At 71.3% G+C, this 114,320-nt stretch carries 103 protein-coding genes (2 of these 103 only partly in view); 68 read left to right on the top strand and 35 right to left on the bottom strand.

Annotated elements, in window-relative coordinates:
* Together ACWEQG_RS25785 and ACWEQG_RS25780 are read right to left on the bottom strand one after the other, a co-directional pair.
* Positions 1–673: the 5' portion of an ABC transporter substrate-binding protein gene (locus ACWEQG_RS25785; RefSeq protein WP_452288433.1), read on the bottom strand. 665 nt of this gene lie to the left of the window's left edge; only the first 673 of its 1,338 coding nucleotides appear in the window; its start codon is at positions 671–673; the stop codon falls past the left edge of the window.
* Between the two features lie 2 nt (positions 674–675).
* Positions 676–1,938: an ABC transporter substrate-binding protein gene (locus ACWEQG_RS25780; RefSeq protein WP_363466473.1), complete on the bottom strand. Its 1,263-nt coding sequence runs from the start codon at positions 1,936–1,938 to the stop codon at positions 676–678.
* A gap of 135 nt (positions 1,939–2,073) precedes the next feature.
* On the opposite strand from ACWEQG_RS25780, the gene ACWEQG_RS25775 reads away from it, so the two are divergent.
* From ACWEQG_RS25775 to ACWEQG_RS25765, 3 genes are all read left to right on the top strand, one after another.
* Entirely contained in the window at positions 2,074–2,580 is a 507-nt protein-coding gene (locus ACWEQG_RS25775; protein WP_346226131.1) for a PadR family transcriptional regulator, read from the top strand.
* Positions 2,577–3,326, top strand: coding sequence for an ABC transporter ATP-binding protein (locus ACWEQG_RS25770; protein ID WP_363466470.1), 750 nt, complete (start codon positions 2,577–2,579; stop codon positions 3,324–3,326). The genes ACWEQG_RS25775 and ACWEQG_RS25770 overlap by 4 nt, the downstream gene beginning before the upstream one ends.
* A 198-nt stretch (positions 3,327–3,524) precedes the next feature.
* Positions 3,525–5,795 (top strand): ABC transporter permease, encoded by a 2,271-nt coding sequence (locus ACWEQG_RS25765; protein ID WP_452288431.1) that lies wholly within the window; start codon positions 3,525–3,527, stop codon positions 5,793–5,795.
* A 50-nt stretch (positions 5,796–5,845) separates the two neighbouring features.
* Here the strand turns inward: ACWEQG_RS25765 and ACWEQG_RS25760 are convergent, their stop codons facing one another.
* The 3 genes from ACWEQG_RS25760 to ACWEQG_RS25750 all read right to left on the bottom strand — a co-directional run bounded on the left by ACWEQG_RS25760 (position 5,846) and on the right by ACWEQG_RS25750 (position 10,322).
* Positions 5,846–6,436 carry a superoxide dismutase family protein gene (locus tag ACWEQG_RS25760; protein ID WP_452288429.1) on the bottom strand — a complete coding sequence of 197 codons (591 nt, stop codon included), beginning with the start codon at positions 6,434–6,436 and terminating at the stop codon, positions 5,846–5,848.
* Positions 6,437–6,601: 165 nt separating this feature from the next.
* A complete protein-coding gene (gene treS / locus ACWEQG_RS25755; protein ID WP_452288427.1) occupies positions 6,602–8,335 on the bottom strand; it encodes a maltose alpha-D-glucosyltransferase in 1,734 nt (577 codons plus the stop codon).
* Positions 8,336–8,633: 298 nt separating this feature from the next.
* Positions 8,634–10,322: an asparagine synthetase B family protein gene (locus ACWEQG_RS25750; RefSeq protein ID WP_452288425.1), complete on the bottom strand. Its 1,689-nt coding sequence runs from the start codon at positions 10,320–10,322 to the stop codon at positions 8,634–8,636.
* 591 nt (positions 10,323–10,913) lie between these two features.
* Here ACWEQG_RS25750 and ACWEQG_RS25745 point away from each other — a divergent pair.
* Both ACWEQG_RS25745 and ACWEQG_RS25740 read left to right on the top strand, forming a co-directional pair.
* Positions 10,914–19,094 (top strand): DNRLRE domain-containing protein, encoded by an 8,181-nt coding sequence (locus tag ACWEQG_RS25745; RefSeq protein WP_452288423.1) that lies wholly within the window; start codon positions 10,914–10,916, stop codon positions 19,092–19,094.
* A 16-nt stretch (positions 19,095–19,110) separates the two neighbouring features.
* Positions 19,111–19,611: a hypothetical protein gene (locus ACWEQG_RS25740; protein ID WP_452288421.1), complete on the top strand. Its 501-nt coding sequence runs from the start codon at positions 19,111–19,113 to the stop codon at positions 19,609–19,611.
* 295 nt (positions 19,612–19,906) lie between these two features.
* Here the strand turns inward: ACWEQG_RS25740 and ACWEQG_RS25735 are convergent, their stop codons facing one another.
* Together ACWEQG_RS25735 and ACWEQG_RS25730 are read right to left on the bottom strand one after the other, a co-directional pair.
* Positions 19,907–20,206, bottom strand: coding sequence for a helix-turn-helix domain-containing protein (locus ACWEQG_RS25735; RefSeq protein WP_452288419.1), 300 nt, complete (start codon positions 20,204–20,206; stop codon positions 19,907–19,909).
* Positions 20,207–20,211: 5 nt separating this feature from the next.
* The gene (locus ACWEQG_RS25730; protein WP_452288417.1) at positions 20,212–20,556 is read right to left on the bottom strand and encodes a type II toxin-antitoxin system RelE/ParE family toxin; all 345 of its coding nucleotides are present in this window, start codon (positions 20,554–20,556) and stop codon (positions 20,212–20,214) included.
* A gap of 587 nt (positions 20,557–21,143) precedes the next feature.
* On the opposite strand from ACWEQG_RS25730, the gene ACWEQG_RS25725 reads away from it, so the two are divergent.
* The gene (locus tag ACWEQG_RS25725; protein WP_452288415.1) at positions 21,144–23,165 is read left to right on the top strand and encodes a glycosyltransferase; all 2,022 of its coding nucleotides are present in this window, start codon (positions 21,144–21,146) and stop codon (positions 23,163–23,165) included.
* 10 nt (positions 23,166–23,175) lie between these two features.
* Here ACWEQG_RS25725 and ACWEQG_RS25720 read toward each other — a convergent pair whose 3' ends face one another.
* Positions 23,176–24,102 (bottom strand): zinc-binding dehydrogenase, encoded by a 927-nt coding sequence (locus ACWEQG_RS25720; protein WP_452288413.1) that lies wholly within the window; start codon positions 24,100–24,102, stop codon positions 23,176–23,178.
* 113 nt (positions 24,103–24,215) lie between these two features.
* Here ACWEQG_RS25720 and ACWEQG_RS25715 point away from each other — a divergent pair, with 113 nt between their 5' ends.
* The 4 genes from ACWEQG_RS25715 (at position 24,216) to ACWEQG_RS25700 (ending at position 28,479) form a co-directional block, all read left to right on the top strand.
* Complete coding sequence (locus ACWEQG_RS25715) at positions 24,216–24,884, top strand: TetR/AcrR family transcriptional regulator (RefSeq protein ID WP_452288411.1); 669 nt, start codon at positions 24,216–24,218, stop codon at positions 24,882–24,884.
* Complete coding sequence (locus ACWEQG_RS25710) at positions 24,881–25,594, top strand: anticodon-binding protein (protein WP_452288409.1); 714 nt, start codon at positions 24,881–24,883, stop codon at positions 25,592–25,594. The genes ACWEQG_RS25715 and ACWEQG_RS25710 overlap by 4 nt, the downstream gene beginning before the upstream one ends.
* Positions 25,595–25,722: 128 nt before the next feature.
* Positions 25,723–27,129, top strand: coding sequence for a diaminopimelate decarboxylase (gene lysA, locus ACWEQG_RS25705; protein WP_452288407.1), 1,407 nt, complete (start codon positions 25,723–25,725; stop codon positions 27,127–27,129).
* A gap of 42 nt (positions 27,130–27,171) precedes the next feature.
* Positions 27,172–28,479: a homoserine dehydrogenase gene (locus tag ACWEQG_RS25700; RefSeq protein WP_363469059.1), complete on the top strand. Its 1,308-nt coding sequence runs from the start codon at positions 27,172–27,174 to the stop codon at positions 28,477–28,479.
* Positions 28,480–28,537: 58 nt separating this feature from the next.
* Here the strand turns inward: ACWEQG_RS25700 and ACWEQG_RS25695 are convergent, their stop codons facing one another.
* On the bottom strand, positions 28,538–29,671 hold the full coding sequence (locus ACWEQG_RS25695; protein ID WP_452288405.1) for a Vgb family protein: 1,134 nt from the start codon (positions 29,669–29,671) through the stop codon (positions 28,538–28,540).
* A 158-nt stretch (positions 29,672–29,829) separates the two neighbouring features.
* Positions 29,830–30,408: a hypothetical protein gene (locus ACWEQG_RS25690; protein WP_452288403.1), complete on the bottom strand. Its 579-nt coding sequence runs from the start codon at positions 30,406–30,408 to the stop codon at positions 29,830–29,832.
* 278 nt (positions 30,409–30,686) lie between these two features.
* Here ACWEQG_RS25690 and ACWEQG_RS25685 point away from each other — a divergent pair, with 278 nt between their 5' ends.
* Entirely contained in the window at positions 30,687–31,283 is a 597-nt protein-coding gene (locus tag ACWEQG_RS25685; RefSeq protein ID WP_452288401.1) for a hypothetical protein, read from the top strand.
* Positions 31,284–31,326: 43 nt separating this feature from the next.
* Positions 31,327–32,292: a hypothetical protein gene (locus tag ACWEQG_RS25680; protein ID WP_452288399.1), complete on the top strand. Its 966-nt coding sequence runs from the start codon at positions 31,327–31,329 to the stop codon at positions 32,290–32,292.
* Between the two features lie 42 nt (positions 32,293–32,334).
* Here the strand turns inward: ACWEQG_RS25680 and ACWEQG_RS25675 are convergent, their stop codons facing one another.
* On the bottom strand, positions 32,335–32,697 hold the full coding sequence (locus ACWEQG_RS25675) for a GntR family transcriptional regulator (RefSeq protein WP_363463645.1): 363 nt from the start codon (positions 32,695–32,697) through the stop codon (positions 32,335–32,337).
* Positions 32,691–33,674 carry a hypothetical protein gene (locus ACWEQG_RS25670; protein ID WP_452288397.1) on the bottom strand — a complete coding sequence of 328 codons (984 nt, stop codon included), beginning with the start codon at positions 33,672–33,674 and terminating at the stop codon, positions 32,691–32,693. Before ACWEQG_RS25670 ends, ACWEQG_RS25675 begins: the two co-directional genes overlap by 7 nt.
* 307 nt (positions 33,675–33,981) lie before the next feature.
* On the opposite strand from ACWEQG_RS25670, the gene ACWEQG_RS25665 reads away from it, so the two are divergent.
* From ACWEQG_RS25665 to ACWEQG_RS25650, 4 genes are all read left to right on the top strand, one after another.
* Positions 33,982–35,385 (top strand): glycosyltransferase family 39 protein, encoded by a 1,404-nt coding sequence (locus ACWEQG_RS25665; RefSeq protein ID WP_452288395.1) that lies wholly within the window; start codon positions 33,982–33,984, stop codon positions 35,383–35,385.
* Between the two features lie 39 nt (positions 35,386–35,424).
* On the top strand, positions 35,425–36,294 hold the full coding sequence (locus tag ACWEQG_RS25660) for a polysaccharide deacetylase family protein (protein WP_452288393.1): 870 nt from the start codon (positions 35,425–35,427) through the stop codon (positions 36,292–36,294).
* A 119-nt stretch (positions 36,295–36,413) separates the two neighbouring features.
* Complete coding sequence (locus ACWEQG_RS25655) at positions 36,414–37,529, top strand: glycosyltransferase family 2 protein (protein WP_452288391.1); 1,116 nt, start codon at positions 36,414–36,416, stop codon at positions 37,527–37,529.
* Entirely contained in the window at positions 37,526–39,187 is a 1,662-nt protein-coding gene (locus ACWEQG_RS25650) for a glycosyltransferase (RefSeq protein WP_452288389.1), read from the top strand. The genes ACWEQG_RS25655 and ACWEQG_RS25650 overlap by 4 nt, the downstream gene beginning before the upstream one ends.
* Positions 39,188–39,246: 59 nt before the next feature.
* On the opposite strand, the gene ACWEQG_RS25645 is transcribed toward ACWEQG_RS25650, so the two are convergent.
* Positions 39,247–40,797, bottom strand: coding sequence for a glycosyltransferase (locus ACWEQG_RS25645; RefSeq protein WP_452288387.1), 1,551 nt, complete (start codon positions 40,795–40,797; stop codon positions 39,247–39,249).
* A 187-nt stretch (positions 40,798–40,984) separates the two neighbouring features.
* Between ACWEQG_RS25645 and thrC the strand changes: the two genes are divergently transcribed.
* The 9 genes from thrC to ACWEQG_RS25600 all read left to right on the top strand — a co-directional run bounded on the left by thrC (position 40,985) and on the right by ACWEQG_RS25600 (position 52,401).
* Positions 40,985–42,043 (top strand): threonine synthase, encoded by a 1,059-nt coding sequence (thrC, locus tag ACWEQG_RS25640; protein ID WP_452288385.1) that lies wholly within the window; start codon positions 40,985–40,987, stop codon positions 42,041–42,043.
* Positions 42,044–42,086: 43 nt separating this feature from the next.
* A complete protein-coding gene (thrB, locus tag ACWEQG_RS25635; protein WP_452288383.1) occupies positions 42,087–43,013 on the top strand; it encodes a homoserine kinase in 927 nt (308 codons plus the stop codon).
* A gap of 413 nt (positions 43,014–43,426) precedes the next feature.
* Entirely contained in the window at positions 43,427–45,442 is a 2,016-nt protein-coding gene (rho, locus tag ACWEQG_RS25630) for a transcription termination factor Rho (protein ID WP_452288381.1), read from the top strand.
* A gap of 380 nt (positions 45,443–45,822) precedes the next feature.
* Positions 45,823–46,041 carry a 50S ribosomal protein L31 gene (gene rpmE, locus ACWEQG_RS25625; protein ID WP_346226152.1) on the top strand — a complete coding sequence of 73 codons (219 nt, stop codon included), beginning with the start codon at positions 45,823–45,825 and terminating at the stop codon, positions 46,039–46,041.
* A 104-nt stretch (positions 46,042–46,145) separates the two neighbouring features.
* On the top strand, positions 46,146–47,192 hold the full coding sequence (gene prfA, locus ACWEQG_RS25620) for a peptide chain release factor 1 (protein ID WP_452288379.1): 1,047 nt from the start codon (positions 46,146–46,148) through the stop codon (positions 47,190–47,192).
* 144 nt (positions 47,193–47,336) lie between these two features.
* The gene (prmC, locus tag ACWEQG_RS25615) at positions 47,337–48,191 is read left to right on the top strand and encodes a peptide chain release factor N(5)-glutamine methyltransferase (RefSeq protein WP_452288377.1); all 855 of its coding nucleotides are present in this window, start codon (positions 47,337–47,339) and stop codon (positions 48,189–48,191) included.
* Positions 48,192–48,257: 66 nt separating this feature from the next.
* Positions 48,258–48,905 (top strand): L-threonylcarbamoyladenylate synthase, encoded by a 648-nt coding sequence (locus tag ACWEQG_RS25610; RefSeq protein WP_363463665.1) that lies wholly within the window; start codon positions 48,258–48,260, stop codon positions 48,903–48,905.
* Positions 48,906–49,049: 144 nt separating this feature from the next.
* On the top strand, positions 49,050–51,860 hold the full coding sequence (locus ACWEQG_RS25605; RefSeq protein WP_452288375.1) for a hypothetical protein: 2,811 nt from the start codon (positions 49,050–49,052) through the stop codon (positions 51,858–51,860).
* Between the two features lie 151 nt (positions 51,861–52,011).
* Entirely contained in the window at positions 52,012–52,401 is a 390-nt protein-coding gene (locus tag ACWEQG_RS25600) for a hypothetical protein (RefSeq protein ID WP_363463669.1), read from the top strand.
* Positions 52,402–52,615: 214 nt separating this feature from the next.
* Here the strand turns inward: ACWEQG_RS25600 and ACWEQG_RS25595 are convergent, their stop codons facing one another.
* A complete protein-coding gene (locus ACWEQG_RS25595) occupies positions 52,616–53,065 on the bottom strand; it encodes a carboxymuconolactone decarboxylase family protein (RefSeq protein ID WP_452288373.1) in 450 nt (149 codons plus the stop codon).
* 83 nt (positions 53,066–53,148) lie between these two features.
* Here ACWEQG_RS25595 and ACWEQG_RS25590 point away from each other — a divergent pair, with 83 nt between their 5' ends.
* The 14 genes from ACWEQG_RS25590 to ACWEQG_RS25525 all read left to right on the top strand — a co-directional run bounded on the left by ACWEQG_RS25590 (position 53,149) and on the right by ACWEQG_RS25525 (position 65,346).
* Complete coding sequence (locus tag ACWEQG_RS25590) at positions 53,149–54,027, top strand: sigma-70 family RNA polymerase sigma factor (protein ID WP_452288371.1); 879 nt, start codon at positions 53,149–53,151, stop codon at positions 54,025–54,027.
* Between the two features lie 189 nt (positions 54,028–54,216).
* Positions 54,217–55,479, top strand: a complete 1,263-nt coding sequence (locus ACWEQG_RS25585) for a serine hydroxymethyltransferase (RefSeq protein ID WP_452288369.1) — start codon at positions 54,217–54,219, stop codon at positions 55,477–55,479.
* Between the two features lie 63 nt (positions 55,480–55,542).
* Positions 55,543–56,991: an MraY family glycosyltransferase gene (locus tag ACWEQG_RS25580; RefSeq protein WP_452288367.1), complete on the top strand. Its 1,449-nt coding sequence runs from the start codon at positions 55,543–55,545 to the stop codon at positions 56,989–56,991.
* A gap of 145 nt (positions 56,992–57,136) precedes the next feature.
* Positions 57,137–57,559, top strand: a complete 423-nt coding sequence (locus ACWEQG_RS25575; protein ID WP_452288365.1) for a hypothetical protein — start codon at positions 57,137–57,139, stop codon at positions 57,557–57,559.
* Positions 57,560–57,621: 62 nt separating this feature from the next.
* Complete coding sequence (locus ACWEQG_RS25570) at positions 57,622–57,837, top strand: hypothetical protein (protein ID WP_169982030.1); 216 nt, start codon at positions 57,622–57,624, stop codon at positions 57,835–57,837.
* A gap of 132 nt (positions 57,838–57,969) precedes the next feature.
* Positions 57,970–58,761, top strand: coding sequence for a F0F1 ATP synthase subunit A (gene atpB / locus ACWEQG_RS25565; protein WP_452288363.1), 792 nt, complete (start codon positions 57,970–57,972; stop codon positions 58,759–58,761).
* Between the two features lie 79 nt (positions 58,762–58,840).
* Positions 58,841–59,065: an ATP synthase F0 subunit C gene (gene atpE, locus ACWEQG_RS25560; RefSeq protein ID WP_150939446.1), complete on the top strand. Its 225-nt coding sequence runs from the start codon at positions 58,841–58,843 to the stop codon at positions 59,063–59,065.
* Between the two features lie 29 nt (positions 59,066–59,094).
* Positions 59,095–59,640 carry a F0F1 ATP synthase subunit B gene (locus ACWEQG_RS25555; protein ID WP_452288361.1) on the top strand — a complete coding sequence of 182 codons (546 nt, stop codon included), beginning with the start codon at positions 59,095–59,097 and terminating at the stop codon, positions 59,638–59,640.
* The gene (locus ACWEQG_RS25550) at positions 59,640–60,449 is read left to right on the top strand and encodes a F0F1 ATP synthase subunit delta (protein ID WP_452288359.1); all 810 of its coding nucleotides are present in this window, start codon (positions 59,640–59,642) and stop codon (positions 60,447–60,449) included. Before ACWEQG_RS25555 ends, ACWEQG_RS25550 begins: the two co-directional genes overlap by 1 nt.
* 24 nt (positions 60,450–60,473) lie before the next feature.
* A complete protein-coding gene (gene atpA / locus ACWEQG_RS25545) occupies positions 60,474–62,123 on the top strand; it encodes a F0F1 ATP synthase subunit alpha (protein WP_363463687.1) in 1,650 nt (549 codons plus the stop codon).
* A 3-nt stretch (positions 62,124–62,126) separates the two neighbouring features.
* A complete protein-coding gene (locus ACWEQG_RS25540) occupies positions 62,127–63,026 on the top strand; it encodes a F0F1 ATP synthase subunit gamma (protein WP_452288357.1) in 900 nt (299 codons plus the stop codon).
* Between the two features lies 1 nt (position 63,027).
* Positions 63,028–64,455: a F0F1 ATP synthase subunit beta gene (gene atpD / locus ACWEQG_RS25535; protein WP_363463690.1), complete on the top strand. Its 1,428-nt coding sequence runs from the start codon at positions 63,028–63,030 to the stop codon at positions 64,453–64,455.
* A gap of 71 nt (positions 64,456–64,526) precedes the next feature.
* Positions 64,527–64,928: a F0F1 ATP synthase subunit epsilon gene (locus ACWEQG_RS25530; protein ID WP_346226167.1), complete on the top strand. Its 402-nt coding sequence runs from the start codon at positions 64,527–64,529 to the stop codon at positions 64,926–64,928.
* Between the two features lie 19 nt (positions 64,929–64,947).
* Positions 64,948–65,346, top strand: a complete 399-nt coding sequence (locus ACWEQG_RS25525; protein ID WP_452288355.1) for a DUF2550 domain-containing protein — start codon at positions 64,948–64,950, stop codon at positions 65,344–65,346.
* 43 nt (positions 65,347–65,389) lie between these two features.
* Here the strand turns inward: ACWEQG_RS25525 and ACWEQG_RS25520 are convergent, their stop codons facing one another.
* From ACWEQG_RS25520 to nucS, 6 genes are all read right to left on the bottom strand, one after another.
* Positions 65,390–66,007 (bottom strand): cob(I)yrinic acid a,c-diamide adenosyltransferase, encoded by a 618-nt coding sequence (locus ACWEQG_RS25520; protein WP_452288353.1) that lies wholly within the window; start codon positions 66,005–66,007, stop codon positions 65,390–65,392.
* Positions 66,008–66,035: 28 nt separating this feature from the next.
* Positions 66,036–66,644 (bottom strand): TetR/AcrR family transcriptional regulator, encoded by a 609-nt coding sequence (locus tag ACWEQG_RS25515; RefSeq protein ID WP_452288351.1) that lies wholly within the window; start codon positions 66,642–66,644, stop codon positions 66,036–66,038.
* Between the two features lie 212 nt (positions 66,645–66,856).
* Positions 66,857–67,045 (bottom strand): hypothetical protein, encoded by a 189-nt coding sequence (locus ACWEQG_RS25510; protein WP_452288349.1) that lies wholly within the window; start codon positions 67,043–67,045, stop codon positions 66,857–66,859.
* The gene (locus ACWEQG_RS25505; RefSeq protein WP_452288347.1) at positions 67,042–67,905 is read right to left on the bottom strand and encodes an ABC transporter permease; all 864 of its coding nucleotides are present in this window, start codon (positions 67,903–67,905) and stop codon (positions 67,042–67,044) included. Before ACWEQG_RS25505 ends, ACWEQG_RS25510 begins: the two co-directional genes overlap by 4 nt.
* Positions 67,906–67,957: 52 nt before the next feature.
* Positions 67,958–68,842 carry an ABC transporter ATP-binding protein gene (locus ACWEQG_RS25500; RefSeq protein WP_452288346.1) on the bottom strand — a complete coding sequence of 295 codons (885 nt, stop codon included), beginning with the start codon at positions 68,840–68,842 and terminating at the stop codon, positions 67,958–67,960.
* Positions 68,843–68,973: 131 nt separating this feature from the next.
* Positions 68,974–69,648, bottom strand: a complete 675-nt coding sequence (nucS, locus tag ACWEQG_RS25495) for an endonuclease NucS (RefSeq protein ID WP_452288344.1) — start codon at positions 69,646–69,648, stop codon at positions 68,974–68,976.
* Positions 69,649–69,858: 210 nt separating this feature from the next.
* Between nucS and ACWEQG_RS25490 the strand changes: the two genes are divergently transcribed.
* The 3 genes from ACWEQG_RS25490 to ACWEQG_RS25480 all read left to right on the top strand — a co-directional run bounded on the left by ACWEQG_RS25490 (position 69,859) and on the right by ACWEQG_RS25480 (position 71,739).
* Positions 69,859–70,176: an ATP/GTP-binding protein gene (locus ACWEQG_RS25490; protein ID WP_363463704.1), complete on the top strand. Its 318-nt coding sequence runs from the start codon at positions 69,859–69,861 to the stop codon at positions 70,174–70,176.
* 20 nt (positions 70,177–70,196) lie between these two features.
* On the top strand, positions 70,197–70,901 hold the full coding sequence (locus ACWEQG_RS25485; RefSeq protein ID WP_169982014.1) for an alpha/beta hydrolase: 705 nt from the start codon (positions 70,197–70,199) through the stop codon (positions 70,899–70,901).
* A gap of 67 nt (positions 70,902–70,968) precedes the next feature.
* On the top strand, positions 70,969–71,739 hold the full coding sequence (locus ACWEQG_RS25480) for an alpha/beta fold hydrolase (RefSeq protein WP_452288342.1): 771 nt from the start codon (positions 70,969–70,971) through the stop codon (positions 71,737–71,739).
* Positions 71,740–71,852: 113 nt separating this feature from the next.
* Here the strand turns inward: ACWEQG_RS25480 and ACWEQG_RS25475 are convergent, their stop codons facing one another.
* Positions 71,853–73,154: a DivIVA domain-containing protein gene (locus ACWEQG_RS25475; RefSeq protein WP_452288340.1), complete on the bottom strand. Its 1,302-nt coding sequence runs from the start codon at positions 73,152–73,154 to the stop codon at positions 71,853–71,855.
* A gap of 180 nt (positions 73,155–73,334) precedes the next feature.
* The gene (gene mce, locus ACWEQG_RS25470; protein WP_139575889.1) at positions 73,335–73,757 is read right to left on the bottom strand and encodes a methylmalonyl-CoA epimerase; all 423 of its coding nucleotides are present in this window, start codon (positions 73,755–73,757) and stop codon (positions 73,335–73,337) included.
* Positions 73,758–73,850: 93 nt separating this feature from the next.
* Here mce and ACWEQG_RS25465 point away from each other — a divergent pair, with 93 nt between their 5' ends.
* A complete protein-coding gene (locus ACWEQG_RS25465; RefSeq protein WP_452288338.1) occupies positions 73,851–75,044 on the top strand; it encodes an acetyl-CoA C-acetyltransferase in 1,194 nt (397 codons plus the stop codon).
* A 12-nt stretch (positions 75,045–75,056) separates the two neighbouring features.
* Positions 75,057–76,085: a methylmalonyl Co-A mutase-associated GTPase MeaB gene (gene meaB / locus ACWEQG_RS25460; protein WP_452288336.1), complete on the top strand. Its 1,029-nt coding sequence runs from the start codon at positions 75,057–75,059 to the stop codon at positions 76,083–76,085.
* A gap of 47 nt (positions 76,086–76,132) precedes the next feature.
* Here meaB and ACWEQG_RS25455 read toward each other — a convergent pair whose 3' ends face one another.
* Together ACWEQG_RS25455 and ACWEQG_RS25450 are read right to left on the bottom strand one after the other, a co-directional pair.
* Entirely contained in the window at positions 76,133–76,855 is a 723-nt protein-coding gene (locus ACWEQG_RS25455) for a DUF4230 domain-containing protein (RefSeq protein ID WP_452288334.1), read from the bottom strand.
* A gap of 275 nt (positions 76,856–77,130) precedes the next feature.
* Positions 77,131–79,200, bottom strand: a complete 2,070-nt coding sequence (locus tag ACWEQG_RS25450) for a hypothetical protein (RefSeq protein ID WP_452288333.1) — start codon at positions 79,198–79,200, stop codon at positions 77,131–77,133.
* A 427-nt stretch (positions 79,201–79,627) separates the two neighbouring features.
* On the opposite strand from ACWEQG_RS25450, the gene ACWEQG_RS25445 reads away from it, so the two are divergent.
* Positions 79,628–80,173: a MarR family winged helix-turn-helix transcriptional regulator gene (locus tag ACWEQG_RS25445; RefSeq protein WP_363463714.1), complete on the top strand. Its 546-nt coding sequence runs from the start codon at positions 79,628–79,630 to the stop codon at positions 80,171–80,173.
* On the opposite strand, the gene ACWEQG_RS25440 is transcribed toward ACWEQG_RS25445, so the two are convergent.
* Entirely contained in the window at positions 80,163–81,512 is a 1,350-nt protein-coding gene (locus ACWEQG_RS25440; protein ID WP_452288331.1) for a serine hydrolase, read from the bottom strand. The two genes, ACWEQG_RS25445 and ACWEQG_RS25440, sit on opposite strands and share 11 nt — an antisense overlap.
* On the opposite strand from ACWEQG_RS25440, the gene ACWEQG_RS25435 reads away from it, so the two are divergent.
* From ACWEQG_RS25435 to ACWEQG_RS25425, 3 genes are all read left to right on the top strand, one after another.
* Positions 81,511–81,654 (top strand): hypothetical protein, encoded by a 144-nt coding sequence (locus tag ACWEQG_RS25435; RefSeq protein ID WP_452288329.1) that lies wholly within the window; start codon positions 81,511–81,513, stop codon positions 81,652–81,654. The two genes, ACWEQG_RS25440 and ACWEQG_RS25435, sit on opposite strands and share 2 nt — an antisense overlap.
* Positions 81,655–81,784: 130 nt before the next feature.
* Positions 81,785–83,554, top strand: a complete 1,770-nt coding sequence (locus ACWEQG_RS25430; protein WP_452288327.1) for a histidine kinase — start codon at positions 81,785–81,787, stop codon at positions 83,552–83,554.
* Positions 83,547–84,257, top strand: a complete 711-nt coding sequence (locus ACWEQG_RS25425; protein ID WP_452288325.1) for a response regulator transcription factor — start codon at positions 83,547–83,549, stop codon at positions 84,255–84,257. Before ACWEQG_RS25430 ends, ACWEQG_RS25425 begins: the two co-directional genes overlap by 8 nt.
* A 62-nt stretch (positions 84,258–84,319) precedes the next feature.
* On the opposite strand, the gene ACWEQG_RS25420 is transcribed toward ACWEQG_RS25425, so the two are convergent.
* Positions 84,320–86,056: a S8 family serine peptidase gene (locus ACWEQG_RS25420; protein WP_452288323.1), complete on the bottom strand. Its 1,737-nt coding sequence runs from the start codon at positions 86,054–86,056 to the stop codon at positions 84,320–84,322.
* A gap of 195 nt (positions 86,057–86,251) precedes the next feature.
* Here ACWEQG_RS25420 and ACWEQG_RS25415 point away from each other — a divergent pair, with 195 nt between their 5' ends.
* Positions 86,252–87,934, top strand: a complete 1,683-nt coding sequence (locus ACWEQG_RS25415; protein WP_452288321.1) for an acyl-CoA mutase large subunit family protein — start codon at positions 86,252–86,254, stop codon at positions 87,932–87,934.
* Here ACWEQG_RS25415 and ACWEQG_RS25410 read toward each other — a convergent pair.
* A complete protein-coding gene (locus ACWEQG_RS25410; RefSeq protein ID WP_452288319.1) occupies positions 87,931–89,322 on the bottom strand; it encodes a pyridoxal phosphate-dependent decarboxylase family protein in 1,392 nt (463 codons plus the stop codon). The genes ACWEQG_RS25415 and ACWEQG_RS25410 overlap by 4 nt on opposite strands.
* Before the next feature lie 66 nt (positions 89,323–89,388).
* Between ACWEQG_RS25410 and ACWEQG_RS25405 the strand changes: the two genes are divergently transcribed.
* Positions 89,389–89,856 carry an Lrp/AsnC family transcriptional regulator gene (locus ACWEQG_RS25405; RefSeq protein WP_452288317.1) on the top strand — a complete coding sequence of 156 codons (468 nt, stop codon included), beginning with the start codon at positions 89,389–89,391 and terminating at the stop codon, positions 89,854–89,856.
* Between the two features lie 35 nt (positions 89,857–89,891).
* On the opposite strand, the gene ACWEQG_RS25400 is transcribed toward ACWEQG_RS25405, so the two are convergent.
* Positions 89,892–90,398: a DinB family protein gene (locus ACWEQG_RS25400; RefSeq protein ID WP_452288315.1), complete on the bottom strand. Its 507-nt coding sequence runs from the start codon at positions 90,396–90,398 to the stop codon at positions 89,892–89,894.
* A 128-nt stretch (positions 90,399–90,526) separates the two neighbouring features.
* Here ACWEQG_RS25400 and ACWEQG_RS25395 point away from each other — a divergent pair, with 128 nt between their 5' ends.
* From ACWEQG_RS25395 to ACWEQG_RS25385, 3 genes are all read left to right on the top strand, one after another.
* Complete coding sequence (locus ACWEQG_RS25395) at positions 90,527–91,441, top strand: tetratricopeptide repeat protein (protein WP_452288314.1); 915 nt, start codon at positions 90,527–90,529, stop codon at positions 91,439–91,441.
* 238 nt (positions 91,442–91,679) lie between these two features.
* Positions 91,680–93,089, top strand: a complete 1,410-nt coding sequence (locus tag ACWEQG_RS25390) for an NAD-dependent malic enzyme (protein ID WP_346226197.1) — start codon at positions 91,680–91,682, stop codon at positions 93,087–93,089.
* 104 nt (positions 93,090–93,193) lie between these two features.
* Positions 93,194–93,769, top strand: a complete 576-nt coding sequence (locus tag ACWEQG_RS25385) for a YqgE/AlgH family protein (RefSeq protein ID WP_363466564.1) — start codon at positions 93,194–93,196, stop codon at positions 93,767–93,769.
* Between the two features lie 178 nt (positions 93,770–93,947).
* On the opposite strand, the gene ACWEQG_RS25380 is transcribed toward ACWEQG_RS25385, so the two are convergent.
* Positions 93,948–95,354, bottom strand: a complete 1,407-nt coding sequence (locus tag ACWEQG_RS25380; protein ID WP_452288312.1) for a cellulase family glycosylhydrolase — start codon at positions 95,352–95,354, stop codon at positions 93,948–93,950.
* Positions 95,355–95,710: 356 nt separating this feature from the next.
* On the opposite strand from ACWEQG_RS25380, the gene ACWEQG_RS25375 reads away from it, so the two are divergent.
* Positions 95,711–96,703 (top strand): leucine-rich repeat domain-containing protein, encoded by a 993-nt coding sequence (locus ACWEQG_RS25375; protein ID WP_452288310.1) that lies wholly within the window; start codon positions 95,711–95,713, stop codon positions 96,701–96,703.
* Positions 96,704–96,771: 68 nt separating this feature from the next.
* On the opposite strand, the gene ACWEQG_RS25370 is transcribed toward ACWEQG_RS25375, so the two are convergent.
* Positions 96,772–97,434, bottom strand: coding sequence for a TetR family transcriptional regulator (locus tag ACWEQG_RS25370; RefSeq protein WP_452288308.1), 663 nt, complete (start codon positions 97,432–97,434; stop codon positions 96,772–96,774).
* Positions 97,435–97,560: 126 nt separating this feature from the next.
* Here ACWEQG_RS25370 and ACWEQG_RS25365 point away from each other — a divergent pair, with 126 nt between their 5' ends.
* The 4 genes from ACWEQG_RS25365 to ACWEQG_RS25350 all read left to right on the top strand — a co-directional run bounded on the left by ACWEQG_RS25365 (position 97,561) and on the right by ACWEQG_RS25350 (position 102,175).
* Positions 97,561–99,129 (top strand): MFS transporter, encoded by a 1,569-nt coding sequence (locus tag ACWEQG_RS25365; RefSeq protein ID WP_452288306.1) that lies wholly within the window; start codon positions 97,561–97,563, stop codon positions 99,127–99,129.
* Positions 99,130–99,215: 86 nt separating this feature from the next.
* Entirely contained in the window at positions 99,216–99,476 is a 261-nt protein-coding gene (locus tag ACWEQG_RS25360) for a DUF3039 domain-containing protein (protein ID WP_030510937.1), read from the top strand.
* Positions 99,477–99,661: 185 nt separating this feature from the next.
* Positions 99,662–100,729, top strand: coding sequence for a zinc metalloprotease (locus ACWEQG_RS25355; protein ID WP_452288304.1), 1,068 nt, complete (start codon positions 99,662–99,664; stop codon positions 100,727–100,729).
* A gap of 153 nt (positions 100,730–100,882) precedes the next feature.
* Positions 100,883–102,175 (top strand): hypothetical protein, encoded by a 1,293-nt coding sequence (locus ACWEQG_RS25350; RefSeq protein WP_452288302.1) that lies wholly within the window; start codon positions 100,883–100,885, stop codon positions 102,173–102,175.
* Between the two features lie 184 nt (positions 102,176–102,359).
* Here ACWEQG_RS25350 and ACWEQG_RS25345 read toward each other — a convergent pair whose 3' ends face one another.
* Complete coding sequence (locus ACWEQG_RS25345) at positions 102,360–102,740, bottom strand: hypothetical protein (RefSeq protein ID WP_452288300.1); 381 nt, start codon at positions 102,738–102,740, stop codon at positions 102,360–102,362.
* 386 nt (positions 102,741–103,126) lie between these two features.
* Here ACWEQG_RS25345 and ACWEQG_RS25340 point away from each other — a divergent pair, with 386 nt between their 5' ends.
* The 3 genes from ACWEQG_RS25340 to ACWEQG_RS25330 all read left to right on the top strand — a co-directional run bounded on the left by ACWEQG_RS25340 (position 103,127) and on the right by ACWEQG_RS25330 (position 106,776).
* The gene (locus tag ACWEQG_RS25340) at positions 103,127–103,690 is read left to right on the top strand and encodes a hypothetical protein (RefSeq protein ID WP_452288298.1); all 564 of its coding nucleotides are present in this window, start codon (positions 103,127–103,129) and stop codon (positions 103,688–103,690) included.
* 627 nt (positions 103,691–104,317) lie between these two features.
* A complete protein-coding gene (locus ACWEQG_RS25335; protein ID WP_452288296.1) occupies positions 104,318–104,737 on the top strand; it encodes a hypothetical protein in 420 nt (139 codons plus the stop codon).
* Positions 104,738–105,021: 284 nt separating this feature from the next.
* Positions 105,022–106,776 carry a DEAD/DEAH box helicase gene (locus ACWEQG_RS25330; protein WP_452288294.1) on the top strand — a complete coding sequence of 585 codons (1,755 nt, stop codon included), beginning with the start codon at positions 105,022–105,024 and terminating at the stop codon, positions 106,774–106,776.
* Positions 106,777–107,043: 267 nt separating this feature from the next.
* On the opposite strand, the gene ACWEQG_RS25325 is transcribed toward ACWEQG_RS25330, so the two are convergent.
* Positions 107,044–107,412, bottom strand: coding sequence for a hypothetical protein (locus ACWEQG_RS25325; RefSeq protein ID WP_452288292.1), 369 nt, complete (start codon positions 107,410–107,412; stop codon positions 107,044–107,046).
* 462 nt (positions 107,413–107,874) lie between these two features.
* Between ACWEQG_RS25325 and ACWEQG_RS25320 the strand changes: the two genes are divergently transcribed.
* A complete protein-coding gene (locus tag ACWEQG_RS25320; RefSeq protein ID WP_452288290.1) occupies positions 107,875–108,375 on the top strand; it encodes a SigE family RNA polymerase sigma factor in 501 nt (166 codons plus the stop codon).
* Positions 108,372–109,208 (top strand): hypothetical protein, encoded by an 837-nt coding sequence (locus tag ACWEQG_RS25315; RefSeq protein ID WP_452288288.1) that lies wholly within the window; start codon positions 108,372–108,374, stop codon positions 109,206–109,208. Before ACWEQG_RS25320 ends, ACWEQG_RS25315 begins: the two co-directional genes overlap by 4 nt.
* Before the next feature lie 21 nt (positions 109,209–109,229).
* On the opposite strand, the gene ACWEQG_RS25310 is transcribed toward ACWEQG_RS25315, so the two are convergent.
* The 3 genes from ACWEQG_RS25310 to ACWEQG_RS25300 all read right to left on the bottom strand — a co-directional run bounded on the left by ACWEQG_RS25310 (position 109,230) and on the right by ACWEQG_RS25300 (position 111,977).
* The gene (locus tag ACWEQG_RS25310) at positions 109,230–109,871 is read right to left on the bottom strand and encodes a hypothetical protein (protein ID WP_452288287.1); all 642 of its coding nucleotides are present in this window, start codon (positions 109,869–109,871) and stop codon (positions 109,230–109,232) included.
* A gap of 185 nt (positions 109,872–110,056) precedes the next feature.
* Entirely contained in the window at positions 110,057–110,629 is a 573-nt protein-coding gene (locus ACWEQG_RS25305) for a nicotinamidase (RefSeq protein WP_452288285.1), read from the bottom strand.
* 64 nt (positions 110,630–110,693) lie between these two features.
* Positions 110,694–111,977 carry a nicotinate phosphoribosyltransferase gene (locus ACWEQG_RS25300; protein ID WP_452288284.1) on the bottom strand — a complete coding sequence of 428 codons (1,284 nt, stop codon included), beginning with the start codon at positions 111,975–111,977 and terminating at the stop codon, positions 110,694–110,696.
* Between the two features lie 39 nt (positions 111,978–112,016).
* On the opposite strand from ACWEQG_RS25300, the gene clpS reads away from it, so the two are divergent.
* From clpS to ACWEQG_RS25275, 5 genes are all read left to right on the top strand, one after another.
* Complete coding sequence (gene clpS, locus ACWEQG_RS25295; protein WP_346226211.1) at positions 112,017–112,304, top strand: ATP-dependent Clp protease adapter ClpS; 288 nt, start codon at positions 112,017–112,019, stop codon at positions 112,302–112,304.
* Positions 112,301–112,828 carry a DUF2017 domain-containing protein gene (locus ACWEQG_RS25290; RefSeq protein ID WP_452288282.1) on the top strand — a complete coding sequence of 176 codons (528 nt, stop codon included), beginning with the start codon at positions 112,301–112,303 and terminating at the stop codon, positions 112,826–112,828. The genes clpS and ACWEQG_RS25290 overlap by 4 nt, the downstream gene beginning before the upstream one ends.
* 10 nt (positions 112,829–112,838) lie before the next feature.
* Entirely contained in the window at positions 112,839–113,255 is a 417-nt protein-coding gene (locus ACWEQG_RS25285) for a Mov34/MPN/PAD-1 family protein (RefSeq protein WP_452288280.1), read from the top strand.
* Between the two features lie 273 nt (positions 113,256–113,528).
* Positions 113,529–113,807, top strand: a complete 279-nt coding sequence (locus ACWEQG_RS25280; protein WP_169981986.1) for a MoaD/ThiS family protein — start codon at positions 113,529–113,531, stop codon at positions 113,805–113,807.
* On the top strand, positions 113,808–114,320 hold the 5' portion of the coding sequence (locus tag ACWEQG_RS25275) for a PLP-dependent cysteine synthase family protein (RefSeq protein WP_346226213.1). Its footprint extends 435 nt past the window's final position; 513 of the gene's 948 nt are visible here — the first part of the coding sequence; the start codon lies at positions 113,808–113,810; the stop codon falls past the right edge of the window. It begins immediately after the preceding gene.

Raw genomic sequence — 114,320 nt, 5'->3', positions numbered from 1 at the left:
TGGACAGATAAACGTTCTCGAACAGGTCGGTCAGCGTCCAGCCGGAGGCGGCACACAGCGCGAACGGCGCGACGCCGGAGTCCGACAGCGTCTGGGCGTTCTTGATCAGGTCGTCCCAGGTGGCCGCGGGCTGCACCCCGGCGTCGTCGAAGGCCGACTGGCGGTACCAGACCAGAGACTTGTGCGCGGCCTTGACGAGCACGCCGTACACCTGGCCCTTGGCCGAGCCGAGCTCCTTCCAGTACGGCGTGTAGTTCTGGTCGATCTGCGCCTGCACCTCGGCGGACAGCGGCTTGAGGGCGTTCTCGTCGGCGTACTGCTGCACGAGGCCCGGCTGCGGCAGGATGGCGACGTCCGGAGGGTTGCCGCCCTGGATGCGGGGGCCGAGGTAGGCGCCGGTGTCCTCACCGGTGGAGGCGTAGGTGACCGTGGCGCCGGTCTTCTCCTCGAACGCCTTGAGCACCTTCTCGAAGTTGGCCTGCTCGTCGCCGGTCCACTTCGCGGCGATCTCGATCTTCTCGCCCTCCAGCGGCTTGGCGCCGCCGGCGGCCGAGGCGCTGCCCTGGGCCGCCGGCTCGCTGCCGGAGCCGGTGCCGGTCCCGGAGTCGCTGCCGCACGCGGCGGCGGCGGCGAGAGCGAGGCACGCGACCATGATCGGGGGGAGTTTGCGCATATCTATCCTCCGGGCTGGATGACCTCGCCGAGCCCCTGTTTGAGGTCGGCGACGGTCTCGTCTACGGGTTTGGCAAGGGTGAGCGCGCCGGTGACGGCGCTGGAGATCAGCAGGCTGACCTGGTTGTAGTCGGCGGTGACCGGCCTGGGCCGGGCCGACACGATGGCCTCCTTGAGCGCGGGCAGGTACGGGAACCGTTCGATGAGCTCCGGGTCGTCGTACAGGTCCGCCCACACCGGCGGGAACGAGCCCTCGGTGAGCACGAGCCGCTCGTTGTCCCGCCCGGTGAAGTAGCGGATGAAGTCGAGAGCCGACTTCTGCCGCTTCGAGAAGGCGCTTATGGCGAGGTTGTAACCGCCCAGCGAGCTGGACCCGGGCCCGTTCAGGCCGGGCAGCCGGGCCACCGAGAACTTCCCGGCCAGCTTCGAGTGGGCGGCGGGTCCGTACGCGTGCGGCCAGTTGCGGGCGAACAGCAGCCGCCCCTCCTGGAAGGCGAGCCGGGACTCCTCCTCCTTGTACGTCAGCGCCTCGCGGGGGATCCACCCCTCCTTGACGCCGCCGACCAGGAAGCCGAGCGCGGCCCGCGCGCTGCCGAGGTCCATCGTGACCGTACGGGCGTCCGGGCTGAGGATCGACCCGCCCGCCGACTGGACGGCCTCGGCGAAGTTGACGGTCAGTCCCTCGTACGGCAGGAACTGCCCGGCATATCCCCCGATGTGATACTTCGCGCTCAGGCGCGTGGCCTGCTCGCGCAGCTCCGCCCAGGTCCTGGGCGGCTTCAGGTGCTCCTTCTTCAGGATGTCCGACCGGTAGTAGAGCAGGCCGGCGTTGCTGGTGTACGGCGCCGCCCACAGCCTGTCGCGGTAGATGGCGGTGTCCGCGACGCCCTTGAGCAGCTTGTCCAGGGGGAACAGGCTGCGGTCGAGCGGCGCGATCCAGCCGGCGTCGGCGAACTCCGCCGTCCACATCACGTCGAGCGCGAGCACGTCGTAGACGTCGTTGTGCGCCTGCAGGTTGGCCACCATCTGGGCGCGCTGCTCGTCGGCCGCCTCGGGCAGTTCGAGCAGCGACACCGGCTCGTCCGGGTGTGCCTGGTTCCACCGGTCCAGCAGCGGACGGAGGTACGCGGTGGTGTCCCGGCCGATCGCCAGTGTGATCGGCCCGGTGCCGTCGCTGCCCACGTCGGACTCGGTGCCGGTGTCGGCGAGCCCCGCACACCCGGCCACCAGGAAGGTGACCAGGACGACGACGGCTCGGCGAACCATGTGGCCTCCGCGTGAAAAGCCGGTTACATACGTGTTAGGTAGGTGCATGCATGTTATGCATAGCGATAATGTGAGCGTCAACGGATCAGCCCGTAACGCTCCGATAACTGCTCGATACGGCTTGGGGGTGGGCGCGTGCGGCAGTCGCTGCTGGCGCTCCTTGCGAAGGAACCTGCCCACGGATACGAGCTGAAACAGGCGCTGGAAACGATCTTCGGCGGCGCCTACCCGTCGCCCAACATCGGGCAGATCTACGTGACCCTGGGCCGGCTGGAGAAGGACGGCTTCGTCCGCTCGGTCGACGTCGAGCAGGCCAACCGGCCGAACAAGAAGGTCTACTACATCACCGCCACCGGCCGGGAGGCGCTGGAGACCTGGGTGGAGGAGCCCACCGAGGGCCCTCGCGTGCGTGACGAGTTCTTCATGAAGCTCGTGCTGGCCCCGATGACCGGGTTGTCCGACCGCATGGCTTTGGTGAACCGGCAGCGACGGCACTACCTTGCGCTCATGAGAGACCTCCGCGAGCTGGCCGACCGCACCGACCCGGCCAACCGCGTCGCGCTGCTCCTCATCGAGGGGGCCATGCTCCACCTGCAGGCCGACCTCGACTGGCTCGAACGCTGCCAGGAGGACCTGCCGTGAACGCCGGCGCTTCCGTCGTCCGGGCGGTCAACCTGGTGAAGATCTACCAGACCGGCGGGCTGCCCGTGCCTGCCGTACGCGGGGTCGACCTGACGGTCGAGGCGGGGGAGTTCGTCGCCATCATGGGCCCGTCGGGGTCCGGGAAGTCCACACTGGTCCACATGCTCGGCGGCCTGGACACGCGTACCAGCGGCGAGATCTGGCTGGACGGCAAGCGGGCGGACACGCTGTCGGAGAGCGGGTGGGCCGTGCTCCGCCGCGAGAAGATCGGCTTCGTCTTCCAGTTCTTCAACCTGGTCGCCAACATGACCGTGGCCGACAACGTCGAACTGCCCGCACTGCTGGGCGGCGTTCCGCCCCGGCAGGCCAGGGAACGGCGCGAGTACCTCCTCGGCGAGCTCGGCCTCACCGACCGCGCCGAGGCGTCGCCGGCGCAGCTCAGCGGCGGCGAGCAGCAGCGGGTCGCGCTGGCCCGCGCGCTCGCCAACCAGCCCCGGCTGCTGCTGGCCGACGAGCCGACCGGCAACCTCGACAGCCGCAACACCCGTGACGTGCTCCGCCTGCTCGGCAAGGTGCACGGGCAGGGCCAGACCATCGTGCTGGTCACCCACGACGCCCGGGTGGCGAGCATGGCCGACCGCGTCGTCAGCCTGCTCGACGGTCAGATCGTCGACGACGGCGCCATCCCGAAGTCGCGCCGGCGCCCTTCCGGAGCGGCGGGGGACGTCGTCGAACTCCGGAGCTGAACCGGTGCACCGCCAGGAATCGCCCGAACTCCCGGACGGCCCGCGTGATCGCCGGCCGCGCCGCCTCCCGCTCGCGGGAGACCTCGAGATCATGAGTCGTCCCGTCGCGGGGCACGCCCCTTCGCCGCGGCACACCGCGCGATCACGCGACGTCGTCCCCACGGAATGCCCGCCCGATCACGGCAGGGGGGTGGCGTGGTGACGGTGCGGACCGCGGAGCTGCGGTGGATCCGCGCGGACCTGCGGGCACGCCGGGGGCAGGCCGCGCTCACGGTCCTCGCGGTGGCGGGGATCGTCACCGCCCTGATCGTCGCGGCCACGCTGTTGGAGGACGGCACCAACCCCTGGCGCGGCCTGTTCGCGCGCAGCAACAGCGCGCACATCTGGATCCACAGCAAGGACGTCCCCGACGTGTCCGCGCTGCGCGGGCTGCACGGCGTGACCGACGTCGCCGGGCCGTACCGCAGCGCGCCCGCCACGCTGGTCACCCGCGGCCGGCGGGTGCCGATCACGCTGCAGGAGACGCCGGCGGCCTTCCCCGCGGTGGCCCGCCCGCTCCTGCGCGAGGGCCGCTGGCTCGACGTGCGCACCCCGAACGGCGTGGTCGTCGAGCGGTCGTTCGCCCGGGCCCTCGGCCTGCGGCCGGGCAGTCCGTTCAGCGTCACCGGACTCAACGGCGCGACCCACACGCTGACCGTCGCCGGACTGGCCGAGAGCGGCGACCAGGGCTTCTACCCGGAGTGGACCCCGGGTCTGGCCTGGACGCTCGCGCAGACGCTCAACGTCGTCGAGCCCGCGCCCGGCCGCACCGAGACCGTGACCGGGCTGCGGCTGGCCGATGCCGCCACCACCGACCTCGTCGTCCAGAGGGCCGTCTTCACGCTGCGCAACCAGGTGCAGCGGGTGACGACCTGGCGCGAGGTGCGGGCCTCGATGGAGCTGGACAACCGGCTGCTCGGCCTGCTGCTCGCGCTGTTCGGCGGTGCGGGTCTGGTCGCCGCCGCGCTCGCGCTCGCCAACGCCGCCGGTGGCCGGGTGCTGATCCAGCTGCGCGACATCGCCACGCTGAAGTCGCTCGGGTTCACCCGGGGCCAGGTGGTCCGGATGCTCGTCGCCGAGCACGGCACGCTCGGGCTGCTCGGCATCGCCGCCGGCGCGGTCGCCGCCCGCCTGATCACGGCGTACGCCATGGGGGAGACGGTCGTCGTGCCGTTGTCGGCAGGCCCTCTCGCGGCGATCATCGCGGGGACGTCGCTGACGGTGCTGGTCGCGGTCCTGATCCCGGCCTGGCGCGGCGGGCGCACCCCGCCGATCCCGGCCGCCCCCGCGGCGCCGCCGCGCGGGCACCTGTCCCGGCTGGCCAGGGTCGCTCTGCTCGTACGGCTCCCGCCCGCGCTCGTCCTCGGCGCCAGGGACGCCTTCACCCGCAGGACGCCGGCCGCGCTCACGGTCTGCGGCGTCGCCATCCCGATGATGATGATCACGATCGGGCTCGGCTGCTGGGCGACCCTGGACGCCTTCAGCCGCCACCCCGAGAGGGTGGGCCAGGCCGCGGCCCTGTCCCTGCGGCCGGGCGAGCTGACCGCCGAGGAGGCGCGCCAGCGCGCGATGGCCGATCCGGACGTGGTGGCGGCCTACCCGGGAGCCGAACTCGACGCGCTCGTCCCCTGGCAGACGAGGACCGTGCGGACCAGGGCGCTCGGCCTGTCCTCCGACCCGTACCCCTTTCCGGTGGTGGAGGGCCGGATGTTCGCCGACCGGGGCGAGGCCGTGGCCGGGCAGGGCCTGCTCGACCTCCTCGGCGTACGGATCGGCGACCGGGTCCGCGTGACGATCGGGGGCACCCCGCTGATCGTGCGGATCGTGGGCCGGGTGATCGAGCCGGAGCAGGACGGCGAGGTGCTGTCGTTCGGGGTGGACAGCCTGGCGGCCAAGGACGCGCTGCCGCCCCAGTTCTACGCCCTGGCGCTGCGGCCCGGCGCCGACGCCGCGCAGGTGCGTGCCCGGCTGCAGGGGCAGGGGCTCGAGGTGGCACAGGCCGTGAACCCGGCCGACCGGCTGGCGGTCATCCGGGTCATCATCGTCGCCCTGGTCGCCGTGCTGGCCCTGATCGGGCTGGCCAGCCTGCTGACCGCCAGCGCGCTCGGGCTGCGCGACCACGTCCTCGACCTGGCCGTGCTCAAGGCGATGGGCCTGACACCCCGTCAGGTGATGGCCACGCTGGTCACCGCCACCGGCCTGCCCGCGGCGGTGGGGGTCGTGCTGGGAGCGGCGGCGGGGGCGTCCTGCTCGCGGTGGCTGATCGACCTGGAGGGCCGGGGCAGCGGTGTCGGCGCGGGCATCGGCCAGGCCCCGACCCCGGGCATGCTCGCCGCGACCCTCGTGAGCGCGATCGGGGCCGCCCTGCTGGTGGCGCTGATCCCGGCCCGGCGGGCGGCACGGGCACAGGTGCCCGTCACCGCCCGCTGAAGGAACGGCGGACTGTGAAGCGGCCTGTGGCTCAGGCCCGCCCGTGCCGCTCAGTCCCTTCTGAAGACACCGCAGGCGATCCGGCCGCCCGAATCGCCGGCCTTGAGCGTCTCGGCGTCGGGCCCGGCCGTCCCCGAACGGCTGTAGCGGTCGGGGATGTTCGCCTGGTTGTCCGGCTTGGCGTGGACGACGATCGAGGTGCCGTCGCCGCTCAGCAGGTCCTCCACCCTGAACCGGTCGGTGACGACGGCGGCCTGGCCCACGCCGTCGCCGCGGACCAGGAGATCGGGCAGATCCCCGGTGTGCCCGGGGTGCGAGCCCGAGCCGAGATGCGGGCCCGCGCTGAAGAAGGGGCCGCCGGTCGCCGGGTCGGTCGAATTCGGGTCGCAGACGCCCTTGTCGTGGATGTGCACGCCGTGGAATCCGGACGGCAGGCCGGTGGTCCTGATCTTCACCTCGGTGCCGCCGTTCTCGTCGTTCTCCACGCTGACCGTCCCGACGTTCTGACCCTGCGCGTTCGTGAGGGTCGCGGAGGCGTCGACGTCGCGCGGCGCCGCCGGCGTCCGTGCCGCGGCGATCCCGGTGACGGCCGCGCCCGCGACCAGCGCGACGGCCAGGGACAGGTAGGTGTGCCGGAGCATGAGGATCCCCCTCTCGCCGATGCGAGCGATCCGCCCGTCTACGTCACGGTAGGCACGCCGGGCGAAAGGGGTGGGCCAAGGCGGCGTCAAGTCTGCCGTCGACGCGACGACGCCCCGCCCAGGGGCCCGTGAGGGCCCGAGGGCGGGGCGCGCCGGGCGGCCGGATCAGGAGGACGGCCGCATGGACAGCCAGTAGAAGCCGTAGCCCGGCAGCGTGAGCAGGTAGGGCAGGTCGCCGACCACGGGGAAGGAGACGCCGCCCCGGCACTCGACCGGAGTGACCCCGGAGAAGCGCCGCAGGTCGAGCTCGACCGGCTGGGCGAAGCGCGACAGGTTGTTGACGCACAGGACCACGTCGTCGTCCTCCTCCCGCAGGAAGGCCAGCACGCTCGGGTTCGGCGACCACAGCTCGGTGTAGTCACCGGTGCCGAAGATCGGGTGCTCCCGCCTGATCTGCAGCATCCGCCGGGTGAAGTGCAGGAGCGACGACTCGCTCTTGATCTGGGCCTCGACGTTCACGGCCTGGTAGCCGTACACGGGGTCCATGACCACCGGCAGGTAGAGCCGGCCGGGGTCGGCGTCGGAGAACCCGGCGTTGCGGTCCGGGGTCCACTGCATCGGCGTGCGGACCGCGTCGCGGTCCTCCAGCCAGATGTTGTCGCCCATGCCGATCTCGTCGCCGTAGTACATCACCGGCGAGCCCGGCATGCTGAGCAGCAGCGCCGTGAACAGCTCGATCTGGTCCCTGTCGTTCTCCAGCAGGGGAGCCAGGCGCCGCCGGATGCCGAGGTAGGCGCGCATGCGCGGGTCCTTGGCGTACTCGGCGTGCATGTAGTCGCGCTCTTCCTCCGTCACGGTCTCGAGCGTCAGCTCGTCGTGGTTGCGGAGGAAGATGCCCCACTGGGCGCTTTCCGGCAGCTTCGGGGTGCGCGACATGATCTCGGAGATCGGTTCGCGGCTCTGCCGGCGGACGGCCATGAAGATGCGCGGCATCAGGGGGAAGTGGAAGGCCATGTGGCACTCGTCGCCGCCCACGGTGGGGTCGCCGAAGTACTCGACCACGTCCTCGGGCCAGCCGTTGGCCTCGGCGAGCAGCACCCGGTCGGGGTAGATCCGGTCCACCTCGGCGCGGACCCTCTTGAGGTAGTCGTGGGTCTCGGGCAGCCCGGCGCAGGAGGTGCCCTCGCGCTCGAACAGGTACGGCACCGCGTCCAGCCGGAAGCCGTCGACGCCCAGGTCGAGCCAGAAACGGATGACCTCCATCATCGCGTCCTGGACGTCCGGGTTGTCGTAGTTCAGGTCGGGCTGGTGGTGGAAGAACCGGTGCCAGTAGTACTGCTTGCGCACCGGGTCGTACGTCCAGTTCGACTCCTCGCTGCCCACGAAGACGATCGGGACGCCGGAGTACTTGTCCGGGTCGTCCGACCAGACGTAGAAGTCTCCGTACGGGCCCTCGGGGTCGTTGCGGGACGCCTGGAACCACGGGTGCTGGTCGCTGGTGTGGTTCATGACCAGGTCGGTGATGACCCGGAGTCCGCGCTCGTGCGCCGCCTCGATCAGCTTCACGAAGTCGCCGAGGTCGCCGAACTCCGGAAGGATCTTGAGGTAATCGGAGATGTCATAGCCGCCGTCCTTGAGCGGGGACTCGTAGAGCGGCAGCAGCCAGAGGCAGTCGACCCCGAGCCACTTGAGGTAGTCGAGCTTGTCGATCAGCCCGCGCAGGTCGCCGGTGCCGTCGCCGTTGGAGTCCTTGAATCCGCGGACCAGCACCTCGTAGAAGACCGCGCGCTTGTACCAGCGGGGGTCCTGCGAGGTGAAATCGGTGATCTCCGGGAGATCACCGGGTGAGGCCCCAAGTGGCCCCGGAACGGGGTCAGGGCAGGGCGCAGCAGCGTTCATCTGGTTCTCGCTTGAGATAAGAGGGGGCGCGTGGTCAGGTCACACCCGAGCGTTGAAGCTCACGCCGTGATGTTTTGCTCTAGTTGACCAAAAATACCACCCAAGGTGGCCTGACCGAAAAGGCTGACAGGGGTTTGACATGCAGTTTTTACCTGTTTCCGGCTGATCACGTACGGCTACCGCACAAGCGCGCAGCCGGACGGTGCGGGAGACCCGCCGACCATCGCCGGCCGGGGGCGTGGACGGGGCGTGGACGGGCGCGATGTGCGGCGCGGCGGGGTGGGTGCGCGGTCGCGGGTCACCCGCCGGACGGCGCCGTCCAGGGCGGGGTGAGGTCGCCGAGCACGTCCTCGTAGTCGGTCAGCCATGCCCCGAACGCCACCAGGGCGCGCAGCCAGAACCGCGAGTTCCACGACCCGAAGGCGGTCAGCGCGTCCGGCCCGCCGGCGATCGCGTCCAGCATCTGGGGCGACATCAGCCCGGGGATCTCCGCGGCCTTGACCAGCATCCGGTGGTTCCACTCGCGGGCGACCGGTCCGTTCGAGCGGAGCGGCACGCGGCGGTTCGGCATCAGCGGGGTGTTGGTCGAGGGCAGCGCGGCCACGCGGGGGTTGGCGGCCCGGAGGACCTCCCGGTAGAACTTCCCGCCCTCCTTGCGGGCGACCGGCACCGACAGCGCCGCGTCGAAGAACTCCGGGTGCAGGAACGGGAAGACCGGGGTCGCCTCGGGGCCGACGAGGTTGACCGGCGACCGGGCGATGCCGCGCACGGTCCGGGTGTGCAGCACGCTCAGCGGCAGCTCGGCCCGGTGCCCGTGCAGCAGGGAGGTCGCCCGGGTGAACACCGTGCGGACCCGGTCGTCCATCCACGCGGCGGCGGCCTCGCCGAGCACGGGGACGTGGGCGTCGCCGGTCGCCAGCGCCTTCAGCAGCGCCTCCTGGCGCGACGCGCCGGTGCCCGCGCCGACGGCGTCCGCCGTGATCAGGAAGTTCTTCATCAGCGGGCCGCCCGCGAGACCGTCCACCAGTGCCCGGCCCGCGCCGTGGACCTCCCGGGCGAAGGGGGAGTACCACGCGTGGTGGCTGGTGAGGAACTCCAGGCGGCGCGCCGCCCACAGCGCCTCCTGCGGGTAGGCGGCCGGGTCCTGCGGCATGATCCGGTGCGGGATCCCCAGCTCACGGGTGATGTAGCGGGCGAAGTCGATGTCGTTGTCCAGCCCGTCGTCCGGGCTCGTGGTCCACGACTCGACGTCCATCTTCCTGGACACCGCCACGCTGGCCAGCAGGCGCGAGTCGTACCCGCCGCTCACCGGCACCAGCACCCGCTCGTACGGCTTGAGTGCGTCGTGCAGCAGCGCGACCAGGTCGCCGCCGGTGACGCCCCGGTCCACCGGCTCCTCCCGCACCCAGCGCGGGGCCCGCCGGTCGACGCGCAGTCTGCGCGCGCGGCGCGACCAGCTCAGCGCGCTCGCCCCGGGCAGGCGCCGGATCTCGCGGTACGGCGTGTCCTCCAGCAGCGGGTAGGTCAGCCGGAGGATCGCCGCCCACGCCTCCCAGTTCACCTCGTACGGCCGCCGGGCCAGCGCGAGGAGCGGCTCGATGAGCGAGGAGAAGTAGACGGCGTCCCCGTCCCGCAGGTAGTAGACGTCGACCAGGCCGAGACCGCCCGTGTGCAGGCTCACGGCGTCCGGCTCGTCCACCAGGCCCGGGGTCTCGTACGTCTCCGCGACCCGCAGCCACGCGTTCGCCCGGGGCTCGCCCCCGGTCTCCGGCCGCCGGTCGCCCCACGCGTACGCGGTCGTCCGCTCGCCCGTGGCGTACGGCGCCAGGGGAGCCGAGGCGAGCAGCGCGGCCTCCGGGACGCTGTGCACGCCCCGCACGGCGGGCCCCGACCGCGCCAGCAGGTCGAGCTTGGCCTGCTCGAAGGGCCCGACGGCCCCGCAGACGTACGGCCTGGCCTGGAATCGCGGCCACTCACCCTTGCGCACGGTTTGCCCTCCCTTGAACCGCAGCCGAGTCTACGGACCTCGGGCCGGCGGGGGGACCGGAGTCGGTCACGGAGGCGGCCGAGACCGGCGGCTGCCCGGCGTCGGCCGGACGAACGGCTTGGGCTTCCTCCGATACTCCGCCGACAGGCGCCGGTTTCGAGCCGACGCGCGGCGTGACGCTTCAAAGGTGGCAGAGCGTGATATTCCGCATGCAAGCCCATATCTAGGCGAAATATAGATGATCACCTCTTGAGGCCTCGCTTGGCGCTGATATACGTTTCTGAGCGTTTGCTGATATTTGCCTGTGAATGCTTTTTTGCGGGGCTGCTCCACCGCGCTCTGAACGTGACGAAGGTGTCGCCGGGAGAGGGCGTTTTCACCCCCGTCCGTGCGATTGCCTCTGGAGTGTGACGAGCCATGCGGCGTAGCCGTCTTGGGCGCGATTTCGCGCGCCTGTTTGTCCGGATTACCGTGACGATTCAGGTGGCGTTGTTATCCGATTTCATTTCCGCGGGTATCACGTCGGCGGCCGCGCAAAGCGGCCCGCCTCTCGTCTCGGTCGACCTGCCGAACGGCGAGGCTCCACAGCAGTTGACGGGGACGGCCGGCGGTCTGCCGCACCTGGTCGACAGCGCCGCCACGCGGGCGGGTGACCTGCCGGCGCGGAAGACGACCGAGCGTCCGAAGGGCAGCCTGCCGGTCGAGCAGCGGCGCAAGACGTCCGGCGAGCCGGCCGAGGGTGGTCTCGCCTCTCCTCCGCCGTTGCCCGCGGCGCTGAGACCGTCGCCGGCCCCGGCCGCGGGGGCGGCGCGGGACACGGAGAAGACGGAGGTCGTCGCGGCGCTGGCGACGGCACGGCGCACCAAGGCCCAGGTGCTCGTGGAGAGCGCGACCACCGAGAACTCCCGGACCTACGCCAACAGCAACGGGACGCTGACCACGCAGATCACCGCTCCCGTCAGCACGGACACGTACGTGGAGACCACCGAATACCAGAACGGCAGCTACCAGCTCGGGTCCGGTCATCCCTCCTCCTCCTCGCTCTGGGTCGGGACGAGCGCCAACACGTATGAAATTCCCACCAGCTATGTGCGGGACCGGGCGTTTCTGCGTTTCGACCTGTCGTCCGTACCCGAGGGCGCCACGGTGACCGCCGCCGAGATGCAGTTGTGGAATTCCAGCTCCAACGCGTGCAGCAGCGTTTCCGTGAAGGCCGCCATGGTGACGGAGTCGTGGTGGTCGGACATCGCCTGGTACGACCAGCCGGAGGTCGACTGGTCGGAGATTTCCGGGACGAACGTCTCCTCGTCATGCAGCAGTTCCAGCCCCAGGGCGATGAAATGGAACGTCACCGGCATGGCGCAGGATTGGGTCGCCGGTTATGGCAACTATGGGGTGCGGCTCACCGGCCCGGAGGGGACCAGCAGCCAGACGCGGACCTTCGCCTCCACCGAATCGTCCAAAAAGCCCGTCCTGACCATCACCTACCAGCCGCCGAACACCGCGCCCACGGTGGCGGCCCCGCAGATCGCTCCCACTGTGACGGCGGAGACGGGCGGGGTGGTGACCTCGCTGACGCCGGTGTTGTCGGCCGTGCTGTCGGACGCGGACGGCGGCAGCCTCAGCGGGGAGTTCCAGGTGCAGGTGGGCAGCTCCCTGGTGTGGAGCGGCACCGCCAGCGGGGTCGCCGCCGGGGGCAAGGCGACGGTGGCCGTCCCCTCGGGGAAGCTCTCCGACGGGCAGACGATCCAGTACCGGGCCCGCGCCAACGACGGCTCGGCCTACTCCGCGTGGTCGGCGTGGCAGACCGCGCGGGTGACCGCCATGCCGCTGGACACCGTGACCTTCCAGCAGTTCACCCCGGCGGACAACACGCAGGTCGGTTCGCTCACGCCGGCACTGTCCGCGTACGCGCAGGCGCCCGGCGAGGCGGCGACGTCGTACTGGTACCAGGTCTGCGCGGGCCCCAAGGACGACTGGACCTGGTGCGAGTCGTCGACCTGGGTCAAGGGCGCGTGGACGGTCCCATCCGGCAAGCTGCAGTGGGGCAAGACCTACTGGTGGTACGCGCAGGCGGCGACCAGCGCGGCGACGGCGACGTCGTCCTGGCGCAGCTTCACCGCGGTTCCGGAGCAGGACTCGATCAACGCCCTGCTGGCCGCGGGCACGGACGGCCGTGAGTTCAACCACGTGACCGGCAACTACACCCATACCGAGACCGATCTCACGGTCGCCGCGGTGGGGCCGCCGCTGTCGGTGGTGCGCACCTACAACAGCCTCGACCCGCGCACCGACGGAGCGTTCGGAGCGGGCTGGACCACGCGCTGGGACACCCGGCTGGAGAACGAGCCGCTCAGGTCCACCGTGCTGGTCACCTATCCCGACGGGCGGCAGTGGCGGTTCGCGGCCAAGGGCGACGGCACCTACGCGTCTCCGGCGGGCACCTATGCCACCCTCGCCACGCAGAGCGGGGGCGGCTGGCGGCTGATGGACAAGGAGTCCACCTCCTACTGGTTCGACTCCGCGGGCCGGCTGGTCAAGGTCACCGACAGCCGGGGCCGCACGCAGACCCTGCAGTACGGCACGGGCGGGAAGTTGGCCAAGGTCACCGGGGCGGGCGGGCGCTCGCTGACCTTCACCTGGAGCGGCGCCCATGTGACCGCCGTGGCCAGCGACCCGGTGGACGGCGCTCCCATCACCTGGACCTATGCCTATGACGGGGACCACCTCGTCAGGGTCTGCCCGCCGTCGTCCGGCGGCGCCTGCGCCCGCTACGAGTACGGCGACCCCTCCCAGTACCGCAGTGCCGTCATCGACGCCAAACCCCTGGGCTACTGGCGGCTGAACGAGAGCGCCACCGGCATCGGCAGTGCGATCACGAACGTGATGAGCTCGATCTCCGGTCTCGGCAACGGAAGGATCGCCGGGAGCACCGCGGACGCCATCGGCGGCGCCCCCGCGCCGCTCGGCGGCTCGTCCGACACCGCGATGACCTTCAAGGGCACGACCGGTTCCGCGTACGTCTCCCTGCCGCCCGGCGTGATCAACGGGCTCGGCGGCGAGACCACGATCGAAGCGTGGTTCAAGACCACCGGTTCGGGCACCGTCTTCGGCTACCAGAACTCCGCCACCGACGCGCCCAGCGTGTACACACCGGCGGTCTACGTGGGCACCGACGGGAAGCTGCGCGGTCAGTTGTGGACCGGGACCGTCGCGCCGATCACCTCCGCCACGGCCGTCAACGACGGAAACTGGCACCACGTGGCGCTGTCGGGCGCCAGGACCAGCCAGACGCTCTATCTGGACGGCCAGGAGGTGGGCAGCCTCTCCCAGCAGATCACGCACCTGGGCCAGTGGGACGCCCGGATCGGGTACGGTTTCGGCTCCTCCAGTTGGCCGGGCACCGTGAGCTCCAGCCGGGCCTTCCCCTTCGCCGGCTCGATCGACGAGGTCGCCGTCTACAACAAGCCGCTGCGCCGGGAGCAGATCCTCAACCACTACCGCACCCGGCAGGTCCGGCACCAGCTCACGAAGATCACCAAGGTGTCGGGCCGCGTCGCGGCGGTGAACACCTACGCCGCCGACGGCGGCCGTCTGCTGACCCACACCGACGCGAACGGCGGCCTGTGGAAGCTGTCGTCCGCCGCGTACACCAAGGACTCCACGGGCGCGTCCCTGGCCACGATCACCGTCACCGACCCGCGCAACGGCACCCTGACGTACGTCAACGACGCCTCACGTGACGACCGCCTCGTCTCCTGGACCGACCAGCTCGGCAAGACGGCCAGATACGAGTACGACACCGGCGGTTTCGTCGCGAAGGTCACCGACCGCAACGGCGTCGCCTCGCAGTTCGCCAACGACGCCCGCGGGAACCTGCTGGCGAAGACCACCTGCCGGACGAGCGGATCCTGCGGCACGGAGTACCTCGCGTACCACGTCGACGCCGACGACCTCTTCGACCCCCGCAACGACCAGGTCGTCGAATACCGGGACCGCAGATCCTCGGACGAGGACGACGACACCTACCTCACCACGATCGAGTACGACGAGCACGGCGACAGGGTCGAGCAGACCGGGCCGGCCACCGAGGGATTCCCCTCCGGGCGGTCCGTCCACTGGGCCTACACCGACGGCACCGAGCAAGCGGAAGGCGGCGGCACGACCCCGGCGGGCCTGTTGAAGAGCGAGAAGAAGCCGAACGGCGCCGAGACCACCTACCGCTACAGGTCCAACGGCGACCTCGCCGAGACCACGGACGCGGCGGGCCTGGTCACCCGCTTCGGCTACGACGCGCTCGGCCGCAAGACCAGCCAGACCGTCGTGCCGGCGGCCGAGCCCGACGGGGTGACGACCAGCTACGCCTACGACGGTCTGGGCCGCGTCGTGAAGGCGACCGGTCCCGGCGTCGCCAACGAGGTGACCTCCGCCACGCATACCGCCGAGGTCCGCACCGCCTACGACGTGGACGGCAACGTCCTCACCTCCACGCTGGACGACCTCACCGCATCCGATCCCGACCGCGTCACCACCTACACGTACGACACCCTGGGCCGGGTCAAGACCATGACCGGCCCCGAGGGCGGCATCACCGAGTACTCCTTCGACGCCACCGGCGCGCTGGTCTCCGCGACCAGCCCGGCCGGCACCCTGCTGCAGTTCGGCTACACCCCGCGCGGTGAGAAGGCCACGGTCACCGTCAAGAACTGGACGGGCAGCCCGGCCGCCCCGCAGCCGGCGACCGACGTGGTCCTGACGTCCTACGCCTACGACCCCGGAGGCCGGCTGGCCTCGGAGACCGACGCGATGGGCCGCACGACTCGGTACACCTACTGGGACGACGACCTCGTGTCCCAGAAGATCGCCGACGACGCCCGTCTCAACGGCTCCACCACGCCACGCGACGTCGTGCTCGCCTCGTACGAGTACGACTGGGCGGGCAACCCCCGCAAGACGGTCACCGGTGGCGGGAAGACGCGGACCGACTACGTCTACGACGCCGCCAACCTGCTCACCTCCCAGACGCTGGATCCCGGCGGTCTCGGGCGCAGGACCAGCTACGGGTACGACGCCAACGGCAACGTCATCTCCACGACCAAGACCGCGGCGGGCACCTCACGGACGGAAGAAGCGAGGGCGGAGTTCGACGACGCCAACCGCAGGATCAAGCAGATCGTCGAGAACGGCGAGACCGACCTGATCACCAGCTGGAAGTACGACGACCGGGGACTGCCCACCGAGGTCACCTCGCCGCGCGGCAACGCGTCCGGCGCCGACCGTCTCGACTACACGACGCTCAACCGGTACGACGCCGTCGGCCGGCTCGTCGAGACTAAGCAGCCGCCGGTCGCGGTCGAGCGTGGAGGCGGGTCCCCCGCCGACCAGCGGCCCGTCGTCCGGTACGGCTACAACACCGCCGGTGAGCAGACCGACGTCCTCGACCCCGAGGGCCGGGCCAGCTCGGCCGAATACGACCGGGCAGGACAGCGGACCTCGCAGAAGTCCCCGTCGTACACCCCGCCCGGCGGCACGGCGATCACGCCGGTCACCACGTATGCCTACGACGCCGCCGGCAGGCTGACCACGATCACCGATCCACGGGGCAACGTCACCACCAACAGCTACGACGCGCTCGACCGGTTGGTCCGGGTGATCCAGCCGCCCGCCGCCGGCGGCGCGACCCCGGGACACACGGACTACACCTACACGTTGAACGGCGAGCTGCTGTCGGTCACCGACCCGACCGGTGCGCGCAAGGAGGCGACCTACGACGATCTCGGCCGCCAGATCACCTCGACCGTCATCGAGCGCAAGCCCACCACGGCCACGCTGACCTCGTACTCGACCTATGACGACGCGGGCAACCTTCTCACCGAGAAGCGGCCCGGGGGTGACACCACCACCGCGACCGTCAACCCCGCCGGTGAGCTCACGGAGCTGACCGACCCACTGGGCGACACGACGACCTTCGGCTTCGACCTGGCGGGACGGCAGACCAAGATCACCGACCCGCTGGGCAAGGCCAGTGGCATCGTCTACGACCTGGCCGGACGTCCCACCACCGTCGAGAACCTGGACTCCACCGGCGTGACCGTGCGCACCCGCGCGATCGGCTACGACCTCGACGGCAATCCGACCAGCCGTACCGACGCCGAGGGCCACGCTCTCACCTACGCCTTCGACGCGCTCGGCAGGATCACACGAATGGTCGAGCCGGTGAGCGCTGACGACTCGATCACCACGTCGTTCGGTTACGACGCGGCGGGCGCCCGAACCCGGTACACCGACGGTCGGGGCAACGCCACCGTCACCACCTACAACAGCCTGGGGCTGGTGGAGTCGGTGATCGAGCCGTCCACGGCCCAGCACCCCAATGTGGCCGACCGCACCTGGACCACGAGCTACGACGCGGCGGGCAATCCGGTGCGGCAGCTCCAGCCGGGCGGGGTCGTCATCACCAACACCTTCGACAACCTCAACCGGCTGACCCAGCAGGCCGGCAGCGGCGGCGGCGCCGCCCCGGCCGCGCCGAAGACCTTCGGCTACGACCTGGCCGGACACACTGTCTCGGCAGGCGACCTCGCCTTCACCGTCAACGACCGAGGCCAGCTCCTCAAGACCACGAAGGGCGGTGTGGACCAGGCGGCCTTCGCCTACGACGCCAACGACCGCCTGGTGCAGCGCGGTGACACCGCGGGCACCACGACCTTCACCTGGGACGGCAAGGACCGGCTGAAGACCACCGTCGACCCGCTCACCGGCGTGACGGTCAGCTACGGCTACGACAAGGCCGACCGGCTCACCTCGGCGACGTACGGCGACGGCGGGTCGCAGCGTACCTACGGCTACGACGCCCTGGACCGGGTGACCAGCGACGTGCTCAAGACCGGCGGCGGCGCGGATCTGGCGTCCATCACCTACGGGTACGACAAGGAGGACCGCCTGACCTCCAAGGTCACCTCCGGCACGGCGGGCGCGGGCAGCAACGGCTACACCTACGACTTCGCCGGGCGGCTCACCTCCTGGACCGGCCCGTCCTCAACCACCACCACCTACGAGTGGGACGCGTCGGGCAACCGTACGCGGGCGGGGAACGACACCTTCACCTACGACGAGCGCAACCGCCTCACCTCCGGCGCCGGGGTCGACTACACCTACACCCCGCGCGGCACGCTGGCCTCGGCGACCAAGGACGGAACCGTCAAGGCCTTCTCCTTCGACGCCTTCGACCGGATGGTCGGGGACGGGAACGCCGACTACACCTACGACGCCCTCGACCGCATGACCGGCCGCACCAAGGGAGGCGCCACGACCACGTACGTGTACGCCGACATGAGCAACGACCTGGTCGCGGTCACCGACGGAGCCGGAGCGGCACAGGAGACCTACAGCCGGGGCGCCTTCGGCGACGTCCTGTCCGCCAAGATCGGCACCGGCGCGGCCCAGTTCCAGATGGCCGACCGGCACGGCGACGTCGTCGCCGGTTTCACGGCCGGAGCCACGAGTCTGGCCGGCTCCGCCGCCTACGACCCCTTCGGCACGGTCACCACCAGCACCGGCACCCGGCCCCAGCTCGGCTACCAGAGCGAGTGGACCGACGCCGACACCGGCGAAGTGAACATGCACGCCCGCTGGTACCAGCCCGGCACCGGCACCTTCACCAGCCGCGACTCCTGGGACCTGGAACCCATCCCCAGTGTCCAGGCCAACCGCTACACCTATGTCGGCGGCGCCCCCCTCGACCGCATGGACCCGACGGGGCATCAGCAGGTGGAGGTCTGCCTGACTGGCTTCTCCTGCGGAACAGGGCTCATATGCTCTGGTGACACCTGCCACGAGACCGACTCTCATGCGCGGTGGTTCGAGCAGTATGTGAATTCTCCCGGATACGCCTTCTATCATCAGCCGCTGCTGTCGGACGAGGCCATTAAGAGGCTCGGGTACAAGTACATGCCCACCGGACAGGCCGTAGAGGAGGGCGTGCCCTTCTACCAGATGAGCGCGCGCGCCCAAGAGCTGTACATGATTGGCTATTCACCGAAGCTCACACACCAGGAGAACCTCACGCTGGCCGTGGATTCGATGGTCGAGGCCGGGGACATGCAGGGGCTCGAGGTGATGATGGCGCTGCCGAGCGCGGGCGAACCCGGCAAGAAGTACCACGTGTCCGCCAAGAGCCTCGCCAGCGCGTGGCGCGCCAATAAGAAGATGCTGAAGACCCTGCAGGACTGCCACTCCCAGCTCAGCACGCAGGCATGCAAGGAAAAGATCGCATCGGACTGGCGCAACTGGCGGGAGTGGATGTGTGACAATGCGGACTCTCGTCCCTGTAGCCCGAGCAACGTCGCAAGGGCTGCGAGTGTCTGGGGACTTCCGCTGGAGCTCACCATGTTTCTTGTGAACACGCCTCCGTGGATCAGCATGAAGGAGTTCAACAAGGAGGTGAAGAACTGGGCGAAGAGCCGGGGCGGCACCTGTGAGAAGGACAGTGGGACAGGTCTCACCGTCTGCGGCGGACTCACCAGTGGCCTGCACTTCGGACGGGGCGGGACCACCATCGGTTCGGTGTTCCTGAACAAATGGAATCTGGCCGATCTCAGCCCCATTGTCATCAGGCACGAGGCGGAGCACATGCGCCAGTGGAACTACTACTACTCGCAGACCAAATTCTGGCCGACATTCCTCGTGTACTACCTCTCGCAGCCCACTGATGCCTGTCAGAACATTTACGAGAGACAGGCGGACGCGAAGGGCAACACATATCACTGCTAGGAGACTGGGAAGCAAAATGCGCGATCCCCGCCGACGCGGCGTCGTTTACGCCCTGCTCGTCTCGTCGATCTGTATGCTCGCCTCGACGGCGTGCGTCCCGCGACTCGGCGACGACCTGCCACGACCGGTGGGGATCGGCCGCGCTGCCGATGGAAGACTGCGGTTCGTCGTCACCTTGTGCTCCGGCGAGCGACTCTCCTCTTTCAGCGTCGCCGACCGCAGGACGCTCAAGCCTATTTGGAAGGTCTCGAAGCCGACCGGTGCAGTGGAGCAGGGCGGCGAGATAACAGTCGGCGACGCGAACGGTTTCAAGACCCTCGAAGTGCCGATGAAGTTGCCCATTCCGTCGAACGTCCTCGCCACGGCTCGGCTGACGGACGGGTTTGAGCTCCAGGTGTCCTTCCTGCAGGACCAGGTGCCGCGGGAGCTCGCCGAAACGAGCCATGTTCTAGACGGCATGCGGGAGAAGGTCTCACTGGAGGAGTTCCAGCGGGACGTCGAGAGGCGATACTGCTAGCCCGGCCGGTAGCGGCGCCACGGGACCATGCGGCAAGCCAGCGGCCGAGCTCCATGTGGACGGCCCCTTGGAGCCGGCCTTGCGACTGTCGTGGCTGTTGTCACACCTGCCACAGGGCGCTGACGGGCGTGGCGCGCAGGCGGGGGCCGGGGGAGGGTCTGGGTGCCGGTGGAGAGGACGATGCCGGCCACGAAGTCGGCGGCCAGCGGGTTGGTGATCACGCCCGAGTTGACCAAGGACCCGGGGCGTGTGCGCCTTGGATGCGTCACGCCGACGTTCGGCTGCACGCACTGGGCTAACTTGCCTCCCGGAAGGGCTGGAACTGCACGCTGAGCCGGACCTCGAGGGCTTCGGCGAGACGTTCCAGCATGGGAATCGTGGGCATGGTGCCGCCGGCCTCGAAGCGGGCCACCGCAGGTTGTTTGAGGCCTGCGCGAGCTGCCAGCTCCGTCTGAGTCAGGCCGAGCTCCTCGCGCCGCCGCCGCACCGCGTCGCCGAGCTCGAAGCGGAGGCGAGCGGCCTCGTAGGCGGCTCCGGCGCCGGGGCGATTCATGATCTCGGAGCGCTTGTCGGACCATGCGCTGCGCTCGCTCACGTCGATCACTCCTCGTCTGCCGTGTGTGCTTCCGCGACGCATCGCCGCATGGCCCGCACAGCTCGCTCGATCTCTGTCGTCTCCCGCATCCGCTGCTTGCGGAAGACCGTGAGCAGAATGATGCGCCTTCCCGGAGCGATCCAGTAGGTGATGCGGACCGCGTCCCGGGAGAGGTGGAAGCGCAGTTCCCGAAGCTTGCCGCACAATTGCCGGGTGTACGGCTCATCGAGAAGCACGCCGCGCTCGGCCAGCAGATCGACATAGAAGACGGCGGTCTCCTGGTCGTCCTGGCTGAGCGAGTCGAACCACTCGTCGACCTCGGGTTCAAGCTCCACCTTCCCCCAACTCATAACACGGACGTTATAGTCACGGCAAGTGCCATGTCCTTCGAATCGGTAATCGACTGCTCGCGCATTGTCATGGGTGCCGCGACACTTCCAGCGGATTCGAACCCGGCCCAGCGGACCTCGCCCACTGCGCCCGAATCGGTTCACTCGCGCCGGTCGGTCCTGCCGGCGTACGCGTGGGCGCTCGCTGTGGCCCGGCCGAGGCGTCAGATTCTTGGCGAGAAGGCGCACGAGGGTGCCCGTGCCGCTGTGGCGGGCGCCGTTGATCAGCACGACGCAGGTGTCGCCCAAAGCATCCGCGGCCGGCCTTTCCACGCGTCGCGGAACCATCCGGCCGAGCGGGGTCTGCGAAGGGCCTTTCACCAGCTCAGGATGGCATTTCGAACCCTACTCGTGGAACAACGGCCGCACGGTCGCCGGTCGTTTGGTCGCTGCTCCCGTGGTTGGTTGGTCGATGGTCTGGTGGTCGTTTGGTCGTGGGCGGTGTGACGGGCGAGGCGGAGGAGCTGAGGTCTCCGGCTGAGAGCGATCAGGGTGTTCTGCGAATATTGTGACTCTGGTCCTGAAGGTCTACCGCGGAGTCACCCCCTATGAGCGAGGTAAGCGAGCCGGCAGCCGGACAGCCCGAGCGGAGCGACCCGGCGGCGCTGCGGCAGGCGCTGGCGGAGGCGGTGGAGCGGGCCTCCGGCGCGGCGGAGCTGGCCCGGCTGATCACGGACTACCAGCGGCGGCTGGAAGAGGTGGCGCGCTCGGAGGCCGAGGCGCTGACGAAGATGCGTGAGGCCGAGGCGCGGCTGAAGACCGTCGAGCGGCAGAACGCGCAGCTCGCCAAGCAGCTCGCGGAGCAGAAGTACCAGACCGAGGTCGCCAACTGGAAGCTCGCCTCGCTCCAGGACAGCCGGTGGACCAAACTCGGCGACGCGATCCACAGCAAGAAGCCCGGCACGGTGGCCAGGACGCTCAAGGCGCCGGTCAGGAAGCGCCCCGCGCCCAAGCGCTCCGACTTCAAGCCGGAGATCCCCGCCGTCCCCGAGGTGAAGGCGGCCCCCGCGGCGCCCGAGCCCAAGGCTCCGCAGGTCTCCGCGCCGCTCGCCGAGTCGTTCGTGGTGCCCAAGGGACCGACGGCCCGGCCGTACATGACGGTCGCCGCGATCGTGGACCGGCAGACCGAGGCGCTGCTGCGGTACGAGTGGCGGCTGGTGACCAACTTCGGCCCGGACAACTGGGAGGCCATGCTCGACCAGCAGCGGCCGCACGTGCTGTTCGTCGAGTCCGTACGGCCCGGCCCCCGGCAGGGCAACGGCGGGCGCTGGCTGGAGGCGCTGGCAGGGGAGACGCGGGCGCTGCGCGACCTGGTGGCGGCCTGTCACAAGCGGGGCGTCAAGACGGTCTTCTGGCACTCCGGCGGCGCGGTGTCGCGGGCCGTTCCGGCGGCCGAGCACTTCGAGTACGTGCTGGCCACCACGGAGGCCCGCGCCCGCGAGTGGCGGTCGGCGCTGCGCCACGACCGGGTCGGCGTGCTTCCGCTCGCGATCCAGCCTCGTGTGCACAACCCCATCCCCGCCGAGGGCGGCAGGACCGGGGAGATCGTCACGCTCGGCGCGGTCACCCCGCCGGCCGGCGGCGCGGCCTGGCAGCCGCTCGCCGGGCAGGGCGACGACAAGACGGCGTACGACGACGTGCTGACGGCCTACCGGCGGCCGGCCCTGGTGATCGCCGGCGCCGACGCCGAGCCGAGGGTGATAGGGGAGGTCGCGGCCTGCGGCACCCCGGTGCTCCAGGTGCGGGCCGGGGCCAAGGGCGAGGAGATCCTCGCGGCGGCCGAGATCCTCATGGCCGACGCGGGACGGCTGGCCAGGGAGGCCCATCTCGCCTGGCGGGCCCGCACCGGCGTCACGCCGTTGCTCGACCCGATCCTCGACACCCTTGGTGTGCCGAGCGTACGCAACAGCGGCGTGATCACGGCGATCACCGCCGTCTCCGACCCGGCCGAGCTGGACCGCCTGCTCGCCCAGGTCACCCGTCAGATCGAGCGGCCCGGTCAGATCGTGATCGTGGCGGACGGCCTGGACGCGGGCCTGGTCGACAAGACGGTCCGCCAGGCGTGCCCGGACCTCGACGTCGTGGTACGCGCGACACGGGAGCCGGTCACCCGGGGCGCCGCCCTCGATCGCGCGCTCCGGCTCGCCGACGGCGACTACGTGGCCGTGCTCGACGCCAGGGACCTGTACGGCGAGCACTACCTGGCCGACCTCGTCCGCCACTTCGCCTCCACCGACGCCGAGGTGCTGGGGAAGGCGTCGTTCTACGCCCACCTGCCGGGGACCGGCGCGACGCTGCTGCGTCAGCCGGAGGCCGAGCACCGGTTCCTCCCCGAGGTGGCCGGGGGCACCGTCCTGGCCCGCCGCCAGGTCCTCACCGAGCTCGGCTTCGCCGACGTCTCGGAGGAGTGGGGCGAGGTCCTGATGCGGCAGTGCCGTACGGACGGGGTGCGGGTCTACTCGGCCGACCGTTACTCCTATGTCTGCGTCCGCGACTCGGCCGAGGGCTCGCTGCTCGGTTCGGCGCGCATGGAGGGATACGTCCCGGCCGAGCCCCTCGCCCTGCTCTAGACCACCGGTCTCAAACGAGGTCGAGCACGGCCTTGCCGTGGAGGCGGCGGCCGAGGAGGAGCGCCACCGCCTCCTGTGCCTTCTCCCAGCCGCCGCGCCAGGAGATCCCCGGGTCGAGACGGCCGGAGGCGACCTGCCCGGCGAGCCAGGTGAGGTCGGGAGCGAGCCCCCCGCAGGCGAGCAGGAAGAACGTGACCACCGAACGGTCATGACCCCGGTCGCCGGAGAGCGCGCCGAACGGGAAGGTCTCCGCCTCGCCGGTCACGTGCCCGACGGCCACCAGCGTGCCGCCCTCGGCCAGCCTCTCGTACGCCTCCACGAGGGTGGGCCCGCCCACCATGTCGAGCACGCCGTGCACCGGCTCGCCGAGGGCGGATGGCCGGTCCACCACCTCGTGCGCGCCGAGCGCCCGCAGGCCGTCGCCGTGCGCCCCGGGGTCGCCGGTGGACGCGATCACGTGGGCCCCGCCGAGCCGGGCCAGCTGCACGGCGTACCTGCCGACCCCACCGGTGGCGCCGGTGACCAGCACCCTCCTGCCGAGAATGGGCCCGAGCCGGTGCAGGGCGCGCAGCGCGCTGCCGGCGGCCACCGGAATCGTGCTTATCGCGCCGAGGTCGGCGTTGTCGGGAAGCGTTCCGATGTAGGGAGTGTCCACGGCGCGGTACTCCGCCCATGCGCCGTCTAAGCCGAGCGTCACCACGGGCGTGCCCACGGCGGGGCCGGACCCGTCGGCGGCGGCCCGTTCGACCACCCCGGCCGCGTCCCACCCTGGGACGGCGCCGTCAGGGGCGTTCTCGATGCCGAACCTGACCTCGCCGTAGTTGAGCGAGGTCGCGGTCACCCGGACCAGCGCCTGATGCGGGGCGGGCTCGGGGTCCGGAGCCTCGCCGAGCCGCAGGCCGGCGGGCGCGGACCTGTCGACGAGCAGAGCGCGCATGGGTCGTCCCTTCGGTGAGGAAAGTGCCACTCGGTGGCGGAAGTGCGGCTCACTATGCCACTCAGTGGCATGTGCTAGCAAGGCGCACTTCCTGCCGGGCTAGACTGGCCGCGATGACGACCACAGCCGTCCCGGCCGACCACCTCCCGCTGCGTGAGCGCAAGAAGCTGCGCACCCGCCGGGCGCTGGTCGACGCGGCCCTGGAACTGTTCAGCGAGCGAGGTTTCGAGGCGACGACCCTCGACGACCTGTGTGCGGCCGTGGAAGTCTCCAAGCGCACCTTCTTCCGCAACTTCGTCAGCAAGGAAGACGTCGCGCTGACGCCTACGCAGGACATGTGGGCGGCGTTCCTCGACGAGCTGGAGCGGTGCGAGCCCGACGCGAGACGCCCGGTCGTCGAGATGGTGCAGGACTGCCTGCTCGCCGCAATCGGACGGATGACCGCCGACGACTGGGCGCGTCAGGTCCGGCTCAGCGAGCTGCTTGCCGCCCGGACCCCCTCGATGGGGGCGTACGGCCTGCACTTCTGCGACCGCACCACCCGTCAGGCGCTCGCGATCCTGCGCCGTCGCCTCGACCTGCGCGGTGTGGACGACCTGCGGGCGAGGCTCGTGCTCGACCTGCTCGTCGCGGCCTGGCACGGCGCTCTGGAGTCCTGGACGTCCCTGTCGGGCGAACCCGCGTCCGAGGATCTGACCGCGTGCCTGCGCGAGGCGTTCGCCGCGGTCCCCGGGTGTCTCACGCTGACCGCCGTGCCGAAGGACGGCCCGGCCGCGCCATGATCATGGAGGCGCTGCGCGGCGTCCTCGGCGCGCCGCCGGTGCCGCAGGGGTCGTGGGAGCGGGAGGCGCGGTTCGTCTCCACCGCTGCGCTGCGGGGCACGGCGGAGCCCCCGGCCGATGCGGCGGAGCGGCTCGCGGTACGGCTGCGCGCGATGCCCGGGATCCGGCGGGTGGACGTCCGGCCGAACGGCTTCCTCGTCATCGGCGTCGCCACGCCGGGAGAGATCGTCGACGAGGTCCTCGCCGCCCCGGTCGCGGTGCGCCGGTCGCCGGCCGCCGTGTCCCCGCCGCCGGCGTCCTCCGCGGCGCCGTGGCCGGACTTCCCCCGCACGTGGGACAACCCCGGTTTCGCCGTGCGCTACGCGTACGTGCGGGCGGGAGCCGTACGGCGATGGGCGCGTGACCTCGGCGTGCGGGTGGACGCGGCGGCGCGGCCCGAGCTTCTCGACGGCCCGTTCGACCGGGCCGTGCTGCGGGTCCTGGCCGAACTGCCGAGCAGGAGGGAGAGCCGCGATCCGGGGTGGGCGGCGTACCTCGAACGGCTGGCCGAGGTCTACCACACGGCCGTCGAGCGCGCGTCCCCGATTCCCAGGGGCGACGAGGCGCCGTCGGAGGTCCACGCGGCCCGGGTGCGGATGGGGGAGGCGGTGCGCCGGGTGCTCGGCGAAGGGCTGGCGGAGCTCGGCGTCGCGCCGCCCGGCAAAATCTGAACCAAATCTGCTGATCGCCGGAAGCAATGCCGCAGATGACCTGCGGATCTGAATATCTTCCTTCCGGGTCGTCTCGCAGGTTGAACAGCGGGCGCGAGTGAATCGCAGGGTCGGCTAGCCTCGTTCGGGTGAGTCGATTCGCCCACCCTGCCGGCGACCTGCACGCCGCCTCAACTATCGTCGCCGTCACCGCCGGACTGCCCGAGGAGCGTCCGCCGCACGTGCCCGCCGACCTCAACGCGCTCGAACCGGCCATCTGGCCGCGAACGTCCGGCCGGGCCGACGGTGCCGTCACGATCGGCGGAATCGACGTGCGCGACCTGGCCAAGGAGTTCGGCACGCCTCTGTACGTCATCGACGAGGAGGACTTCCGCTCACGTTGCCGCGAGTACCGGTCCGCCTTCCACGACGGCGAGGTCCACTACGCCGCCAAGGCGTTCCTGTGCCGTGAGGTCGCCCGCTGGATCGACCAGGAGGGCCTCGGCCTCGACGTGTGCAGCGCGGGTGAGCTCGCCGTCGCGCTCAGCGTGGGCTTCCCGCCCGAGCGGATCACGATGCACGGCAACAACAAGTCGCTCGCCGAGCTGGAGAAGGCCGTCACGGTCGGCGTCGGCCACATCGTGGTGGACTCGTTCGAGGAGATCGCCCGCCTCGGCTTCCTCGCCGACAAGCACGGTGTGCGGCCGAAGGTGATGATCCGGGTGACCGTGGGCGTCGAGGCGCACACCCACGAGTTCATCGCGACCGCTCACGACGACCAGAAGTTCGGCCTGTCGCTGAGCAGCGGCGCCGCCGCCGAGGCCGTGCGGCGCATCCTCGCGCTGCCGCAGCTCGAACTGGTCGGCCTGCACTCCCACATCGGGTCGCAGATCACCGACACCGGCGGCTTCGAGGTCGCGGCCCGCCGCCTGGCCCGGCTGCTGGTCGAGATCAAGGAGGAGCACGACGTCGTGCTCCCGGAACTGGACCTCGGCGGCGGGTACGGCATTCCGTACGTGGTGGGCGACGAGTCTCTGGACGTCAAGGTCATCGCGGACGGCCTGCGGGAGATCGTCACGAAGGTGTGCGAATCGGCCGGGCTGCCCGTGCCCCGGCTCACGGTCGAGCCGGGCCGGTCGATCGCCGGAGTGTCCGGCGTCACCCTCTACGAGGCCGGTACCGTCAAGGACGTGGAGGGCCTGCGCACGTACGTGAGCGTCGACGGCGGCATGAGCGACAACATCCGCACCGCCCTCTACGGCGCCGATTACACGGCCGTGCTCGCCTCCCGCGTGAGCCAGGCGGCGCCGATGCTGTCGCGCCTGGTGGGCAAGCACTGCGAGAGCGGCGACATGGTCGTGCGCGACCTGTACCTGCCGGGCGACCTGGCCCCCGGCGACCTGATCGCCGTCGCCGGCACCGGCGCCTACTGCCGGTCGCTGGCCAACAACTACAACTATCTGCCCAAGCCCGCCGTCGTCGCGGTGTCCAACGGCCAGGCGCGGGTCATCATCCGCAGGGAGACCGAGGACGACCTGCTCCGGGGGCAGCTGTGACCGGCCGCTCCGGACAGTCCGGCGGCGAAGCGAGGAGGGGTCGTGAGTAAAGCCAAACCGGCGCTCAGGGTCGCGCTGCTGGGCTGCGGCGTCGTCGGGTCGCAGGTCGTGCGTCTGCTTCACGAGCAGGCCGACGACCTGGCCGCCCGCGTCGGCGCGCCGCTGGAGCTGGCCGGCGTCGCCGTGCGCAGGCTCGGGCGCAAGCGGGACGCCGACGTGGACCCCGCGCTGCTCACGACGGACGCGGAGGCCCTGGTCACCCGCGACGACGTGGACATCGTCGTCGAGGTGATCGGCGGTATCGAGCCCGCCAGGTCGCTGATCCTCGCCGCGATGGCGCACGGCAAGTCCGTGGTGAGCGCCAACAAGGCGCTGCTCGCCGAGGACGGCGCGACGATCCACCGTGCCGCCCGCGAGAACGGCGCCGACCTGTACTTCGAGGCGAGCGTCGCCGGGGCGATCCCGCTGCTGCGCCCGCTGCGCGAGTCGCTGGCCGGCGACCGGGTGCGCCGCGTGCTGGGCATCGTCAACGGCACGACCAACTACATCCTCGACAAGATGGACTCCACCGGCGCCTCGTTCAACGACGCGCTGGAGGAGGCGCAGGCGCTCGGGTACGCCGAGGCCGACCCGACGGCCGACGTCGAGGGCTTCGACGCCGCGGCGAAGGCGGCGATCCTGGCCGGCATCGCCTTCCACAGCCGGGTGACGGCCGCCGACGTGCACCGCGAGGGCATCACGGAGATCACCGCGGCCGACGTCGCCTCGGCCAAGGGCATGGGATACGTCATCAAGCTGCTGGCCATCTGCGCCCGCTCCGACGACGGCCGGTCGGTCGGCGTCCGCGTGCATCCCGCCATGATCCCGAGGTCGCACCCGCTGGCCGGGGTGCGTGAGGCGTACAACGCGGTCTTCGTGGAGGCCGAGTCGGCCGGGCGGCTGATGTTCTACGGCGCGGGCGCGGGCGGCGCGCCCACCGCCAGCGCGGTGCTGGGCGACATCGTCGCCGTGGCGCGCAACCGCATCGCCGGCACCCGCGGGCCGGAGGAGTCGACGTACGCCGACCTCAAGGTCCACCCGATGGGCGACAGCGTCACCCGCTACCACGTGTCGCTGGACGTCGCGGACAAGCCCGGTGTGCTCGCCCGCGTCGCCGACATCTTCGCCAGGCACGACGTGTCGATCCAGACGGTGCGGCAGGAGGGCCGCGGCGACGACGCCCAGCTCGTGCTGGTGACCCACCGGGCCAGCGACGCCGCCCTGTCGGGCACGATCAAGGACCTGCGCGACCTGAACATCGTCCGCGCCGTCGCGAGCGTCATGCGGGTCGAGGGCGACGACACGCCCTGACGCCGGAGGCACTCCCGGGTGATGCACCCCGGGAGTGCCCGCCGCCGCATCGGCTGGACTAGAGGGTGACCTTCGCGATCTGGTCGACGTAGTTCTCGGTCAGCCAGACATTGCCGTCGGGCCCGCCGGTGATGTCGAAGGGCCCGGCGAGACTGGTCGGCATGTTGTACTCGATGATGATCCCCGAGGTGGTGACGCTGGCCGCGGCGTTGCCGAGTTGCTCGGCGACCCACAGCCTGCCGTCGGAGCCGCTGGTGATGCCCCACGGGAAGGCGTTGGGGTCGTCCAGTGAGTACTCGGTGAAGTCGCCGTCCGTGGTGACGGAGCCGACCTTGCCGTTGGCGTCGGCGTACCACAGGTTGCCGTCCGGGCCGGTGGTGATCCCTATGGGTATCGCTCCCGAGGAGGGGACGGCGAACTCGGTGATGTCACCGGCCGGGGTGATCTGGCCGATCTTCCCGGAGAACGACTCGGTGAACCACAGGTTGCCGTCGGGTCCGGCCGTGATCCGCATCGGATAGGCGTCGGCGGTCGGCAGGGCGTATTCCGTGATGGTTCCCGAGGTGGTGATCCGGCCGATTCTGTTGCCGATCGTCTCGACGAACCACAGAGCGCCGTCGGGGCCCGCGGTGATGCCCCAGGGATAGGACCCCGCGTTGGGCAGCGCGTATTCGGTCACGACACCGGACGTGGTGATCCGCCCGATCTTGTCGCCGGTCGCCTCGGTGAACCACAGGGCGCCGTCCGGCCCGGTGGTGATGTGCCCGGGCTCGGCGTCGTCGGTCGGCACGGCGTATTCGGTGAAGTCGCCGCCGGTGGTGACGCGGCCGATGTTGCCGGCGTAGTTCTCGGTGAACCACAGGGCGCCGTCGGGGCCCGAGGTGATGCCGACGGGCCCGGACGTGTGGGTCGGGGTGTCCATCTCCGAGACCGTGGGGACCCGGGCGGTGCCGCCGGAGACGGACGGCCCGGCGAGCGGGCGCGGCCGGTGGACGGGACACCGCATGTGCCGGTGCTCCGGCATCCGCTTCAACTTCTGGCAGATCCGCACCCACGGGGGCGTCGGCTTCGGGCGCTCGCCGGGCCTGGCGGCGGCACCGGCGGGCAGGCCGGTGAACAGGGGCGTGGCCGTCGCCAGGGCCAGCGCCATCGCCGCGAGCGGGCGGCGGAGGTGTCGAGAGAGGCGGGGCATGGCATCCCTTCGGCTGAGGAGCGACATGAGAAGCCGGATCGGAAACCCTGCCGCCGGCCCGGCGGGCCTCACTATGGCCGCCCCGCCCGACCGGCAGCCCATCCGCCGCGTCCGTGGCGGGTCACGAGACCCTCAACTCCTGTGCGGATCGATGGCGGTCAGGCGACCGAGTGCGTGATGGTCCCGGTGTAGAGCCCGGCGGCGGCGTTGGACGGGATGGTGATGACCAACGTGGGCTGCCAGCTCGTCGACATCGGCAGGGTCTGCTTGCGCCCGCTGAAGGCGACCACCGGTGAGGTGAGGGCCACCCGGTCGGCCGCGGTGGCCTGACCGGGGTTGCGGGTGCCCGGGCCGGACGAGGCGGTGACCGGTCCCGACCAGTAGGAGACATTCGCCGTTGTGATCGTCTGCGTAGGCGTGCCGCTGCCGGTGGTGAAGTTCGTCGCGGACACGGTCGCCGTCCAGGGAGGCACTCCGCTCCGGCTGTCCGAAACCGTCACCGTGCCCATGGAGGCGCTGATCGTGCCGCCTCGTGAGCCGCTGCCGAGGCTCACCGAGCCGGGCACGGTGATCGTCAGCGGGTCGGCCCGCAGGGGGACCAGGGCCATTCCCGTATCGGCCCGCGCCGCGCGCGCGAGGCCGGGCACGGCGGGCAGAGTGATCGGCAGAGCGATCGGCAGAGCGATCGTCGCGGCCACCGTCGCCGCCACGAACATGCCCGCACCGACTTGCCGCATAGGTGGCCTTCCTCGTCGCCCTGCCGCCGTTCCGCCGCCACGCGGCCGATCTCGCCTGTGAACGACCCACGGCAGGCTAGGGCACCCGCGCGGCTTCAGGCCGTCGCCGCGCCGGAAGAAGGCGTGATCGTGGGGACCGGGCCGCGCGTCTCCCGCGGTTGTCATGTGATCACAAAGGGTCTCCAGACACCGGCGGGACAACCGTGTCGTACGTCCCGGACCGGCCAGGATGTCACCGACCGCGGCCCGAGGCATCGCATCGACGGAGGAGATCGGCTGTGTGCAAGAGGAATGTCGCCGCGCCGTCGGCCGGCATCGCAGGACTGGCGCTGATGACCGCGCTGACGGTGACATCGACCGCGTCGCCCGCCGGCGCGGCCACTTGCCCGGCGTCGACCACCTGCCCCACGACGGTGACCTTCACCGTCAACGCCCCCGACGGTCTGACGATCACCGTGCCCGACGGTCCGGTGAACATCGGCAGCGGTGTGCCGGGGGGCCAGATCAGCGGACCGCTGGGTCCGGTCACGGTCTCCGACCAGCGCGCGGCGCTCACCGCGACGTGGGTCGCGACGGTGTCGGCCGCGGCCGGGGGCTTCGTCACCGGCGGCGGCACTCCCGCGGAGACCGTCCCCAACAGCGCGGTCCTCTACTGGTCCGGCGCGGCGACGGCCACGACGGGAACCGGAACGTTCGTGCCGGGCCAGGCGAACGCGGCGGCCGCCCAGGCGCTCGACGTGCCGCGGACCGCGTTCAGCAAGACGAGCGGCTCCGGCGTCAACTCCGCCACGTGGGACCCGACCATCATCGTCAACGTGCCCGCCCAGGCGGTGGCGGGCGTCTACACCGGCACGGTGAACCATTCCGTCGCCTGACCGCTCGGCCCGCAGGATCATCGCCGTCGGCCTGCTCGCGATCGTGTCGCACGCCGCGGCCGTCACGCCGGCGGCGGCCGACGGCGACGCGCGCCGGCAGGAGAGGTTCGGCATCCGCCTGCTGGAGATCCCCGAGAACCGGCTGGACGACCCCCGCTCGCACGCGTTCATCGTCGACCACGTGAACCCCGGCACCACCTTCACCCGGCGTCTCGAGGTCTTCAGCACCTCGTCGGAACGGCAGCACGTGAGCCTGTACCCCGCCGCGGCGCGGGTGGGCGACGCGGGGTTCACCTTCGCCCCCGCGCGCGCCGCCAACGAGCTGACCTCCTGGATCACGCTCGACCGGACGGCCGTGGACCTGCCGCCGCGCGGCCGCGTCCCGGTGACGGCCACCGTCGCGGTGCCGGCCACGGCGGTAAAGGGCGAGCGGTACGCCGTCATCTGGGCGGAGATCTCCTCGGCCTCGCCCGGCCCGGCGGGCAATGTGGCGCTCGTCAACCGGGTGGGCGTCCGCGCTTACCTGGACGTGGGCCCGGGCGGCGAACCGCCGACGAGCTTCCGGATCGGCGAAGTGACCGCCGGTCGCACCGGCGACGGGCGGCCGCGGCTGGTGGCCGAGGTCGGCAACACGGGGGAGCGGGCCGTCGACCTGGAGAGCGAGGTGCGCCTGTCGGAGGGGCCGAGCGCGCTGAGCGCCGGTCCCTTCCGGAGCACCCGCGCGGTCACCCTGCCTCCCGGCGGCCATGGTCAGGTGACCGTGCTGCTGGGCGACGACCTGCCGGCCGGGCCCTGGCGGTTCCGGCTCACCCTGCGCAGCGGCCGCGTCAGTCGTACGGCCACCGGGACGATCACCTTCCCGGCGGCCGGAGAACGGGCGGCGGCGCGGAACGACCCCAGCGTGCCGGTCCTCGTCGCCTGCGCCGCCGCGGCGATCGCCGCCATGGTGCTCCTGGTCGTGAACCTGCGCCGCTTCCGCCGCCGCCCCCTGGACGGCGAAGCGGCCTGACCCGCCACGCCGTGCCCTGCTCACGGTGGCGGACGCGGCGGGTCAGCGCTCCGCCATGGCCTTGCGGACCGCGTCCAGAGCCTCCGCCTCGGAGGCCCCGAGCCGGCGGACCACGGCCGCGAACTCCTCGGCCGCCTCGCGCAGGTGCAGGAGACCGCCCTCGGCGGCGAGGTCGGTGATCGTCGCCGTACGGCCCCGGCGCAGTTCCACCAGGCCCTCGTCGCGAAGCTGCTGGTAGCCGCGGAGCACGGTGTGCAGGTTGATGCCGAGCGCGGCGGCGACGGCGCGCGCCGAGGGCAGCTTGTCGCCGGGGACCGCCGCGCCCCTGGCGACCGCCGCGCGCACCGAGGCCGCCACCTGGTCGGCCAGGGGCTGGGGGGAGGACGGGTCGACGACGATCAGCATCCGGCGGCTCCCCGTGCCCGGGTGAGCGCCCCGTTCACCAGCGCCGCGGCCGCCTCCGCGTCCCGGGTCGAGTACAGGAACTCCCGGCCGTCGGTGAGCCGCAGGGCCAGCACGGGACCACGCCCGCTGACGTATCCCCATCCCCTGCTGCCGCCGATCATGCCGAGCCCCCTGCCGGACGCCTCCGGCCGCACCGAGGCGAAGAGCACCGTGTCGTACGGCACGGCCCGGCTCAGGCCGCCGAGCCCGGGCAGGCTGACCTGGACGCCGGTGCCGTCGATGCGGAGCCGGGTGCGCGCGGACAGGACCGCGGTGAGCCCCATCAGCCCGAGCAGCGTCGCCCCTTGCCAGGAGCGTGCGAAGTTGAAGAACCCGAACCAGGCGACGGCGAGCATCGCCGCCCCCTGCAGGAGCGAGCGCGGATGCCAGGCGGACACGGCGTAGACGGCCCGCTGGGCCGGCGCGAGCGACAGCAGGGGCACTCCCGGGGGCGGTGCGGTGTACGCCCCGGGCGCGGGCGGCAGGGGACCCGACAACCACCACCCCGCGGCGCCTCCGAGAAGGGTGAGGATGATTTCGGCCGGAACCTCCCACGCCGGCAGGGCTACGGGCCCCGCGGAGTCGATCAGAGTGACCACCGCGACACAGTTCCCCGTCGCCATCGAAACGCCCACGGCGGATGAGGTCGTGGCGGTCCAGCGCTGCAGCCCGGGCCAGCGCCAATAGTGCGTGAACGCCGCGAGGAAGACCACTTCGAAGATCCCTACGGTGAAGGCGGCCGATCGCAGCCACCCACCCCAGTCGGACGCCCATCGCGGCTCCTGGCCGGGAACGTAGGCCCGGTCGGGCAGCCGATCCCGGAAGACGGCGTAGAGCAGCAGGAGACCGAGGAAGGCGAGAACGGGTGGCGCGAGGGTCAGGACCAGGCGGCGCGGCCGGCCGGGACGCCCGGTGTCGTACTGAGGGGGGGAGTACACGGGCCACCTCCAACTGTTTGCATAGCACTATAACAATGCAAACAGGAGGGAGGAAGGCCCGGCTCGCGATCCTCGGCGGGGCTGCGTACGGTGAGGCGCACCGGCGCACGCGTCCGCGGGCTCCGGCGGAGCCGAGGAGCTCGATCCGGTAACGTCCGCGATCATCCGCGCGTCGATCGTGCGCGACGTGCCTAAAGTCACCGAAGTGTTCGCGTCTGTGGGGGAAAGTGTGGTTACCGGCGAGGCGGTTCGGACATCCGGCCGGAGCGCGGGGGCGCGCGCGAGGGACTGGCCCAGGTGGACGCCGTTGCTCGCGGGGCTGCTGACCGCCTGCGTCGCCATCTCCGGCACCACGGCGTCGCTGTCGGGCGACGAGGTGGCCACCTACAGCGCCGCGGTGGCCCGGCCGCTGAGCGGCCTGTGGGAGCTCGTGCAGCAGATCGACGGCCATTTCCTGCCCTACTACCTGCTCGTCCACGTGTGGTCGTTCTTCGGGGAGGCCGAGTGGTGGCTGCGCCTGCCCTCGGCCCTGGCGGCCGGCGTGGCGGCCGGCTTCCTGGCCGACCTCGGCCGCAGGCTGGCCGGGCCGCGCGCCGGAGTGCTGGCCGCGGTGCTGTTCGCCGTCCTGCCGTCGGTGTCCTACCACGGCGCGAACGCCCGGCCGTACGCGTTCGCGGCGGCGGCGGCCGTCGTCTCCGCCTGGGCGTTGCACCGCGTGGCCGAGGCGCCCACGGGATCCAGGGTCCGCTGGTACGCGGTGTCGGTGGCGCTGCTCGGCTGCACGCACCTGTTCTCCGTCCTGGTGCTCCCGGCCCAGTTCCTCGCCGCACTGCTCGTCCTGCCCCGGCGTACGTTCCTGACCAGGATCGTCCCGGCGACGGCCGTGGGGTGCGTCCCCGTCGTGGTCCTCGCCCTGGTGGGCTGGGGTGAGCGCCACGCGATCAGCTGGATCCAGCCGCACGGGCCCGACGTGCTGCTGAAGTTCCCCAAGCACGCGGCGGGCTCCGACCTCGCCGGGCCCACGCTGTTCGCGCTCGCCGTCGTGGGGGTGGTGATCCTGCTGCGGAGGTCGGTCCCCTGGGGAGTGCTCGCCGCCGGCTGGATGGTCCTCCCGCCGGTGCTGCTGCTCGCGATCGACGCGCTGGTGACCCCGGCCTACGTGGACCGTTACGTGTTCGTCGCGGCACCCGCCCTGGCGCTGGCGGGAGCGGTGGCCCTGGCCTCCGTCCGCCTGGCCGCCCTTCCCGCGGCGCTGGTCGCCGTGCCCGTCGTCCTGGCCGTGGCGCTGCTGGGACTTCCCGCGCAGGCCGACTACCGGCAGCGCAACGGCCACTACGACGACTTCCCCGGCGCGGTCGGCGTGATCCGGGCGCGGGAACGCCCCGGCGACGCCATCGTGTACGGCCAGAGCCGGCTGCGCACCGGTTTCGTCTACTACGGCCGCGCGGGCCTGCCCGACGACGTGCTGCTCAAGGGGCAGGGCCCGGCCTTCGAGTACGCCGAGCGCGGCGACCTCGCCGAGGCCCTCGCCGGGCGCCGCCGCGTCTGGGTGGTCTGGCGGGGGACCAAGCAGTCCGGCCTGACGGGCAAGAAGATCCCCCGGGTGGCCGCCGTCCGCGCGGCCGGATACCGCCTCGCGACGGCATGGCACTCCGCGGAGCTGCCGGGCCTGACGGTCGCGCTGTTCGAGCGCCCGCGCGGCAACGGGTAGCGGCAAAGTCTGTGCCGACTGCAAGTAAAGTTTCCGTCTATGCGACTTACGGTGAAGAGACTCGTACCGGCCTGTCTCGTCGCCGCGGCGTCGGTCGCGGGGCTCCAGCATCCGGCCGCCGCGACGGCCCGCGAGACCGTCTCCGCGCACGCGGCGGCCCCACAAGTGGAGACCGCGCGGGCGGCCGGGGTGCCGACCGTGGTCCTCACCTTCGACGACGGCACGGCCGATCACCTCGCCGCCGCCAGGACGCTGAGCAAGCGCGGTCTCAAGGGCACCTTCTACGTCAACAGCGGGCGGCTCGGCAGCCGCGGTTACCTGAGCGTCGCCGCGTTGCGGAGCATCGCCCGCGAGGGCCACGAGATCGGCGGCCACACGCTCGACCATCCGCACCTGTCGGAGCAGTTCGAGGCCGTGCAGCAGGCGGAGATCTGCGACGACAGGCGGGCGCTGCTGAAGCTGGGCTTCGACGTGCGGTCGTTCGCCTACCCGTTCGGCGACTTCGACGACGCCACGAAGCTGCTGGCGATGCGCTGCGGCTACACGACCGCGCGCGGCATCAACGGCCTGTACCGGCCCGACAGTTGCCGTTCCTGCCCCGTCACGGAGAAGATCCCGCCCGCGGACCCCGGCGACGTGCGCGCCACGAGCCAGACCGGCCTGCCGCGTACGGCCCGCACGCTGCGGGAGTTCGTCACCCGCGCCCAGCGGCAGGGCGGCCGCGGGCTGGTGGTCTTCGTGTTCCACGAGATCAAGGACGACCGCCGGGACAGGTACGCGACGGCGCCCAAGGAGTTCGCCGCCTTCGTCGACTGGGTGGCAAAGCAGCGGAAGGCCAAGACGATCGACGTGAAGACGCTGGGCGACGTCGTCGGCGGGCGTGTCTGGCCCGTCCCCGACGAGATGTGATCCTCACCGGCGCGCCGGGTCGCAGCGAGTCGTCAGGTTGACCGCGGCGGTCACAGGAATCCACAAGGTTCGGCTGATAGAAGTTCACAACCAGTAAACGGACGCGCGGGAGGAACACCGTGACGGTGACGACGGACATGTGCTCGCCGTACGGCTTCACGCGCCGTCCCACCGAGGAGACCGCCACGCTGTCCTGGAGCGACGGCCGGTGGACGATCGAGGGCCGGCCGCTGGCCGTCCCGCTCGAGGCCGCCGACGTCGCCCCTCTCCGGTCGTTGCGCGGGCTGCGGGTGCGGTGGCCGGCCGAGCCCGCCGCCGAGGCGTTCGGCCCGGTCGCCCGCCTGGCCGCCGCGGGGGTGCCGCTCACCTGCGAAGACCCGCCCAGGTGGGCGCGTGAGGCCGACCCCGTGCTCGCCCGCCTGGTCGCCGCCTGGACTCCCGAGGCCGACGACGGCAGGCCCGAGTCGGTGGCCGACCTGCGCCGGGAGGAGCACAGCGTGCTCCTGCGCAGGCACGCGCTGCGGGCCGCGGGCGTCGGCACGAACCTCGCCCCGGTGACCGTCGTCATGGCCACGAGGCGGCCTCACTACGTCGGCGACGCGCTGCGGCAACTCGCCCGCCAGCGCGGGGTGGATCTCGAGGTCGTCGTCGCGCTGCACGGCTTTCCCGCCGAGCGGGTACGGCAGGCCGTCGAGGAGTTCCCCCGTCCCATCACGGTGATCGAGGCCGAGCCGGACGCGCCGCTCGGGACCGTGCTCAACCGCGCGGCGGCGCGGGCGTCCACCGGCATCGTCGCCAAGTGGGACGACGACGACTGGTACGGCCCCGAGCACCTCGCCGACCTGCTGCTGGCCATGGCCTACTCAGGGGCGGAGCTGGTCGGGACCGCGCCGGAGTTCTTCTACCTCCAGCCCCTTCACGCGACGATCCGCCGCGTCGACTACGGCAGCGAGACGTGGGCCGACCACGTTGCCGGCGGCACGATCCTGCTCGGCCGCGAGCTCTTCGAGGAGGTCGGCGGCTTCGGGCCGGTGAGCCGCGGGGAGGACGCGCACCTCCTGCGCGCGGTCGAGGCGGCCGGCGGCCGCGTCTACCGCACCCACGGTCTGGGCTACGTGCTGCGGCGGTCCGTCAGCGCCGACCACACCTGGAACCTTCCCCTTGCCCACTTCCTGCGAGTCGCGGCGAACCAATGGCGCGGCTTTCGCCCGAGTGTGATTCTGGAAGCACCATGACGCCACGCATCAGGGGAAACGACTACACCGTCCTCCAGCCGCCCGCCCTCGGATCGCCGTGGACGCCCCGCCTGCGCGCCAGCGTGGTCGTCCCCGCGTACGCCAACCAGGCCAAGCTCGACCTCACGCTCGCCGGGCTGTCCAGGCAGACGTACCCGGCGGACCTGCTCGAAGTGATCGTGGTCGACAACGGCAGCGAGCCGAGGCTGCGCCTCCCGGAGATCCGGCCCCGCCACACGCGGCTGCTGATCTGCGAGACCCCCGGCCGGGCCAGGGCGCGCAACACCGGGCTGGCCGCCGCGACGGGCGACGTCATCCACTGGATGGACTCCGACGTCGTCCCCGAGCCTGAGGAGGTGGAGGCGCACATGCGCTGGCACCACCTCGCGCCCTACCTGTCGGTCACCTCCTACCTGCGCTTCACCACCGCCCCGCTGCCCGATCCCGCGGACGTCGCGGGCACCGACGACCTGGCGAAGCTCTTCGAGCCCGCGGAGCCGCACGCGTGGATCGAGGACCTGGTGGAGCGGTCGCAGGGGCTGACCCGCTCGCCCCGGCCGTTCAGCATCCACATCGGCGGCGCGTCGTCGGTCTCCGCGCGGCTGTTCGAGCGGGCCGGGCCGATGGACCCCGAGATGATCCTCGGCCAGGACACCGAGATGGGCTACCGGCTCGCGCAGGCGGGCGCCGTCTTCATCCCCGACCCGGAGGCCAGGGCGTATCACCTCGGCCCGTCCATGCGCATGCGCGACAGCGCGCCCGTCAACCGCGTCAGCCACGCCCTGGTGACCGACCGCGTCCCCGGGTATCGGTGGCTGCGCACCCACCCCGCCCGTCAGTGGAAGGTTCCGCAGGTGGAGGTCCTCGTGGACGCCACGGCGGGATCGTACGACGACGTCAGGGCGACGGTGGACGGCGCGCTGGCCGGCACGGTGACCGACCTCGCCGTCGTGCTGACCGGTCCGTGGGACGAGCTCGCGCCCGAGCAGCGCGCGCCGCTCAAGGACCCGAGCCTCGACCTCGTGCTGCTGCGCGCCCACTACACGCACGAGGGCCGGGTACGGCTCGCCATGGCGGCGCCCGACACCCTCTCGCCCTACCGCCTGCGTCTGCCGCCCGGCTGGGTGCCGGGGGAGGACAGCATCGGCGGGCTGCTCGCGATGGCGCGCGAGCGGGAGCTCGGGCTGGTGAGCGTGCTCCTGGCCGAGGGCTCCGAAGGCGTCACCGCCGCGCGGCTGGAGCGTACCGAGGCGTATGCCCGCGCCGCCCTCGTCGCCGCCGAGGGCGAGGACGCCGACGACGCCGTGGACGAGATGTTCGGCACCTACTGGGCCGACGGCGAGACCCACGGCTTCCGCGCCGCGGCGGAGGCCCCCGCGTACATGAACCCCCGCACCGCCTACCGCAAGCGGGTGGAGGCGCAGGCCGAGGTCGAGCGGCTGACCAAGGAGGTCGAGCGGCTGCGCGGCCAGGTGACGAAATGGCGGGACGAGGCGGCGAAGTGGCGCAAGTCCGCCGTCGAGTTCCGCCGGGAGATCGGCACCCTGCGACGGCAGGTCTCGACGCTGCGCGGACAGGTCTCGGCGCTGCGTCACGCCCAGGGCCTGCGCGGCATCGCGCGGGGCCTCACCCGGCCCTTCACATTCAAGAAGTCCTGACCGTCCTTTCCCGCCAGTCCTCTCCGGCCAGTCCTCTCCGGCCGGTTAGTTCTGTCCGGTCAGGAGCGGCGGAACAGGCCGCGGCGGCGCGGCGACGCCTCCGGCTGCGGCTGTGGGGCGTGCGCGGTGGCCGGCTTCTCGGCGGCCGGCCGCGCAGCTGGCTGCGTCGCGGCGGCCACTTTCCCGGTGGCCGGTTTCGCCGCGGGTGCGGGGCTCTTGTCGAACTCGCCCGCCGCCGCGTGCCGTACGCCGTGGGTCTGAGCGATCACATCCGCCGGGTCCTCGCCCGGCCCGGCGAGGCGCCGGGCCCGCGCGGCGGCCTCGGTCCGCTCCAGGGTGGCCGTGCCTCCCTCGGGCAGTTCCACGACCAGCAGGCCGATCCGCTCCTCCAGCATCGCCTTGACCGCACGCTCCAGCAGCGCCGGGGCGGGAGGGGCATCGACGGGCGCCGTGTAGCGGAAGGGGACCGGCGCGGCGGTCGGCGCCGCCCGCTCCGCGAACCGCACCCGCGCGTCGTGCCCGAACGCGGCCCGCACCAGGGCGAGGTCGAACGCCTCGGTGCCCGGCGCCCACCTGCGTCCCCCGTCGAGCAGCGACCACGGGCCGGCCAGCGTCACCGCGACGTCGGTGAGCGTGCCGCGCAGCACCGCGTCGACCGCCGCGACGATGCGCCGCTCGTCCGCCCCCGTCACCTCGAAGACCACCTCGACGTACGGCACGAGCCAGCGCCTGCCGGGCTCCTTGCGCAGGTCGCGGCGGAGCGGGACCCGGTGCGCCAGGTGGGTCTCGACGAGCCGGACGATCGACCTGCCGTGCTCGCCGCGCTGCGCGGGCAGGCCGAGGTGCACGGCGCGGGCCTCGGCGTCGGGGACGAACACCGCCCCCGCCTGGGCGAGCCGGTAGGCGAACTCGGTGTCCTGGCCGCGCACCACATCGGTGTCGAAGCCGCGGACCTCGTCGAGCAGGGCCCGACGCAGGGAGACCGTCGGCCCGGTGCACACCTGGTAGGGGTTCTTGCTGGCCCGCAGGCCGTCGAGACGCCGGATGGTCTCCTCGGTCGAGCTGGACACCAGCTCCGACGGGCCGAACAGATCCTCCGGCGAGCCCTGCCGTACGGCGTCGTGTACCTGCCCGGGGGTGAGCGGGCGCTCCTCGGCGAACTTCTTGCCGCCGATCGTGACGACGTAGTCGGTGAGGTGCTGCCAGCGGAACAGCGCCTCCAGATGCTCGCGCGAGATCACCATGTCGGCGTCGAGCCGCTGGACGATCTCGCCCTCGGCGACGGCGATCCCGGCGTTCATGGCGTGCCCGGCGCCCCACCCGCCGTCCGGAGCAGCGATGATCCGCGTGTTCTCGGGGCGCAGGTCCGGCAGGCGCAGAGGCGGATCGCTGCGGTCGTCCACCACGATCACCTCGGTGAGGTGCGCGGGATAGGTCTGCGCGGCCAGCGCGGCCAGCGTCAGGTCGAGGCGGTGCTGCCCGCCGTGGGCGGGGATGACGACACTCGCGCGGAGCGTGGGCGTCCAGCCGCCGATGGGCGGCGGCGTGAGCGGAGAGTAGTCGTTGTGGCGGATCCTCGGCCGGGGCTCCACGCCCGTCAGGTGGGCCAATCCTCGTCCTTCTCAGCGATGGTCAAGAGGCGGCTCCACCCTAGCGAAACCGGGCGGCTGTTCCCTAAGGTGACGCCCAATATGTCCATTTGGTGGACGACGGCGTCCGCGCGTCAGACGGTTGGCCGTAGACTCGGTGACCGATACCCCTGGTGACACGCGTGTGCGCGCGTGGGAGGAGCGACCAATGTTCAGGGCTTGGCGTGGCCTGATCGAGGAGTACCGCGACCGTCTTCCGGTCTCCACGACGACGCCCGTGGTGACCCTGCTCGAGGGCGGCACGCCGCTCGTCCCCGCCAGGCGGGTGTCCCAGATCACGGGCTGTGACGTCTACCTCAAGGTCGAGGGCCTCAACCCGACCGGTAGCTTCAAGGACCGCGGCATGACCCTGGCGATCAGCAAGGCCGTCGAGGAGGGTGCCCAGGCGGTCATCTGCGCGTCCACCGGCAACACCAGCGCCTCGGCCGCCGCCTACGCCGTGCGTGCCGGGCTGACCTGCGCCGTCCTCGTGCCGCGCGGGAAGATCGCGATGGGCAAGCTCGCCCAGGCGCTGGTCCACGGCGCCAAGCTGCTCCAGGTCGAGGGCTCGTTCGACGACTGCCTGGAGATGACCAGGAAGCTCGCGGAGACCTACCCGATCGCGCTGGTCAACTCCGTCAACCCGCACCGCCTGCAGGGTCAGAAGACGGCGGCCTTCGAGATCGTCGACGCGCTCGGCGACGCGCCCGACGTCCACTGCATCCCGGTCGGCAACGCCGGCAACATCTCGGCGTACTGGATGGGCTACAAGGAGTACGCCGCCGACGGCGTGGCCACCAAGCGGCCCCGAATGCTGGGGTTCCAGGCGAGCGGCGCGGCGCCGCTGGTCGGGGGCAGCCCCGTGACCCACCCGCAGACGATCGCCACGGCGATCAGGATCGGCAACCCCGCCTCGTGGCGGCTCGCCGAGGCCGCGCGCGACGAGTCCGGCGGGGACATCCAGGCCGTGACCGACCGCCAGATCGCCGCGGCGTACAAGCTGCTCGCGCAGGAGGAAGGCGTGTTCGTCGAGCTCGCCTCCGCCGCGAGCGTCGCCGGTCTGCTCCAGACGCACGAGCAGGGCCTGCTCGCGCAGGGGCAGCGGATCGTGTGCACCGTGACCGGCAACGGCCTGAAGGACCCCGACTGGGCCATCTCCGGCGCCCCCGCGCCCGTGACGATCCCGATCGACGCCTACGCCGCCGCGGCCGCGCTGGGACTCGCCTGACCGGCACTCTTATTCCCGCCCATTCAAGGCTTCAGGTGACGAATTGACGGACAGTCAGGGCGTCGTCGTCCGCGTGCCGGCGACGAGCGCCAACCTCGGCCCCGGTTTCGACAGCCTCGGCCTCGCGCTCGACCTGTACGACGAGGTCGAGGCCGAGATAGCCGAATCGCCCGGTGTGCGAATCTCCGTAGAGGGCCAGGGCGCCGGTGAGCTGGACGAGGGCGAGGGCCACCTCGTCGTCAGGACCATGCGCGCCACGTTCGACCGCATGGGGTTCAGCCAGCCGGACGGCATCGCGCTGCGCTGCCGCAACCGCATTCCGCACGCGCGGGGGCTCGGCTCGTCGTCGGCCGCGATCTGCGCCGGCATCCTCGCCGCGCGTGCCCTCGCACGCGGGCGGGGCGCGGGCGACCTGCCGGACACCGAGGTGTTCGCGCTGGCCACCGAGCTGGAGGGGCATCCCGACAACGTGGCGCCATGCCTGGCGGGCGGACTCACCATCGCCTGGACGGACCAGTCGGGGGTGGCGAGTATGGTGAAACTGACTCCGCACGAGGACGTCCGGCCGGTGGTGTTGATCCCGGATTTCCGGTTGTCCACGGAGGAGGCTCGGGGGCTGCTGCCGAAGGAAGTACCGCATTCGGACGCGGCGGCCAACGCGGGGCGGGCGGCTCTGCTCGTCGCGGCGCTGACGCGGAGACCGGAACCGGATCTCCTGCTCGCCGCCACCGAAGACCGCCTGCACCAGAGGTACCGCGCACCCGCGATGCCGCGCACCGCCGAAGTGGTGCGACGGCTCCGCGAGGCCGGGGTGCCCGCCGTCGTCTCGGGGGCCGGTCCGACGGTTCTCGCGTTGACGACACGGGACACCAAGGATTTGATCGCGCCAGAAGTGGGTAATGACTGGCACATCCAGCCAATGAACGTCGACCCGCTTGGTGCGTTCGTTCGGTTTCCCGAGACACGCTGATGTTTCTTCGACCTTCAGGGAATAGCTGTGCGCGCTGGTGATGTTAGGCTGATAGCCGCACCAGGTGCCCCCGTGTTGGGTGCGTGCTTGTCATTCGCACATCGCTGCACTTCGCCCCGCGTCCTTCGACGCGGGCAGGGCGATTTCCCCGAAACCGTTTCCTCCAGTCGGCACACCTTCGGGTGGCATGGCCGGGGGTGGCGTTCTCGGAGACATGCGCGTTCGAACCACCAAGACATCTGGTCGGTGGCGGCAATCCGGGGGATCGTCCCCGGGCACCTACCGCTCGCGAATCCCGAGAGTCATCGACACATGAGATTCGCGAAGCCCGACCCGGTCTGTCCCGCCGGGTCGCATCACCGGGACGCCTGGACGCACGATTCTGGCGCCCGACCCCTGGGAAGGACCCTTAGTTGAGCGACACCACCGAACTCCTCTCCGACGGCCAGGCCGCCGGCGACACCCCCACTTCCGCCCCGGCCCGTCCGCGACGTCGCTCCGGCACCGGCCTGGCTGGCATGGTGCTCCCCGAGCTTCAGGCCCTGGCGACCAGCCTCGGCATCACGGGGACCGGACGGATGCGCAAGAGCCAGCTCATCGCGGCCATCCAGGAGAAGCAGGGCGGACCGGGAGAGGCCGCGACCGCGGCCGAGCCGAAGGCCGCCGCCGAAGCGCCCGCAGTCGCCGAGCGCCCCGCCCGTGGCCGCAGGGAACGTTCCCGCGCCGCCGCGGCGCCCGCACCCGAGGCCGCGCCCGCTGCCGGGCCCGCCGCCACGTCCGCTGCCGAGCCGGCCGTCGCGGCCCGCGAGGAGCGTCCCGTGGTCGAGGCCGCGCCCGCCGTGACCGCCGAGGCCGTGCAGAACGGCGTCGCCGCCGTTGCCGAGCCGCAGGCTGAGGCCGCGCCGTCCGAGACCCGCGCCGAGCGTCCGGAACGCGGCGACCGCCGCGAGCGCCGTACGCGGGGCGAGCGGGGTCGCGAGCGCGACGGCCGCGGTGACCAGCGCGGCGACCAGCGTGGCGACCAGCGCGCCGCCGACGCGGGGGACGGCGGCCAGGGCCGTCGTGACCAGCAGAGCCGCGGCGACAACCGCACCGACGGACGCGACGGTCGTGACGGTCGTGACGGCCGTGACCGCTCCGAGGGGCGCGGCGACAGCCGTACGGACAACCGCGCCGACGGCAAGGGCGACCAGCAGGGCGACGACAGCCGCGGGCGCCGTGGCCGCTTCCGCGAGCGCGGCCGCCGCGGGCGTGACCGCTTCGAGGGCAACGAGCCGGTGATCAGCGAGGACGACGTCCTGATCCCGATCGCCGGCATCCTGGACATCCTCGACAACTACGCCTTCGTGCGGACCAGCGGCTACCTGCCGGGCTCGAACGACGTGTACGTCTCCCTCGCCCAGATCCGCCGCAACGGCCTGCGCAAGGGCGACGTCATCACCGGCGCCGTCCGGCAGCCGAGGGACGGCGAGCGGCGCGAGAAGTTCAACGCCCTCGTCCGCCTCGACACCGTCAACGGGATGGACCCGGAGCAGGCCCGCCAGCGGCCCGACTTCAACAAGCTCACGCCGCTCTACCCGCAGGAGCGCCTGCGCCTGGAGACCGAGCCGAACGTCCTGACCACGCGGATCATCGACCTCGTCTCGCCGATCGGCAAGGGCCAGCGCGGCCTGATCGTGTCGCCGCCCAAGGCCGGCAAGACCATGGTGCTCCAGGCGATCGCCAACGCGATCACGCGCAACAACCCCGAGTGCCACCTGATGGTCGTCCTCGTGGACGAGCGTCCGGAAGAGGTCACCGACATGCAGCGGTCGGTCAAGGGCGAGGTCATCCACTCGACCTTCGACCGTCCGGCCGAGGACCACACCACCGTCGCCGAGCTCGCCATCGAGCGGGCCAAGCGGCTGGTGGAGCTGGGCCACGACGTCGTCGTCCTGCTCGACTCGATCACCCGTCTCGGGCGCGCCTACAACCTCGCGGCGCCCGCGAGCGGCCGCATCCTGTCCGGTGGTGTCGACTCGACCGCGCTCTACCCGCCGAAGCGGTTCTTCGGCGCCGCCCGCAACATCGAGAACGGCGGCTCGCTGACGATCCTCGCCACGGCTCTCGTCGAGACCGGCTCCAAGATGGACGAGGTCATCTTCGAGGAGTTCAAGGGCACCGGCAACATGGAGCTCAAGCTCAACCGGTCGCTCGCGGACAAGCGCATCTTCCCGGCGGTGGACGTGGACGCGTCCGGCACCCGCAAGGAGGAGATCCTCATGGCGAAGGAGGAGCTGTCCATCGTCTGGAAGCTCCGCCGGGTCCTGCACGCTCTCGACATGCAGCAGGCGCTGGAGCTCCTTCTCGAGAAGATGAAGGAGACCAAGTCCAACGCCGAGTTCCTGCTCCAGGTGCAGAAGACCACGGTCAGCAACGACCGCGACTGACGCCTGCTCGACCGGCGCCCCGGACGGCCACGCCGTCCGGGGCGCCGGCGTTCCCGGCCACGGGCGCGCCTCTGCACGCGGTGCGGGTCATCTCCCTACGCGGCGAGCTCGTCCCGTTCCCCGCGGAACGCCCGGCGGGTTCTGTGCGAGCGCGCACCGTTCCGGGCGTGCCGACGCGTTCGCGGCGCCCCTGACATGCGCGACCAGCGTGCTGTCGCCGGGGGAATAGCCCATGGCCTGGGATGGTTGGAGGATCTGGCACACTGGTAGCCGAACCGCAGCGGTACCGGTTCCCGCGCCGCGCATCACGGTGTGCCGATGCGCGAGTCCGTAGACAGACGGAGCGACCCGGCGACCGCGCCTAGCGTTAGGACTGAGACATGAAGCCCGACATCCACCCGGAGTACGTGGTCACCCAGGTGACCTGCACCTGTGGGAACACCTTCACCACGCGTAGCACCGCGACGAACGGCGTCATCCACGCCGACGTCTGCTCCGCCTGCCACCCCTTCTACACGGGCAAGCAGAAGATCCTCGACACCGGTGGCCGGGTTGCGCGCTTCGAGAAGCGCTTCGGCAAGAAGGCCCAGAGCAAGTAGCTCCTCCAGGACGCCGGCTCGGGGGTGCCCCTTCTCGGGGCGTCTCCGGGTCGGCGTTCTTGGTGATTACGGCCTTACGAGGAGCTTGAGCAAAGGAGCGTGCGGTGAACCTCGACGAGATCATGAGCGAGTACGCGGATCTGGAACTGCGGCTCGCCGACCCCGCCGTGCACGCCGACCAGGGCAAGGCGCGGACGTACGGCAAGCGTTACGCCGTGCTCACGCCGATCGTCGGGACGTACCGGGAGCTCGAAGGCGTACGGCAGGACCTCGCGGCCGCGCGCGAACTCGCGGCGGAGGACCCGGCGTTCGCGGAGGAGGCGGCCGAGCTGGAGGGCCGCATCCCGGTGCTGGAGGAGAAGCTCACCCGTCTGCTGGTCCCGCGCGACCCGAACGACGACAAGGACGTCATCATGGAGATCAAGGCGGGCGAGGGCGGCCAGGAGTCCGCTCTGTTCGCCGGAGACCTCCTGCGGATGTACCTCAGATACGCCGAGCGGATCGGCTACAAGACGGAGATCATCGACGCGCAGCACTCCGACCTGGGCGGCTACAAGGACGTCACCGTCGCCATCAAGGGCAGGGAGGGCGTCTGGTCGCGGCTCAAGTTCGAGGGCGGCGTGCACCGCGTGCAGCGGGTGCCGGTGACCGAGTCGCAGGGCCGCATCCACACCTCGGCCGCCGGCGTGCTCGTCTATCCCGAGGCCGAGGAGGTCGACGTCCAGATCGACCCCAACGACCTGCGTATCGACGTGTTCCGCTCCAGCGGCCCCGGTGGCCAGAGCGTCAACACCACCGACTCGGCGGTGCGGATCACCCACCTGCCGACCGGCGTCGTCGTCTCCTGCCAGAACGAGAAGAGCCAGCTCCAGAACAAGGAGTCGGCGCTGCGCATCCTGCGTGCCCGGCTGCTCGCGATGGCGCAGGAGGAGGCCGAGGCGGCCGCGATGGCCGAGCGCAAGTCGCAGGTGCGCACGGTCGACCGCTCCGAGCGGATCCGCACCTACAACTTCCCGGAGAACCGCATTTCGGATCACCGCGTGGGCTTCAAGGCCTACAACCTGGATCAAGTCCTGGACGGCGATCTCGACGCGGTGATACAGGCTTTGCTCGACGCCGAACTCGCGGAGAAGCTGGCCGCTCATTCGTGAGCCGATCGCGAGCCTGATGTGGGGACGATGGGAGAAGCGGTGATGGACGTGGGTCCGCAGACGAGCGTGGGCGGTCCCGGCTGCCCGCCCGCACACGACCGACGATCCCCAGGCCACGCCGCGACAACCGTGCTGTAAGAGACAATGACCTTCCTGCTCGACGAAATCGCCCTCGCCACCGCCCGGCTCGCCGAGGCGGGAGTGCCGTCACCGCGAACGGACGCCGAGGAGATCGCGGCCTTCGTGCACGGCGTCACGCGCGGCATGCTGCACACGGTCAAGGACGCCGACTTCGACGCGCGGTTCTGGGAGGGCGTCGCCCGGCGCGAGGCGCGCGAGCCCTTGCAGCACATCACCGGACGGGCCTACTTCCGCTACCTCTCCCTCGAAGTGGGCCCCGGTGTGTTCGTGCCCAGGCCGGAGACCGAGGTGGTGGCAGGCTGGGCGATCGATCGGCTCCGCGAGATGGACGTCGCCTCCCCCGTCGTGGTCGACCTCGGCACCGGTTCCGGGGCCATCGCGCTGTCGATCGCCCAGGAGGTCGCGCTGGCGCAGGTGCACGCCGTCGAGATCGACCCCGTGGCGTACGGCTGGGCCAAGCGCAACATCCTCGAACACGGCCAGGGCCGCACCACCCTGCATCCCGAGGACCTGGCCGACTGCCTGCCCGAGCTGAACGGCCAGGTGGACCTGGTCATCTCCAATCCGCCGTACATCCCGCCTGGAGCGATCCCGCGCGACCCCGAGGTGCGCGACTACGATCCCTCCCGCGCCCTGTACGGGTCGGGCGAGGACGGGCTGGACGAGGTGCGGGCCGTCGAGCGCACGGCGCGGCGGCTGCTGCGGCCGGGCGGGTTCGCCGTGGTCGAGCACGCCGACCTGCAGGGCAACGCCGTCTACTGGCTCTTCTCCGAGGAGAACGGCTGGCGCGACGTTCGGTTGCGCCAGGACCTGACCGGCCGGGACCGGTTCGTCACGGCGCGGCTGACCCAGGACTGACCCGAACGGCCCGGCGAGCGGCCACGCGGCGGCGGACTCGGGCGGAACACGTGGAAGGATGACTTCGTGAGCCGACGGTTTGACTGTGCCGACCAGATCGAGCGGATGACCGGACTGGCGGAGGCGACCGCGACGGTACGGCGGGGCGAGCTCGTGGTGCTGCCCACCGACACCGTCTACGGTGTCGGCGCCGACGCCTTCACCCCTTCCGCCGTCAACGCGTTGCTGGAGGCGAAGGGCCGGGGCAGGGACATACCCGTGCCGGTCCTCGTGGGCACCGTACGCGCCGCCAACGCGCTCGTGGAGAGCCTCGGGACGTACGGGCAGGACCTGGTGGACACGTTCTGGCCCGGGCCGCTCACGCTCATCCTGAGGGCCAACCGGTCGCTGTCGTGGGACCTCGGCGACGCGAAGGGAACGGTCGCCGTCCGCATGCCGCTGCACCCGGTCGCGCTGGATCTCCTCAAGGAGACGGGCCCGATGGCGGTCTCCAGCGCCAACCGGGCCGGCAATCCGGCGGCCACCACGGTCGCCGAGGCCGAAGAGCAGCTGGGGGACTCGGTGGACGTGTACCTCGACGGCGGCCCCTGCGAGGACACCGTGCCGTCCACGATCGTGGACCTGACCACCGCGGTGCCCCGGGTGCTGCGCAAGGGCGCGATCCCGGTGGACAAGATCCGCAACCTCGTCGGGTACCTCGCGACCGAGGAATGACCGGGATCCGGGCGTACGTCTCATGTTTTGAGACAACGCCACGGCCCTGACCAGGGCGATCGATGCCGTCTGGCTATCGGGCTTCTTTACTGATGCCGCCCCGGCTACCGTGAAGTGCGCCGATATCTCTGTGGAGGCGCGCCCATGGCCAAGCTCGACGGGATGGATCCGAAGCTCGTCCGTGAGTTGCTGGCGGGGGTTCAGCACGCCGCGCGGCAGATGGACGGCATCGAGGCCCGGGTGAGTCAGTTGACGCGTACGGCCGGCGTCTCCGTGCATGTGACCCACCGGCCGTCACAGGTCGCCGACGCGTGCTCGGCCATGGTCAAGGACGTCACGAACCGCGTGGTGCTGCTGGAGAAGAAGGAGAAACAGCAGAGCGCGGGCAAGGCGCCCACGGCCAACGCCTCTTTCACGGAGGAGAGGGACACCACCGCGCCCGCGGACGATCCGGCGCCGAAGCCCGGCGCGCAGGGCGACAAGAGCGACGCCAAGCCCGATCACAAGGCGGACCACAAGCCCGATCACAAGCCCGATCACAAGGCCGATCACAAGGCCGACGCGAAGACGGACGACCACAAGGCCGACGGCAAGGCGGACACGAAGCCCGAGGCCAAGTCCGAGGGGAAGGCGACCCACGAAAAGCAGGACGCTCCCCGCGCGTCGTCGTCCGGGAGTGCTTCGGGCGATTCCGGCGCGGCCGGGAAGGGCGAGACCTCCCATCGGGCGCACAGCGCCACGGACGGTGCCACCCGCGCGGACGGCGACGGCGGAGGCCACGGCGTGGCCGAGGGGGAACTCGCGGACAAGCCCCGCCACACGGTCGAGGGCTCCCTCGCCCAGATGCCCGCCTCGACGCACAGCCCCGCCCACGCCGACGACGGTGGCACGGCGGCACGCGCGGGAACCGGCTCCGACACGTCCCAGGGCGCGGGCATCCGCCAGGTGCAGCAGCCCACCGGCCCGGGTCAGCCGATCGGCGAGGGTACGGCCGCGAGCCAGAACCAGCCCGTCGGCACCGGTCAGGGCGCGGGCCAGCATCAGGGCACGGCCCAGACGCAGCCCATCGGCACCGGTCAGGGCGTGGGAACCGGCTCCGACGCGGCCCAAGGCGTGGGTCAGACGCAGCCGGTCGGCGACGGCCAGGGCGCCGCCGGTCAGAACCAGTCCGGTGGCCAGCATCAACCGGTGGCCCAGGGGCAGGACCAGAGTTCGGGGCAGGGTGCGCCGGCCGGTTCCAAGGCGGCCGGGGAGCAGCCCTCCACAGGCGGCGGCGACTCTCAGTTCTACGACACCCCCGGCAAGGATCACCCGGACGACATCGACCCCGCCGGCCGGCATGTGGCCGTCGTCGACGGTGTCAAGGTCGTCAGCACGCCGATGAACCAGCCCAGCGCCGAGTACATCCAGTGGCTGAACGAGCACATGCGGGAAGTCCAGCCGATGGATGTCCCGAGCGTGGACGCACAGACGGCGAGCGCGGGCGGCGCCCACCCGGATGGGCCGCCCGGGCTGGTGCCGCCCGCAGAGCCGACCAACCCCGCGGCGAAGCAGCCTCCGCAACCGGGTCTCGCGCCGGGAGACCCCATGGGCGCCTATGTCGGCACACCCGCCGACAACCTGTCGGGTGAGCCGCCGTACGCCCCGGGCGACCCGAACGCCGCGCAGGGCACTTCAGCCGCCCACAGCACGGTGACCGCGAGCGCCGGTGGTCATGCGTACACGGGTGACACAGCGGTGAGCGGTACGGCGACCAATCCCGCGCAGCCGGCGGCAACGACCGAAACCACCCCTGCGGCCACCGGGGCCGTGCCTTCGTCGGTGGACACCGCCGGTGCGAGTGGTTCGGGGCAGGCGGCTACGGCCGCCACCTCCACGGGCACCACTCACCCGGCGGGCACGGCCGGTGTGGGCCATCCGGTGGACACTGCCGGTGCGAGTGGTTCGGGGCAGGCGGCTACGGCCGCAACCTCCACGGTCACCGCTAACCCGGCGGGCACGGCCGCCGCGGCCACGGGGGCCGCGCCTCCGGCGGGAACGACCGGTGCTGCCGGCGCGGCGGACGGGGCGCCTGTGGCACCAGGCGGAACGGGTACGGCGACCGGCGCCTTGCCTGCGGTGGACAGCTCCGGTGCGGGGATCGGGCAGGCGGCGGGCGCGACCGGTACGGCGACCGGCACCCTGCACGAGGCGGGTACGGCGGCCGGGCACGGTCAGGCGGCCGGAACGGTGGAAGCCGCGCCCGCGACGGGCGCCGGCGGCGATGGCACGACGGGCCACACCGCGACGACCGGTGCGGGCGACAGGGCCGACGGCGCAGCCGGTGCGAGCGGGCGAGCGTGCGACAACGATGCCGCCACGGGCACGACAGGGGTCATCCGCGAGGGCACGGGCACTCAAGGCGTGGTGCATGGACCGGGCACGCATGGCACCGAAACCAATGCCCCGGGCACTCATGGCACGGGCACTCATGGCACGGGCACTCATGGCACGGGCACTCATGGCACGGGCACTCATGGCACGGGCACTCATGGCGCGGTGCATGGGCCGGGGACGCATGGCACCGGGACACATGGGCCGGGGACACATGGCCCGAGTACACATGGCCCGAGCGCGCATGGCGTGGGCTTGCATGACGCGGCGGCCGGCGGCGCGGCGGCAATGCCGGACACGGGCCGGGCGCCCGATCCCCGATCGCCCGCTGCCGCACAGCCCGGACATGTGCAGCCCGGACATGTGCAGCCCGGAGAGGTCGATCACCCCGTCCGCCACTCCGGCGACGAGGCCATACGGCGCATGCGCCTGGATCACCATCGGGACGTCGGGCCGGTGGACACGCCGGACATCTCCGCTCCGGAAGCGGAGTGGGGCAAGGACGACTGGGTGGACAGAAAGGTCCAGCCCGACAGGCGCGTCGAGGTTGTCGAGATCCGTACGCCGGATCCGGAGAGGTGAGCGTGCGGGCACGAGCGACACCGCCCGGGCGGGGCGCGGTGCGGGGTGACCGGCCGAGGAGTACCGGTGGGCCTCCCACCGGGATCCCCGCCGCAGAGCATGTGACGACCAACGCCGGTGTTCTCGCCGGTTTCGCACAGGAGGCGCGATCGTGAGCTTTGTCGACCCGCCGGCGCCCACTCCGCTGCAGCCGGGTGAGACCCCGCCGGCGCCGTCGAGCACGGACCTGCTCGCGCCCGGCGGGCAGCCGACGGGGTGGGTGTTCAACCCGGAATACCAGAAGCTCGTGGACCTGTGGCTGCAGGTGGTCCCGCTGATGGACCAGCTCACGAAGTCCCTGGACAAGCCGTACGAGATGGCGCGGAGCAGAGACGTGTGGGACGCCCCGGTCGCCGGCCGGTACGTCCAGGACATCGCCGAATGGCGCAACCGGCTCGGCATGTACCGCCAGGCGGTGCTGACGGCGATCAGCGACCAGGCGGCCGACACGCCGCGCTGGATTCCGAGCAAATCGGGTGCACCGCACGCCTTCACCTCCTGACACGCGCCCACGCGATCAATGGGTTGGGGGAGCGGAGCGAAAGGCAGCGAGGACCGTGGCGGAGGCCCGGCCTCGCCCCCGAGGGCGAGTGAGCGTCGGGCAAGGACGTTCCCTCACCGGCGTACAGGGGCTCGCGCTTTCCACGTCCCCTCGGCGGGGCGTCATGCCCTGCTTCGGGAGGCACGGCTTCCGGAGGGATGACGCCCCGATCAACTCACCAGGTCTTGCCGGCCTGTTCCCGGATCGTACGGTTGATCCGGTTGAAGAAGTTGGTCAGCGCGATCTCCAGGTTGAGCGCGGACAACTGCTTCTCGTCGAAGTGGGCCGCGGCGGCGTCCCAGATCTCGTCGGTCACGCCCGGCGCCCCGTCCTGGATCCGGGTGGCGGCCTCGGCCAGCGCGAGCGCGGCCCGCTCCGCCTCGGTGTAAAAGGGCGTCTCGCGCCAGGTGACCACGTTGTGCAGCCGCTCGTCGGTCTCGCCGTGCTTCTTGGCCGACGCCACCCCGGCGAAGACGCACGGGCTGCAGCCGTTGATCTGACTGACCCTAAGGTGAACCAGATCGAGCACGAGCGGGTCGACGCCACCGGTGTGAATCGCCTTGTAGAGGTGCTGGACCGCCGTCATCATGTCGGCGTTCGCCCGGCTTTTCATGCGTGCTTCCATGGGTCTTGCTCCTTCATCGGTTACCTGTGCCCGACCGGGCCCGTCATCCCCCATGACGGAGCAGGACCGAGAAAGGTAACGACATGGCCGACACCAGCCCGGCGGACCTCGTGGCAACGACGTTCGAAGCCCAGCGCGAACGGCTACGCGCGGTCGCCTACCGCATGCTCGGGTCGCACGCCGACGCCGAGGACGCGGTCCAGGAGGCCTGGCTGCGGCTCTCCCGCCAGGACACCGCGACGATCGACAACCTCGCCGGCTGGCTGACGACCGTGGTCGGCCGGATCAGCCTCGACGTCCTTCGAGCGCGCCAGACCCATCCCAAGGCGTCCTACGACGAGCAGCTGGCCGAGCTCGTCGTGACGCTCGACGACGGCCCGGCGCCGGAGGACGACGTGGCGCAGGCCGATTCGGTCGGGCTCGCGCTCCTCGTCGTCCTGGAGTCGCTCGGGCCGAGCGAGCGGCTGGCGTTCGTGCTGCACGACCTGTTCGCGGTGCCGTTCGACGAGATCGGCCGGATCCTCGGCAAATCCGCCGACGCCACCAAGATGCTCGCCAGCCGCGCCCGCAGGAAGGTACGGGCGACCGAACGGCCGGCGGTCGCCGGCCGGGAGCAGCGTGAGGTGGTCCGGGCATTCCTGGCGGCGGCCCGCCGCGGCGACTTCGAGGGCCTGCTGCGCGTACTCGACCCCGAGGTGAGGCTGACCGCCGACACTCCCGGCGGTGTGGTCGTCACCCTCGGCGCCACCAAGGTCGCCGCCGGCGCGAGGCTGGGCGCCGGTGCAGCCATAGGAGCGCGCGAGGTGCTCGTCAACGGCCTTCCCGGGATCGTGTCCTGGCGTGAGGACGGCACCCCCCTCTCGGTCGTCGCGTTCGCCGTCGTCGACGGCCGGATAGCCGGCATCACGGTCGTGGCCGACCCGGCCAGGCTCGCGTCGATGAACCTGCCGCATCCTGAGTGAATCGGGGCGGCAGGTGGCGGTGCCGCATGAGATTCGTGCGTCGCGAGCTCCTCCGTCCATCGGAGCCGACTTGTGGATCCGCAGGTCTCCGACCTCGGGCGGGGCCCGGAGGGCCATGGCGCCCGGGTGGCGGCCCCGGATCGGTCTACTCTTGATGCGAAGACCGCCACCGGATTGTGAGCCGGTCCAATGGACAGTTCGGAGCCGTTCTACGGGCCCGATTTCGCCCGGCTCGCCGCGCAGGACCCGGACGTCGCCCAGGTGCTGCTCGACGAGGTCGCCAGGCTGCGCGGCGGGCTTCAGCTGATCGCCAGCGAGAACCTGTCCTCGCCCGCCGTCCTCACCGCGCTGGGCTCGGTGCTGAACGACAAGTACGCCGAGGGCTATCCGGGCCACAGATACTACGGCGGTTGCGAGGTGGCCGACCGCGCCGAGCAGATCGCCGTGGAGCGGGCCAAGCGATTGTTCGGGGCCGACCATGTCAATGTGCAGCCCTACAGCGGCACCACGGCCATCCTGGCGGCGTACGCGGCCCTTCTGCGGCCGGGGGACACCGTCCTGGCGCTCGCTCTGCGACACGGTGGCCACATCGCCCATGGATCCAGGGTCAACTTCTCCGGCAGGTGGTTCCACGTCGTCTCCTACGGCGTGCGGCGGGACACCGAGACGCTCGACTACGACGAGGTGAGGGACCTGGCGTTACGCCATCGGCCCAGGGTGATCGTCTGCGGGGCCACGGCGTACCCCCGGCTGATCGACTTCGCCGCGTTCCGCGCCATCGCCGACGAGGCCGGAGCCTGGCTGCTGGCCGACGTCGCCCACGAGATCGGCCTCATGGCCGGTGGGGCCGTTCCGTCGGCCGTGCCGTACGCGGACGTCGTGACCTTCACGACCCACAAGTCGCTGCGCGGCCCGCGCGGGGGAGGCGTGCTGTGCACCGGCGAACTCGCGCCGGAGATCGACCGGGCGGTGTTCCCCTTCAGCCAGGGCGGGCCGCTGATGCACGTGGTCGCGGCCAAGGCGGTGGCGTTCGGCGAGGCGCTGCGCCCCGAGTTCCGGGCGTACGCCGCGTCGGTGGTGGACAATGCGAGGACGCTGGCGGAGGGGCTGGCGGCCGAGGGGCTGCGCCCGGTGGCGGGCGGCACCGACACCCACCTCGTGCTGGCCGACCTGCGTGGGACCGGGGTGAGCGGAGCGGAGGCGGAACGGCGGTGCGCGGAGGCCGGCATCCTGCTCAACCACAACGCGATTCCGTACGATCCGGCGCCCGTGACCGTGACCTCCGGGATCAGGGTCGGCACCCTCTGCGTGACCACCCAGGGCATGGGCCGGGCGGAGATGACGGACATCGCGTCTCTCATCGTCCGGGCCATACGGCAGCCCAGTGCGATAACGTCGGTCCTCGAACGGGTAAAGGGGCTGACCGCGACGCATCCGGCATATCCCCGTTAGGGATAGGGCGATCTATGTCTTTTGCCCGTCACAACCGATCCGCCTATCCAGGAAACTAGGTCCGTGCGCGAATATCTCCTCTTGGCGCTCGTGGCGGCTGCGGTGACGTACCTGCTGGTGCCGCCGGTCAGGGCGTTCGCGCTGCGCATCGGCGCGGCGCCCGAGGTGCGGGAGCGGGACGTGCACACCGTGCCCACCCCACGCCTGGGCGGGCTCGCGATGTTCGGCGGGATGGCGGCGGCGCTGCTGGTGGCGACCAACCTGCCGTACGTCGGCGGCGCGTTCGGCAGCGGCCAGACGGGACAGACGGTGGTCGCCCTCCTCGCGGCCGGCGGCCTGATCGTCATCACCGGGTTCCTGGACGACTGGCTCGGCATGGACGCGCTGGTCAAGCTGGGCGGCCAGATCGCGGCGGGCGGGCTGCTCGTCTATTTCGGCATGTATCTGCAGTTCCTCCCGATGCCGCAGTCGATGGGCGGTTCCCAGGCGCTCGACACCACCCTGCGCACGATCCTCACCATCATGATCGTCGTCGTCGTGATCAACGCGGTGAACTTCGTCGACGGTCTGGACGGCCTGGCCGCGGGCATCGTCGGGATCGCCGCCATGGCGACCTTCGCCTACTCGATCGTGCTGCAGCAGACCGCGAGCGGGTCGCGCATCAACGGGACCGCCGCCATCGCGGCGATCCTCATCGGGATGTGCGCGGGCTTCCTGCCGCACAACTTCAACCCCGCCAAGATCTTCATGGGCGACACCGGCGCCATGCTGATCGGCCTGCTGCTCGCCGCCTCGCTGATCACGAGCCTGTCGTCGGTCGAGCCGGACGCGGTGGTCGGCAAGATCAACCGGTTCCCGGTGATCCTGCCGCTGGTGCTGCCGATCGCGGTGGTGGTGCTGCCGCTGGCCGACCTCATCATGGCCGTCATCCGGCGGACGTCGGCCGGGATGTCCCCGTTCGCCCCCGACCGCGGCCATCTGCACCACCGCATGCTCGACATCGGCCACTCCCACCGGCGCAGCGTGCTGATCATGTACGCGTGGACGTTCCTGTTCGCCTTCGCGATCGTCGGCCTGTCGATCGGCGGCGTGCCGCTCATCCTGTTCCCGCTGACGATCGTGCTCGCGGTGGCGGTGCTCGTGATCATGGGCCTGCCCAGCTGGCGGTCGCGCCGTAGCGCCGCGCAGGAGCAGAAGGGCGACCAGAGGGCCGATGCGCGTCCGGCCGGGAGCCGTCCGCCCGGCCCCGTCCCCGCCGGCCCCGTCCCCGCCGGCCCGGTCCCCGCCGCGCGCACGACGACGGAGCACGACACGCTCGTCTATCCCGTCGTCCCCGCGCCGGCGCCTCCCGTCACCCCGGGCCCCGCCGCTCCCACCGGCCCCGCCGGCCCCGCCGCCCCCGGCAGGCTGCCCGCCCAGGGCGGCCGGCATCCCTATCCGGGTCAGGGCGCCCCAGGCGCCCCGGGCGGCCCTCCCACCACTTCCCGCGCCGACACTGGGACCTTCCGCTGACCCGTCCCCGCAGGTGGACGCCGACCCGAAACGCCTGGTAAAGGTGGCACTCCGGGGCTTGTGATAGCTTTCACTAGCAAGGGGCGAGGGCAACGACGCCCCAGCAGGTAGCAATCGCTCGTTTGACAACCGATTCTGGAGTCCCATGCAGGCCAACGACGTGCGCGTTCTCAAGGGCGCCGCCGTGCCGACCTTGATCGTCGGTCTCCTCGCCGCGCTCATCGCGGTGTTCACGACCGGGGCCAAGGGTGCGTTGGGCGCCGGCATCGGTCTCCTTCTCGTGGCCGCCTTCTTCACCGTCGGCCTGTTCGTCGTCTCCTGGGCCGGCCGGGTCTCGCCGATGGCGATGATGACGGCGGCCGTGGTGGGTTACGTCGTGAAAGTGCTGGCGATCATGGCGATGCTGAACGCCTTCGACGGCACCACCGCGTTCGACTCCCGCGTGTTCGCGCTGAGCGTCATCGCCTGCACGCTCGCCTGGACCGTCGGTGAGATGCGCGGATTCATGAAACTCAAGATGCTCTACGTGGAGCCCGAGGCGAAGGTTCCCGGGCAGGGTCCGTCATGACCACGCGTACGGGGCAGCCCGATATGACTAGTCCGCATGGCTCCTGCTATCGTCGTGCCGCGATGAGCGAACAGGAGCGCAGGCCCGAGACCGACGGCCGCGACTTCGCCGACGCCGCCTGGTCGGTCCCGAGCTATCTGCTTTCCGGGATTCTGGTATGGGGCGGCCTCGGCTGGTTGCTGAGCTGGTTGACCGGCGTGCATGCGTTCATCCCCATAGGCGTCATTCTCGGGGTCGGGCTGGCTGCCTACCTCGTCTATCTGAAGTACGGCCGCTGACAGCGAGCCCGCTTTCCACGCTCTTCTGTTGATCCAATCGTTGAAGGGAACGCCCGTGCGCGAGCGTAGCGAACGGACGAACAAGCACATGCTTCGGGCATTCGGCCCCGAGCAGGTAGGCGAGGTGGCCAAGTGACCCCCCTCATGCTCGTCGCCGATGACAAGTTCACGGCGCCGGGACCGTCCATCTTCGACTTCCCGCCGCTGTATGAGGGTGCGCCGTACTGGCTGACCAAGCCGGTGCTGATGGCGCTTCTCGGCGCCCTCGTGGTGTGCGCCCTCGCCTGGAGCGCCTTCGCCAACCCGAAGCTCGTGCCCCGGGGCATGCAGAACGTCGGCGAGATGGGCTACCAGTTCGTCCGCGACCAGGTCGCCCGCCCGTTCCTGGGCAAGGACGCCGAGCGGTGGATGCCGCTGCTGCTCAGCCTGTTCTTCCTGATCCTGCTGTGGAACTTCTTCGGCGTCATCCCGCTCATCCAGATCCCGGTCGCGTCGCACATCGCGTTCCCGGTGGTCTTCGCGGTCACGGTTTATGTGATCAAGGTCTACCTGGGCATCAAGCACCAGGGCCTGGGCGGCTACTTCAAGAACATGATGTTCCCGCCGGGGCTGCCGAAGCCGATCTACTTCCTGCTGGCGCCGATCGAGTTCCTGTCGAACCTGATCATCGCGCCGTTCACGCACGCCGTCCGACTGTTCGCGAACATGTTCGCCGGCCACCTCATCCTGGCCTTCTTCAGCGCCGTCGGGTTCTGGTTCCTCTTCGAGAAGCTCACTCCGCTCGGCGCCGGCCTCGGCGTGCTGGGCGCCGTCATGACGATCGCGATGACCGGCTTCGAGATCTTCATCCAGTTCCTGCAGGCGTTCCTGTTCACCATGCTGGCCGCCATGTACATCGGCGGCGCGCTGCACCCCGAACACTGACGGGTAGCACAAGATCCGCCCCTGACCTCGACCAGACCGGTGAAGCACTCACCGGCCGACCAGTAAAGGAAGAGCACCAATGAGCGTTCTCGCTGAAGTCTCCGGCAACCTCGGCGCGATCGGTTACGGCCTCGCCGCCATCGGCCCCGGCATCGGCGTGGGCATCATCTTCGGCCAGGGCGTGCAGGCCATCGCCCGCCAGCCCGAGGCGTACGGCCTCATCCGGCAGAACATGCTGCTCGGCTTCGTCCTCACCGAGGCGCTGGCCCTCATCGGCCTCGTGGCGCCCTTCATCTACGGCTGACGTACCCACTCTGAAGGAAGGCTGCACCTATGACTATGGCAGCTACCATCCTTGCGGCTGAGACGAACAACCCCCTCATGCCGCATGTTTACGAGCTGGTCGTCGGCAGCTTCGCCTTCCTCGTCGTCTTCCTCGTCGTCGGAAAGATCCTCACCCCGCGCATCCAGAAGACGCTGGCCGAGCGGACCGAGGCTATCGAGGGCGGCATCAAGAAGGCCGAGGACGCCCAGGCCGAAGCCCAGCGCACTCTGGAGCAGTACCGGGCGCAGCTCGCGGAGGCCCGCCAGGAGGCGGCCCGCCTGCGCGAGGAGGCCCGGGAGCAGGGCGCCGCGATCAAGGCCGAGCTCCGCGAGGAGGCCCAGGCCGAGGCGCGGCGCATCATCGAGGCGGCCCACGCCCAGATCGAGGCCGACCGTCAGCAGGCGCTCAACCAGCTGCGCGGTGAGATCGGGCGTCTGTCCACCGAGCTGGCGAGCCGCATCGTCGGCGAGTCGCTCGAGGACGAGGTCCGTCAGCGCCGCATCGTCGACCGGTTCCTCGAGGAGCTCGAGGGCCGTCCGGAGGCGGTTCGCTGATGCGCGGCCTCAGCAGGACCGCCCTCACGGAGGTCGAGGAGCGGTTCAACACCGCCGCCGCGACCGCCGACCTCGGCGCCCTCGCCGAGGAGCTGTTCGCCGTCGCCGACCTCTTCGACCGCGAGCACGGGCTGCGCCGGGGTCTTTCCGACCCGTCGCGCCCGGCCGGGCAGAAGGAGAGCGTCCTGCGCCCCCTGCTGCAGGGCAAGGTCGGCGACGCCGCGCTGGAGATCGTGGTCGGCGCCGTCAAGGCCAAGTGGTCCAAGGCCGGCGACCTGCCGGACGCCCTGGAGCGCATCGGCGTGATGTCCGCGGCCGCGGAGGCCGAGTCGGACCGCCGCCTCGACGACGTCGAGGACGAGCTGTTCCGCTTCGGCCGGATCCTCGCCGCCAACCCGGAGCTGCGCCGCGCGCTCAGTGACCCGGCCATCCCCGCCGAGCGCAAGCGCGACCTGCTCGCCACGCTGCTCGGCAGGAAGGCCGCCCCCTCCACCGTCCGGCTCGTCACGCAGGCCGTTGTGCACCCGCGGGGACGTAGCCTGGAGACGGCACTGGAGGAGTTCGGCTGGATCGTCGCGCGGGCGCGCGAGCGCCTGGTGGGCGTGGTCCGCAGCGCGGTGCCGCTCACGCAGCAGCAGAAGCAGCGGCTCGCGGCCTGGCTGCGAGCCACCTACGGGCGAGACGTCCACCTGAACGTCGAGGTGGATCCGGAGGTGCTCGGTGGATTCTCCGTGAGAGTCGGAGACGACTACATCGACACCACGATCGCCGGACGTATCGAAGAAGTCCGCCGCCGGTTGGCCGGCTGAGGCGAATAGGGAGACAAGAAAGAGATGGCGGAGCTTACGATCCGGCCGGACGAGATCCGGGACGCCCTTGAGCGCTTCGTCCAGGCGTACGAGCCGGAAGGTGCCGCGCGCGAGGAGATCGGGACCGTCGTCGACGCCGGGGACGGCATCGCCCATGTCTCCGGCCTGCCCTCGGCGATGGCGAACGAGCTGCTCGAGTTCGAGAACGGCACGCGCGGCCTGGCGCTGAACCTCGACGTCCGCGAGATCGGTGCGGTCGTCCTGGGCGACTTCAGCGGTATCGAGGAGGGTCAGCAGGTCCGCCGTACCGGCGAGGTCCTGTCGGTCCCGGTCGGCGACGACTTCCTCGGCCGCGTGGTCGACCCTCTGGGCAACCCGCTCGACGGCAAGGGCCCGATCGCCGCCGAGGGCCGCCGCGCCCTCGAGCTGCAGGCCCCCTCGGTGGTCCAGCGCCAGCCGGTGAAGGAGCCGCTGCAGACCGGCCTCAAGGCGATCGACGCCATGACGCCGATCGGCCGCGGCCAGCGTCAGCTGATCATCGGCGACCGCGGCACCGGCAAGACCGCGATCGCGGTCGACACGATCCTCAACCAGAAGGAGAACTGGCTCTCCGGCGACCCGAGCCGCCAGGTTCGCTGCATCTACGTCGCCGTAGGCCAGAAGGGCTCCACGATCGCCCAGGTGCGGGGCCGCCTCGAGGAGGCGGGCGCGCTGGAGTACACCACCATCGTCGCCGCTCCGGCTTCCGACCCCGCGGGCTACAAGTACATCGCTCCGTACACCGGTTCTGCCATCGGTCAGCACTGGATGTACCAGGGCAAGCACGTGCTGATCGTCTTCGACGACCTGACCAAGCAGGCCGACGCCTACCGCGCTGTGTCGCTGCTGCTGCGTCGTCCGCCGGGCCGTGAGGCGTTCCCCGGCGACGTCTTCTACCTCCACTCGCGTCTGCTGGAGCGCTGTGCCAAGCTCTCCGCCGACATGGGCGGCGGCTCGATGACCGGTCTGCCGATCATCGAGACCAAGGGCAACGACGTGTCGGCGTTCATCCCGACCAACGTCATCTCCATCACCGACGGCCAGTGCTTCCTGGAGACCGACCTGTTCAACGCCGGCGTCCGCCCGGCGATCAACGTCGGTGTCTCGGTCTCCCGAGTCGGTGGTTCCGCGCAGGTCAAGGCCATGCGCAAGGTGGCCGGTACGCTCCGTCTGTCGCTGTCCCAGTACCGCGACCTCGAGGCCTTCGCCGCCTTCGCCTCCGACCTGGACGCGGCCTCCCGCGCCCAGCTGGAGCGCGGCGCCCGCCTGGTCGAGCTGCTCAAGCAGCCGCAGTACAGCCCGTTCCCGGTCGAGAAGCAGGTCGTCTCGGTGTGGGCCGGCACCACCGGCGAGCTGGACGACGTGCCGGTGGAGGACATCCGCCGGTTCGAGGCCGAGTTCCTCGACTACCTCGGGACCACCCAGAAGGGTGTCTTCGACAGCATCCGGGAGACCAAGGAGCTGACGGACGACACGGTGACCTCCCTCAAGGACGCCATCACGGAGTTCAAGAAGGGCTTCACCACCTCCAGCGGTGAGCTGCTCGTCAACGACGAGCCGGTGGAGGCGCTGGACGCCAGCGCGGTCGGCCAGGAGAAGGTCGTCAAGCACGTCCGCAAGGCCGAGGCGAAGTAACCCATGGGTGCCCAGCTTCGACAGCTGCGGCGGCGGATCAAGTCGGTCAAGTCCACCGCGAAGATCACCCGCGCGCAGGAGCTGATCGCCTCGTCGCGCATCGTCAAGGCGCAGCAGCGGATGCAGGCGGCCGTGCCGTACGAGCGGGAGATCACGCACGCCGTGTCGGCGGTCCTGTCGAACACGACGAACGTCGATCACCCGCTCACGGTGGCCAAGGAGCAGCCGGCCACGGCCGGCGTCCTGATCGTCACCAGCGACCGCGGATTCGCCGGCGGCTACAACGCCAACATCCTCCGTGAGGCCGAGGCGTTGAAGGGCCACCTGGTCGGGCGCGGCCTGACGGTGAAGCCGTACGTCGTGGGCCGCAAGGGCCTCACCTGGCACCGCTTCCGGAGCCGGGAGATGTTCGGCGAGTGGGACGGCTTCTCCGACAACCCGTCGTACGGCAACGCCAAGGAGATCGCCGACACGCTCATCACGGCGTTCAAGGCGGAGGACGGGATCGACGAGATCCACGTCGTCTACACCGGGTTCGTCTCGATGCTGACGCAGAACGTGATCGTCAAGCGGATCCTGCCGCTCGAGGTCGAGGAGACGGAGACGCCCCCGGAGGGCATCCCGCCGTACTACGAGTTCGAGCCGACGGCCGGTGACGTGCTCGATTCGCTGCTGCCGCGGTACATCGAGTCACGCATCTACAACGCGCTGCTCCAGTCGGCCGCCTCCGAGCACGCCGCGCGGCGCCGCGCGATGAAGTCGGCCACCGACAACGCCAACGAGCTCATCCGCGTGTTCACCCAGCAGATGAACCAGGCGCGTCAGGCCGAGATCACCCAGGAAATCAGCGAGATCGTCGGTGGCGCGAACGCGCTGGCTGACGCCGCAGCGGGGAAAGAGTGAAATGACCGCACAGACTGTTGAGACCACCGTGGGCCGTGTCGCCCGCGTCACCGGTCCGGTCGTCGACGTGGAGTTCCCCGTCGAGGCCATGCCGGACATCTACAACGCGCTCACCGTCGACGTCGAGCTCGGCGGCGAGAGCAAGACCCTGACCCTCGAGGTCGCCCAGCACCTCGGCGACAACATCGTCCGGGCCATCTCCATGCAGCCGACCGACGGCCTCGTCCGCGGCGCCGCCGTCTCCGACACCGGCGCGGCGATCTCGGTGCCCGTCGGCGACGCCGTCAAGGGCCACGTGTGGAACGCCCTCGGTGAGCCGCTCGACGCCGACAAGGCGACGCTGCAGGTCACCGAGCGGTGGCCGATCCACCGCCCGGCCCCGGCCTTCGACCAGCTCGAGGCCCGTACGGAGATGCTGCCCACCGGCATCAAGGTCATCGACCTGCTCACGCCGTACGTGAAGGGCGGCAAGATCGGTCTGTTCGGCGGCGCGGGCGTCGGCAAGACCGTTCTGATCCAGGAGATGATCCGCCGCGTCGCGCTGAAGTTCTCGGGCACCTCGGTGTTCGCGGGCGTCGGCGAGCGCACCCGTGAGGGCAACGACCTGTGGCTGGAGATGGAGGAAGCGGACGTCCTCAAGGACACCGCGCTCGTCTTCGGGCAGATGGACGAGCCCCCGGGCACCCGTCTGCGGGTGGCGCTGTCCGCTCTGACCATGGCGGAGTACTTCCGCGACGTGCAGAAGCAGGACGTGCTGCTGTTCATCGACAACATCTTCCGCTTCACCCAGGCGGGTTCGGAGGTCTCCACGCTGCTCGGCCGTATGCCGTCCGCCGTGGGTTACCAGCCGACCCTCGCCGACGAGATGGGTGTGCTCCAGGAGCGCATCACCTCGACCCGTGGTCACTCGATCACCTCCATGCAGGCGATCTACGTGCCCGCGGACGACATCACCGACCCGGCGCCGCACAACGCGTTCGCGCACCTCGACGCGCAGACCGTTCTGTCCCGGCCGATCTCGGAGAAGGGCATCTACCCCGCGGTGGACCCGCTCGACTCCTCCTCGCGGATCCTCGACCCGCAGATCATCGGTGAGGAGCACTACGCGGTCGCCCAGGAGACCAAGCGGATCCTGCAGAAGTACAAGGAACTGCAGGACATCATCGCCATCCTGGGCATCGACGAGCTCTCCGAAGAGGACAAGGTCACCGTCCAGCGGGCGCGCCGCATCGAGCGGTTCCTGTCCCACCCGATGTACGCCGCCGAGGCGTTCACCGGCCAGCCGGGCGAGTTCGTGCCGCTGGACGAGACCATCGCCTCGTTCAAGGGCCTGTGCGCCGGCGAGTACGACCACCTGCCCGAGCAGGCCTTCTTCATGGTCGGCGGCATCGAGCAGGCCATCGCCAAGGCGAAGGAACTCGAGCGCTAGGACGCCTACGACGCCTGTGCGGCACGGCCGAGGCCGGGCCGTACAGGCGTCCGTCGAAAGGGAGCTGAGAAGTGGCAAAGCTTCGCGTGGGCGTCGTGTCGCCGGAACGTGAGATCTGGACGGGCGAGGCCGACATGGTCATTGCCAAGACCGTGGACGGCGAGATCGGTATTATGCCGAACCACGCTCCCGTTCTCGGTGTCCTCGTCGAGGGCGGGGTGCTGCGCGTCAAGCGCGGCGACGGAGGCGACCTCGTGGCCGCGGTGCACGGCGGATTCATCTCCGTCGCCGACAACGACGTGTCGATCCTGGCGGAGGCGGCCGAGCTCGGCTCCGAGGTCGACGTCGCGCGGGCCAAGGACGCGCTGCAGCGTGCTCAGGCCTCGATCGAGGCCGACCAGGAGGACGCGGACGCACGGCTGAAGGCCAAGCGTGCGGCTGCCCGGCTGCGGGCGGCCGGCGAAGAGGTCTGACAACAGGAGGAGGGCGGCATTGGCGGCGCTTGGGGTACTCGCGGGCGTCTTCGCCGTGGCCGCACTCCTCGTCCTCCGGGGCTTCGTCCTGGCACGTGCCCGGGGCACGATCGTCTGCCGGGTACGGGACGACCGGGGAGGCTGGAAGAGCGGGGTCGCCCGCTACGTAGGGGGAGAGCTCCACTGGATCCCGTTCCTGGGACTCGGATTGAGGCCGCGCCACGCGATCGCGAGGCGCGGCCTCACCGTTTCCAGCCGGAGGATGCTCGACACGGGTGAGGGACCCGCCGGCTACTGGACCGTCGTCTGCTCGGCCGAGCGCGGCCCGCTGTCCCTCGCGATGAGCGAGGACGCGCTGACCGGCTTCCTGGCCTGGCTCGAGTCCGCCCCGCCCAGCGCCCACCTCGACGCCGCCTGACCCGCGCGCGGCCCAGATGGCGCCTCGCCCCTTGGTGACTGTGCTAGCGGGTGGCGCCGGGCTTCCAGAGGATCTCGTCGCCGGCGGAGGCCACGCGGCAGAGGATGAACATCAGGTCGGACAGGCGGTTCAGATACTTGGCCGTCAGGGGGTTCACGTCGTCGTGCGCCTCCAGCGCCGCCCAGGCCGACCGCTCGGACCGCCGTACGATCGTGCGGGCGAGGTGGAGAAAGGCGACGGGCGGGGCGCCGCCCGGAAGGATGAAGCTGCGCAGCGGCTTCAGTTCCGCGTTGAAGCGGTCGCACTGCTCCTCGAGCCAGGTGATGTACGACTCCTCCACGCGCAGCGGAGCAAAGTACTCCCTCTGCGCGGCTCCGCCACGACCGGGGTCTTCCACGACGGGGCAGCACAGGTCGGCGCCGACGTCGAACAGCTCGTTCTGCACTCTGCGCAGGACGGCCGCGACCTCCTCGGACAGGCCCCCCGTCGCGAGGGCCACTCCGATGGCGGCGTTGGCCTCCTCCACGTCCGCGTAGGCGGTCAGGCGGGGGTCGGTCTTGCGGGTGCGGCTCATGTCACCCAGGGCGGTCGTGCCGTCGTCGCCCGTCTTCGTGTAGATCTTGGACAGGACGACCGGTGTGTCGTTGTCGGCTCGGGTCATGCCGCTCAGCGTAGTCACCGCGCCCGGATCACTGAGCGGAGGCCGCCACAGGGCCCTCGGAGGCGAAGGTGCGGCGGAAGATGTACACGCAGGCCTCGATGAGCTGCTCGGTGGGCGGGGACGGCTCGGTCACCACCCACTCGATGAGTAACTCGGTGAGGGCGCCGATGAGCCCGAGCGCCAGCAGGTGGAGGTCGAGGGGAGGCATGCGGGTCGCGCCCCGCGCCGAGGACTCGATGACCTTGGTGAACGAGGCCACCGCCTGCTGGCGGGCGCCGCTGAGCACGTTGCCGGCCCGCCGCACCTCCAGGTGCATCAGGCGGGCGCGCCGTACGTCCTTGGTGACGAAGCGGATGTATTCGGCGATTCCGGCGACGATGCGGTCGTCGAGCGTGGGCGGGGCCTTGTCGATCGCCTCGGTGACCGACCTTAGCGTCTCCTCGATACACCTCTCGTAAACCGCGCGCATGAGGTCCTCGCGGCTGGAGAAGCATTCGTAGAAGGCACGATTGGAGATGCGCGCCGTAGCGCACAGCCTCTCGATGGTGGTGGCGTGGAAGCCGGGCTGGGCGAACAAGGTGTATGCGGCTGATATGAGCCGTTCCCTCCTGTCTGCAAGCCTTTCGGCAGCCGACATCCCCCGATAGTCCCGTCCCGCCACTTTTCACCTCACCGTGTCATGGTCCCCCCAGAACTCACATTATGAACGCAAGATCCTTTTTGTGGAAGTGCCGGGAAATGTGCACTTCCGGGCTATGCCAAAGAAGGTCAATGGCTTGACAAGGCCGTCAAGAGGTCAGCACGCTTACCAATTGAGATAGATCAGTCTCGCTGCAATTGCATCGGCAATTACAGCAGACCGTGCGCCAGGGTGGTCGTCACCGCGGCGGTGCGGTCGGACACGTCGAGTTTCGTGAAGACCCGCAGCAGATGGTCTTCACCGTGGTCCCACTGAACTTCCGGAGGCGTCGCCCGGGCCGCGTCCTCGAGCCCGCCGGCCGAAGACCGGCGGGCGCCGCGCTCCGCGATCGAGCTCATCCGTCGCGCCGCCCCTTCCAGCGGAACGTCGTCACGCACAGCACGAGACCACCGACGAGCCAGGCGGCCAGGACCAGGGCCACCCTGCCCAGCTCGTACGACCCGGTCAGCTCCAGCGCGGCCCCCGCGTCGCCCAGGAAGACCGCCCGGAACCCCTGGCACATCCACTTCAGCGGGAAGATCGAGGCGGCGTTGACCAGCCAGTCGGGCAGCTGCGTGATCGGGATGAAGACCCCGGAGACGAACTGCAGGACGACGAACGGCAGGCTGATCACCGCGGTCGCGCTCTTGCCGGAGCGGGGCAGGCCGCTGACGGCGATGCCGAGCACCGAGGCGGCCGACACGCCGAGCACGAACACCCAGGCGAACGTGAGCCAGGTCGACACCTCTGCGGGCAGCTCCAGGTCGTAGAACAGCACCGCGATGGCGAGCAGGATGGCCACCTGGAGCACCGTCATCACCAGCACGCTGCCGATCTTGCCGATGAAGTACGCCGCACGCGGCATCGGCAGCCCGACGAGCCGCTTCAGCGTGCCGTCCTCCCGGTCGCCCGCGATGCCGATGCCGAGGTTCTGGAACCCCGTGCCCATCACGCCCGAGCCGATGAGCCCGGCGGTGTAGAGCTGGGCGACGGTGACGCCGGTCCCCTCGGCGCTGCCGGAGAAGATCGAGGCGAACAGCACCAGGAACACGATCGGCAGGGCGAAGGTGAAGAGGACGGCGTCCCTCTCCCGGAAGAGCACCTTCGTCTCGACGGCCGCGCGGGCCAGCGCGATCCTGAGCGGGGACGGCAGGGGCGCCGCCGCCCGCGGGACGGCGGCCGGATCGGTGGCCGGATTGGCGGCAGGGGTGGCGGTCACAGCGCACTCTCCACAGGCGCTACGGAGGCCGGATCGGGGGCGGGGGTTCTGTTCATGGCGCACTCTCCACGGGAACGGCGGCGGGCTCCGGAGCGCTGCCGGCGGGCGGCTCCTCCGCCTCGATGAGGCGGAGGTAGACGTCCTCCAGCGTGGGCCGGGTGACGGTGAGGCCGGGGATCTCCCCGTCGTACCTGCTCGACAGCTCCAGGACGGCCTGAGTGGGGTTGTCGGTCTCGATCTCGCCGTCCGACCAGGCCACCCTGGCCCTCGCGGTGGCCCGGCCGCCCAGCGTGGCGGGGTCGCCTTGGGCGACCACGCGCCCCCGCGCCACGACGGCCACCCGGTGGGCCAGCGTCTCGGCCTCCTCCAGGTAGTGCGTGGTCAGCACGATCGTCGTGCCGTCGTGGGCCAGCCCTTCGATGAGCTCCCAGAACCTCCGCCGGGCCTCGGGGTCGAAGCCCGTCGTCGGCTCGTCCAGGAACAGCAGCTCGGGGCGGCCGATGACGCCGAGGGCGACGTCCACCCGGCGGCGCTGGCCGCCGGAGAGCTGGCGGAGGCGTTTGCCGGCGCTGTCGGTGAGCCCGACCTGTTCCATGAGCTCGTCCGGATCGCGGGGGTTCGCATAGTAGGTGGCGAAGTGCCGCAGGGTCTCCCGCACGGTCAGCTCCGCCCGGTCGTCGGCAGTCTGCAGCACGATGCCGATGCGGGACCGCCAGTCGCGGGTCGGCCGGGCCGGGTCCCTGCCCAGCACGCTGACCTCTCCCGCGTCGCGCTGGCGGTATCCCTCGAGAATCTCGACCGTGGTCGACTTGCCCGCGCCGTTCGGGCCGAGGACGGCGAACACCTCGCCGTGCTCGACGTCCAGGTCCAGGCCCGCGACGGCCTGGACCTCGCCGTACCGCTTCTTCAGTCCTCGTACGCGTATGGCGTGCTTCATGCCCCAAGGATCCACCAGGCGCGGATCAAGGAACACCCTCGACCGGACGATGATCGGTGTCCTCCGTACGGTGGACATCCGGTGCCGCCGTGCCTACCGGCCCGTGACCGGGACTTCGCGGGCTGACCGGTTCAGAAGAGCGTCGGATTCTCCGGCTCGATGCCGCGCAGGGCGTCGTAGTCGAGCGTCACGCAGTCGATGCCGCGGTCGGCGGCGAGCACGCGGGCCTGCGGCTTGATCTCCTGCGCGGCGAAGATCCCCTTGACCGGAGCCAGGCGCGGGTCGCGGTTGAGCAGTTCGAGATAGCGGGTGAGCTGCTCCACGCCGTCGATGTCGCCACGACGCTTGATCTCCACTGCCACCGTGCCGCCGAGGTGGTCGCGGCACAGGATGTCCACGGGACCGATCGCGGTCATGTACTCCCTGCGCACCAGCGTCCAGCCGTCCCCGAGCGTGGTGATGTGCTCGGCGAGCAGTTCCTGCAGGTGCGCCTCGACGCCGTCCTTGCGCAGCCCCGGGTCGACGCCCAGCTCGTGGCTGGAGTCGTGCAGGACCTCCTCGATCGTCAGCACGAGCTTCTCCCCGGTCTTGCCGTGGACGACCGACCAGGTGAGCACGCCGTCGATCTCCTCCTCGCGGACCTTGCAGGGAGGGTTCATCCAGTTCAGAGGCTTGTACGCCCGGTCGTCCGCATGGATCGAGACCGAGCCGTCCGCCTTCATCAGGATGAGCCGAGGGGCCATGGGGAGATGGGCGGTGAGCCGTCCCACGTAATCCACGCTGCACCGCGCGATGACCAGCCGCATGTGCGCCAACCCTACCGGGATCGCGGAGGTCCCGAGGCGTTCTGGGAGACTGCCCGGCACGGCCCGGACGTCGGACGAGACCGGAGTGCGGGCCGGCGTAGTGCGCGAAGCCCGGGGCGTCCGCGCGTACGACGGCTGAGCCGGTGCTGGAAGAATGGGCTGTCATCTCCCGTTCTTGCCTGACATGAGCCCCCCGGAAGGATGCCCGCCGTGAGCCCCCGCCGTGCCCGCCGCCGCGGCCCGTTCGAACGTCCGGACGGCCGTGCCGTACGGCCCGTGGGGTCCCAGGTGCCCGGAGTGGACCGGGTGGAGAGCGCGCACGACGGCGAGTGGGTCGTGCGCAACGTCTCCGGCGCCGCCCAGGGCAAGGCGTACCGGTGCCCGGGATGCGAGCAGGAGATCAGGCCGGGGCTGCCGCATGTGGTGAGTTGGCCGGCCTGGTCCGGGGGAGAGGACGAGCGGCGGCACTGGCACACCGCGTGCTGGCGCAACCGGGCCAACCGGGGTCCGGGCCGCAGCCGCTACTGACACGAGCTTTTGAGGTGGGAATGGACATCAGGGCGTCCACGGTGCTGCCTGCCCGGCGCGAGGACATCGAGCTGCGAACGGCCGACGGGCTGACCCTCGTCGGCGAGCTGGCGCTGCCGGAGAGCCGGCCGCCGGTGGCGACGCTGGTCTGCCTGCATCCCCTGCCCACCCACGGCGGGATGATGGACAGCCACGTGCTGCGCAAGGCGTCCTACCGGCTGCCCGCGCTCGCCGACATCGCCGTGCTGCGTTTCAACACGCGGGGCACGACCTCCGACCGGGGGACCTCCCAGGGGGCCTTCGACGGCGGCGAGGGGGAGCGGTGGGACGTCGCCGCCGCCCTGGAGTACGCCGACTTCCACGACCTGCCGAACGCCTGGCTGCTCGGCTGGTCGTTCGGCACCGAGCTGGCCCTGAAGTGGGGCCGCGACCCGATCGTGCGGGGCGCGATCCTGCTGTCGCCGCCGCTGAAGCGGGCCGGCGAGAAGGACGTCGCCGCCTGGGGGGAGTTCGGCCGCCCGCTGGTCGCCCTGGTGCCTGAGCACGACGACTACCTGCGGCCGGAGGAGGCCGTACACCGGTTCGCGGCGGCCCCGCAGGCCGAGGTCGTCGGCGTGGAGGGGGCCAAGCACCTGTGGGTCGGCGAGCCGTACGTGCGGATCGTGCTGAACGAGATCGTCAAGCGCGTGAACGCCGCCGCGGCCCCGCTGCCGACCACGGTCTGATGGAGCCGGGGATCGCGAATCGGTGACGAACGGCGGCGGTGGGCGCGCGGCGCGTTACCGTGACCTGATGCAGCTGTACTCGCGATCCGCCGGGAGCGGCCTGCCAGTCGTCCTGCTCCACGCGTTCCCCCTGTCCTCCGCGATGTGGCTCGCCCAGCGCGAGGGACTCGCGTCCGCCTGCCGCGTGATCACTCCGGACCTGCGCGGCTTCGGCGGCACTGTGCTCGGCGACGACGAGCCCTCGATCGACCTCATGGCCGACGACGTGGCCGGCCTGCTCGACAGGGAGGGCGTCGACCGTGCGGTGATCGGCGGCCTGTCCATGGGCGGCTATGTGGCGATGGCGCTGTGCCGCCGCCACCCGGACCGCGTACGCGCCCTGATCCTCGCCGACACCAAGGCGCAGGCCGACCCCGAGCCGGCCCGGGCGAACAGGGAGCGCATCGCCGCCGCGGTCCTGGAAGGCGGCACGGACATCCTGGTGACCGAGTCGCTGCCCGCGATGGTCGGCGCGACCACCAAGGAGCGCAGGGGGATGGTCCTCGGGCGCGTGCGCGGGCTCGTCCAGGCGGCGCCGCCCGCGGCCGTCGCGTGGGCCCAGCGGGCGATGGCCGCGCGGCCCGACGCGTTCGGCACGTTGCGGTCGCTGACGGTGCCCGCGCTGGTCGTCGTGGGCGACGAGGACGAGCTGTCGCCGATCACGGACGCCCGGGCGATGGCGGACGCCATCCCGGGGGCACGGCTCGCCGTCATCGAGAAGGCGGGCCACCTGTCGGCCATCGAGCAGCCGGAAGCGTTCAACCGGATCGTCGCCGAGTTCGTCACGTCCCTCGGCTGACCTGTCTCGTACGGGTCCCCTCGGCTGGTCCCGGCGACACGAGAGCGGGGCCCGGCGCCAGGCGCCGGGCCCCGCTCAGATAGCCGTCGCAGACTCCCCGAGTGTGCCGGTGGTTACTCCTGCCACCACTCCGCGTCGTCGTCGCTCTTGGTGGAGCTGATCGGCTCGACCGCCGGCGTGGCGGGCACGGCCGGCTTCTCCGCGACCGGCGGAGCCGACAGGGCCGGCTTCGGCGGGGCCGCGGTGACGGGCGCCGGCTCCGGGTCGCCGCCCGGCAACGGGGCGCCGCCGAGCAGCTGGCGGAGCTGGGCGAGGTGGCTGGTGATGCTGTCGCGCTGGCGGGTGAGCTCGTCGACCTGGCGCTGCATCGCCGTACGGGTGCGCTCGGCCTCGCTCTTGGCCTCGGTCACGATCGTGTCGGCGCTGGCCTTGGCGTCGGCCACCAGCTGGTCGGCGTTCTTGCGGGCGTTGGCCAGCAGCTGCTTGGCGTGGGTGTCGGCCTCGCGGCGGGTCTGCTCCGCCTGCTGCGTGGCCTTGGCGGCCCGCTGCTCGGCGGTGGCGGCACGCTGCTCGGCCTCGGCCACCAGCTTCTGGGTGTTGGCCTGGGCGGTGGCGTGCCGCTCGGCCTCCTGGCGCTCGGCCTCCTCGCGGCGGGCGGCGAGCTGGATCTCGAACTCCGCCTCGTCCTGGGCGCGCTTGGCCTCCGACTCCTCCAGGATCCGCTGCGCCTGGGCCCGCATCTCGTCCGCCTGGCGCTTGGCGGTGGTGAGCACCTCGTCGCGCTCGCGCTTGGTCGAGGCCCGCAGCTGGGCGACCTCGCGCTCCGTCGTGGTGCGCAGCTTGGCGATCTCGCGCTCGGCGTCCGCCCGCTTCTCCGCGACCTCGTGGTCGGCGGTGGCGCGGATCTTGGCGACCTCGCGCTCGGTGGTGGCGGTCAGCTCGTCGGACTCGCGCCTGGCCGTCGAGCGGATCTCCTCGGCGTCGCGCTCGGCGCTGCTGCGCATCTCCTCGGCCTCGCGCGCCGCGAGCGCCCGCTTCTCGGCCGCCTCGTTCTCCGCCGCCGCACGCAGGTCGGCGGCGTCCACCTTCGCGGCGGCGCGAATCTCGTTCGCCTCCGACCTGGCCGCCTGGACGAGCTCGGTGGCCTGCTCCTCCGCCAGCCTGAGCAACTGCTCGATGCGGGCGCCGAGGCCGGAGTACGTCGGCCTCTCCTGCTCCTGCAGCTGGCGCTGGGAGTCGGACAGCTCCCGCTGGAGGGCGCTGACCTGTTCCTTCGCCTGACGCAGTTCGGTGTCGAGAGTCTTCAGGTGGTCGTGGACCTGGTGCCGGTCATAACCCCGGAGCACCACGTCGAATTCGCGAGATGGAGCGTCCTCGAAGAAGTTGTTGAGCTGGGCGTCGATGTCGGACTGCATGAGGCTCGATCCTGGTTGTCGAGACGGCTACAGGGGCCGGACGGGGGGTCGTTCCGAGGCGAGGAAGCCGGTGTGGCGTCCACGTCCGGTGGTACGCCAGCGTACTCCGGTACTGCCGCGTTGGAGGCCCCCTCCGACTTTCTGCGCGACTTGTTACGTATGAACGTTTCTTGCGTTTGCCTAGCGCCTGGACGTCTCGACGAGCTCGGTGAGGACCCCTCCCACGTCCTTGGGATGCAGGAACGCGATCGAGGCTCCCATCGACCCGTGCCTGGGCCGCTCGTCGATCAGGCGCACGCCCTTCGCCCCGATCTCCTCCAGGGCCTTGGTGACGTCCGCCACGCCGTACCCGATATGATGCACGCCCTCGCCCCGCTTGGCGAGGAACCTGCCCACGGCGGTGTCGGGGTGCAGCGGCTCGAGCAGCTGGACGTACGACGCGCCCTGGTCGCCGTCGGCCACGTGCAGCATGGCCTCCCGGACGCCCTGCTCCTCGTTCACCTCGCGGCTGACGACGGTCAGGCCGAAGACGGACTCGTAGAACTCGATCTTCTCTTCCAGGTTGTGGCAGGCAACGCCCACGTGGTCGATCCGCAGCAGCATCGCCGTCTCCCTTCGCCGCGCCCGCTTCCGGGCGGCCGTACTACTCCTGGGTATGGTGACACCGTCGCCCCGATCTCGTAGTGGAGGGTCTCAATGTCTGGTTCCGTCATCGTCGCCGGAGCACGCACACCGATCGGACGGCTCCTCGGCTCGCTCTCCGATCTGTCCGCGGTCGAGCTGGGCGGGATCGCGATCAAGGCCGCGCTGGAGCGTGCGGGCGTCTCCCCCGACCAGGTCCAGTACGTGATCATGGGGCAGGTTCTCCAGGCCGGGGCCGGGCAGATCCCCTCGCGCCAGGCGGCGGTGAAGGCCGGCATCCCCATGACCGTGCCCTCCCTCACCATCAACAAGGTCTGCCTGTCGGGCCTGGACGCGATCGCGCTGGCCGACCAGCTCATCCGCGCGGGCGAGTTCGACGTCGTCGTCGCGGGCGGCATGGAGTCGATGACGAACGCGCCGCACCTGCTGCCCGGCCTGCGCAAGGGCGTGAAGTACGGCGACGCCGGGATCCTGGACGCGATGGCCCACGACGGGCTCACCGACGCGTTCGACCAGATCGCGATGGGGGAGTCCACCGAGCACCACAACGCCCGGCTCGGCCTGACCCGGGAGGAGCAGGACGAGTTCTCCGCGCGGTCGCACCAGCGCGCCGCCGAGGCGACGGAGAAGGGCCTGTTCGACGACGAGATCGTCCCGGTGCCGCTGCCGCAGCGCAAGGGTGAGCCGGTGCTGTTCTCGGCCGACGAGGGCATCCGCAAGGACACCACGGTCGAGGTCCTGTCGAAGCTGCGCCCGGCGTTCACCAAGGACGGCACCATCACGGCCGGGTCGGCCTCGCAGATCTCCGACGGCGCCGTCGCCGTGGTCGTGATGTCGAAGGCCAAGGCCGAGGAGCTGGGCCTCGAATGGCTGGCCGAGATCGGCGCGCACGGCAACGTGGCCGGCCCGGACAACTCGCTCCAGTCCCAGCCCGCCAACGCCATCAAGCAGGCGCTGGCCAAGCAGGGGCTGTCCGTCGGCGACCTCGACCTGCTGGAGATCAATGAGGCGTTCGCCCAGGTCGTGCTGCAGTCGGCGAAGGAGCTCGGCGTCCCGCTCGACAAGGTCAACGTCAACGGCGGCGGCATCGCGCTCGGCCACCCGATCGGCGCGTCCGGCGCCCGGATCGTGCTGGCCCTGGCCCACGAGCTGAAGAGGCGCGGCGGCGGCCTCGGCGCGGCCGGCCTGTGCGGTGGCGGCGGCCAGGGCGACGCGCTGATCGTCCGGGTGCCCGCGCCCGGCGCCTGAACGGAGCCGCAGGTGGACGTCCGTGAGCTCGTCGGGCAGGCGCGGCGGGGACGGCCGCGCGCGGTGGCGCGGCTGATCTCGCTCGTGGAGAACGCCGTGGAGAACGCGGTGGAGAACGCGGGGCGGACAACGGCCGGCACCGCGGGTCATGCCGGGGGAGACCAGGCGGGTGCCGCGGCGGCGAGCCGTGCCCTGCGTGAGGCGATGGCCGAGCTGGCCACCGGCGCCGCCCGGCCGTACAGCGCCCGGGTCATCGGCCTGACCGGCTCACCCGGCGTCGGCAAGTCGACCTCGACCGGCATGCTCATCCGGGCCTTCCGCAGGCGCGGCAGCAGGGTGGGGGTGCTGGCGGTCGACCCGTCCAGCCCGTTCACCGGCGGCGCCCTGCTCGGCGATCGCGTACGCATGCAGGACCACGCGACCGACCCCGGCGTCTTCATCCGCAGCATGTCGAGCCGGGGGCACCTCGGCGGGCTCGCGTGGGCCACGCCGCAGGCGCTGCGCGTGCTGGAGGCCGCCGGGTGCGACGTGATCCTCGTCGAGACGGTCGGCGTCGGGCAGGCCGAGGTGGACATCGCCCGCCTGGCCGACACGACCGTCGTCATCCTCGCTCCCGGCATGGGCGACGGCGTGCAGGCCGCCAAGGCGGGCATCCTCGAGGTCGCCGACGTCCTGGTGGTGAACAAGGCCGACCGCGACGGCGTCCAGGCGACCGTGCGGGAGCTGCGGAACATGACGGGCCTCGTCGAGGCGGCGTGGCGGCCCCCGATCGTCACGACCGTCGCCTCCAGGGGCGAGGGCGCCGACGACCTGCTGGCCGCGCTGGACAAGCACCACGCGTACCTGGAGGAGTCCGGCGAGGCCCGCAGGCGGCGGCTGGCCCGGGCCCGCGACGAGATCGAGGCCATCGCGCTGGCCCAGCTCCGGTCGCGCTTCGCCGTGCTCCACGGGGATCGCCTCGACGCGCTCGCCGAGCGGCTGCTCGGCGCCGAGACCGACCCCTACGCCGCCGCCGACGACCTCATCGCGGCGCTGCGCTGAGCCCGCGGCCCTGCCCGTACGGCTCTCGCCTCACGGCGGCCGACGGGTCAGGGCTCGCCGGCGTACTTGACCGTGATCGTCGTGAAGCCGAGGGACTTCAGCATGCCCTCCAGCATGGCCTTGGTGTTCTGGTCGGCCCGGGAGCGCAGGTCGCTGGCGGCCGCCGCCTCCGCGATCTTGTTTTCGGCCAGCACGTAGAGCTCCTGCTGGTTTTGCGGGGACGACGACAGGAAGTCGGAGATCCGGTCGAAGATGCCCCGCTCCTGTGCGAAGACGTACGACCGCTTGTTGTCGAGGTTGGGCTTCTCCAGTTCGGCGTGCGGCAGCCGCACCGTCACGGTCGTGCGGTCGGGGGAGACCGTGAAGGCTTCCTTGGGCAGGGAGGAGAAGTCCACGTAGGCGTCCACGTTCCCGGCTCCCACGAAGAGCGTCCGGGAGCCCTTGATCGCGTCGGGCACGAACTTCGCGTCCTTCTCCAGGTCGACGATGACCTGGAAGTTGCCGGTCGCGGCCTCGAACCGGCTCAGGTTCTGCACCGACCGGAGCAGCGCGGGGCCGCTGCGGTCGATGGTCTGCTCGCCCAGCGGGTTGAGCCAGGACCAGGTCAGCCGGGCGCCGACCACGAGCAGCAGGACCACGAACAGCAGGCCGGCGAGCACCCGCCAGCCGCGCCGGGAGCGGCGTGCGGGGGCCCCGGCGCTGTCCGCGGCGTCGGTGGCGGCGGCGCCGGAGTCGGCCGGCGCGAACGAGGGACGGGTCTGACGGTCCACGCCGGAAATCTTCCCGGTATTCCGGCCCTCTCACTCATCGCAAGATCGATTCTGCCGAGAAGCCCTGCTTCGGCCCTCCGAAACCCGTCTTTCGTCCGGCCCATGCGCCCGGCGCGGCCCCGCCGGGGCCTCTCGTGGCGCCGCGCGTCTCCGTGGCGCCGCGCGTCTCCGTGGCGCCGCGCTACGAGGCGGGGCCGGACGCCGGTGTGCCCGGTACCGCCCGTCGGGTGCACCCTCCACGGTTGGGGCGTGCAGGGGGCGTCCACCACCGCGCGCTACGGGGCGGGGGCCAGGAGCGCGCCGGGTACGCCGGCCACGCCGGGGTCCTCCTGCGCGCTCTCCCGGGGGTCCGTCTCGCGGGCGCCGGTGGCGTCGCCCGCGGCGGGCCGGGAACGGTCGGTGCGTCCGGCGTCGTGCCCGGGACTCCGGTCCTTCCCCGCAGCGCCGGGAGCGCCGCCGTGGGTGCCACCGGGGGGACGGCCGGAGGCGCCGCCGTGACCGGGGACGCGCTCGGGCCGGGCGCGACGCCCGCCCCGGGCGTCGTCCGCGCCCTGTCCGCCGTTTCCATGAGGTCCTCCCGCCCGGCCGGGGCCGCCCTGCCCCGACGGCCGCCCACGGTCCGGCAGGTTCCCGCCCTGCGCCGCCGGACCGCCGGGCCGGAGGCGGCCGGGCTGGGAAGCGCCGGGCGTGTCCGGAACGGGGGACGGGCTCCCGCCGGGCTCGCCCGGCCGATCGGGGGACGCCGGGTCCCCGGGCCTGCCGGTCCTTCCGGGCCGCCAGGGGTGCGGAGACCGCCCCCGGCCACGGGACCAGGGGACGTCTCTGCGGGCGCCTTCGCCGCCCGGCACGCCCCACGACCCCGGACCACCCCGACCCGCCGGAATCCGGCCCGCCGGATCCTGACCTGCCGGCCCCTGGCCCGCGGGGCTCGGGCCGGTCCACCCCATACCGGTTCCGCCGGCGCCCGGGTCCGCGCTCCGCTCCCAGCCGGGCTCCGAGCCGGCCGGCATGCCGGTGGCGACGGCCGTACCCGGATAGCTCGGCTCAACCGGATAGTTCGGCGCGTACGCGGGGGTGGGGCTCGCCGGATAGACCGTCGCCACGGGGCCGGCGGGCTGGGAGCCGCCGCCGAAGTGCCTGGCCTGCAGCCCGCAGGAGACGAAGTCGGAGTAGAACATGCGCAGCCAGTCGCGGCGCTGGGCCTCGGTCAGTTCGGAGAACCACACGGAGGCCTGGTGATGCTCGCGCAGCGGTCCGCCGGGCAGTGAGACGCCCCGCAGCCACGCGACGACGATGCCCCGGTAGCCCGCGGCCGCGGTTCCCGGGCAGGGACGGGCCAGGCGGTTGAGGAACTCGGTGGCCGCCCGCTGGGCGTACCCGGACCCGAGGTCGTCGATGTGGACGACGACCACCTCCGAACCTGCCGGGTCCTCCTCGCCGTACGCCCGTTGCTCCACCCGGTGGAAGGCGGCCGGTGTCCCGTTCAGGCGCATCGCCAGCGCGGTGAACACGGTGGCGAGCTCGGCCAGCCCTCCGCGCAGCGCCGGGTGAACGCACACGCTTATCGGCCATTCCTGGCACACGAGGCGTTCGCTCACGGGCATCGTCCGCGGCCCGGTGACGAGCCGGGCCGCGCCGGTCCCCGCGGCCAGGACGGCGATCACCGCGGCGGCCAGCGCCAGCGTCCGCCGGGTCACCAGGGCCACCCAGCCGAGCAGCAGCGCGGTGCTGAGGCCCAGCAGCCAGAGCGTCTGGTCCGTGTACGCGGTCTCGCTGACGCCCGCGATCAGGTCGTACGGCTCACCCGTGGCGGGGGTGAGCCGGTCGGCCCAGTTGGGCCCGGTGGCCAGCCAGGCGAACAGCCCGTACGTGCCGGCGCCCGCGATCAGCGGCACGACGAAGACCGGCACGAGCCAGCCCAGGATCCAGCCGACCACGACATACAGCCCCAGCCCGGCGACGGACATGGCGAGACCGCCGGGCAGCAGCGGCCCGCCCTGCCCGGTCAGCGCGGCGCGCAGCCCGAGCAGCAGCACGGTCGCCCCGAAGGAGCCGGTGACGACCGCGATGATCGACAGCGGTGCCCGTGCGGCCCGCCACGGCGTCAGGACGCGGCCACGCTCGGCGCGGCGCCGGCGGAACGCGACCCAGGCCGCGAACGCGGCTCCGAGCGGTCCCGTCAGGCGCAGCGAGCCGATGACGGCCGCCACTATGTCATCCCAGTCCATGAAACCGGGAATGAGGACGCTCCACGCGGCGACGAGCGCCAGCACGAGCAGCACGGTCGCCGCGACCAGCGCGCCGTGTCTCAGCTCACCGCGTGAACCGCCCCTATGCTCACCCACAACAGGGCGCGGCACATGGCCGCGCCGCCGAAGTCCGGCGCGCATGCGGCGCCGGGACAGCGATGCTGTCCATCGAGAATCTCCCCCGTGTCTGTGTGAGCGGTGCGCGAACCGACGCCGTTCCCCGTGGCGCTGGTTCGCCGGCCGGCCTCGCCTCGCCCGCCGTCGGACGCGTCCCCCGCGGACCCCCCTTGCCCCGGCGAGACCGCCCCGGATATCCGGGCGGTCACGCGAGACAAGATCCGCGAGACGTCCTCTAGCAGACGGGGTTCCCCGTGCCGCCGGGTTTGCCGCCGCCTCACCTTTCGACGTGGCAACCATAACGGAGCGTGACCCTGGCGGGGGGAGTTCTGGGGTCAAGGAATGAATTCGGTTACGCTCGGTGCGCCGGTCGATCTTGGTCGGCGTCGCGCTACCGTATATCGCTGTGTCCGTTCCGCCCAGCTCAGAGCCGCCGCCCACGGGTGGCCCCCGGCCGCTCAAGCTCCCGTTCGACCCGATCGAGCGGGCGGCCGAGACCTGGCGTTCGACCTTCGGCCCGTCGTCCGCCATGGCCGCCGTCACTTCGATCATGAGAGCCCATCAGATCCTGCTGGCGCAACTGGACACGCTGCTCAAGCCGTACGACCTGACCTTCGCCAGGTACGAGGCCCTCGTGCTGCTCACGTTCAGCCGGGCCGGGTCGCTGCCGTTGTCGAAGATCGGCGAGCGGCTGATGGTGCATCCGACGAGCGTGACCAACACGGTGGACCGCCTCGAACGGGCCGGCCTGGTCCGCCGCATGCGCAACCCGCGGGACGGCCGCGGCGTGCTCGCCGAGATCACCGACGAGGGCCGGGACATCGTACGGCGGGCCACGGCCGACCTGATGGACGCGGGTTTCTGCCTGGGCATGTACGACGACGCCGAGCTCGGCGAGATGTTCGGCCTGCTCAAGACCCTGCGCGTCGCCGCGGGGGACTTCAGCCCCTGACGCGGTCCTTCGCCAGCATCGCGAACGAGCCCCGGACGAGGGCCAGCAGTTCGGGCGCGGCCGCGGTCTCGTCGAGCGCGGTGTGGGGGTCGCTCGTGAGCGCGGTCACCACGTACGTCCTGCCCGCGGCGTCACGGGCGAGGTAGCCCATGGCGAGGACGCCGGGCTCGGAGCCGCCCTTGTACCAGACGGTGGGCCAGGCCTTCGGGTCGAGCCCCAGCCCGGCGTCGTTGGCCGACATGGCCTCGTCGAGGGGCGGAGTGTTCAGCGCGGACAGGCCCGCGAAGGCGCGGCAGACGTCGCCGGGCGAGGCCAGCCACTCCAGCCTGCCGATGTCCCTGGGCTTGGCCCACGGCTTCACCTCGCTCAAGGGCGTACGGGCGACGGTGGTGTCCAGGTAGCGGTACCGCCGGGAACGGTCGAGCGACAGGTACGTCTTCGCGAGGCGGGGGTAGTCCGCGCCCTTGAGGAGGAAGAGCTCCCTGGTCGTGAGGAAGGGCCGGTTCAGCGACGCGTGACGGGACCACGTGCTCATCCGGGTCTCCACCCTCGCGCGGCCGACCTTGTCGATCAGCAGGTCGGCGCCCGTGTTGTCGCTGATCGAGATCATCAGCTTGGCCGCCTCCCGTACGGAGACCGTGCTGTTGTCCGGACGGTCCTGAAGCGTGCCGCTGGGCAGGCTCTTCAATCCGGGCCGGATGGTCAGGGGCGTGTCCCAGGAGAGCCGGCCCTTCTTGACCTGCTCCGCCGTCGCGCCCAGCACGTACAGCTTGAACATGGAACCGAGCGGCCGTGGGGCGTCCGGCGCGACGGCGTGCACGGGACGGCACCTGCCGTCCTTGCGCACCTCCGCCGCGAGGAAGCCCACCCGGGGCGCGAGCGCACGCAGCCGCTTGTCCAGTTCGGCCCAGCTGCCCGGCGCCGGACGCTGTTCGAGGGTGAACCCGAGGCCGTCGATCCTGCCGTCGCCGTCGACGGACATGGTGATCTGGAGCCGCCCCTGCCCGGTGGTCACCAGGCCGGACAGGGAGGTGGGTGTGGCCTCGGACAGCGACTCGAGCCGCAGGGCGCCCAGGCTCTTCAGGACCTCGTTGAGCTGGGCCGGGGGGACCTGCGCGAGGAAGCCGGCGCTGAAGTGCGCCCTGATCTGGTCCTCGGGGATCGGGAGGGCCGCGGCCGCCGTCAGGAGCCAGCGCAGCTGCTCGCCCACCGGCGAGTTCGGGATGTCCGGAGTGCCGGTGGGAGCGGGAGTGGGCGCCGCAGTGGTGCCGGCGGCGGTGACAGCCGCGGTGGCGGGGGTGGCGGTGGCCGCCACGGCGAGCGCCAGTGCCGCGCTCATGAGGGGAATCGTCAACCTGCACGTCGAACTGGTGCGCATCGATCTCGGCGCGGTCGGCACGAGAGAGCTCCTTCGCGGTAGGGAATGCGGCGCCCGGGAACGGGCCGTCGGCGGTTCGCCGCGGCGGTGGGCGTTCACGTGATCTCACGCTAAGGATCACTGCGCGGTCGCGACACCCGGCGAGCCCCCGGGCGGCGGGCTGCGGAGGGCCGCACCGAACGTGAGGACAACCTCATAGACGGCGGACGCGCCGGCCCGCCACGATGCCTGGCATGAAGTCCACGGCAGCGGCCCGGCCGCTCGCGGCGGGCATGGCCGCCGTCGCCGCCGCCGGGATCGTCGCCGGCGCGCTGCTGGAGACGGGGCTGCCGGCTCCCGCGTCGCAGTGGGCGTTCCTGGCTATCGCCCTGCTCCTGCCCGCCCTCGGCTGGCTGATCGCCGCGCGGCGGCCGGACAACGCCTACGGCTGGCTGCTCCTGGCGGCCGCGGACTGTCTGGGGCTGGGCGGGCTCGGGGTCGGCCTGCTGATCCGGCTCGGCCCGGAGCCGCACCAGCCGGTCGTCGTCGCCGCCGTGCTGAGCTCGCTGTTCCCGGTCTTCTACGGCCTGTCGTGGGTGTTCGTGCCGCTCCTGTTCCCGGACGGCAGGCTGCCGTCACGGCGCTGGCGCGTCGTCGCGGTCACGGGGGCCGCGGCGATCGCCGCGCACTGGCTGGGCGTGCTGTTCCTGCCCGGCCCCTATCTGGCAGGCGTCGTGCACGCCAACCCTCTCGGGCTGCGGGGACCGCTCGGCGTCGTCGCCGGGCTGCTGGCGCTGGTGGGCCAGGTGGCCACCTTCCTGCTGGCGCTGGTCGTGCTGGGCGGCCTCCTCGTCCGGCTGCGGCGCGGCCGCCCGCCCGAGCGCGCCCGGCTCGGCTGGATGGTGGCGGGCCTGCTGGCCAACCTCGGCGCCTCCGTTGTGATCATGATCACGGGGGCCTCGGAGACGTATGGCGCCGCCGACGTCGTCGGGGTGCTGGGCATGGTGGGGGCGCTGCCGGCCGCCATCGGTGCCGCCGTGCTGCGGCACGAGCTGCTCGACATCCGGGTCGGCGTCAGGGGCTCGCGCCTGTATCTCGTGTTCGACGTCCGCCCGACGGTCGACGAACTGCTGTCCCGCCTGGGCCCGGAGCTGGAGGAGGCCGAGCCGGTCGAGCAGCTCGGCAGGCTGGCGCAGGCGGTGCGGGCGGGCCTGGACGCCCGCTGGGCCGCCGTCGAGCTCGCGGACGGCACCCGCGTCGTGGCGGGGGAGGAGCGGGGCGAGGCCGTGCTCACGGTCCCGGCCGGGCTGGGGCGCATCAGTTGCGGACCCAAGGTGACCGGGCGGCTGACCCGCGACGACCGGCGGCTGCTCGCCGCCCTGGCCGTGCCGGTCGGCCTCGCCATCCGCAGCGCGGCGCTCGCCGCCCGGCTCGTGAACGCCCAGGAGGCCGAGCGGCGGCGGATCGAGCGCAACATCCACGACGGCGCGCAGCAGCAGCTCGTGGCGCTGATCGCGGGGCTGGAGCTGGCCCGCGCGACCGGCGGCGGAGCGCGATCCCTGGCCCTTCTGCGGGAACAGGCCCGCCAGGCGCTGGCGGACCTGCGGGAGCTCGCGGCCGGAATCCATCCCTCCGTGCTGAGCCAGGGCGGGCTGGTGGAGGCCGTGGAGGGGCGGTGCTCGGGCCTGCCGGTCGCGACCACCGTGACGGCCGACCCGGCCCTGCGCACCCGCAGGTTCCCGGACGAGATCGAGGGAGCGATGTATTTCGTGGTCAGCGAGGCGATCGCCAACGCGCTCAAGCACGCGGGAGCGTCCCGGATCGAGGTACGGCTCTGGCACGACGGCGGCAGGCTCCAGGCGTCCGTCGCCGACGACGGGACGGGGTTCGATCCCCGGGCCGTGGCACGGCGCGGACTGGCCACGCTGGCCGACCGCATGGCGGCGCTCGGCGGAGGTCTGGAGACGACGGCCGGGCCGGGAGAGGGAACGCGGGTGCGCGCCTGGGTGACCGCCGATGCCTGAACGCCTCCCCGCCGGGCCCGCCGCCGAGAGGGAACCGCGCAGGCTGCGCGCCCTGGTCGCCGACGATCACTACCTCGTACGGGAGGGCACCCGGCAGTTGCTGGAGAGCTCGGGGGAGGTCGACGTCGTCGGGGCGCTGGGGAGCGCGGCGGAGCTGGTCGACGCGGCCAGGCGGCTCGGTCCCGACGTGGTGGTCACCGACATCCGCATGCCGGGCGAGGGCTGGCGGCAGGGGTTCGAGGGGATCGACGCCGCCCACCGGGTCCGCGCGGCCGATCCTCACGTCGGCGTCGTCGTGCTGTCGCAGTTCGCCGACTCGATCTACGCGTTCGAATTGTTCAAGGACGGCACGGAAGGTCTCGCGTACCTGCTGAAGGACCGGGTGGGGGACCTCGACGAGCTGCTCGGCGCGATCCGTTCGGTCGCCGCGGGCGGCTCGGTCATCGACCCCAAGGTGGTGGAGGGGCTGCTGGCGCGCCGCGCCGTACGGGGAGAGCGGGAGGCGTTCACGCCCCGGGAGCGTGACGTGCTGCGCGAGATGGCGCGGGGCAGGTCCAACGGCGGCATCGCGCGGGCGCTGTCCCTGTCGATCTCCGCCGTGGAGAAGAACGTGAACTCGATTTTCCTGAAGCTGGGGCTGGAGGCCAGCCCGGACATCCACCGCCGGGTCGCCGCGGTCCTCGCCTATCTCGGCGGTTCCTGATCCGCGCCGCCCGGGTGGGCCGGTGACGCACACCGCACGCGTGCGTCACCGGCCCGAGGGCGTCAGCGGCCGACGGCGCGCAGGGCGTCGACGATGCCCCTGCCGTAGAAGCCGTTGTTGTCGGCGGTGCCCTCACAGGTGTGGGTGGCGGTCGCCGTGGTGCCGTCCGGCAGGTGACGGGTGTAGGTGTAGGCGGGCGGGGTCGGGCAGGCCGTCCTGGTGGCCGTGCCCTTGAGGATCGCCTCCACCTTGTCGGGGTCCATCGTCAGGCCGCCGTGGGCGCGGTCGTGCCTGCCGTACCGGCTGACGATCAGCGCCGCGACGCCGGCCGCGCGCGGCGAGGCCATCGAGGTGCCCTGCAGGTACTGGTAGTAGGCGCAGACCGAGCCCTTGCAGTCCTTCACCACGTACGGCACCGTCGGGTCGCCGTTCTCGTCGATCTCGCCGTTGGCGACGGCGAGCGCCTTGGGATAGGCCGAGAGCGTGGCCTTGGTGATGTCCCTGGTGTTGCCGGGGGTGTCGTAGACGTCGCCGCCGGGCGAGGCCACGTCGACGTAGCCGTTGCCGTAGCTGGAGTAGTACGCCTTCCGCTTGCTGATGCCGGTCGAGGAGACCGCGATCACGTGCTCGGACTCGTTCGGCAGCGAGACGCAGGACGGGGGGATGGTCCGGGTCCGCTCCGTCTGCTGCCCGGGGAAGGTGGCGTAGTCGGGGCTGCCGCCGTCGACGTTCGTCTTCGTGTAGTCGATCGCCTCGTTGCCGGCCGCGCTGACGAGCGTCACGCCGCGCGCGTGGGCGTAGTCGAGCGCCCGCTGGGTGGCGGCGATGTACAGCCGCTGCTGGGCCTGCTCCTCGGGGCTGTCGGCCGGGTTGTCGGCGCAGTTGAACAGCCACGGGTCGATGTAGTAGCTCATGTTGACCACGTCGACGCCGATGTCGCCCGCGTAGGTGAGGGCGTCGACGGTGGGCTGGAGGAAGAAGTAGCCCGAGTCCTGGCCGGCCCGCAGGTTCACGATCGTCACCTTCGGAGCGACGCCCGAGATGCCCAGCTTGTTGATGGGCGAGGCGATCGACGAGGCGACGTGGGTGCCGTGGCCGTCCTCGTCCACGTCGTTCGGGTCGGTGCAGGAGCCGTCGGGGTCCTCCTCGCACGGCCCGTCGATCGGGGAGCCGTTGGCGTCCGCCGGCAGGTCGACGGTGAAGTTACGGCTCAGCCTGCGGTCGAAGTTCGGCGCGATGTCGGGGTGCGAGCCGTCGACGCCGGTGTCGAGGATGCCGACGAGGACGCCCTTGTCGCCCTGCTCGAACCTGTGGGCCTGGTCCGCGTGGATCTGCTTCATGTCCCACTGCAGGTCGGCGAGCGGCTCGTCCTTGACGTTGCGCCCCCACTTGGGGCCCGTGGCGCCGCCGCGGCCCTCCTTCTCCACGGCCTTGCTCCTGGCCGCCTTCGCCACGGCCTTCCTCGCGGCGGCGGACGCCTTCGCGTCGTCCGGCGCGTCGCCGATCACCCGGTTGCGCGCGACCCCTTCGATGGCCGCGGCGCCCTGCAGCGCGCTCGCGAAGTCGGGGTTGGCGGTGCTGACCGTGGCCAGCCCGACCTGCGTGTTCACCTTGACGACGCTGCCGCCGGCCGCTTCGATCGCCTTCTGGGCGTCCGCCGCGGCCGCGCCTTCCTTGTACAGAACCACGTATTCGGTCTGGGTCGCCGACCCGGCGGCCGCGGGTACGGCCTGCGCGGGTGTGACGAGGGTTGCCGCCACCATCGCCGCGGTCGCGGCGACGACTGTCAAGCGCTTCACATCCACCTCCATGTGGACTTCAAGGGCGCTGACCATGCTTGAAGATTTCCCGGTCCTGTCAAAGGTCCGTGAGAATTCGCGACCAACGTGTGACATGACTGCCGTGGGGGTGGGCGGTCAGGGGGCGTCGGTGCTGGCCGGATTTAGTAGGACGTCCTAGTATTTTCTCGGAGAGTGAGACACGGGGAGGGACGCATGGAGCCGGACGCGACGGGCGCCGAGGCGATCGAGGCGGGCAGGGCCCGGTGGCAGGCGCGGTACGACGCCGCCTTCAAGCGGGACCGCGAGTTCCGCACCCTGTCGGGGCTGGACGTGGACCCCGTCTACGGGCCGTCCGGGGACGACCCCCGGTTCGGGCGCATCGGCTGGCCGGGCGAGTTCCCCTTCACCCGCGGCCTGTACGCCACCGGCTACCGCGGCCGGCCCTGGACCATCCGCCAGTTCGCCGGGTTCGGCAACGCCAGGCAGACCAACGAGCGCTACAAGATGATCCTCGGCGCCGGAGGCGGCGGCCTGTCGGTGGCGTTCGACATGCCGACGCTCATGGGCCGCGACTCCGACGACCCCCGCTCGCTCGGCGAGGTGGGCCACTGCGGCGTGGCGATCGACTCGGCCCTCGACATGGACCTGCTGTTCGACGGCATCCCGCTCGGCGACGTCACGACGTCCATGACCATCAGCGGGCCCGCCGTACCGATCTTCTGCATGTACGTGGTCGCGGCCGAACGGCAGGGCGTACCCGTCGGGAAGCTGAACGGCACCCTCCAGACGGACATCTTCAAGGAGTACATCGCGCAGAAGGAGTGGCTGTTCGCCCCCGAGCCGCACCTGCGGCTGATCGGCGACCTCATGGAGTTCTGCGCCGCCGAGATCCCCGCGTACAAGCCGCTGTCGGTGTCGGGGTACCACATCCGCGAGGCCGGGGCCACGGCCGCGCAGGAGCTGGCCTTCACACTGGCCGACGGATTCGGCTACGTCGAGCTCGGCCTGTCGCGCGGGCTCGACGTGGACGTGTTCGCGCCGGGCCTGTCGTTCTTCTTCGACGCGCACATCGACTTCTTCGAAGAAATCGCGAAGTTCCGCGCCGCCCGGCGCATCTGGGCCCGCTGGATGCGCGACGTGTACGGCGCCCGCACCGACAAGGCGCAGTGGCTGCGCTTCCACACCCAGACGGCCGGGGTGTCGCTGACCGCGCAGCAGCCGGACAACAACATCGTCCGCACCGCGATCGAGGCGCTGGCGGCCGTGCTCGGCGGCACGAACTCGCTGCACACCAACGCGCTGGACGAGGTGCTCGCGCTGCCGTCGGAGAAGGCCGCCGAGATCGCGCTGCGCACCCAGCAGGTGATCATGGAGGAGACGGAGGTCGTCAACGTCGTCGACCCGCTGGGCGGCTCCTGGTACGTCGAGGCGCTGACCGACCGCCTGGAGGCCGAGGCGGAGAAGATCTTCACGAGGATCCGCGAGATGGGCGGCGACGGCACGATGACCGCCGGCATCCTGCGGGGCATCGAGGACGGCTGGTTCATGTCGGAGATCGCCGAGTCGGCCTTCGACTACCAGCGCAAGCTGGAGAAGGGCGACAAGCGGATCGTCGGCGTGAACTGCCACACCGCGACCGCCGAGCAGCCGCTGGAGATCCTGCGGATCAGCCACGAGGTCGAGGCCGAGCAGCGCAGGACGCTGGCCGGGCGGCGCGCCGCGCGGGACCGGAAGGCCGTCGACGCGGCGCTGGCCGCCCTGCGGGCCGCCTCCAAGGGCGACGACAACATGATCCCGCCCATGCTGGAGGCCGTGCGGGCCGAGGCCACGCTGGGCGAAATCTGCGACGTCCTGCGCGAGGAGTGGGGCACCTACTCCGAGCCCGCCGCCTTCTAGACGCCCTCGAGCGAGGCGACGCGGTCGAGGAGGGACTCCAGCGTCTTGTCGTCGGTGGCGGGGGCGATGACCGTCACCCGCAGGTGGCGAACGCCGCCGACCTCGGCCGAGGTCAGGTGGAAGGAGCCCTCCTCCAGCAGCGTCTCGCGGATCGCGGCCTGGTCGCCGTCGCCGTACCGGAAGCAGACGATGTTGCTCTCCGGCTCGTACGGGCAGTGGAAGCCGGGCCGCTCGCGGGCCAGCTCCCAGAAGCGGTGCGCGGTGGCGTACCGCCCCGCCACGTGCTCGCCGAGGCCCCGCTCGCCCCGCCAGGCCAGGTTGAGGAACACCTTCAGCCCGAGCGCGGCCTTGGTGCACTCCACGGTCCTGCCGATCAGGTCGAACCCCTGGTCGCCGTAGAACAGGTAGCTGGCCTGCTGCCGGAACGCGGCGTCCAGGGCGCCCTCGCGCCGGACGAGCACGGCGGCCGCGAGGCCGGAGGTGCGCAGCATCTTGTGGGCGTCCCAGATGACCGAGTCGGCCAGCTCGACGCCGTCGAGCAGGTGGCGGTGCTCGTCGCTGAGCAGCGCCGACGCTCCGTGCGCGCCGTCCACGTGGAACCACAGCCCCTGCCCGGCGCAGAACTCGCCGATCGGCCGCAGGTCGTCGTACAGGCCGGTGCCGGTGGCGCACGCGGCGGCGACCAGGGCCATCGGCCGGCGGCCGGCCCGCCGCGCCCGGTCGAGCCCCTCGGGCAGCCGCGCCACGTCGATCCTGCCCAGGTCGTCCACGTCGAGCGGCATGACCGCGCGCTCGCCCAGGCCGAGGATCGCCGCCGCCCTCGTGATCGAGTAGTGCGCCGACGGCGGCGCGAGGACGGCGAGATCGCCGGGCACGCCCTCGGCCCACGCGTCCGGGGCGGCGGCGGCCCGCGCCGCGAGCAGCGCGGTCAGGTTGGCCAGCGACCCGCCGTGGGTGAACACGCCGCCGCCCTCGGGGAAGCCGACCTTGCCGAGCATCCAGCGCAGCACCTCGAACTCGACCGTCGCCGCGGCGGCCCCCATCTCGTAGATCGCCATGGGGTTGTTGATCGCGCCGTGGACGAAGTCGGCCAGCGCGGCGGGAAAGTCGGGCGCGGCCGTCTGATGGGCGAGGTAGGCCGGATGGTGCAGCCGCGTCCCCTCCACGAGATAGGCGTCGAGCCACTCCCGGTAGGTCTCCGGCGTCATGCCCCCCTCCCGGATCCACCGGGCGAGCCCGAGCCGTCCGGCCAGTTCAGCGGGGGGTCTGCGGCGGATCACCGGCACCGCTCCGCCCTGGCTCTCCCGCACGTACGCGGCGAGCCCGTGCACGGTCACCTCGGCGGCGTGGACGAAGTCGTCGATGTCCCAGGTGTGATTCGGTGTCATGCCCGAATAATGGCTCTATCGGGCATCAGTCCGCCACGAACGCCGAATCGACGAAGGAACAGGCCCGTGACCGCCGAACTGGATTCGATCGACAGGAAGATCCTCGAGCTGCTCCAGAAGGACGCGCGGCTGCCCAACAAGGATCTCGCCGAGCGGGTCGGCGTCGCCCCCTCCACCGCGCTCGAACGCGTGCGGTCGCTGCGCCGCCGCGGGCTGATCACGGCCTTCCGCGCGGAGGTCGACACGCAGGCGCTCGGACGGCCCCTGGAGGCGCTGCTGGCGCTGCGCGTGCGGCCCCACACGAGCCAGCTCGTGGACCCGCTGCGGGCGTTCGTGCTCGGGCTCCCCGAGACGATCGCGCTGTTCCACGTGGCCGGCCCGCAGGATTTCCTCGTGCACGTCGCGGTGCCCGACGCCGATCACCTGCACCGCATGATCCTCGAACGCATCCTGGTCCGGCCGGAGATCGTCCATCTCGAGACGACGCTGATCTTCCGTACCGAGCGCAGGACCGTCCAGGGCCCGGTGAGCTGAGAAGACGGCCGGCTGAAGGTCGGGGGCGGGTCGTCTCAGGCGCCCACGGTTCCGTCGACGCCCTCGCGGAGGAAGTCCGCGTGGCCGTTGTGCCGGGCGTACTCGTGGATCATGTGCAGCATGACCAGCCGCAGCGACACCTCCTCGCCCCACCGCGGCTGGTAGGCGGTGACGTCGAGCGACTCGGCCGCGCGCTCGATCCTGCGAGAGTGCTCGATCTCCGCCTGCCAAACCTCGAACGCCTCCGCGCCGGTGGACCCGCTCGGGTCGTACGCCGCCTGGTAGTCGCCCTCCTCCGACCAGACCAGCGGCACGTCCTCCTTGCCGATCACGCGGCGGAACCACGTGCGCTCGACCTCGGCCATGTGCCGCACCAGGCCGAGCAACGAGAGCGTCGACGGCGGCATCGACCTGCGGCGCAGCTCCTCGTCCGACAGGCCGTCGCACTTCAGCGCGAGCGTCGCCCGGTGGTAGTCGAGGAAGGCGCGCAGCATCTCGCGCTCACCGGCGACGGTCGGCGGCCCGACGCGTTCCACTGCCATGTCCTGCTCCCTCCGGGTGGCGAACGTGCGCTGTTCACCCTACGGCGGACGCGAGTCCGCCCGATCCGGCAGAGGAACCGCGGCGGGGACGCACGGATCACGCGGGCGCGTACGGCAGGATTGGGGGTATGGCAGCGGAGTTCTCTCGACCTGGATCGCTCTACGGCGCCGTGGACCTCGGCGCGCGCAAGCAGGCACTCGAGGCCCAGGCGCGGCGTGAGGCCGCAGGGCCGGCCGGAGCCGCCTCGGCGGACGTCATCGAGGTGACCTCGGCCACCTTCAACGCCGACGTGGTGGAGCGCTCCCTGAGCGTTCCCGTGATCGTCGAGGCGACGGTGACCAGGGCCGAGCAGGTCCGGCAGTTCAGCGGCGTGATGGAGAAGCTGGCCGCGGAGGCGGCCGGCGCGTGGGTGCTGGCCAGGGTGGACGTGGAGGCCGACCCGCAGCTCGCCCAGGCGCTGCGGATGCGTACGGTGCCCACCGTCTACCTGGCCTTCCAGGGGCAGCTCATGCCCCTGTTCGAGGGCCCGCTGCCGGAGTCGCAGCTCCGGCAGGCGCTGGCGCAGGTGTTCGAGCAGCTCGGCATGGAGCTGGCCGCGCAGAGCGAGGGGGAGCAGGCGGAACCGCCGATCGACCCCGAGCTCCTGGCGGCCGAGCAGGCCGTGGAGAAGGGCGACCTGGACGCCGCGGCCGCGGCGTTCGAGCGCCTGCTGGCGAGGTCGCCGTCGGACGAGGGCGCGAAGATCGGCCTCGCCGGGGTCGGGCTGCTGCGGCGCACGCAGGACCTCGATCCGGCCGACGTGCTGCGCCGGGCCGCGCAGGCCCAGGACGACGTGGACGCGCAGGTCCAGGCCGCCGACGTGGAGATGGTGAGCGGGCAGGTGGACGAGGCGTTCGACCGGCTCATCGCGCTCGTGCGGCGCACCCGGGGCGCGGACAGGGACAAGGCGCGGGTCCACCTGCTGGGGCTGTTCGACGCGTTGCCCACCGACGATCCCTCGGTTTCACGCGCGCGCAGGGCGCTGGCCAGCGCGCTCTTCTGACCGGTTCCGGCCGCGCCCGCCGGCGCCTGAGGGGGTACGGCGGGCGCCGCTTCGGGACCGAAGTGTGAGGTGAACAGCACGGGTCCGGGCTGAAACACCCGGCAGGGGATGGCACGATGGATAGCACCCATGAGCCGTCCAGCCGGATGCGCGAGCGTGGCCGCCACACGGAGGCCCGCCCAACTGGAGCAGCCGGGAGAGCACGGCCAGGCACCACCCCGCAAAGGAGCGGATAGACGTGGCCACCGTGCCCAGCGTGTCCTACTCGATCACTGTACGTCTCGAGGTGCCCGCGGGGGGCAAGGCGGTAAGCCTGCTCACCCACGCGGTGGAGAACGCGGGCGGCGTGGTGACCGCCCTCGACGTGACCAACGCGGGTCACGAGAAGCTCCGCATCGACGTGACGTGCGCGGCCAAGGACGCCGACCACGTGCAGGCGATCGTGGACAGCCTCGGCGCGGTCGAGGACGTCGCGATCCACAAGGTCTCCGACCGGACCTTCCTCATGCACCTCGGCGGAAAGATCGAGATGCAGTCGAAGGTGCCCCTGCGTAACCGCGACGAGCTCTCCATGGCGTACACCCCGGGTGTGGCCAGGGTCAGCCTGGCGATCGCGCGCAACCCCGAGGACGCCCGCCGCCTCACGATCAAGCGGAACTCGGTCGCCGTGGTCACCGACGGCTCGGCCGTCCTCGGGCTCGGCAACATCGGCCCCGCCGCCGCGCTGCCGGTGATGGAGGGCAAGGCCGCCCTGTTCAAGCGGTTCGCCGGTATCGACGCCTGGCCCATCTGCCTCGACACCCAGGACGTGGACGAGATCGTCGCGACCGTGCGCGCCATCGCGCCGGGCTTCGGCGGCATCAACCTGGAGGACATCTCGGCGCCGCGCTGCTTCGAGGTGGAGCGGCGGCTGCGTGAGCTGCTCGACATCCCGGTCTTCCACGACGACCAGCACGGCACCGCCATCTGCGTGCTCGCCGCGCTGACGAACGCGCTGAAGGTCGTCGGCAAGGAGCTCTCCGAGGTGCGGATCGCGATGGCCGGCGCCGGCGCGGCCGGCACCGCCGTCCTGCGCCTGCTGCTGGCGGCAGGGGCGCGCAACGTCATCGTCTGCGACTACCTCGGCGCGGTGCACCTCGGCCGCGACGACCTGGACGACTCGCTGCGGTGGATCGCCGAGCACACCAACAGCGAGGGGTACGGCGGCGACCTGCGCGGCGCGGTCAAGGGCGCCGACGTCTTCATCGGCGTCTCCGCGCCGGGAATCCTCACCGGGGACGACGTCGCCGCCATGGCGAAGGACGCGGTGGTGTTCGCGCTGGCCAACCCCGAGCCGGAGGTCTCGCCCGACGACGCCCGCGAGCACGCGGCGGTCGTGGCGACGGGCCGGTCGGACTACCCCAACCAGATCAACAACGTGCTCGCCTTCCCGGGCGTGTTCCGCGGCCTGCTCGACGCCCAGGCGGACGGAGTCACGCCGGAGATGCTCCTGGCGGCGGCGCGCGCGCTGGCCGCGGTCGTCACGAGCGAGGAGCTCGGCCCCAACTACATCATCCCGAGTGTCTTCCACCCCGACGTGGCCAACGCCGTGGCGGCCGCCGTACGGGAGTCGGCCGGGGGCAGGGCGCGCGGATTCACCGAGGCCTGACCCGCCGGTCCCGGACGGTGACGATGTCGTCGCGATAAGTAATATGACGCGGCGAACCGGGGTCGGCGTGCACGAATCCGCAATCCTCCCTCATGATGGGATGTATGGCGGAAGCGATCTACGTCGGCGGGTTGCTCGTAGCGACGCCACTGCTCGACGACCCCAACTTCCGGCGTAGCGTGGTGCTCGTCCTGGAGCACGACGAAGACGGCGGCACTCTGGGCGTGGTGCTCAACCGGCCCAGCGAGATCGCCGTGACCCAGGTCCTGCCCTCCTGGGACGCCCTGGTCACGGGTCCTCCGGTGCTGTTCGAAGGCGGCCCGGTGCAGACGGACAGCGCGCTCGCGCTGGCCGTCGTGCTCAGCGGCGAGGAGCCCCTCGGCTGGCGCCGGTTGCAGGGCCGGGCCGCGGTCTCGCGCCTCGGCACGGTGGACCTCGACGCGCCCCCGGAGATCCTCGCGGGGGAGATCTCCCAGATGCGGATATTCGCGGGCTACGCGGGCTGGACCGCCGGACAGCTCGACAACGAGCTTCAGGAGGGCGCCTGGTACGTCGTGGACTCCGAGCCGGGGGACACCTTCCACCCGAACCCGGCCACGCTGTGGCGCACCGTGTTACGCCGGCAGAAGGGGGATCTCGCGCTCGTCGCGACCTTCCCGGACGACCCTCTGCTCAACTGAACCCCGGCACGCCCCGCCGCGAAGCCGCGCGGTGACGCGCGACGCACGGATGCGCGCGAGACACGCGGGGGCCGGGCGCGGGGAGCGCGCCCGGCCGTGGATCGAAGCCGCCGTGGATCAAGCAGCTATGAGGGAAAGCCGCTGTGGTTGTAAGCCGCTGTGGGTGAAGCGCCGCGTCTCAGCTCGCGGTGCAGCTCACCGCCGGAACCGAGTTGGTGCCGTTGTAGGAGCCGAGGAATCCGAACGAGGTGGACGCTCCGGCGCCGAGGCCGCCGTTGTAGCTCACATTCTTGGCGGTGATCGACGATCCGCTCGACGTCACCGTGGCGTTCCACGCCTGGGTGATCGTCTGGCCGTTCGCGTAGGTCCAGGTCACGGTCCAGCCCGAGATGGCACTGGAGCCGGCCTTGACGGTCACCTCGCCCTGGAAGCCGCCGCCCCACTGGTTGCTGACCTTGTACGTCGCCGAGCAGCCCTTGGCGCCGCCGCTCGGGGACGCGCTGGGCGAGGCACTGGGCGAGGCGCTGGGGGACGCACTGGGGGACGCGCTGGGGGACGCGCTGGGGGACACCGACGGGCTGGCCGACGGGCTCACCGGCGGCTGGCCGTAGATCGTCGCCTCCTTGGCGGTCGACTTGATGCCGTTGGCGCCGTTGAAGAGCCGCTGGCCCCACGAGGTGAGCTGGCTGACATTGAAGTTCGTCACCTGGTCCAGGTATTCGACGCCGCCGCCGTTGCCGCTCCACGACCAGCCGAGGTAGCCGACGCCCCGCGACTGGGCCTGCGCCATGATCGTGTCCTCGTCGGGGTCGCCGTCCGAGTGCATGTTGCCGAACTCGCCGATCACCAGCGGCAGCCCGGCGGTCTGGAACGCCTGGAGGTAGGCCGTGACCTCGGCCGCCGTGTCGAAGACGCCGTACATGTGGATCGAGAAGACGGTGTTCTTCTGCGGGTCGGCGGCGAAGACCGAGGCGGCGTTGTCACGCATGACGAAGCCCCAGTCCTGACCCCAGTTGGGCGCGTCGACCATCAGCATGTGCTGGAATCCGGCCGCCCGCATCCTGCTGATGGCGTTCTTGGTCGCGCTGGTCCAGGCGGACGGGTTGTTGTTGCCGTACGGCTCGTTGCCGATGTTGATGACGACGTAGTTCTCCTGGCCGGTCAGCACGCTCTTGAGGCCGATCCAGTAGTCGACCGCCTGCTCGAGCGTGTACGCGCCGCTCTGCTCGCCGTAGCCGGTGGTGTCGTGGTTCTCGAGCACGCAGATTAACCGGTTCTGCTTGCACAGCGAGATGACGTTGGAGACGTCGCTCGCCGAGTTGGCCGTCCAGCGGCCGCCGCTGAGCACGACGCGGACGGTGTTCGCGCCCAGGGACTTGATGTTCGCGAACGAGCTCGTCTGGCTCGCGTACCAGGTGTGCGCGTGGCTGGTGCCGCGCATGATGAACGGGTTTCCGTTGGCTTCGAGGATCTTCGTGCCGCTGACGTGGAGTCCGGTCGCGGCCTGCGCGCTCTGGGTCATCGCGATCACCGACATCAGGAGGGCGAGGACGGCCGCGCCCGCGGCGATGAAACGTGTTCTCATTCTGTACCTCGGGTGGGGGGATCGGCGCCGGTGGGAGCGCCGAACGCACCATAGGCAAGGGGGACCGGAACCGTACAGCGAGCGCCCTCCGAGGCGACGGCCATCGCCTCGCCCCAACTGAACCGGTTCTGCTGCGCGGGCCACCGGACCAGCGCGATCTCTCTTCTGCGGCCCTCGCCGGAGTCGTGAAACGCCGATGAAACGTTCACCTGCCGGGCGACGCCGCCTCGCGGCGGTGTGGTGGTGTGGCGCTCTGACCGCATGGCGGCGGGTGGTGATCTGTAGGGTCGGTTGTCGTGCCCGGTTCCGATGCGCCCGGTCGTGATGCTCCCGGCCCCGATGTCTCAGGCCCCGATATGTCCGGCAGCGCCGTGCCCGGGGCGGACTGGGCGCCCCCCGGCGCCGTACGGTTCGCCGACGGCGTGCCGGTCGCCCTGGTGGCGCCCGGCACGGGACTGGCGTCACTGCCCGCGGCCCTCGGCGACATGGTCACGCTGCGCCATCTCGACCTGGACGGGAACGCGCTCACGACGTTGCCCGGCTGGATCTCGCGTCTGGAGCGGCTGCGGGCCCTGCTGCTCTACGGCAACCGGATCGCGGCACTCCCACCGGAACTGGGCCGCCTCGTGTCGCTGGAACATCTCGGCGCCGGGCGCAACGGGCTGACCGCGGTGCCGGACACACTGTGGCGGCTGACCCGGCTGCGGTCGCTCGTCCTGGCGGAGAACGAGATCACGGACCTTCCTCCCGGCCTGGGCCGCCTCCGCGAGCTGCGCATGCTCGACCTGGGTCACAACCGGCTGCGCGAGGTGCCCGCGGAGATCGGGGACCTGCCCGGCCTCACGGACTACCTCTACCTGAGCGACAACGGCTTCACGTCGGTGCCCGCCTCGCTGGGGCGGCTCGACCGGCTCGGCTATCTCAACCTCGCCGAGAACCGGCTGGCCGCGCTGCCCGCGGAGATCGGCGGCATGACCGGCCTGCACGAGTTGCGCGTCCACGACAACCGGCTGACCGCGCTGCCGGAGACGATCGGACGCCTGACCGGGCTGCGCGAGCTGCATCTGAAGAACAACCGCCTCGCGGCGCTGCCCGAGTCGATCGGCGGGCTGCGCGCGCTGCGCCACCTGGACCTGCGGGGCAATCCCCTGGAACGGCTGCCCGACTCCGTCGTCCACCTGACGGCCCTGACCCACCTGGACCTGCGGGCGACCCGCCTCGGCACGCTGCCCGCCGGGCTGGCGGAGCTGCCTCGGCTCGAGAAGCTCGACCTGCGCTGGGTCAAGTTCGACCAGGTGCCCGCATGCGTGCGCCCGCTGCGCGAGCGAGGGTGCGTCGTCCTGCTCTGAGCCTGCCCTGGGCCTGCTTTGAGCCTGCTCTGGGGCGGTGGCGCCGGGTGGAGGACTGCGGCCTGACGTCAGCTCGCGGCCGACGCCGGCTCCGGCTTCGCCTCCGTCTTTCCGGGGCGTACGGGCAGGTCCCAGCCGGGACGCAGGGAGCGCTCGGCCAGGGTGAGCAGGTCCTCGTACCGGCGTGCCAGGCCGTTGAGATCCTCCGTGGGCCCGTTCATGCAGAGCAGCCCGATGCTCACGAAGACCGACACGACGAGCTGGGACTGCAGGTCGTCGGGCGCCGTACCCATCCTGCGGGCCACCTCGGCGACCAGCCTGCGCTCGTTCTCCCTGATCAGCCGCATGGCGCCCGCGAGCAGGGACGGAGTGTTGTGGACGAGCCGCTGGGCCTTCATGATCCTGCCCGCCTCGGCGCCGTCGATCTCTCGTAGGATGCCCAGCATGGCGCGCATCGACTGACTCAGCGCGGTGAACGGCGACTCCGACCGCGGCCGTGCGACCAGTTCGGCGAGGAACATCTCCTGCTCGTCGGCGGTTAGGCAGAGCGCCACGTCCTCCTTGGACGCGAAGTAGCGGAAGAAGGTCCGGGGCGAGACCTCCACTTCGGCCGCGATCTGGTCGATCGTCGTCGCCTCGTAGCCCTGTGAGAGGAAAAGGTCGAGGGCCGCGTCGATCAGGGCGTCCCGCGTCCGCTGCTTCTTGCGCTCCCGCAGACCCACGGCGGTCACCTCCTCGAAACCATCGGTTCACGTACTGCCACATGTCACCGTATGTCGGATAAAAGGATTTGTCATCTGTCATCGACTGACATAAATTACTGCGGGTCTACTCAGTGTCGCTAAGGGGGAACCTCCATGACTCAAGCCGTATCGGCGGTGGACGCCGACGCGCCTCCAGGACGGGGCCAGGGCCATCCGTGGCTCACGCTGCTCGCCGTCTCGCTCGGCGTCATCATGGTCATGCTCGACGGCACGGTCGTGGCGATCGCGAACCCGGTCATCCAGGTCGAGCTCAAGGCGACACTGGCCGACCTGCAGTGGGTGACCAGCGGTTATCTGCTCGCGCTGGCGGTCTTCCTGATCACGGCCGGCAAGCTCGGCGACCTCTTCGGCCACAAGCGGGTCTTCCTGATCGGCGTCGCCGGCTTCGCGCTGACCTCGCTCGCCATCGGTCTGTCGTCCTCGATCGGCATGCTGATCGCGCTGCGCGTGCTGCAGGGACTGTTCGGCGCGCTGCTGCAGCCCGCCGCGCTCGCGTTGCTCCGGTCGGCCTTCCCCGGCGAGAAGCTGAACATGGCCATGGGCGCGTGGGGCGCGATCATCGGTCTGTCGAGCGCGGGCGGCCCGATCGTCGGCGGCCTGCTGGTGGAGAACGTGAGCTGGCAGTCGGTGTTCTTCATCAACGTGCCGGTCGGCGTGGTGGCTCTGGCGTTCGGGCTGTGGGCGCTGCGGGAGAGCAAGGCCAAGACCCTGTCCAGGGTCGACTGGCTCGGCGTCGTGCTGCTGTCCGGTGCGATGTTCGCGCTGGTGTGGGCCATCATCAAGGCCCCCGAGTGGGGCTGGGGCGACGCCAGGACGCTCGGCTACCTCGCCGCCGCCGTGGTCGTCGGGGCCGTGTTCCTGTTCTGGCAGTCGAAGGCGCGCGAGCCGCTGCTGCAGCTGAGCCTGTTCCGCAACGCCTCGGTCTCGATCGGGACCGTCCTCATGATCCTCATGTCGTTCGCGATGTTCGGCGCGATGTTCTTCCTCACGTTCTTCTTCCAGGGCGTGCACGGGCTCACGCCGCTCGACTCCGGTCTGCGGATGCTGCCCATGAGCGCCGGCATGATCGTCGCCTCGCCCATCGCGGGCATGCTCATCGGCAAGCTCGGTCCGAAGATCACCATCGCGGGCGGCATGGTGATCGCGGCCGTCGCCATGTTCCTCATGTCGCGGCTCAGCGTCGACGCGGCCTTCGCCGACACCGCGATTCCGTTCGTGCTGCTCGCGTTCGGCCTGTCGCCGGTGTTCGTCGGCGCCACCGAGATCATCGTGGGCAACGCGCCCGAGGAGTTGAGCGGCGTCGCGGGCGGCGTGCAGAACTCCGCGATGCAGGTCGGCGGCGCGCTCGGCACCGCGATCCTGGGCGCGGTCGTATCCGCCAAGGTGGCCGACGTGCTGCCGGGCTACCTCGGGCCGATGGCGCAGGCCGTCAAGCCCGAGGAGTTGGAGGGGCTCAAGGCCCTGGCCTCGGTGGGCCAGGCCCCGCCCGGGCTCCCGGCCGAGGTGGCCAGGACGGTCGCCGACGCGGCGCACCTGTCCTTCATGGACGGACTGCACCTCGGCTTCGTCGTGAGCACGGCGGTCGCCCTGGTCGCGGCGGCCCTGGCCCTGTTCGTCAAGGCCGGCCGCAAGACCGAGGGCGCCCCGGTCCACATGGGCTGACGTCCGTCTCCTCCCGTACGGCTCCCGCCACCCCGGCGGGAGCCGTACGCGCGTCCGGGTCGGGAGCGCCCGCTCGCTCAGTAGACTTGGTATCCGTGAGCGGCACGAAGATTCTTCCCGAGAGCGACGTAACACCCCGGCTCTCGCACGGCGACGGTGACCACGAGCGCTTCTCGCACTTCGCCGACAAGAACAAGATCACTGAGAGCTACGTCACCGGCGCGCCGGTACGGGCCCTGTGCGGCAAGGTCTGGGTGCCCAGCCGCGACCCGAAGAAGTACCCGGTCTGCCCGGAGTGCAAGGAGATCTACGAAGGGCTGCCCAAGGGCGAACCGTCCGGCGAGTGAGTGTCGATACGGGATCATCACGTTCCCCGCGGCTAGGGTCTGCCTTCTGACCAGCCGTATCGGGGGAACGAATGGTTCGGCGACCCATCGCCGTCTTCCTTGCATGCCTTTACGCGCTGGGCGGCGTCTGCGCCGCCCCCGCGTCCGCGGCCTCCCGGGGGACCGGGGATCATGCCGGTACCGGGATGCGCGGTTCGCCGGCCTCGCGGCCGGACGCCTGTCTCGTCCGCCACGCCGCGCCGCAGCGCCGGCACGGCGTCGGCGCGCTCACCCACGCGCTGGAGCCGCGTGAGCCCGGGCCCGACGAGGTTGCCCGGATGTCGGCCGACCTGGCCCGCAGGCTCGAAACGGTGCGACGGCAGGACGCCGCTCAGCGTGACGACATCGCGCGGCCGGGAGACGCCGCGCGGCGGGGGAGTGCTTCCGGCACCCTTGAGCGGATCACCGTTCCGGTGTGGGTGCACATCATCAGGGACCACGCGCTCGGCCTGCCCGACGCCGCCGTCGCCCGGCAGATCGCCGTGCTGAACACCGCCTACTCGGGCGGGTACGGCGGGGCCGACACCGGCGTGCGCTTCGAGCTCAAAGGCGTCACCCACACCGAGAACCGGAGCTGGTTCCGCGACCCCCTCGGCTTCGAGGAGCCGATGAAGAAGAAGCTGCGGGTCGGGGGTGCGGAGACGCTCAACCTGTACATCGCGCAGCTGAGCCGGCTCGTGCTCGGCTACTCCACCTATCCGTACTGGTACGACGACGAGCCCGTGCTGGACGGGGTGGTGATCGACTGGCGGAGCGTTCCGGGCGGCCCGCTGCGCGACTTCGCCAGGGGTTTCACGGCCGTGCACGAGATCGGCCACTGGTTCGGCCTGCTGCACACCTTCGAGAACGGCTGCAAGGCCCCGGGGGACTCGGTGGACGACACCCCGGCCGAGGCGTACCCGACGAACGGCTGCCCCTCGAAGAAGGACACCTGCCCCGCGTCGGGCGGCGACCCCATCCACAACTTCATGGACTACGCCCAGGATCGCTGCATGCGCGAGTTCACGGCGGGCCAGGGCGTACGCGTCCACCAGATGTGGGACGCCTACCGCCGACCGGCGCAGCGGGCAGCCGACGCGGGACCGCGGAACGCCGTCGCCGACATCGAGGGGCCCGCCGCGGACGGCGCCGGCGACGAGGCGCCGAGCGCCGCCCAGAGCGGCGACGAGCCGGTCGTGGAGGCCCAGGGCGATGCGCGAGGTACGGGGCGATGACGAATCGGCCGTGAGCCGTTGACGTGGCGGCGCGGGTGTGAGTAACTCCACAGCAGCGTTCATGGTCATGGAGCCTCGCGCCCGGCCCTGAGCGCCGAGTCACTCGCCGGTTCCGTTCCACGCGCGCCCGGCCAGGCCGCCCGGGGAGGCTTTGTGGATGACCAGTGGATGCGCCGGGTCTGGCCCCCCGCCGAGGAGGAGTCCCCGCCGTCCGAGGAGGGCGCCGGCCGCCCGTACGGCGCCCCTGGAGGGCCGCCGTCGTCCCCGCAGTGGCCCACACGCCCGTACGGCGGCCGGGAGCCCGAGGAGGAGAGCTTCACCCGCGCGTACCGCCTGCCCGGCGATGTGACGGAGGAGAGGCCCGCGCGTTCCGGCCCAATTCGGGGCGGCTCTGCCGCCCGCCCGTACCGCATGCCGGGAGACGCGGCGGAGGAGGCGCCTGGGCGTTCGGGCCCGGCGCAAGAGGGCTTCGCCACCCGCCCTTACCTCATGCCGGACAGGGGCGAGGCGGGGCAGGAGGGCAGGCGACCGCCGCAGCGGCCCGAGGCGGGGCAGGGCGCCGAAGAGGGCTTCCCGCGTGCGTACCGTCTGCCCGGCGACGCGACGCCGCAAGAGCCCGCGCATTCCCACGGAGCAGGCGGGGACGCCGAAGAGGGCTTCCCGCGCGCGTACCGTCTGCCCGGCGACGCGACGCCGCAAGAGCCGGCCTCTCCGGGACCCGAGAGCGCCGGGGGTGGCTTCACCCGTCCATACGGCGCGCCGGTCGCCGAGAGGCGAACGGCCGACCGCCCGGTGTGGCCCTCGCTGGACCTGGAGCCCGCGAAGCCCGAGGACGACCTGCCCCCCTCGGCCCGCCGCTACCGCGCGCCCGACACGCCACCCCGCCGGATGCCCCGCTGGTTACAGCGCCTTCTCGTCGGCGGGCTCGCGCTGGTCTGCTCGGCCGCCGTCATCGGCGCGGTGGTGGTCACGGTCCTGCACCGGGCCGAGAGCGTGCCTCCCACGGTCGTCAACGACCAGATCGCGGGGGTCGCCTACACGTTGCCGCCCGAGTGGCGGGAGGGCGTGGTCGCGCCCGTGACCGGCTTCACCTCATCCGCCGCGCGCGGGGACAGCGCGACGGTCATGGCCCGGCCCGGCGACCGGGTGGACCCGCCCAACCTGCGCTCGGCCGTCATCGACCTGAGCGATCTCTACACCCAGCTGCTGCTGCACGGTGACAAGGTCGAGGTGCTCGACGACCGCGCGGTCACCGTCGGCGGGCGGCCGGGCCACACCCGCGCCGTACGCGCCGAGTACACCGACGTCGTCAACGAGCCCGCCTTCATGCGGGTGACCCTGCTGACCCGGCCGGACGGCGGCAGCACGGTCCTGCTCGGGCTGGCCCATCCCGACGATCCCCGCTCGCGAGCCGAGATCGAGGGCCTGATGTGGGGAGCCAGCTGAGCTCATCGTGAGGCCGGCGGCACGACGTCGCCTCCCGGAGATCACGCTGGTCTGGGCACTTGATCTCCGGGAGGCCGTGAACTCAACCGGCGCTCGGCCGGCGCGGTTCCCCGCCGTCGGCGTGGTGCGGCCCGTTCTCAGCCGGCCTGCGGCCGCGAGTCCAGGTGGCCTGGAACGATGTCGTTCATCGAGACGGCCGATTGGCGAAGCCGGCGGCTCCGGACGCTCCGCTGCCGGGTGGCGTGGTGGGAACGGCGGCGGGTCCGAACGAGCCGTTGCCGCCTGGCGTGGTGGATCCGAATCCTCCGGTGCCGGGCGCTGTGGTGGGAACGGCCGCCCGCCCGAACGAGCCGGAGTCGGCCTGCAGCGTGGTCGGTTCCGGTTCCCCGACGACGCCGATGCGCTCGCCGTTCCGGCGTTCGTGGGTCTGCTGTGCCGCGACGGCGGGCAGGGCGGCCAGGGGCACCAGGCCGGCCGCCACGACCGCCGCTGCCAGGAATGACCGGCTGTGCGTCTCCCTTCGCGGCTTTTCTGTCATGTCTGCGATCCAACGCGTGAACAGCATGTAGGCCTCCTATCGAGATGGCGGTCCCGTTCTATGCCGCACGGCCGCGAGGATGTTCACCCGCCACGCCGGGATGGCCGCTCCTGACCGAGAGCTTGATTTGTTCATGGCGCGTGTCACGGTCCCACCGGTCGGCGGGCCTGTTGGGCCGGATTCGGAGGTCGGCGGGGGGCGGTGTGAATCGTGACAAAAAGGCAACGAGGGGGGCGGGCGCGGAAACATTCGTTCATAGTGGTCGGCTTTGAACTAGCCGTAACTTATGTTTGCCGTGCACCGAAAGGTGTCGCGGTGCCTGCGTTCCCATGGGGAGGTAGCTTCGGCATCGCATCGCTCGAAAAGTGCGGTGACCCGGAAAGTCCAATTCTCGTCATTGGGAGGGAAATCAATTGATTTCTCCTAGGAGCACTTCGGTTTCAGGCCCGCACGCCGTCGGTCGCCTCCTCACCTGGGCCGCCGCGACGTCGGTGGTCGGCGCGCTTGTGGGACTGTCGGCCCCGCTCGCCGCCAGCGCCGACACCGCGACGACGAGGCCTGCCGCCGACCGCCCCTTCAGCGTGCCGGCGTCGGCGCCGCTTCACGTCAACGGAGACGAACCGAAGCACGGAAAGGAGCCGGTCCGGTGGCTCGACTCCACTATCGTCCGGGACACGCCAGGCGGCGCGACCAACTTCGCCGTGTCCGCCAACAACGGGGCCCCGTTCGTCTTCGACCCCCGTAGCACGCCGCTCGGCTGGCAGAGCCTGCGGCGCGTGCCGGGCAGCCGGGGAGCCTTCGTGACCAACATCACCGCAACCGAGGACGCCAATTCGGCTCCCGGCCAGGCCAGGCTCGCGATTGTCGCGCGGACGTCCGACAGCAACATCTTCTTCACGATCTGCAACGTGAACAATCCTCTTCCGCAGGCGCCCGCACCCTTGCCGTGCAGCCCCTGGACGCGCCTGCGCAACTGACGGCGGCGAGACGATTCACACCGACGGACCGACGGCCCGCAGGAGTTCAGTTCTCCTGCGGGCCGTCCGCATTCTCGTGCCGTACGCCGTTCCGGCGGGTCGATGTCCGAATTGGTATGCATAGTTACTCATGGGCTTCTCAAGCGGGCATGGTGGACTAAGTCGCTGATCTCGCGATTCGCCTGCCGAAGGGTGAATGGCAGGGCATGGGCTTACCGCCGAGACGACTTTGGGATAGGCGGGAAATCTGTTTGCTTATATCCGACAAGTCGCTTGCTGCCCGCGTTTCCCCTGGCAGATATCTTCAATGTCGCATCGCACGAAAAACGCGGTGCCCCGGAAAGACCAATTCTCTCACCATGGGGGGAAATCAAATTGATTTCTCGTAGGAGCAGCTCGGCCTCTGGTTCGCGTGGCGCCGGTCGCCTGCTGACCTGGTCCGCCGCGGCAGCGGTGACCTGCGCGACCGTGGGGCTCTCGGGCGCAGTCGCAGCGAGCGCGGCCCCGGCGAAGAACACCCCCGCCACGCAGGCGGCGACGAGTCCGGCGGGGGAGAAGCCGAAGCCGTCTATCCCCTTCCCTCGCCTGGACGCAACGAATGTCGTCACGGCCTTCAGTGCTCACACGGTGGCTGTCGCCCCCAACAACGCGGTTGTCGGCGAACTCGTTCCGCAGGCGTCGAACCACTACACCGGGTCGGCGCGGCGAGGTGTTCCGTGGGTCTTCGACGCCAACAACAACCGGTGGGTCAACCTCTCGGGGGTGTTCGGAACCGGCTTCTTCTACGACATCGCCCTGGCCCCGGCGCCCAGCCGGCCGCTCGCGCAGGTTCCCACGAACCCGAACATCCTCCAGGCGATCTCGCTGCCGAACACCGGGGATCCCGCGGGTCTGCTCAGGGTCAGCGCCCGGAGGGCCGACGGCTCGATCTTCCGCAGCGACTGCCGGGTCTCGGACCCCACGGACCCCCTCAATTCGTTCGTCTGGCGCGAGATCCCGCTGAGCGCCGCGAACTGCACCGCACCGGCTCGGCTGCCGGTGGGGTGACGGCTGGCCGGCCGGGTGACGGATCGGGCGGGCGATTCTCGGGGGCTCATCGACCCCCGGGGCGTCCGCCCTCGTCGTGCTGTCGGCGCCGAGGAAGAAGGGACGCCGATCCCCGGGGCGGACAGGACCACGGCGGGCGATGTGGCCAGTGCCACAACGGTCCAATTCGGACCGCCTCGCGTGTGCGGGGCACGTCCTGTCGGTCGGGCGGGCTAGTCTGAATCCACTGTGAGGGAGCGAACCGATAGAGACACCAGTGTTCCGATGAGTTCGGGGAGGCGTCGTTGAGCGTTTCGGCCGCGTCCCACCTCTCCCCGTCCTACCCCGACAGAGCCGCCTGGGGCACCGCCCCGAAGTTGCGCGCGTGGCAGCAGCAGGCCTTCGACCTCTACTTCAGCCGTGAGCCGCGCGACTTCCTGACCGTCGCCACCCCCGGCGCCGGCAAGACGACGTACGCGCTGCGGATCGCGAGCGAGCTGCTCAGCCGTGGGATCGTGCGCGCGCTGACGATCGTCACCCCCACCGAGCACCTCAAGCGGCAGTGGGCCGACGCGGCGGCCAGGGTCGGGATCAGCATCGACCCGGAGTTCAAGAACAGCCAGGGCGCCACCTCGCGCGACTACGTCGGCGTCGCGGTCACGTACGCGCAGATCGCGATGCACCCGGCCCTGCACCGGGCCCGCACCGAGGCGCGCAAGACCCTGGTGATCTTCGACGAGATCCACCACGCCGGCGACGCCAAGTCGTGGGGCGACGGCATCCGTGAGGCGTTCGAGCCCGCGACCAGGCGACTCGGGCTGACCGGTACCCCGTTCCGATCCGACGACAGCCCGATCCCGTTCGTCACCTACGTCGAGGACGGCGAGGGGGCGATGCGGAGCGTCTCCGACTACTCCTACGGGTACGGCCCGGCCCTGTCCGACGGCGTCGTCCGGCCGGTCATCTTCCTGGCGTACTCGGGGGAGATGAAGTGGCGGACGCGGGCGGGCGACGAGATCGCCGCCACGCTCGGCACGCCGCTGACCAAGGACCAGCTGTCGCAGGCGTGGCGGGCCGCCCTCGACCCGAAGGGCGACTGGATCCGCCAGGTCATCCACGCGGCCGACCGGCGGCTCACCGAGGTGCGGCGGGGTGTGCCCGACGCGGGCGGGCTGGTCATCGCCTCCGATCACGAGTCGGCCCGCGCCTACGCCCGGCATATCCGTGCGGTGACGGGCGAGGGAGCCGAGGTCGTGCTCTCCGACGACCCGGGCGCGTCCCAAAAGATCAAGGACTTCGGTGCCTCCGACCGGCGCTGGCTGGTCGCGGTCCGGATGGTCTCCGAGGGCGTCGACATCCCCCGGCTGTGCGTCGGGGTCTACGCCACGAGCACCTCGACCCCGCTGTTCTTCGCCCAGGCCGTCGGGCGTTTCGTCCGCGCCCGCAAACGCGGCGAGACCGCGTCGGTCTTCCTGCCCTCGGTGCCCGTCCTCATGGGCCTGGCGGGCGAGATGGAGGAAGAGCGCGACCACGTGCTGGGCCGCCGCCGCGACGAGGACGGCCTCGACGACCTGCTGCTGGAGCAGGCACAGCAGGAGAAGAAGCAGCCCGACGCGCTCGGCGACGAGCTGCCCTTCCAGACGCTGGAGGCCTCGGCGACCTTCGACCGGGTGCTGTTCGACGGCGGCGAGTTCGGCACCGCCGCCGCCCCCGGCTCGCCGGAGGAGGAGGACTTCATCGGCCTGCCCGGCCTGCTGGAGCCCGACCAGGTGGCATCGTTGCTGCGCAAGCGCCAGGCCGACCAGCAGGCGGCCAAGCGCAAGACCAAGAAGAGCGAGGAGCGTGCCCCGGCTCTCGCGCCGCACGAGCAGCTCGCCGAGCTCCGCAAAGAGCTGAACGGCCTCGTCGGCGCGTGGAACCACCGCACCGGCCAGCCGCACGGCGTCATCCACGCCGAGCTGCGCCGGGCCTGCGGCGGCCCCGCCATCGCCCAGGCGACGGCGGAACAGGTCCGCGAGCGCATCGCGATGATCCGCAAGTGGGCCACCCAGCGCAAATGACCTAGCCGTCGTCCGACCTGCGCCGTACGGCTTTCCGCGTTATCCGGCGAAGTACGCCGAGGAGCCGCCCAGCCGAGGAGCCGCCCAGGTGTCTCCTGACGGTTTGTCGCCCACCCCGCGGCTCGCCGGTCCCTTACGGGGCGGCGAGCCGCGCTGGTCTTCCCTCCGGTTACCGGTGCGGGTCAGGAGGACCTACGGCACCACGCCCCGCGTCCCGCGGGCGTTACCTGGGCTCATCGGTCGACTTCGAAATTGCGGACGTGCCGCTCAGGCGGATGCCTCCGCCCGGCCGTGCTCGGCATGCTCCAGTCCGGTGAGGCTGTCCACCCGGCCGGTCAGGATATCGACCCGATTGCTCAGTTCGTCGATGCGGCCGTCCAGCCGCTCGATTTCGTGGTCTATGTGGTCGAGGCGGTGGTTGGCGGCAGCCATCTGGCTCTTGAGGACGCCGATGTCCGTCCTCGTCTGCTCGCCGATCTGCTCGACCCGGGTGAGCCGCTCGCTTATCGAGTCGACCTTGACCCAGATCATCTGCTGGGCGTCATAAGCGCGTATCGTCGCCTCCAGGCGGCTGCTCTTGCCGACACCGACCATTTCCTGCTCCAGGAGTTCGACGCGTCCCTCGAGCGTCAACATGCATGTCCTCCGATGCTGCTCGCAGCGCAGCCGAGGCTCGCTGGGGGGAGTAGGGGCGCTGCGGGTGCGCGGAGGTAATAGCTATCAGCTCGGAGGCCGCCGGGATGAGAATGTTCACGGCGGATTTCGTGAGGCTCCGGCAGCGGGGTGAGAATATTTCGCTATCGGTGTGACGAATATCCACCTGGCTCCGCGTGTTCTGTGCCGCATGCCCTCATTTCCCGTGATGTATGAACGGCTCTTTGTGGCCCTCGCCAAGAGTGCGCTATGAGATGGGCTATGGAGCGGCGGTGGTGGCGGGCGGCCGGGCCGAGCCGGAGGCTGAGGGAGGCCATGCCCCGCTCCACGCGTACGGGCACGTGCTCAAGGATCTTGTCGAAGGGTGGAACCCACCGCTTCTGTCATCCGAACGCGCCTCCCGGGCGGTAGTCATCGCCGGAGACGACGAGACGGAGATGATCGATGGACGACGGGTTCGCCGAATATGTGGCACAGAGGCATTCACGGCTGTGCCGGATGGCGTATCTCCTCGCCCGGGACTGGGGCACGGCCGAGGACCTGGTGCAGACCGCGCTCGCGAAGGCGTGGCTGGCCTGGCGGCGGATCGAGGGCAACCCCGACCCGTACGTCTACCGGATCATCGTGAACACCCACGCCTCGTGGTGGCGCAGGCGCTGGCGCGGGGAGATCCCGGCAGAGACGCTTCCCGAGACGGCCGATCCCCGCGACGAGGCCGCCGTGGTGGACGACCAGGCCGCGCTGTGGAGCGCGATCGGCACGCTTTCCCCGCGCCAGCGCGCGGTGATCGTCCTGCACTACTACGAGGGACGGACGCTCGCCCAGGTCGCCGACATCGTCGGCTGCTCACTGGGAGCGGTGAAGACCCAGCTCAGCCGGGCTCTCACCCGTCTTCGCGTCGACCCGGACGTCCGGACCATGAGCATGGAGAGGGCCCAGCGATGAGACATACCGAGAGCGACCTGCGCACTCTGCTGGACGAGCACGGCCGGGCACCCGCCGGACGGGAGCCGGCCGCCCCTCTCGACGCGATCGTCCGGCGAGGCCGGCGCATGCGCCGCACCCGGCGGGCGATGACGGCCGGGGTGGCGGTGGCCTGCACCGTCACCGCTGTTGTGCTGGGAAACGACCTGCTGACCGGCCCACCCCGGGCCGACCGTACGACAGTCGCCGCGCAGCCCACCGGTTCCGCCCAGGCCGCGCGCTGGCCGAAGCTTCCCGACGCGATGCCCGTGGTGCTGGGAGCGCAGAAGTTCGACCTGCACCCCATCCGCACATGGAGGTTCGAGACGGTGGGCGCCGGGCAGACGCTGACCTTCACCCCGACGAGTTACTTCACCGGATCACGGGTGGTGTGCGACGACCCGCAGGCGTGGGTCGTCGTGGAGATGCCGCTCAAGGGTGGCGAGATGGGCGGCACGACCGGTCGGTGCGGGGACTCGGCGGGCGGCGGGCACCACGACCGGAAGTCGGCGCCGTCCGGCTGGCTGAAGGGCCCGCAGTCCGTCCGGATCTGGGTTTTTCCGGCGGACGCCCCGGTGCGGGAGGCGGCATGCCGGGCGCTCCCGAAGGAGTGTGACGAGCCCGCACTCGCCGAGGGCCGGGCGTTGCGGCGTCCCGAGGTGCGCGACCGGTTGTCGGCCATGGTCGGCGAACAGCCCGGCAGGTGGGCCGCCGGGATCTACGACCGCGCCGACGAGGTGCCGCCCGCACCGGACGGCGACCCCCCGGCGGGCACCGACGACCCTTTCGGGGTCACGTCGACGCCGGCCGGCTGAGGCCGCACGGGCGGTCTCCCGTCACGAGATGTGGGAGCGCAGGGGGATCTTGTCCCCGGTCTGGCCGTTGATGGCCACGTAGCGGCGGTGGTGCCGGGTGACCGGGCTGAGCCTGAGGCTGAGGGAGGCCGTTCCCTGCTCCACGCGCACGGGCACGTGGTGCGCTCCCTCGGGGTGCCTCGCCTGAGGGGCGGTGGCGCCCTCCTGCACCCAGATGCGCAGCCGGTGCCCGGCCTGGTGGACGGCCACCGTGGCGGTGTCGCACTGCGCGGGCGACGCGGGCCAGTACACCGTGAGGCCGTGCAGGGACCTGCCGCGGAACGACAGTCGTACGGCCTCGGGGTCGGGGATGCGGGAATCACAGGCGGGAGAACCGGCCGGGGCCGGAGACGGCGCCGCGACCGCACCGGTGGAGGGCGCCACGCCCGCCGGCCGGCCGGCGCCGGTGTGAGGGGCGCGGACGGCGACCGTCCGGGCGGGGGTCCGGGCGGCCTCCTGGGTGAACCCCACGACCATCGTGGCCGCCTGCAGGGCCGCGAGCGTGAGCGCGCCAGTGACGCGGAGCAGGCCCCGGTGGCCGCGGCCGAAGAGCAGCCAGACGCAGACCGGGGTCAGGACGAGCCAGGTGAGGCCGAGCAGGAACGCGAACATCGGGGCCGCCAATCCACGAAGGGTCGTCGCTCTAGGTAATACACCGATGACTCTACGTGGTGAAGACGTTGACATCCGATTCCGCGCGGTCGTGTCCCCGCGGATGACCGGCGGGCCGCGTGCGGGAGCCGGGCCGGGACAGGTCGTGTCCGCCGGTTCACCGCGGGAGTGCCCGGGCCGGGGATGGACGTCGCGGGTCAGGAGCGGAGGACGGGCTCTCCGGTGAGCTCGACTCCGGCCTCCGCGAGGCGGGCGAGCGCCGACTCCGTCGTCTGCCTGGCCACGCCCGCGGTCAGGTCCAGCAGGACCCGTACGGCGAAGCCGCCGGCCGCCGCGTCGAGGGCGGTGGCCCGCACGCAGTGGTCGGTGGCGATCCCGACGACGTCCACGGCCTCCACGCCGCGTTCGCGCAGCCAGGCGCCCAGGCCCACGCCGTCTCCGGTGGCGCCCTCGAACCCGCTGTAGGCCGCCTGCCGGGCCCCCTTGCTGAAGACCTCCTCGACCTTCGCGGTGTCGAAGGCGGGGTGGAAGTCCGCACCGGTGGTGCCGACCACGCAGTGCGGCGGCCACGAGTCGACGTAGTCGGGCTCGGCCGCGAAGTGGGCCCCCGGATCGACGTGGTAGTCGCGGGTGGCGACCACGTGGTCGTACGCGTGCTCCTGGACGTGGCGGCTGATCGCGGCGGCCACGTCGGCGCCGCCGCCGACCGGCAGGCTGCCGCCCTCGCAGAAGTCGTTCTGCACGTCCACGACGACGAGCGCGGTCTTCATGGGATCACCTCACAGTGGCGATCGCGGAGGACCGGCGTCGTCCTCATGCGCCGGTCCTCCGCGATCACTTGAAAATAGTAGGGACTGCGGGGTCTCCGGGGGAGAGGCTGCACGCCTCCAGCGGCAACTCCGTCAAAGTCGCCCGGTGCCGGTCGCGGGCGGCCTCCAGGGGTTCGCGGCCGACGACCTTGCCGTCCCGCACGAGTTCGGCCAGCAACGGGCGGTCATCCGCGTCCATCGGCTCGCGGGTGACCACCTCGGCGGTGGCGGTGCCGCCGCTGGTCCTGCGGTAGGCCCACTTGCGCCCGCCGACGCTGGGCTTGCCGACGGACGCCTTGGCGACGGGCTGGAGGACTCCCGCGTGGTCCTCTCTGGCGACGAGCTTGTAGACGAGGCTGGCCGTCGGATGGCCCGAGCCGGTGGACAGGGCGGTGCCCACGCCGTAGGCGTCCACCGGCGCCGCCGCCAGCGCCGCGATCGCGAACTCGTCGAGGTCGCTGGTGACGACGATCCGCGTGCGGTCCGCGCCCAGCTCGTCGAGCAGGCGGCGCACCTCCACGGCCACCACCGCGAGGTCGCCGGAGTCGATGCGCACCGCGCCGAGGCCGGGCCCGGCCAGTTCCACCGCGGTGCGTACGGCCTTGGCGACGTCGTAGGTGTCCACGAGCAGGGTGGTGCCGCGTCCGAGGGAGTCGAGCTGGGCCCGGAAGGCGTCCTCCTCCGAGTCGTGCAGCAGGGTGAACGCGTGGGCGGCGGTGCCCGCGGTCGGCACGCCGTACAGGTGACCGGCCATCAGGTTGGAGGTGAAGGCGAAGCCGCACAGGTAGGCGGTCCTGGCGGCGGCGACCGCGGCGTGCTCGTGCGTGCGCCGCGAGCCCATCTCGATGAGCGGCCGGTCGCCGGCGGCCTGGGCCATCCGGGAGGCGGCCGCCGCGATCGCGCAGTCGTGGTTGAGAATCGACAGGATCAGCGTCTCCAGCAGCACGGCCTCGGCGAACGTCCCCTCGACCACCATGATCGGCGAGCCGGGGAAGAACGCCTCGCCCTCGCGGTAGCCGTACACGTTGCCGGAGAAGCGGTAGCCCGCGAGGAACTCGCCGGTCGGCTCGTCCACGATCCCGGCCGAGCACAGGTAGTCGATGTCCTGCTCGTCGAAGCGGAAGTCCTCCAGCGCGTCGAGGAACCGCCCGGTGCCGGCCACCACCCCGTAGCGCCGTCCCCCCGGCAGCCGGCGGGCGAACACCTCGAAGACCGCCCGGCGGTGCGCCGCGCCGCTCGCCAGCGCGGCCTGGAGCATCGTCAGTTCGTACTGGTCGGTCAGCAGGGCCGTGCCCGTGGTCATGCGCACGTGTCGAAGACTACGACGGTCGTGGTGCAGGATGGTTACGTGGGTAGCACAGCTCCAGCCGAGGTCGAGCGTCCGTCGTCGGACGTGCGCCCCGATCTGCCGTGGCTCACGATCGTGTGGAACGACCCGGTCAACCTGATGTCGTACGTCACGTACGTCTTCCAGGCCGTGTTCGGCTATCCCCGTGAGAAGGCCGAGAAGCTGATGATGGACGTCCACCACAAGGGCAAGGCCGTCGTGGCCAGCGGCACCCGGGAGGAGATGGAGCGCGACGTGCAGATCCTCCACTCCTACGGCCTGTGGGCCACCGTCCAGCAGGACAAATGATGAGCACGGGCTTCAGGGCGACGAGTGACGGGGTGACCGTCCATCTCGACGCGGGTGAGGTGTCGATCCTGCGCTCGCTGGTGTCGCAGGTGCTCGGCCTGGTCGAGCCGGGGACCACCGGCGACGACCCGCTGGAGCGCGCCCTCGGCATCGGCGCGGCGGCCCCGTCGGCCGACCCCGTGCTCGCGCGACTGTTCCCCTCGGCGTACGCCGACGACGAGGAGGCGGCGCAGGAGTTCCGGCGCTACACGGAGGCGACGCTGCGCGACGGCAAGCGGGCCGACGCGACCACGCTGCTGGAGACGGCGGAGCCGGGCCGTCTCACGCTCACCGCCGAGCAGGGACAGGCGTGGCTGCGGGCGCTCAACGACGTCCGCCTCGCGCTCGGCGTGCGGCTGGAGGTCACCGAGGAGGTCCACGAGGAGATCGCCCGGATGCCCGAGGACGACCCCCGCTATCCCTCGTTCGTGATCTATGACTGGCTGACCTACCTGCAGGACACCCTCGTCAGGGCGCTTTGGTAGGTTTCCCAGCATGCTGACGATCTCACGCGAGCTGGTCGAAAAGATCGTGGCCCACGCCCGGGCCGACCACCCCGACGAGGCGTGCGGCGTCCTGGCCGGGCCCGCCGGGTCCGACCGTCCCGAGCGGTTCGTCCCGATGGAGAACGCCGAGCGCTCCCCGACGTTCTACCGCTTCGACTCGATGGAGCAGTTCCGCGTGTGGCGGGAGATGGACGACCGCGACGAGGTCCCGGTCGTGATCTACCACTCCCACACCGCCACCGAGGCGTACCCGTCCCGTACGGACATCAGCTACGCCTCCGAGCCCGACGCCCACTACGTGCTGGTGTCGACCGCCTCCGAGGAGGAGACGCCCTTCCGGTCCTACCGGATCGTGGACGGCGTCGTCACGGAGGAGGAAGTCAAGATCATCGAGTCGTACGGTTAAACTGAAGTTATGCCCATCGATGACGCTCGTCCCGTGTCGTCACCGGCTGTCCTGTCGCGCCGGGTACGCCCGGAGTCTCCTGTGCAGGCGTTCCTCTTCGCGCACACGCCTACCGTCGTCGTCTACGACTGTCGCTGACCCGGCCGCCCGACGGAGGCGCCCGTACGGGCCCGCCGGGCGGATGACCGCTGGAATCGACTTCCACCTGACCATGTTTCACTCAGGTGAACGCCCACCATCATGACGACCCCTGATCAAGGAGATTGAGCCGACATGGCTATCGAGGTCCGCATTCCGACCATCCTCCGCAGCTACACCGATGGCGCCAAGGCGGTCAACGCCAAGGGAGCGACCCTCGAAGAGCTGATCGGCGACCTGGAGTCCCGCCACCCCGGCCTGAAGGACCGGCTGGTGGACGATTCCGGGCTGCGCCGCTTCGTCAACGTCTACCTCAACGACGAGGACGTACGTTTCCTCGGCGGGCTCGGCACCCCCGTCGCCGACGGCGACACCGTGACCGTGCTCCCGGCCGTCGCGGGCGGAGCGCGCTGAATGCGCTTCGACTCGTTGATCGACTCGGTCGGGCGCACCCCGCTGGTGGGTCTGCCCAGGCTGTCGCCGTCCCCTGACGTACGGATCTGGGCGAAGCTGGAGGACCGCAACCCGACCGGGTCGGTCAAGGACCGGCCGGCGCTGTGGATGATCGAGCAGGCCGAGAAGGACGGGCTGCTCACGCCGGGATGCACGATCCTGGAGCCGACCTCCGGCAACACCGGCATCTCGCTGGCGATGTCGGCCCGGCTAAAGGGCTACCGGCTGATCTGCGTCATGCCGGAGAACACCTCGGAGGAGCGCCGCCAGCTGCTGCGCATGTGGGGCGCGGAGATCATCTCCTCGCCGGCCGCGGGCGGCTCCAACGAGGCGGTGCGGGTCGCCAAGGGCCTCGCGGCCGAGCACCCCGACTGGGTGATGCTCTACCAGTACGGCAACCCCGCCAACTGGCGTTCCCACTACGAGTCGACCGGGCCGGAGATCCTCGCGGACCTGCCGACCGTGACCCACTTC

Source organism: Microbispora sp. NPDC004025 (assembly GCF_053604425.1).
This window is presented reverse-complemented; position numbering and strand designations above follow the sequence as displayed.

What these genes read in the sequence shown, in the direction of transcription:
- ACWEQG_RS25590 (WP_452288371.1), top strand. Translation starts at nt 53,149, where the DNA reads ATGGCCGACACCAGCCCGGCGGACCTCGTGGCAACGACGTTCGAAGCC.
- ACWEQG_RS25320 (WP_452288290.1), top strand. Translation starts at nt 107,875, where the DNA reads ATGGACGACGGGTTCGCCGAATATGTGGCACAGAGGCATTCACGGCTG.
- thrC (WP_452288385.1), top strand. Translation starts at nt 40,985, where the DNA reads ATGTTCAGGGCTTGGCGTGGCCTGATCGAGGAGTACCGCGACCGTCTT.
- ACWEQG_RS25475 (WP_452288340.1), bottom strand. Translation starts at nt 73,154, where the DNA reads ATGCAGTCCGACATCGACGCCCAGCTCAACAACTTCTTCGAGGACGCT.
- ACWEQG_RS25365 (WP_452288306.1), top strand. Translation starts at nt 97,561, where the DNA reads ATGACTCAAGCCGTATCGGCGGTGGACGCCGACGCGCCTCCAGGACGG.
- ACWEQG_RS25715 (WP_452288411.1), top strand. Translation starts at nt 24,216, where the DNA reads ATGACGACCACAGCCGTCCCGGCCGACCACCTCCCGCTGCGTGAGCGC.
- ACWEQG_RS25515 (WP_452288351.1), bottom strand. Translation starts at nt 66,644, where the DNA reads ATGTCGGCTGCCGAAAGGCTTGCAGACAGGAGGGAACGGCTCATATCA.
- ACWEQG_RS25355 (WP_452288304.1), top strand. Translation starts at nt 99,662, where the DNA reads ATGCGCGGTTCGCCGGCCTCGCGGCCGGACGCCTGTCTCGTCCGCCAC.
- ACWEQG_RS25575 (WP_452288365.1), top strand. Translation starts at nt 57,137, where the DNA reads ATGCAGGCCAACGACGTGCGCGTTCTCAAGGGCGCCGCCGTGCCGACC.
- atpA (WP_363463687.1), top strand. Translation starts at nt 60,474, where the DNA reads ATGGCGGAGCTTACGATCCGGCCGGACGAGATCCGGGACGCCCTTGAG.
- ACWEQG_RS25540 (WP_452288357.1), top strand. Translation starts at nt 62,127, where the DNA reads ATGGGTGCCCAGCTTCGACAGCTGCGGCGGCGGATCAAGTCGGTCAAG.
- ACWEQG_RS25385 (WP_363466564.1), top strand. Translation starts at nt 93,194, where the DNA reads ATGGCGGAAGCGATCTACGTCGGCGGGTTGCTCGTAGCGACGCCACTG.
- ACWEQG_RS25315 (WP_452288288.1), top strand. Translation starts at nt 108,372, where the DNA reads ATGAGACATACCGAGAGCGACCTGCGCACTCTGCTGGACGAGCACGGC.
- ACWEQG_RS25740 (WP_452288421.1), top strand. Translation starts at nt 19,111, where the DNA reads ATGCGCGATCCCCGCCGACGCGGCGTCGTTTACGCCCTGCTCGTCTCG.
- ACWEQG_RS25375 (WP_452288310.1), top strand. Translation starts at nt 95,711, where the DNA reads ATGTCCGGCAGCGCCGTGCCCGGGGCGGACTGGGCGCCCCCCGGCGCC.
- ACWEQG_RS25660 (WP_452288393.1), top strand. Translation starts at nt 35,425, where the DNA reads ATGCGACTTACGGTGAAGAGACTCGTACCGGCCTGTCTCGTCGCCGCG.
- ACWEQG_RS25710 (WP_452288409.1), top strand. Translation starts at nt 24,881, where the DNA reads ATGATCATGGAGGCGCTGCGCGGCGTCCTCGGCGCGCCGCCGGTGCCG.
- ACWEQG_RS25440 (WP_452288331.1), bottom strand. Translation starts at nt 81,512, where the DNA reads ATGAGCGCGGCACTGGCGCTCGCCGTGGCGGCCACCGCCACCCCCGCC.
- ACWEQG_RS25430 (WP_452288327.1), top strand. Translation starts at nt 81,785, where the DNA reads ATGAAGTCCACGGCAGCGGCCCGGCCGCTCGCGGCGGGCATGGCCGCC.
- rpmE (WP_346226152.1), top strand. Translation starts at nt 45,823, where the DNA reads ATGAAGCCCGACATCCACCCGGAGTACGTGGTCACCCAGGTGACCTGC.
- nucS (WP_452288344.1), bottom strand. Translation starts at nt 69,648, where the DNA reads ATGCGGCTGGTCATCGCGCGGTGCAGCGTGGATTACGTGGGACGGCTC.
- ACWEQG_RS25595 (WP_452288373.1), bottom strand. Translation starts at nt 53,065, where the DNA reads ATGGAAGCACGCATGAAAAGCCGGGCGAACGCCGACATGATGACGGCG.
- ACWEQG_RS25690 (WP_452288403.1), bottom strand. Translation starts at nt 30,408, where the DNA reads ATGCGGCAAGTCGGTGCGGGCATGTTCGTGGCGGCGACGGTGGCCGCG.
- ACWEQG_RS25510 (WP_452288349.1), bottom strand. Translation starts at nt 67,045, where the DNA reads ATGAGCTCGATCGCGGAGCGCGGCGCCCGCCGGTCTTCGGCCGGCGGG.
- ACWEQG_RS25780 (WP_363466473.1), bottom strand. Translation starts at nt 1,938, where the DNA reads ATGGTTCGCCGAGCCGTCGTCGTCCTGGTCACCTTCCTGGTGGCCGGG.
- ACWEQG_RS25290 (WP_452288282.1), top strand. Translation starts at nt 112,301, where the DNA reads ATGATGAGCACGGGCTTCAGGGCGACGAGTGACGGGGTGACCGTCCAT.
- prmC (WP_452288377.1), top strand. Translation starts at nt 47,337, where the DNA reads ATGACCTTCCTGCTCGACGAAATCGCCCTCGCCACCGCCCGGCTCGCC.
- ACWEQG_RS25605 (WP_452288375.1), top strand. Translation starts at nt 49,050, where the DNA reads ATGGCCAAGCTCGACGGGATGGATCCGAAGCTCGTCCGTGAGTTGCTG.
- atpE (WP_150939446.1), top strand. Translation starts at nt 58,841, where the DNA reads ATGAGCGTTCTCGCTGAAGTCTCCGGCAACCTCGGCGCGATCGGTTAC.
- ACWEQG_RS25380 (WP_452288312.1), bottom strand. Translation starts at nt 95,354, where the DNA reads ATGAGAACACGTTTCATCGCCGCGGGCGCGGCCGTCCTCGCCCTCCTG.
- ACWEQG_RS25400 (WP_452288315.1), bottom strand. Translation starts at nt 90,398, where the DNA reads ATGGCAGTGGAACGCGTCGGGCCGCCGACCGTCGCCGGTGAGCGCGAG.
- ACWEQG_RS25720 (WP_452288413.1), bottom strand. Translation starts at nt 24,102, where the DNA reads ATGCGCGCTCTGCTCGTCGACAGGTCCGCGCCCGCCGGCCTGCGGCTC.
- ACWEQG_RS25725 (WP_452288415.1), top strand. Translation starts at nt 21,144, where the DNA reads ATGAGCGAGGTAAGCGAGCCGGCAGCCGGACAGCCCGAGCGGAGCGAC.
- ACWEQG_RS25550 (WP_452288359.1), top strand. Translation starts at nt 59,640, where the DNA reads ATGCGCGGCCTCAGCAGGACCGCCCTCACGGAGGTCGAGGAGCGGTTC.
- ACWEQG_RS25760 (WP_452288429.1), bottom strand. Translation starts at nt 6,436, where the DNA reads ATGCTCCGGCACACCTACCTGTCCCTGGCCGTCGCGCTGGTCGCGGGC.
- ACWEQG_RS25410 (WP_452288319.1), bottom strand. Translation starts at nt 89,322, where the DNA reads ATGACACCGAATCACACCTGGGACATCGACGACTTCGTCCACGCCGCC.
- ACWEQG_RS25345 (WP_452288300.1), bottom strand. Translation starts at nt 102,740, where the DNA reads ATGCTGTTCACGCGTTGGATCGCAGACATGACAGAAAAGCCGCGAAGG.
- ACWEQG_RS25650 (WP_452288389.1), top strand. Translation starts at nt 37,526, where the DNA reads ATGACGCCACGCATCAGGGGAAACGACTACACCGTCCTCCAGCCGCCC.
- ACWEQG_RS25555 (WP_452288361.1), top strand. Translation starts at nt 59,095, where the DNA reads ATGACTATGGCAGCTACCATCCTTGCGGCTGAGACGAACAACCCCCTC.
- ACWEQG_RS25425 (WP_452288325.1), top strand. Translation starts at nt 83,547, where the DNA reads ATGCCTGAACGCCTCCCCGCCGGGCCCGCCGCCGAGAGGGAACCGCGC.
- ACWEQG_RS25395 (WP_452288314.1), top strand. Translation starts at nt 90,527, where the DNA reads ATGGCAGCGGAGTTCTCTCGACCTGGATCGCTCTACGGCGCCGTGGAC.
- ACWEQG_RS25520 (WP_452288353.1), bottom strand. Translation starts at nt 66,007, where the DNA reads ATGACCCGAGCCGACAACGACACACCGGTCGTCCTGTCCAAGATCTAC.
- ACWEQG_RS25325 (WP_452288292.1), bottom strand. Translation starts at nt 107,412, where the DNA reads ATGTTGACGCTCGAGGGACGCGTCGAACTCCTGGAGCAGGAAATGGTC.
- atpD (WP_363463690.1), top strand. Translation starts at nt 63,028, where the DNA reads ATGACCGCACAGACTGTTGAGACCACCGTGGGCCGTGTCGCCCGCGTC.
- ACWEQG_RS25585 (WP_452288369.1), top strand. Translation starts at nt 54,217, where the DNA reads ATGGACAGTTCGGAGCCGTTCTACGGGCCCGATTTCGCCCGGCTCGCC.
- ACWEQG_RS25465 (WP_452288338.1), top strand. Translation starts at nt 73,851, where the DNA reads ATGTCTGGTTCCGTCATCGTCGCCGGAGCACGCACACCGATCGGACGG.
- ACWEQG_RS25675 (WP_363463645.1), bottom strand. Translation starts at nt 32,697, where the DNA reads ATGCTGATCGTCGTCGACCCGTCCTCCCCCCAGCCCCTGGCCGACCAG.
- ACWEQG_RS25435 (WP_452288329.1), top strand. Translation starts at nt 81,511, where the DNA reads ATGAGGGGAATCGTCAACCTGCACGTCGAACTGGTGCGCATCGATCTC.
- ACWEQG_RS25570 (WP_169982030.1), top strand. Translation starts at nt 57,622, where the DNA reads ATGAGCGAACAGGAGCGCAGGCCCGAGACCGACGGCCGCGACTTCGCC.
- ACWEQG_RS25500 (WP_452288346.1), bottom strand. Translation starts at nt 68,842, where the DNA reads ATGAAGCACGCCATACGCGTACGAGGACTGAAGAAGCGGTACGGCGAG.
- ACWEQG_RS25285 (WP_452288280.1), top strand. Translation starts at nt 112,839, where the DNA reads ATGCTGACGATCTCACGCGAGCTGGTCGAAAAGATCGTGGCCCACGCC.
- treS (WP_452288427.1), bottom strand. Translation starts at nt 8,335, where the DNA reads ATGAACGCTGCTGCGCCCTGCCCTGACCCCGTTCCGGGGCCACTTGGG.
- ACWEQG_RS25730 (WP_452288417.1), bottom strand. Translation starts at nt 20,556, where the DNA reads ATGAGTTGGGGGAAGGTGGAGCTTGAACCCGAGGTCGACGAGTGGTTC.
- ACWEQG_RS25415 (WP_452288321.1), top strand. Translation starts at nt 86,252, where the DNA reads ATGGAGCCGGACGCGACGGGCGCCGAGGCGATCGAGGCGGGCAGGGCC.
- ACWEQG_RS25280 (WP_169981986.1), top strand. Translation starts at nt 113,529, where the DNA reads ATGGCTATCGAGGTCCGCATTCCGACCATCCTCCGCAGCTACACCGAT.
- ACWEQG_RS25480 (WP_452288342.1), top strand. Translation starts at nt 70,969, where the DNA reads ATGCAGCTGTACTCGCGATCCGCCGGGAGCGGCCTGCCAGTCGTCCTG.
- mce (WP_139575889.1), bottom strand. Translation starts at nt 73,757, where the DNA reads ATGCTGCTGCGGATCGACCACGTGGGCGTTGCCTGCCACAACCTGGAA.
- ACWEQG_RS25485 (WP_169982014.1), top strand. Translation starts at nt 70,197, where the DNA reads ATGGACATCAGGGCGTCCACGGTGCTGCCTGCCCGGCGCGAGGACATC.
- ACWEQG_RS25305 (WP_452288285.1), bottom strand. Translation starts at nt 110,629, where the DNA reads ATGAAGACCGCGCTCGTCGTCGTGGACGTGCAGAACGACTTCTGCGAG.
- ACWEQG_RS25695 (WP_452288405.1), bottom strand. Translation starts at nt 29,671, where the DNA reads ATGCCCCGCCTCTCTCGACACCTCCGCCGCCCGCTCGCGGCGATGGCG.